This is a genomic window from Streptomyces sp. SAS_270, assembly GCF_052543295.1.
In genome coordinates this window covers 24,025-105,638 of sequence record NZ_JBMNDS010000029.1, presented here as the reverse complement: position 1 = coordinate 105,638, position 81,614 = coordinate 24,025, and the positions used below count along the sequence as shown (strand labels likewise).

Here is an 81,614-nt window from a genome sequence, read left to right as displayed (position 1 = left end):
CCCCAAGTACGTCCAGTACGAGGGCCTTCGTCCGGCACGCCGAGGGCACGCACCGAACACCGCGGGCACCGCACAGGACTTTCAAAACACCCCCTAGTCGCCCTTGCCCTCGGCGAGGGTGTGCGCCACCAGGGCGTTGGCATGGCCGTGCCCCAGCCCGTGCTCGGTCTTCAGCCAGGCGACGAGTTCCATGTGCTTGCTCAGGGGCGAGGAACGGATGAGTCCCTTCCACTCGGCGACCGGCCGGCCGTACTTCTTCTCGATCGAGGGGAAGTAGCTCGCGGGGCCCTTCACGGGTTCGCTCATGTCGCCGATGTCCTGTCCGTCCGGGGAAACAACTCACGAGGCGCCGATGCGCTTCACCCGTATGACCTGAGGGAGCGGGAGAAGTAATCGGTGGGGCGGCGCGTTGTCCGGGTCAGGGCAGCCGTTGTTAGCCTCGCCGGACATCAGTCGTCCGAGGATGGAGTCCGTCGTGGCCCGTACCGCCGCTGTCCGTATCGCGCTCGCCACGTATCGGCCCGATCCCGGCGAGGTCAGTCGTGACGTGGATCTGCCGGTGCTGGTGCGGGCGCTGGAGGGAGCGGGGGCCGGGGCGGAGGCCGTGTACTGGGACGATCCGGATGCGGACTGGGGGGCGTACGACCTTGTCGTGATCCGGTCGACGTGGGACTACAGCTGGCGGGCCGCGGAGTTCGTGGCGTGGGCCGAGCGGTGCGGGAAGGCCACGCGACTCGCCAATCCGGCGCAGGTCGTGCGGTGGAACACCGACAAGCGGTACATCGGGGACCTGGCCGCGGCCGGGGTCCCCGTCGTGCACACCCGGTACGTCGCGCCCGGCGACCCCGTCGATCTGCCCGAGGACCACGAGTACGTGGTGAAGCCGACCTCCGGTGCGGGCGCCCGGTTCGCCGCCCGGTACACCCCCGGCGAGCGGGAGACGGCCCTGCGGCAGCTCGCGCGGATGCACGAGGAGGGGCTGACCGCGATGGTGCAGCCCTATCTGGCGCACATCGACCGCACCGGTGAGCGCGCGCTGCAGTTCTTCGGCGGCCGTCTGCTGCACGCCAGCCGCAAGGGGGCCGTGCTGGCGCCCGGCACACCGTACGACGAGGACAAGGTGGCCCACCCCCGGCTTGAGACCTGGGCGCCCACCGCGGCCGAACTCGCCGTGGCCGAGGCCGCGTTGGCCGCCGTACCGGATACTCCCGAGCTGCTCTACGCCCGGGTCGACCTCGTGGACGGCGACGACGGGGAGCCGCGGGTGATGGAGCTGGAGCTGGTCGAGCCGAACCTCTTCCTCGGACTGCACCCGGGGTCGGTCCCGGCGGTGGCGGAAGCGATCATCCGGGCTGCCGCTCGTTGACCGCCACCCGCTGCACCAGCCCCCATGTGAACTCGGCCGCGCACTCGCGCCGCACCCCCGCCGCGTCCGGCGCCGTGAACGCCAGCCCCCAGCGGGTCGGCGCCGTGCCCTCCAGGGGGCGGGCGGGGGCGAAGGCGCGGGCGGCCTCGTCGACCGTGCAGGACCAGGGAGTCAGGTCGTCGAGCGTGCGCAGGAGCGGGCCCGGGGCGCCCGGCGCGCGGACCAGCCACTCGTTCCAGGCCGCGCCGTTCGGGCCGAGAAGCACCTCGAAGCGGAGGTCCGGCCAGAGGGGGACCGGCCACAGCAGGGCCTCACAGGCGAGGTCGCCGATCCGGCGCTTCTCGACATGCTCAGGCACGCCGAGGATCGAGCGGTAGCGGGAGGCCGCAGCCCTGGACCTCGGGGCGTGCAGCATCGCCTGCCAGCGGCGGTTCGCCTCACGCATGTCACCCATGGACGCACCCAGCTCCCGGCGGGCGTCCTCGACGAGATCCGGGTTGTGGTCGGCCATCCGGCGCAGCAGGACCAGCTGGAAGTCGAGCGGGGTGAAGGGGCCGGCACCGGCGGATCGCTTTGCGGAGGGCATGGGGTCCATGGTCGCGCACGGCGCCTGGTTCGCGCTTCGTCCCCGGGGCGCCTCAGCCGGGGTCGGGGCGATGGCCGTGGGCGACTCCTCGGGACTGCGTGCTCGTCCCTCGGCCTCTTCGCGCGCGGGGGCCGGGGCCTGGGAAGCGACCGTCCGGGTGGAGGTCATGGTGTCTGTTTTCGTCCTCCCCGCCTCCAAGGCGCCTCAGTCCATGTCGAGGCGCCGGCCGTGGGCGACTCCTCGGGACTGTGCGCGCTCGTTTCCTCGGCCTTGGCGCGTGCGGGGGCCGGGGCCCGGGCGGCGGCCGTCCGGGAGGAAGAGGACCGAGTTGACGTAGCGCGGGCCGTGCGGCGGGAGGACCCTGCGCAGCAGGCCCTGTGAGACGACGTGTGCGGTGCGGGCCTGGTGGGCCTCCAGGGGGAACGACGCGAGGGGCAGCCAGGCGGCGCCGGGCAGCACCCAGCCGTCGTAGCCCCGCTCGGCGAGGTGCTCCACGACCGGGGCGATCGGCTGGATACGGGACTCCAGCTCGACGAAGAGGGCGGGGCGGTCGCGGGCCAGCAGGGTCGCCGCGCCGCGCAGCACGGCCAGCTCGTTGCCGTCCACGTCGATCTTGATGAAGTCGACGTCCCGCAGGTCCAGGCCGTCCAGCGTCACGCAGGGCACCTCCAGTGCCCGGGCGTGGATGTCCCGGCGGACCAGCGAGGACACGCCCCGGTCGCCCGCGTCGTCCGACGGCAGCCACAGACGGGCGGTGCCCGGGCGGTCGGAAGCGGCGGCGGGGACCACGCGGACGTTCCCGGGGCCGCGGGAGGAGAGCAGCCGGGCCAGGTGCGGGACGGGTTCGACGGTGACCACACGGGCGGCCCGCTTCGCCAGCCGGCGCGTCCACGGCCCGTACCAGCCGCCCACGTCCACGGCCGTGCCGCAGTCCGTGGGGCAGAGGTCGCCGAGCCGGGCCAGCTCGGGCTCGAAGCGTGGGTAGACCAGCCGGGCGGTCGCGGCGACCAGGCGCAGCGGGAGGAAGGGGGCCAGGCGCGCGGTCAGGGTCGTCATGGAGCCATCCGCTTCAGCAGCTCCTCGTGTTCGTCCTCCGTGACCTGTTCGCCGGAGGACGGCAGCAGCTGCGGGATGCCGTCGACGATCGGGTAGCGGCGGTGCAGCCGCGGGTTGTAGAGCACCTCCTCCTTCTCGGCCTCCGGCGTCAGCAGATGCAGCGGCCCCTTGTCGAGCGGGCAGGCCAGGATCTTCAGCAGCGGGTCGTCGGGGTTCATGGGGGTGTCAACTCCTTGGCACCTATGGGGGGTTGGGGCGCCGCGTCGTGTTTCGGCATGGCGAGAAGGACGGAGACCGCGAGAGCGGTGCCCGCCAGGCGCAGCGCGAGCCGCAGCGGATCGTGCGGAAGCGCCTCGCCGAACGCGAGCGTGCCGAGGACCGCCGTGAACAGACAGGTCACGGTCGTGCAGACCGGCACGATCAGCGAGGCCCGGCAGCGCTGCAGCGCCGCCTGCGACATGACGAGGCCGAACGCGCCGGTGAACAGCAGCAGATACGGGTACGGGGAGCGCAGCAGCTCGACGACCGCACTGCCCGGCCCGCTTGTCGTCAGATAGGTCGAGGCGCCCTTGATCGCCAGCGAACTCACGCCGTACAACAGGCCCACCGCGACGCCGTACTCGACGCCCGTGGACGGCACGCGGTGCCGGTGCCGGGAGCGGCGCTCGGCGGCCCCGTAGAGCCACACGCCCGCCGCCAGCGACGGCACGCAGACCAGGAGGATCAGCGGCACGGGGGCGCTGCGGCTCACCGTGTCGGAGCCCTGGCGCAGCGAGAGGACGACCATGAGCAGGGCGGCGAGGATCGCCCCGAGCGCGTACCGCTCCCGGCCGCTCGTCTCCTCGCCGAGCAGCCGCGCGGAGAGCAGTACAAGGAGCACGAGCCCCGAAACGAAGATCCCTTGAGCGGCGGCGATCGGAAGCGTGCGGTAGACCGCGAGCTGCGCGCCGAACCCCGCGGCGAGGGCGAGGGAGCCGCCGATCCACAGCGGGCTGCCGAGGACGAGGCGCAGCAGCCGGGCGGGGCGCCGGAAGTTCACCTCGGGCAGAGCGGCCAACGCCCGCTTCTCCAGGACGAATCCGGTGCTGTACAGGACGTTCGCCATCAGGGCCGCGGCCACTCCCCACCACATCGGCTAGGTCCTCCGCGCGTGCAGCAGCAGGATCGAGGAGGCCGACGGAACCGCGCACGCCACCCGGTCCAGGGGGCGCAGCGGACGCGGCACACCGTGGAAGGGTGCTCCGCGCAGCCGTACGACCTCGAAGCCCGACGCGGCCACGAACTCCCGTAGCGCGCGGGCGGTGTAGAGCCGCAGATGGCCGACAACCTCCGTCCCGGGGCGGCCGTGGATGGCGCGCAGGCTCACCTCGGAGAACACGGGCTGGACGCCCGCCAGGAGCAGGGCGCGGTTGTACCAGGCGGCCAGGTTCGGGGTGGAGAGCATGAGATGGCCGCCGGGGCGCAGCACGCGACGGATCTCCTCCAGTGCGGCGTCCGGGTCGACGAGGTGCTCGATGACCTCGCTGAACAGCACCGCGTCGGCCGCGCCGGCCGCGAACGGCAGGCCGCCGTCGGTGAGTTCACCGCGTACGGCGTACGGCAGACGGGCATGGGCGCGTCTGAGCGCGTCCTGGGACCAGTCGACGCCGACGAGACGGTGTCCGGCCAGGAGGGGCGCGGCGGTGGCGGCCGCGGTGCCGTCGCCGCAGCCGATGTCGAGGACGGTCCTCGCGCCGTCGGTGGCCGGGCCGAGCACGGCGGCCAGCATGCGCGCCTGGCGCAGGCTGCGGGGGGTGCCGGAGGCGACGGGGACGGCGGGGTCCTCGTAGAAGTCGCGCAGTTCCCTGCGCACCGGGGCGCTGGTCGTCATGAGACCTCCGTCGCGTGCAGATAGTGCTCGAAGAGGTCGCGGAGGTGGGCGCCGTCGCCGTGGCTGAGCAGGGTGCGCGACCAGCGCAGGGCGAGGTGGAGGCGGCCGGCGGTGGAGGCGGTCGTCACGGTCAGGCCGCGTGGCATACGGGCCGGCGCGGAGAACCAGACCGCGTGGGCGCGCCCGGCCGTGTCGCCGAAGTCCAGGCTGTACGGGATGCGGCCGATGTTGCTCAGGAGGGTGGTCGACGTCCAGGGGGCGATCGTTCTGCGCAGGCCGCGGGTGAGTGCGGCGCGCCACGCGACGGGTACCACGGGCGCCGTCAACAGGGCGGCGCCGTGGCCGAGTTGGGGGCGCGGCAGCGACTTGAGGGCGCGGGTGCGGTCCGCGGTGCGGCGCAGCAGTTCGGCCATCCGGTCCGGGTCCAACTCCTCGGGTGCGAAGGGGACTTCGACGAGCCGGGTGCCGTTGCCGATGGGCATGTCGGTGCCCCGTGGCCGGTCGTCGACGGGCATGGTGATGCGCAGCGGGCGGGGCCGCGCGCCGTGCTCCCGGTTCCAGTGGGTGATCATCAGGGCGGTGGCGGCCATGAGCTGGTCGTTCACGGTGTACGGGGCGCCCTTGGGCCGGCGCGGGACGCTCAGCTCGGTGACGAGCAGGCCGTTGCCCGGCGAGGGTTCGGGGGTGCCGTGGACGACGCGGGCGGGCGGGGCCCAGCCGGACGGGGTGTCCACCTGCTCCTCGGGGGCGTCGGGCGGGCGGACCGGGGGCGCGGCGGGGGAGTTGTCCCGGCCGCCGTACAGCTCGGCCGCGGTGGCCAGCACGCGCAGACAGGCGGGACCGTCCAGGGCGGTGTGGTTGATGGTGAGGAAGAGGACGGTGCCTTCGGACCGGTCGTCCTCGTCGACGACTTCGAGGCGGATCGGCGGTGAGGCGGACAGGGGCGGCGCGTTGTTCAGTGCGCGGTCCCGGGCGTGCTTGAGGGCGTCCCGGTCCGGCGGCGGGAACGTCACCACCCGCACGTCCGGATCGGCGGTCAGTTCCCACTCGTAGCGCCGCCGGTACCAGGGCCCGGCCGCCTCGCGCATGAGGATGCGCGGGTGGCGGTGCAGGGCCTCGGTGAACGCGGACGTGAGACGGGCGGGGTCCAGCCGGCCCGGCAGATGGACCTCGATGTGGACGGTCTCGGGCTCCTCCTCCTGGTGGCAGTGCCGGGCGACCTCGTCCACCACGGGGAACGGCACGCGGTCGGGCGGCCGCGCCGGGCCGTCCGTGCCGCCGCGTGCGGGCTGTTCCAGTGCGGTCATGCGGGCCGGCCCTTCTCCGTGTCCGTGTCCGTTCCGGTACTCGTATCGGTCCCCGTGCCGGGTGCCGGCGTCTCGCCGGGCCGCTCCGGGGTGTCCTCCGGCTCGGGCGGCGTCGCCTTGAACCGCGGCTTGCGGAACCCGATCCGTGCCGTCGGCGGGTCGGGATCCGGCCGCGCGGACTCCGGGCCGCGCGCGGAGATGGTGGTGCTGGAGGCGAGGCCGGAGCCCGTCGTGGGACCGGGCTCCGCAGCAGGACCCGGGGTGCCGGGCCCGCCGGCCTCCCCGCGCCGCCGCTGCGGAAGCGGCGCGGTCGGTGCCTCCGAGCCGGGCGGCGCCGCGAACTGGGCCGTCGTCCCCGCCGCATCGGGCGCACTGGGCTCTTGCACACTCACGAGCGCGGCGAACAGGCCGATCAGGGCCAGCAGTTGGGCCGCCGGCCCGAACGCGCCCTCGCCCGCGCCCACCGGCGACCCGGCTCCCGTCGCCGCAGCGATCCCCGCCCCCGCGAGCGAGAGGAAGGCGATCGGTACGAGCAGGGCGTGCCGTTTCCACGCGAGCAGGGCCAGCGCCGGGACCAGCAGGGCGAAGAAGCCCGCGATCACGATGCCGACGAGCGTGAGCGCGACCGTGCCGAGCCACAGTCCGGGGTCGGGCGGCAGCGGCTGCGGCACGTCGGGGTTGGGCGAGCGGCGCCGCCACAGGGCGAGCCCGGCGAGCGCCGCCACCGCGACTCCGCCGCCGATCAGCCCGGCCTCGTACGTCGTCGAGGGCTCGTAGGAGAGCTTGACGGTGCCGCCCGCGCCGGACGGGATGCGCCAGCCCTGCTGCCAGCCGTCCAGCCGTACCGGCGTGAGTTCCTTGCCGCCCAGAGTCGCCTTCCAGCCGTCGTTGTAGTTCTCGTACGTCGTCAGGTACGAGGCGGCGCCCGAGCCGACCGACACCTCGCGGCGGTCGCCCAGCCAGTCCCGTATCTTCAACTCACGTGCGCCGGCGGTGGCTTCGGTGCCGACCGTGCCGCTGGTGAGCGTCACATCGGTCACGACCAGCGGGCCCGCGTCCCCGGCCTCGACCCGGTGCGAACCCGCGTCGAGCTGCAACCCGTCCTCCGCACGCCCTTCTTGACATAGCGTCAGTTCGATGCCGCGACGCTCCACGAGATCCCGGACGGTGCCCTTCGCGCTCGTCTCGTACAGCTTGCCGTCGACCGCGAGCACCGGTCCCTTGCCGCACGGGAGGGTGAACGTGCGGGTGGCCGAGGGCTGGGGGGTGCGGTACTGGGCGAGGGCCGGGATGTAGGCCTCGGTCAGGCCGACGGGCAGTTGCAGGTCCTCGTCCGCGACCGGGTTGTGGACCGTCAGCGGCGCCGTCTTCGTGACGGTGATGTCGAGGTGGTCGGTCGTGATCGGGTCGAAGCGGACCCAGCCGTTCTCGTCGACTCCGGCGATCGCGGCGCCGTCCGGGGAGCTGATGTTCACCTCGGTCGGGCGGGTGGACAGGCCGCCCGCCGGGGCCAGCACGATCGAGGAGACCGGCTGCTTGTCCGGCCAGCTGAGGTGGATCGTCGGCCGGTCGCCCGCGATCCACGCCGTCGTCAGGTCGCCGTCGGTGAGGTTGCGCGCGGACAGGCCCGCGCCCATCCCCGCCGTGGAATCGGCCGTCGCGGTGATCCGGCGCTCCTGGTCGGGCGCCACCTCGTAGAGCAGCTTGTCGAGGCCCTCGCCCGGGATCGGGACCGCGCTCGCCTTCACGTCGTACGTGCCCGATGTCGACGTCGAGAAGCGGCGGTGCAGGCCCGCCTCCGTGCCCGTCGGGGAGAGGCCGGTGGGGTCGGCGGTGCGGTGCAGCGAGACGATCTCGGAGGAGGAGTCCGAGCCCGCGGCGTCCGTCGGGAGCCGCAGCAGCCGGGTCACCTGGACGTCCGGGAGGTCGATCTCGGAGAAGCCCGCACCCGTGAGGCCGGTGTGCCGGGCGACGGAGTCGACGATCGTGATCCTCATCCAACTCGTCGATCCGGCACGGGCGTTGATGCGCTGCGTCATGCCGTTCGGTTCGAGGAAGCTGGTGACCGACCCCTTTTCCGTCTCCACCCGCACCCGCGTCGGCGCCGACCGCACGCCGCCCTGGGGCAGCGGTGTGACCTTGAACGACGACGGCATGTCGATGGACCCGGTGAACCGGATCCGCAGCCACTGCCCGTTCGCCGAGCCCGCCGCGCCCTCCGCCCACGCGGTGTCCGGGTTGCCGTCGAAGGCGTTCACGGGGTCGTACTGCGGCAGCTGGAACAGCCAGTTGCCGCTCGACGACGCGGTCACCGAACGGGCGCCGCGCAGCTCCGCCACCGTCTGGTGGTCCAGGCCCCGCATCGGCAGGATCTGGTGCGGCTTCTTCCCGGCGTCCTGCGCGCTGTCGGAGGGGTTCCGCTCGTCGGCGGTGTACGTGTACGAGGTGTTGGAGTTGACCAGGCCGAAGCGGGTGTCGGCGCGCCGCATCCCGTCACCGAGGATCTGCACCCCGGGCGTGCCGAGGCCGGGATGGTTGTCGCCGGTCAGGACCGTGGCCCGGCCCCGCATCGACGGATCGGCGGCCAGCGGCAGCAGCGCCTCGGGACCACCGGAGACGACGGCCGTGTCCGCGATCGGCTTCAGCCCGGCCTGTCCGGGGCGCGGCACACCTTCGCCGGTCGGCTCGTAGATCTCCACGGCGCGCTGGCGCGGATACAGGCCCTCGACCTGCATGGGTGTGTCGTTCGCGATGCGTCCGCCGGTCATCACCGGGCCGAAGCCGGTCACCCGCTGGTAGCCCGACTGCTCCAGGGTGCGCTTGACGGTCGCGGTCGGCACGTAGCCGACCTGGTCGGGGTCGAGGTCGTTGCGCACGACGACGTAGTAGAGGCCCGCGCGGCTCAAGTAGTCGGCCAGGCCCGGCACTTGGCCGCCCGTCATCAGGGACTGCTCGACCGCGTCCATGGCGCGCCGGTTGCCCGGGGTGCCGAACGGCACGTAGTCGCGCTCCGCCCAGCGGGAGTCGGCGAGGACGTCGAGGGGTTCGTCGATGGGCGAGCCCCAGGAGTAGATGCCGTGCGCGGTGGCGGGGACGACGAGGGCGCGCGAGTCGGGGGAGTACTTCTTCAGCCAGTCGGCCGTGGTCTCCCAGTAGGTGGGCAGCTTCTGGAACGAACCCGGGTTCAGGATCGACCCGTTGAGGTAGGGCCAGGCGAGCCCGGGCAGCACCAGGATCGCGGCGATCAGCGGGGCGAGGCGGCGTCCGCGCACCCGGCGGGCCCCGCGTTCCTGCGCGGCGACGCCCACCAGGTGCGCGAGGCCGAACACGAGGGCGAGAGCCAGGCCCGTCTGGAACTTGTAGATGTTGCGGAAGGGGACGAGACCGCCGTTCAGCCAGTCCTGGACGACACCGTGGAAGGGCGCGCCGAACGAACCGCCGTACCCGGCAAGGGTGATGAGCGCGACCGACAGCACGGTCAGCACCAGCCAGCGGCGCTCGGGCATGTCCCGTCTCGCGAGGCCCGCAAGGCCCAGCCCGGCCGCGAGCGCCGAGCAGACGATCACGATCACCGAGGACGCGACGGTCCAGCCGGCCGGCAGCCACGCCTCGCCGAAGTGCAGGTACGCGACCCAGTTGCCGCCGCCGCGCAGCGACTCGGTAGCCGACATGGTGGCCGTCGTCGTCTGCGAAGTCTCCACGTACGGAAGGAAGTTCTCGCCGTAGATGCCGAGCATCAGCAGCGGGACCACCCACCACGTGGTCGCCAGGATGACGCCGGGCACCCACCAGGTGATCAACTTGCGCTGCCGGGGTCCGCGTGGGCGGGACAGCAGGTACAGCCCCACCGGCAGCAGGGAGGCCAGGGTCGCGGCCGCGTTCACACCGCCCATGAAGGGGATGAACAGCGCCGAGCGGAGGGCCGCGACGCGGGCGGTGAAGCGCTCGTCGGTGAGCGGGAGCAGCACCCACGGGAGGAAGGCGCCGGGCAGCGCCGCCGCCGAGGTCGAGCCGACGACGATCGTGAACACCGGCCACAGCGCGTACGCCACGGCCGCGAGCAGACGGGAGGCACCGCTCCCGATCCGCAGGCGCTCGGCCAGCCGCAGGGCGCCCCAGAACGCCACCGACACGATGAGCGACAGCCACAGCCGCTCCGCCAGCCACACCGGGAGATGGATCAGCTTGCACAGGCCGTAGAACGGCAGCATCGGCCAGGCGTAGCCGACGTACTGGTCCTGGATGCCGCCGAAGCCGCCCCGGTCGTGCCACAACTGGCCGAGGTCGGAGAGGAACTGCCAGGGGTCGAGCGCGACCCCGAGCTTGGTGTCGAAGGTCGTCCGCCCGGGGTGCACCACCAGGACCAGGACGAACACCACGGCCCAGAACCCCACCAGCCACCGCCGCGACCGCGGGCCCTCAGGGGGTCCCGCGGTGGCCCGTGCGGTGGGGACGGCTGCCGGGGGAGGAGCCTGGACCGTGGTCGTCATGGTGGACACCGCCGGAGGATGAGGAGGAGATTCCAGGTGGCGAACTCGCGCAGTCCCGGCGTCTTCGCGACGGCACCGGCGAGGAAGGGCCAGTAGCGGGAGCGCGCCTGGACGACCGTGACGTCGTCGCGGGCGCGGACCTGCCGCAGGGTGGTGCCGATGTGAACGGCGAAGAGGTTCTCGCCGAGGGTGTGCTTGGCCGGTACTCCGGTACGGCGCTGGTAGCGGGCCCGCGCCCGCTGCGCGCCGAAGTAGTGCCACGGCGCCCACTCGTGACCGCCCCACGGGGACAGCCAGTTGGTGAACGACACGTAGATCAGCCCGTCGGGGCGGGTGACCCGCACCATCTCGCTGAGGAACGTCTGCGGGTCGGACACGTGCTCCAGCACGTTGGAGGAGAAGCAGACGTCGGCGGTGGCGGACGCCAGGGGCAGCAGGTATCCGTCCGCGACCACGGCCCCGTCCGGCGGCTTCGCCCCCAGCTCCCGCACATCCGGCTCGAACAGGTAGGCATTGGCCCCCCGCCGCCGGAACTCCTCGGTGAAGTACCCGCTGCCCCCGCCGACATCGACGACGGTCCGCCCCCGTACGCCGCCCCCGTACGCCTCGACCTGGTCGGCCGCGTCACGCGCGAGCAGCGAGTAACAGGCCTCGGGATCGTCCTGCTCATGAAGGAAGGCCCGGAAGAGCGCGAGGGAACGGCGAAGGGAGGGATCCTTCCAGGGGGCGGCGGCCCCGTGCGGGCGCCCGACGTCGGCCGGTGTGCCCGACGGGTTGCTGCCGGCCGGGACCGCTGCTCCATGCCGGGCCGAGGTCGGCTCGCCGTCGCCCGCCCCCGCCGGCTGTGGCGGAGCAGCGGGGGACGTGGCCGGGCGGCGGTCGTCGGGGCCGGGGTTCATGGGCGTCACCCCTGCCAGGAGGTGACCGCCTCCGCGGCCACCGTCCTGAACTGGCGGACCGTGTGGTTCCAGCGGTACTGGGCGGCACGGTCGCGAGCCGCCTTGCCCATGAGTTCGCGGCGGTGGGCGGAGAGGGCGAGGGTGCACCAGGCGGCGGCGAAGGAGGACTCGCCGCGGGCCAGGACACCCGTCTCGCCGTCCTCGACGGAATCCCGCAGTCCGGGTACGTCGAAGGCGATCGTCGGGGTCTCGCGTGTCGCGGCCTCGGTGACCACCAGGCCCCAGCCCTCGACCGCGGAGGGGTGCAGAAGCAGCCACGCCGCGCACATCAGCCGGTGCTTCTCGGTCTCGGAGACATGGCCGACGAACTCCACGCCGGGACCCGCGAGTTGGGAGAGGCGTTCGCGTTCGGGGCCGTCGCCGACGATCACGAGCCGGCCGCCCGTCACAGGGCGCACACGCTCCCAGAGCCGTAGGAGGAGATCGATCCGTTTGTACTCGACCAGCCGTCCCATCGCCAGGAACAACGGCTCCGGTGAACGCGGGGTCCGCGGACCCGGCTCCTCGACCCCGTTGTGCACGACGCGGATGCGGTCGCGCTCGACCCCGATCGAGTTCAGGGCGTGGGCCGTCGACGGCGAGACGGCGACCAGGAGGTTGTGGCGTTGCGCGCCCGCGAGCGCCCAGTGCTCAAGTCTTCGGCCCAGCCGCGCCGCGGGCGCCAGCGGTCCGCCGAACCGCATCCGCCACAGGTCGGTGTGGACGTGGTTGACCAGGCAGAGCGTCGGCCCGTGGTGCCACAGCGGCGCCAGGTACGGCATGCCGTTGCACACCTCGACCAGCAGGTCGCAGTCGCCCACCTGACGGTGGAACGCCGAGCGGGCGCGCAGAAAGTGGCCGTAGTCGCCGCCGGCGGAGACGACCCGGTAGTCGCGGTAGGACGCGGGGCCGCCGCACAGCAGGGTGACCTGGTGGCCGAGCTGGGTCAGCCCGTCGGCCAGCCGGTCGACGAGGAGTTCGGACCCGCCGGCGGCCGGATTGTCCAGGTCGCGGTGGGCGAGGAAAACGATTCGGCGCGGGTGTGGGGGGTGCGCCGGAGGGTACTGCGCGGAGCGCGGGAACGCTTCGCGCAGTGGGGAAGGCACGTGCTGGGGCATAGGTGCTCCAACTCGTCAGGGTGCGGAACTCAGCGTGGGGGGCGTACAGGGCACGGTGCGGATCTGGTCGGACACGCGGTGCGGGTTGCTGTGGGGGGACTGAGCTCTTCTTGGGTGAGGGATGTGGACGGGTTGTGCTCGGGTGGGTGGACAGTTTTCGCCCAGCCGTTCGCCACGGCTACTCACCGAAGTGACAATTTCCGGGGTTATTAGAACTGACGTCACGTCACATCGTGAGCGGAGGCGGCGGCATCTCGGACGTATCGGGGCGCCGCCGTCCTCGTACCACCAAAACGCCCCCCACCGCCACGAGGACGAATCCGGCCACAGCGGCACCGATCGGCAACGTCTGCCCCACCATGCGCAGTTGACCGCTCTCCTTCTTCGCCTGCTTCACCTGGTCCTTCTGCGTCGCGGTGGTGAATCCCAGCTTCTCGCTGTCCAGGAGCACGGCGGCGTCCTTCTTCGAACCGGGGGCACGCAGCGTCTTCCGGGGGCCGACCTGGGCGTAGATCACCCGGCCGGTGCGCTGGTCGACGACGAGTTCGATGAGGTGGTTGGCGTACCACTCCTCGGCGAGCACCTGACTGCGCTCCGGCTCGTCCACGATCGCGCCCGGGACCAGGCGTGTTCCGGTCCGGGTGGCGGGCACGGTGCCGGTGAACCGGTAACCCTGGTACCCCTGCACCTTCTTGGTGCCCTTGTAGTGCAAAGTGACCGTTGCGCCAAGGGAGTTGTCCCACCAGCGGTACGAGCGTTTCTGCACGTCGAAGGGGAACTTCAGGTAGGCGTCACCCTCGAAGTAGGGCTTCTCGCGGCAGCAGTGGACGGGCTCGTTGGTCCTGCGGTCGGTGACCCAGCGGCCGGGCATGAACTCCAGGGCGTCGTGCGGGTCGGCCGCCGGCAGCGACTTGTCCGTGTCGACGGTGGTCGTCACGTCCCAGACCGCCTTCCCGCTCTTCTCGCTGTCGGCGACATCGCCGCGGACCTGCTGGGTGACGGTGATGTGCTGGTCGGGCACGGTCTTGACCTTGTCGACGTCGAAGACGCTGCCCGTGCCGGTGTAGATCGCGGTGGTGTCGATGTCGACCGGGTTCACGGCGGCGCGCGGCTGCACGTACCACGCGAGCAGCGGGGCCAGGACCAGGAGGAACGTCCCGAGCCCCAGCAGGATCAGGGAGACGGGTGAGGCGGTTCTGCGCATCCGGGCACTCCAGGGGCGTGAGGGGCTCGACTCACCGGGAGGTACGGATGGATACAGGTGCATACGGGTGGGTCGACACCGTGGGAGGAAATGCACGTGCGGTACGGGCCGGGAACCGTAGGCGCACCCTTGACGGGGTGTCAATGCATTGTCGAGACTGGCCACTGCCGGGCCGCTGTTCGGCAACGGGTGGGAACCGCGGGGCCGAGGGACACGGCCGCGCGGAGCGCCGGGATGGGGACGACCTCCGACAGAGAGGCTCACCCTGCCATGTCCAGACTGCTCGCCGCCGCCCTGACCATGGCGGCCGCCGCCGCACTCGCCGTGGGCGCCGCCCTAGGCATCGTCGCCCTGCTCGACGCGACCCCGGACCAGCCGAACACGCCGCTGATCACCTACGAGAATGCCGGCCAGGAGCGCTGACCGTGATCCCTCACCCGGGAACCGTCACCACCGGCTCGGCCTGGCGCGACGTTCCCCGACTCCAGGTGCGCCGGTTCGCGGCGCTCGCCATGGAGCAGGCCCCGGCCCTCGCCGAGGAGATCCTGCGCGAGATCCGCCGCGAGTACCCGCACCTGCCCGTCGTGCTCGACGACTCCGGCGAACCCATGGCGCTGATCGGCATCCGCCGGGCCATCGAGGTCTTCGTGCAGCACCTGGAGAGCGCCGAGGGCCACCCGCGCGTCCACCCCGAGGTCTTCCAGGAATTCGGCCGTGGCGAGGGCCTGCACGGCCGCAGCCTCGACTCCCTTCAGGCCATCTACCGGCTGGGCGTCCGGCTCGCCTGGCGCCGCTTCGCCGAGATCGGGCAGATGGTCGAGATCCCGCCACCGGCGATGTACGAACTCGTCGACGCCGGATACGAGTACCTGGACGGCCTCGTCGACCAGTCCGTGCGCGGCTACGCCGAGGCCGCGGCACGCCAGGCCGGGGAACGGCTGCGGCTGCAGCGCCGCCTCATGGAGCTGCTGCTCGCCGAGCACCACCGCGGCGACCCCGCCGAGGCACTCGTCGAGCGCGCCGCCCGCATCGGCTGGCCGCTGCCCAAGAGGGTCGCCGTCGCCGTGCTGCTGCGCCCGGCCCGCGAGGCCGTCGCGCCCGCCGTCGGACAGGACGTGCTCCTGGACATGGAGTACGAGCAGCCGCGCATGGTCGTGCCCGAGCCGGCCGCCGCCGGCCGCCCGGAGCTGCTGCACCGCGCCCTCGCCGGGTGGGCGGGCGCGGTGGGGCCCCCGGTGCCGCTGGCCGACGCGGCGAAGTCGCTGCGCTGGGCGGAGGCCGCCGTACGGCTGATGGAGCGGCGGCTGCTGCCCGCCGGTGAGGTGCTGCACTGCACGGAACACACCGAGGCCCTGGTCCTCCTCCAGCCCGAGGAACTCATCGACGACCTCGCCCTGCGGTGCCTGGCCCCCCTCGAACACTGCGGCCCCACCCACGGCCGCCGCCTCGCCGAGACCCTGCTCGCATGGCTGGAAACACGCGGTGGCGCCCCCGAGGTCGCGGCCCGCCTCGGCGTCCATCCGCAGACCGTCCGCTACCGCCTGCGGCAGATCCGCGAACTGTGGGGCGATGAGATAGACGACCCGGACCGCCGCTTCGAACTGGAACTGGTGTTACGGGCGCAACGGCTGCGCGGGGAACTGGGAGACCCCCGGGCGCGCCGCTGACGTGGGCGGTCGCCGGGCGTCAGGACAGCGCCGTCCACGCCTGGTCGACCAGCCCGGCGACCTGTTGCGGATCATGGCCCACGTCACCGGACACCTGACGGATCTGCACGGTCAGGCCGTCGGCGGTGCGCTGGCAGGAGATGACGTGCACGCTGTCGGAAGCCGGGGTGCCGCCGGAGTTCGTGGGGTCGTTGTAGATCACGCAGTCCACTTTCCGGAAGCTGCTCAGCTTGTTCGGGGCCACGACCAGTCCCAGCTGGACGGGATCCTGATACGCGACGAACGGCCGTGGGGAGCGCGCGCGGACGGCCGTCAGCTGGAAGAGGTTCTCGAACTTGCGGTCGGCGAAGCTCTGGACGACGGCCGGGGCGCCGCCGTACGCCGTGGACAGCAGACCGGTGCTGCGCCGGTCCGCCGTGGCGAACTGCTTCGCGTTCTTGTCCGCGCTCCCGTCCTTGCGCAGAGCCTTCGCCGCGGCGTCCTGGTGCAGGAAGTCGCCGAGCTTCTCCGGCGCGGACAGGGCGGCCGTCGACCCGCCGGTCAGGGCACCCTGACCGCCGGCCGCGGAGGTGTCGTCCCTGGTCAGCAGCCAGGGCACGCCGATGACGGCCGCACCGAGGAGCAGGCCGGCGAGGCCCACCGTCACCGGCCGGGCGTACCAGGCGGCTCTTGGTGGGCCCGGTGCGGGCGGAGCGGAGGCGGGCATCGGCGGAGGTGCGAACGGGCCGGGCGGTTCCGTCATGCCTTCTCACCCTGGCCTTCCCCCGTGGCGGATGCGTGTGGGGGCTCTTCCCGTCCGGCCGCACCCGGAAACGCCAGGACTCCGCAACCGACCTGGGGCCCGCCCATTGCCGCCCCCGCCCACTATGACTAGCCTGTGTTCGTCATGCCGATCGTCTGTTGAAATTTCGAACACAGGCACTGAGACATATAGGGAGGGGGCCGGTTGTGGGACGCCTAGTACCTGCCGTGACCCGGGCTCTCGACATACTCGAACTCTTCCTGGACGGGGACGGAACGCTCTCCGCCCCCGACATCGTGCGCAGGCTCCAGCTGCCCCGCACGACCGTGCACGAGCTGGTGACCACCCTGGCCGCCCGTTCGTACATCGTCCAGGTGCCGGGTCAGCCGGGACGCTACCGGCTCGGTGTACGCCCGTACCAGCTCGGCAGCCGCTACGCCGAGCAGCTGGACCTCGCCGCCGAGGGGCAGCAGGTCGCCCGCTCGGTCGCCGAGACGTGCGACGAGACCGTCCACGTGGCGATCCTCGAGGGCACGGATGTCATCTACATCGCGAAGGTGGACTCCACGCACGCCGTGCGCATGGTGTCCGCCGCCGGGCGCCGGCTGCCCGCCCACTGCACCTCCGTCGGCAAGATGCTGCTCGCCTCGCTCCCCGAGCCGGAGCTGACCGCGCGCATCCCCGGCGACGCGGACCTGGTCGCGATGACGCCCAACAGCATCACCGACCCGGCCGCCCTGCGCGAGGCCCTCGTCGAGATCCGCGCGCGCGGCATCGCCGTGGAGCGCCGTGAGTCCAATCCGGACGTCAGCTGCGTCGCCGCCCCGGTGCGCGACCGCACGGGCCGGGTCGTCGCCGCGCTCTCCATCTCCGTGCCGATGATCCGCTGGAGCGACGACCGCCGTATCGAGCTGGAGCAGCTCGCCGCGAAGGGTGCGGCCGAGCTGTCGGAGCGGCTCGGCCACCGGAGCGTGGCGTGAGCGCGATCGAGGTCGCCGTCCGCGAGCAGGCGGCGCTCGGCGAGGGGCCGACCTGGGACACGGCACGGCAGCGGCTCATCTGGGTCGACATCCTCGGCTCCCGGGTGCACACCTACGACCCCGCATCCGGGCGCCGTACGGTCATGGTCACCGAGCAGCACGTGGGCGCGGCGAAGCCACGGGCGGGCGGCGGTCTGGTCGTCAACCTCCGCGACGGCGTGGCGCTGTACGGGCCCGAGGGCCAGGACTTCCGGTGGCTGCACCGGGAGGTCGTCCCGGGGCGCCGGGGCAACGACGCGGCGGTCGCACCCGACGGCACGCTGTGGGCCGGCACGATGCGCTACGACGAGGCGGCGGGCGGCGGCACGCTGTCCCGCTTCTCCGCGGACGGCACGGCCGAGGCGGTCCTCGACGACGTGGCGGTGAGCAACGGCACCGGCTGGAGCCCGGACGGACGGCTGATGTACTACGTCGACTCGCCGACCCGGCGGATCGACGTGTTCGACGTGGGTGAGGATCAACTGCCCGTCAACAGGCGGACGTTGGCGACCGTCGAGGACGGCTTCCCGGACGGTCTCACCGTCGACGCCGACGGGTGCGTGTGGGTCGCGCTGTGGGACGGCGGCGCGGTCCGCCGCTACACGCCGTCCGGCGAGCTGGACCGGGTCGTGGAGCTGCCTGTGCGCCGCCCCACGGCCTGCGCCTTCGGCGGCGCGGACCTGACCGATCTGTACATCACCACGGCCTGTACGGGGCTGGAGGCGCCGCACCCGATGTCGGGCTCGGTGCTGGTGCTGCCCGGCGCGGGGAAGGGCCTGCCGCAGCCCGCGTTCGCCGGGTAGCGATTCCCGGGCAGCGCGCCCCACGAGGTCCGAGGCCCCCGTCCAGTCGCTGGACGGGGGCCGTCGATTTTTGCGCAAACCATTGACGAGAAAGCGCTTCCTATCTACGGTCCCGTTCGAAGTTACGAGCATCTATCGAAATCTCGAACAGTGAGGGCAGGGCATGGGACAACCTGGCCTGAACCGTAGGCAACTCCTGGCCGGAATCGGCGGGTTGACGGTTGCGGGAAGCCTCGGCTTCGCCGCGCTCGGCACCGGAGCGGACGCACTGGCCTCCAGCGCGAGCAGCCGCGTGCGCTACTGGAACCTCTTCAGCGGCGGCGACGGCGCCAACATGATCGCGATGCTGGACGCCTTCCGTAAGGCGAACCCCTCCATCGACGTGAAGGACTCGACCCTCCAGTGGGGCAATCCCTTCTACACCAAGCTGGCCATGGCCGCCGCGGGCAACCGCGCGCCGGAGCTGGGCGTCATGCACATGGGCCGCGTCGCGGGCTTCTCGCCGGGCCGCCTCCTGGACCCGTGGGACGAGGCCCTCCTCGCCAGGTACGGCGTCCGCAAGGAGGACTACAACCCGGCGCTGTGGAACCGCGGCGTCATCGACGGCAAGCTCTACGCCCTGCCGCTCGACATCCACGTACAGCTCTGCTTCTACCGCAAGGACGTCCTGAAGAAGGCGGACCTCCTCGGTGACGACGGCCGGATGATCCCGGTCGGCTCCACCACCGAGTGGTTCGACATCCTCAAGAAGGCCAAGGCGGTCCAGAAGAAGGGCCTGCAGACGATCGGTCTGTGGACCCAGGACCAGAACTTCCAGTGGTGGTTCTTCGTCGCCTTCTACACCCAGCTCGGCGGCACCTGGTTCAACGACGCCAAGACCGAGGTCACCTTCGACGCCGACAAGGCCACCCAGGTCCTGGAGTTCCTGCGGCAGCACGTCGCCGACGGGTACGTCATCCCCGGAGCCCCCACCGGCGAACAGTTCATCAACGGCGCCCCCTTCACCTGGGAGGGCAACTGGTCCGTGCCGGTCTTCTCCGGCGCCAAGCTCGACTACGGCGCGACCCCGCTGCCGCCCGTCTTCGGCAAGCAGGCCACCCACGCCGAGTCGCACTCCTTCGTCCTGCCCCACCAGGCGAACCGCGGCGGCACCACCAACGAGGACGCGCACCAACTGGCCGCCTACGTCGTCAAGCACGCCCTGCAGTGGGCGGCCGGCGGCCACATCCCCGCGTACACACCGACGCTGTCCACGGCCGCGTACAAGAAGCTCACCCCGCAGAACGAGTACGCGAGCGCCATGGACCACCAGGCCACCGAGCCGAAGGTGTGGTTCGCGGGCTCCACCGGCGTCCTCGCCCAGGACCTCGGCCCGGTCGCCGTCTCCTCGACGATGGGCTCGGCCAAGCCCGCCGCCGCCGCGGCCACCATGAAGAGCCACCTCACCAAGCTCCTCGCCTCGAAGAACCCGATGGACGGCAAGACCGCCGCGCAGGGAGGTGCGTCCGCATGACGACCAGTGCCCAGACCGTCGTCGCACCGGCGCGGGTGAAGACCGCCGCCGCGAGTGCCACAGCCCGCCGCAAGCAGGGCTTCCAGCACGGGGGATGGTTCGTCGCCCCGTTCGTGGCGCTCTTCGCCCTGTTCGTGATCTGGCCGCTGATCCGCGGCGTCTACCTCAGCTTCACGGACGCCAACATCTCCGGCGACGGCGCGAACTTCATCGGCCTCGACAACTACCGCGAGGCGCTCGGCGACTCGATGATGTGGGACGCGCTCGGCCACAGCGCGTACTTCACACTCCTGGTCGTGCCCTGCATCACCGTCCTCGCCTTCCTCCTCGCGATGCTCGCCCACAACATCGAACGCGGCAAATGGCTGTGGCGCCTGTGCTTCTTCGCGCCGTTCCTGCTCCCCTCCACCGTCGCGGGCAACATGTGGCAGTGGCTGTTCACCCAGGGAATCGGCCTGTTCAACGAGACCTTCGGACTCGACACACCCTGGCTGACCGACAAGTCGTACGCGATGCTCGCCATCGTCATCACCACCCTGTGGTGGACCGTCGGCTTCAGCTTCCTGCTCTACCTCGCAGCGCTCCAGGGCATCCCCGCCCACCTGTACGAGGCCGCGAAGCTGGACGGCGCCAACGCCTGGCACCGCATGGTCCACATCACCCTGCCCATGCTGCGCAACATCACCGGCCTGGTGATCGCGCTCCAGATCCTCGCCTCGCTCCAGCTCTTCGACCAGGCCGTCGTGATGATGGACTTCGGCCCCGGACCCGAGCTCAGCACCCGCTCGTTCGTCCAGTACACCCTCGAACAGGGCTTCACCAGCTACCGCGTGGGCTACGCCTCCGCGATGTCCATCATCTTCTTCGTGATCATCGCAGCCGTCGCCCTCGCGCGGATGTGGCTGCTGCGCAACCGTGAGGAGGGCGGCCGATGACCACCGCCGAGACGACCGCACGCACCGTACGCACCAAGTCCCGCAAGCCGTGGACACCCAGCCAGATCGTCCTCACGCTGATCGGCGTCGCCGTCTCCGCCGTCTTCCTGGCGCCGATCGCCGCGGCCCTGTTCACCTCGCTCAAGTCCGAGGCGGAGGCGGCCGAGATCCCGCCGCACTGGCTGCCGAAGGTCTGGACGGTCCAGGCCTGGAAGGCGCTGTGGGAGACCGGCAACATCTCGAACTGGTTCGTGAACTCGTTCGTGGTGTCGGTGTGCGTGACCGCGATCGTGGTCACGGTCGCGGCGCTGGCCGGCTACGGCTTCGCCCGTACGGAGTTCCGCGGCAAGGGCCTCCTCATGGGCGTGGTGATGTCGGGCCTGATGATCTCCCCGGCCGTCCTCGGAGTGCCCCTGTTCACCACCGTCCAGCAGATGGGGATGGTCGACACCTACTGGGGCATGATCCTGCCGCAGTGTGCACCCGCCGCGATGGTCTACATCCTCTACAAGTTCTTCCAGGGCATCCCGAAGGAGCTGGAGGAGGCCGCCTTCATCGACGGCGCGGGCCGCTGGCGGGTCTTCTTCACCATCATCCTGCCGCTGTCCCGCCCCTCGCTCTCGGCGGTCGGCATCTTCACCTTCATCGCCTCCTGGAACAACTTCCTGTGGCCCTACATGGTGACCAACAACCCCGACCTGATGACCATGCCCAACGGCATCGCGACCGTCATGAACTCCTACGGCATCCAGTGGGCCCAGCTCATGGCCGGCGGCCTCATGGCGGGCCTCCCGCTGATCGTCGTGTTCGTCTTCTTCCAGCGCCAGATCGTGGCGGGTGTCGCGCACACCGGCCTGGCCGGACAGTAGGAGTAGGAGTCAGCGCAGTGATACGTACGAGACTCGCGGCGGTACTCGCCGCCGCCTTCCTCGCCCTGCTGCCCACCACCGCGAGGGCCGCCGACTACCCCGACCCGCTGCCCCTCACCGGGCAGGAGATCATCCACGACCCGACCGTCACCCACCTCAAGAACGGCCAGTACGTGGCTTATTCGACCGGCGGCATCATCGGCGCCCGCCTGTCGACGGACATGAAGCACTGGGACGACGCGGGCAACGCCTTCGCCACGCCGCCCAGTTGGTGGTACGAGTACAACTCCACCGGTGACCCCTGGGCGCCCGACCTCTCCTTCCGCGACGGCCGGTACTGGCTGTACTACGCCGTCTCCTCCTGGGGCACCAACCACTCCGCGATCGGCGTCGCCACCTCCAAGTCCGGCATGCCCGGCACCTGGACCGACCAGGGCAAGGTCTTCACCTCCGATACGACCGACACCTGGAACGCCATCGACCCCGGCGTCATCAAGGCCGACGGCAGGCTGTGGATGGCCTTCGGCTCGTACTGGACCGGCATCCGCATGGTCGAACTGAACCCGAAGACCGGCAAGGCCGTCCCCGGCGCGACCGTCCGCCACCTGGCGACCCGCCCCGACGCGCCGTACGCCGTCGAGGGCCCCTACATCGTCAAACACGGCCACCACTACTACCTCTTCGCCTCCTACGACGGCTGCTGCGCCGGCGTGAACTCCACGTACAAGATCAGGGTCGGCAGGTCCACATCGATCACGGGCCCTTACGTCGACAGCGCCGGCACGCCGATGCTGGAAGGCGGCGGCGACCTGCTGCTGGCCGGCCACGGGAAGTACTTCGGCACCGGCGGCCAGTCCGTGTTCCGCGACAAGGGCCAGGACTGGCTCGCGTACCACTACTACGACGGCGACGACAACGGCACGCCCAAGCTCGGCCTCAACAAGCTGAGTTGGAGCCATGACGGCTGGCCCACTGTCAAGTAAGCACCCACCCCGAAAGGCGCACATGAGCACCGCCCGCTTCACCCTCGACCCGGCCTTCACCATCGGCAAGGTCAACCCCCGTCTCTTCGGCTCCTTCGTGGAACACCTCGGCCGCTGCGTCTACACCGGCATCTTCGAGCCGGGCCACCCCTCGGCCGACGAGGCGGGCCTGCGCACCGACGTGCTGGAGCTGGTCCGGGAGCTGGGCGTCACCGCCATCCGCTACCCCGGCGGCAACTTCGTCTCCGGCTACAAGTGGGAGGACTCGGTCGGCCCGGCGGACGAGCGCCCCCGCCGCCTCGACCTGGCCTGGCGCTCCACCGAGACCAACCGCTTCGGCCTCTCCGAGTACATCGCCTTCCTCAAGAAGGTCGGCCCGCAGGCCGAGCCGATGATGGCGGTGAACCTCGGCACGCGGGGCGTCGCCGAGGCCCTCGAACTGCAGGAGTACGCCAACCACCCCGCCGGCACGGCCCTTTCGGACCTCCGGGCCGCGCACGGCGACAAGGACCCGTTCGGCATCAAGCTGTGGTGCCTGGGCAACGAGATGGACGGCCCCTGGCAGACCGGTCACAAGACCGCCGAGGAGTACGGCCGGATCGCCGCCGAGACCGCGCGCGCCATGCGCCAGATCGACCCGTCCGTCGAACTGGTCGCCTGCGGCTCCTCCAGCCAGGCCATGCCCACCTTCGCCGCGTGGGAGGCGACGGTCCTGGAGGAGACGTACGACCTCGTCGACCACATCTCCCTGCACGCCTACTACCAGCCCGAGGGCGGTGACGTCGACTCCTTCCTGGCCTCCGCCGTCGACATGGAGTCCTTCATCGAGAACGTGGTCGCCACCGCCGACCACATCGGCGCGAAGCTGAAGTCGAAGAAGAAGATCAACCTCTCCTTCGACGAGTGGAACGTCTGGTACATCTCGGAGTGGCACGAGATCGAGAACTCCGGCGCGCGGGACTGGGCTCAGGCCCCGCGTCTCCTGGAGGACAACTACAGCGTCATGGACGCCGTCGTCTTCGGCTCGCTGCTCATCGCGCTGCTGCGGCACGCGGACCGGGTGACCGTCGCCTGTCTCGCCCAGCTGGTCAACGTCATCGCGCCGATCATGACCGAGCCGGGCGGCCCGGCGTGGAAGCAGACGACGTTCTTCCCGTTCGCGCAGGCCTCCAAGTACGGCCGCGGCCAGGTCCTCGACGTCCGGGTCGACTCACCGACGTACGAGACCAAGAAGTACGGCGAGGCGGACCTGCTGCACGCCACCGCCGTGCGCGCCGAGGACGGCACGGTCACGGTCTTCGCGGTCAACCGCAGCCGGACCGAGTCCCTGCCGCTCGAAGTCGCCCTGAACGGGCTGGAGTTGACGTCGGTGGTGGAGCACAGTGCGCTCGCCGACGCCGACCCGGACGCCCGAAACACCCTCGCCGAGCCCGAGCGGGTCGCCCCGCACGCGGTCGAGGGGACCGCTCTCCAGGACGGCCGGTTGTCCGCCGTCCTGGAGCCGCTGTCCTGGAACGTGATCAGGCTGGCTTAGTTCGTGGACGCGTGGCCGGGGGAGTCGACCGGTGTCACCGGCACTCCTCCGGCCGCGCTGCCCAGCAGTGTCAGCTTCACGTCACCCGGGCCTGCGGGTGTGGTTCCGTCGGACAGGACCGCGAGGGCGAGTGTGTTGGCGCCCCGTGTGCGGAGGATCCCGTTCGGCAGGACGAAGGTGTGCTGTGGGCCCACATCGTTGATGTACTGGCCCATGTTCCAGCCGTTCAGGAAGATCTGGACGCGATAGGCGCGGGACGCGTCGTCGGTCAGGGTGAGCCCGATCGAGGCGTCCACACCCGGATTGACGGAGAGCCGGAAACCCGTCCGGTACCAGGTCACGCCCTGTCGCCGGTCCGCCCGTGGCAGGTCGACGAGCTGCCAGCCGCGGTCCGCGAACCCCGGCAGATGCCACCCCTCGCGCTCCCCGAACAGCCCGCCGTTGTTCATCACCCCGCGCACCGGATCGACGGCCGTCTCGCCCTGAAGACGCCAACTCACCTTCGGGGAGGCCTGCTTGGAGGTCTTCTTGGAGGACCTCGTGGAGGCCTCCGTGGAGGCTGCCTCGAAGGTCACCGCCGTCAGGCCGCGGGCCGCCTTGTGGGTGTCGAGCGCCTTGCCGTCCTGATCGTGCTGCATGCGCCGGACGAGGACAGAGAGCACGTGCGGGCCGGTCGTGCGCTGCTTCCTGGGAACCGGCCAGGTGGCGGTCGCCGCCCAACTGCCCTGCCGCACCGAGGCATTGTCCGGCACCGGCATCCGATGGGTGCCCAGCGGCTCCCCGTCCAGCCAGGCCATCAGCAGCCCCTGCGTGCCCGTGCTGTAGGACAGCGACACCGACTCCGTGCCGGTCGTGTCCGTGAAGCGGCCCCGGTACCAGACATCCCCGTAGTGGAAGCCGTAGTCGTCCGCGAACAGCACGGGCTGCCCGGCGGGCACGGGTGTCGTGCTGTACGACGAGGTCCTGTCGGCCTCCTGCCATTCGCTGTCGTCGAAGCCGGGCTCGGACTCGGGGTTCTCCGTGTGCCGCCGCCAGCCGCCGAGCGCGGGCAGCTTCACCTCGCCCACGCCGGGGATCACCGGCTCGGCCCGCAGACTCCCGCCGAGGGTGGGCAGCGTGCGCAGGGTGCCCCCGTTCCACACCACCTCGCCCATGCCGCGCGGCCCCCACACCTCCAGGCCCGTCCCGTTCGCGACCGTGTCGCCGGTGAGGTGGACCGTGTCCCCGCGCAGGGAGGCGCTTCGCAGCAGCGCCGGGCCGTACACGAGGACCGGGCCCGACGGGGTCTCGTAGGGCCACAGCTGCAGCGAGGTCGCGTCGTCGGCGAGCAGGAGCAGCAGCGGGGTGTCGATGCCGTCGCCCTCGATCAGCAGCCGGGTCAGGCCGCCGACTCCGAGGGTGGCGGACGCGTACAGCAGGCCGCGGTCCCACAGCCATCCGGCCTCGGCGTCCAGCCGGGTGACCGTCGGCTCGGTCGGGCACTCCAGCACGATCTGCGCCCGCTCGCCGGGCCGCCCGACGAACAGGGCGATGTCCTGGCGCCCCGCGGTGAACGACAGCATGGGCTGCGCGGTGGCGTACTTCAACTTCCGCCTGCCCAGGGCGAGTCCGGTGGTGATCAGCCGGGCGTCGCGCGCCGGAATCGTGACCGGCACCTGGGTGTCGGCGGCGGGAAGGTCCGAAGTGACTTCCTCCGTACTGTCGTTGCGCAGCACGTACACATGGGAGCCGGTGTCGGGGTTGGTCAGGTGGTACACCTTGATCCGGTCGTCCCCGGCCTTCACCGCGGCGGCCCGCTCCAGCTTGGCGAAGTCCGGTACGTGCCGCAGCAGATGGCCGAGCTGATGCATCGGGGCCAGCTTCGCGGTCGCGTTGCGCGCCTCGTCGAAGGCCGCCCCGTAGTCGTACGACGTGTAGACGACCGGCGCGGGCAGCCAGCCCCACGAGGTGCCGCCGAAGGTCATGTAGACGTTGTGGAGCGTGATGCCGTTGGCGAGGTTGGTCAGATAGAACCGCCGCTCGTACGCCGCGTCACGCGTGCGGCGCGACTCCTCGTACCCCTTGCCCTTGAACCAGCCGCCGCCCCACGGGTCGAACCAGCCGCCGCCGAACTCCGGGACGAACCCGGGCGTCCGCGGGCTGGCGGTGGCGCCGCCCTGCCCGCCGCCGATCCCGAAGTGCCCCCAGTCCGGCGGGTTCCCGGATGGCGACGGGTAGCCGTCGAAGCCGTACAGCCAACGCCCCTTCTCGCCACCGGTGTCGAAGGAGCCGGGCACCCAATAGCCGTTCCTGCCCTTGTCGTTGTGGAACAGCGGCACATCGATGCCGTCGGCGCGCACCTTCTTGTACAGGTGGGACATGTAGGCGCGGCCGGTGGGCTCGGTGACATGGGCGTCGTACTCGTTCTCGATCTGGTAGAGCAGGACCGTGCCGCGGCCTTTGGTGTAGAGGTGCTTGGCCACGATGCGGTTCACGGCGGTCAACCACTCGTCGACGTACGACAGATACGTCGGGTCGGCGGTCCGCGCCGTCCCCTTCGTCGCCGTCAGCCAGCCGGGGAAACCGCCGCCGTCGACCTCGGCGTTGATGTAAGGGCCGGGGCGCAGGATGACATACAGGCCGGTCTCGGCGGCCATGCGCAGGAACAGGTCCAGGTCGCGGACGCCGGTGAAGTCGTAGTGACCGGGCGCCGCGGAGTGGTAGTTCCACGCCACATAGATACTGACCGCGTTGTAGCCGTGCGCCCGCATCTTCTGCAGCACGTCCCGCCACAGCGACGGGCTCGGCAGCCGGAAGGGGTGCAGCTCGCCCGACCACACGACGAGACGCCTGCCGTCGACCAGCAGCGAGTACCGGTCGAAGCCGACCGTGTGCTTCTGTCCGTCGGCTCCCGGCGGCTCGGGCGCGGGCCCCGTCGGCACGGACCGCGCCGCATGGGCCGAGGGGGCCTCCGCCCCGGCGCTGCCGCTCAGCGCGAGACCGAGCGCGGTCGTACCGGCGAAGGCTCCGAAGGTACGTCTGCTGAGCGCCAAAAGAAGCCTCCTGGGCAAATGCTGCGTGGTGCGGGCGGTGCGGGTGTGGGGGCCATTCTCCACGCAGCAACCGGTCGGCACGGCCGCCCGGGGTGCTCGACGCGGGCGGATTACGCGGTTTGGACGGCAGGGGCGCCGCGTGGGCCTGCCGTACGGCCTGGTGACGGGGAGGGGGCGGGTTGGTGAAGGGGAGGCGGCCCGTTGACGTCGGGCAGCGGCCCGCTAGCGCTGTCGTCACACCAGGAACAGCAGCTGGGCGGCGACGAGCACGTCCACGACGCCGCACCACTCGGCGAACGTACGGGAGACGACCTGGTCGCGCCTCAGGTGGACGAAGTCCCAGCCGCCGTGGAAGAACCAGCCGGCCGCCACGAAGTACCGGCCCAGGTCCGGGTCCACCGCGAGGCCGGCCAGGGCGAGCCCCGCGAACACGAGGGTGCCCGCGGCCTGGATGCCGAGACCGGTTCGTCCGTCGTGCGGGGTCCTGCGAAGGGCGCCCCAGACCAGTACGGCCAGGGCCAGAGCGACGAGGACGGTGGAGGGGGCGACCGCGTCCTGCAAGGGGAGGGCGAAGATGGCGACCACGCCCGCGCCGAGGACCGGCCACGTCGCCCGGGGCGTGCCGAGCTGGTGGACGATCACGTAGATCAGGGGCAGCAGCGGCAGGACCTCCCCGAAACCGTCGACGGCGTCCGTCACGTCCTGCGAGCCGGACACGACCAGGTTGAGGATCCAGACGGCTACGGCCAGCAGCGTGGGCAGGCGTCGTCGTACGAGCGCCGCGGCCGGGTGCCGCTCGTCGGGCGCCGGAGGGGGCGTGGTCGTGTCAGGGGTACGGGAGGTGGGTCGAGGGGTGGGTCGCGCGGTGAGTCGGGAGGTGGGTCGAGCGGTCATGGTGGCCTCCGGTCTTGGGTGTTTGGGTGGTTGGGTTCTTGGGTGGTTCGGTGGGATGTCTTCAGCCTGCTGCGGGGCGATGTCGCCCAGTAGTGGCGAATCCGCAGGGGAGCGCGTGGAGTTGTCACGTCCTCGCGTGACATCTGTCATGCGGTGTCATGGGCCGCGGCCTGGGCCACAATGGCCCGATGGGGGACGACGGATCGATCGTTCACGGCGCGGACGCGCGCAGGCCCGGACTGGCGGGCTTTCGGCGCTACACCTGGTGGACCGTGCCGGGCATGACCGCGTGCGTCCTGGTCGCCTTCGTCGGGGAGTGGACCCTCGACGGCGATGTCCCGCTGTGGGCCCGTGGCCCGAGTGCCGCCGCACTTGTGGTCGAGGTGGTGGCGAGCGTGGTGCTGCTGAGTCGGCGGCTGGCGCTGCGGCCGATGCCGGACACGGACGGCAGCGGGCCGCCCATGGGATGGCTGATCGCCGCCAGCGCGGCTGGAGTTGTCCTCGCAGTGCTCCCGCTCGCCCGGCACAACTACGGGCTATGGCCGGTCGCGCCGGCCGTGGTCGTGGCCATCGCCGCGACGTACCTCCCACCGCGGCGCAGACGCCAACTCATCGCCTACGTCGTCGTCCTCGCGCTGCTGCCAGGCGGCGCCGTCGCCCTGGCCTACGGCGACGGCGGCCACGACCTGGCATACGCCGTCCTCTTCCCGGCCGGGCTCGTCGCCTTCACCGTCTGGGTGACGCTCGGCCCCCTGTGGGCCTGGGACACCGCGCGGCGACTGGATGACGCGCGGCGGCTGGAGGCGGAGGTGGCGGTCAAGGACGAGCGGCTGCGGTTCGCCGCAGACCTGCATGACATTCAGGGCCATCACCTCCAAGTCATCGCGTTGAAGAGCGAGTTGGCGGCCCGGCTCGTCGAGAGGGATCCGGCGCGGGCGGCGGCGGAGATGAAGGACGTCCAGCGACTCGCGGTCGACGCCCTCAGCGACACCCGGGCCGTGGTGCAGGGCTACCGCCGTACGACGCTGGACGACGAGATCGTGAACGCGACGAGGGTGCTGGCCGCCGCCGACATCGATGCCACGCTGAACCTCGAACCCGCCGCCTCAGCGACCGACTTGACCTCCGGTCTGGCCGACCCGGCCCGTCACCTCCTCGGTCTGGTGATGCGCGAGTCCACCACCAACGTGCTCCGGCACAGCCAGGCGCGGCACGCCGAGGTCGACTACCGCGTCACCGGCGGTCTCGCCCGTCTCCGGGTGAGCAACGACGGTGCCGACGAGCACCCGGCAGGGCTGGAGGGCACGGGCCTGCGCGGCCTCGCGGAGCGACTGGAGGCGGCCGGCGGCGAGTTGACCTGGAACCGCGACGGCGACCGCTTCGTGGTCGAGGCGTCGCTGCCGACGCAACGGAAGGCCTGACGATGATCCGGCTGCTGATCGCCGACGACGAGGACCTCCTCAGAAGTGCCCTCGTCGCGCTGCTCGGTCTTGAGGACGACCTCACCGTGGTCGCCGAGGCGGCGACCTCCACCGACGCCGTACGGCTGGCCCGCGAGCACAGCCCCGACATCGCTGTACTCGACCTGGAGATGCCGCCCACCGACGGCCTGCGCGCCGCCGAGGAGATCCGGGACGGCCAACTGCCCACCCAGGTCGTCATCGTCACCCGGCACGCCCGACCCGCCGTGCTGCGCCGCGCCCTGTCCGCCGGCGTGCGCGGCTTCGTCACCAAGACCACCCCGGCAGCCAGGCTGGCGGAGATCATCCGCGACATCGCCGCCGGACGCCGTTACGTCGACCCCGACATCGCCGCGTCGGCGCTGACCGAGAACGACTGCCCGCTCACCGACCGGGAGTTGGAGGTCCTGCGGGCAGCCCGCACCGGAGCCTCGGTCGCCGAGATCGCCACCGTGGTCAGCCTGGCGCCCGGCACGGTCCGCAACTACCTGTCCGCCGCCATGTCCAAGCTGGGCACGCCCACCCGTCACGCCGCCGCCCATCACGCGTGGCAACAGGGCTGGATCTGATGGGCGAGTTCGCGATAGACCCGTACAAGAGGCCTCGTAGGGCCTCGTATGGCTCCCTAGGACTCCGTGGGGTCCCACAGAATTCCGTATTCCGTATGAGGAGGCACGATGACAGCCGAGTCGCGCTACCTGCGGCCCCCTTGGGGCGCGCGGGTCATCGGAAACCGGATGGCCAAGCTCTTCGCCAGGAGCGTCCTGAGCACGCTGTCCGTACGCGGCCGCAAGAGCGGCCAGTGGCGCAAGGTGCCGGTGGCTGTCCTCGAACACGAGGGCGAGCGCTACCTGATAGCCCCGCGCGGGCAGACCGACTGGTCGCGCAATCTGCGCGCCGCCGGGAGCGGGCGCCTCGCCCGCAAGGGCCGGGTCGAGGAGTTCGACGCGGTCGAGGTGCCGGTCGCGGAACGGCCACCGCTGATCGAGGACTACCTCAGCCAGTTCGGCAAGTTCCCCACGGTCAGCGAGACGTTCCGCGAACTCCCCGAACCGGCCGACCACCCTACGTTCCGGATCGTCCGCCACTCCGCGTGACCCATCCAGGGCAAGTTTGGTGCGGTTCGTGTGGGCGCCCGGCCACTTGGTGGCGTACGTGATGAAGGCGTACAGGTGCTCGTACAGGTGCGCGTACAGGCGCCCTCCGACCGCTCGGAGGTGCTGGAACGAGAACCGGAACCGCCCGGCAAGACCGTGCGGGCCGGATCGATCTGTTCGGGCGCTGCCGCCCGCCTTGCAGCTGATCTACTGGCCGCACCAGTTCCTGCACGAGCGAAAGCGGAGTGAGGCGGACGTGACGACGCATACTGCGAAGGCCGAGGCCGGAGCCGGGGTCAAGGTCAATCCCGTGACCGGGTACACCGGGGCCGAGATCACCGGCGTCGATCTGGCGGGCCCGCTGGACGACGAGGCCGTCGCGGTGATCCGGGCGGCGCTGCTGCGCTGGAAGGTGCTGTTCTTCCGGGATCAGCGGCTCGACCATGCCGCCCATGTCGCACTGGCCCGGCCTTTCGGTGAGCCGGTCGTGCTGCATTCCCGGGGCAAGGCCTCGCCGGAGGGCTTCCCTGAGGTGGAGACCACGGCCGACCGGCTGGAGCTGGCCGGACGCTACGGGATGGACCACCAGGAATGGCTGGAGCGGCGGCGGCACACCCTGTCCCGGGGGTGGCACTGCGACCACGGTGCCCGGGTGAATCCGCCCGCCGCGACCATCCTGCGCGCCGAGACCGTGCCGCCGTACGGCGGGGACACGACGTGGTCGAACCTGGCGGCCGCGTACGCCGGACTCTCGGAGCCGGTAAGGGAGTTCGCCGACCGGCTGCGCGCCGAGCACCGCCTCGGGGTCGGCTACCAGCCGCGCCCCGGCCATGACGCCTACGTCCAGCACCTCCAGGACCACCAGGTCGCCACCGTCCACCCGGTGGTGCGTGTGCATCCCGAGAGCGGCGAGCGGCTGCTGTTCGTCAACGGCTACTACGTCGAGCAGATCCTCGATGTGTCGCGCGCGGAGAACCGGCTGCTGCTCGAACTGTTCGTCGAGCAGGTCACCCGGCCCGAGTACACCGTCCGCTTCCGCTGGGAGCCGGGCAGCGTGGCGTTCTGGGACAACCGAGCCACCATCCACCTGGCCCCCAGCGACACCGGGCACCTCGACTTCCCGCGCATCATGCACCGCGTGATGCTCGCCGGGGACGTGCCGGTCGGACCGGACGGCAGGCCCTCCGACTCCATCTGCGGTGCACCACTGGGGAGTTGAAGGACACCCGCCGACCGGTCACTGTGCTTCTTCAGCTCGTCTCGACGCCCACCGCCAGCGTGCCGGTGTAGCCCGCGGAGGCCGAACTGCCCAGCGCGGTGAGGGTGAGGAGGCCGGACGCGGCGCCTCCGTCGTCGTAGATGGAGTCCTGGGCGAGGGTGGTGCGGGTGACGGTGTTGGTCGAGTACGGGCTGACCTTCGCCATCGCCGCGGTGATGGTCTCGTTGCAGAAGAGCTGGCCGGTGTGGAGTTCGCGGCCGCCCGTGAACGAGCCGTCGGAGGTGAGCGTGACGCCGGTGTGCACCTTGAGGTGGATGTGGACGCAGCGTCCGCGGTACCAGCCCGGGTAGATCGTCGTGATCTTCGCTACGCCGTCGGTGCCCGTCAGCACACCGCCGCGCAGGAAGGTCCCGTCGTCCGGTTCCGAGTGGCCGTTGCCGCCGACGAATCCGGAGTACTCGCCGAGCGCGTCGCAGTGCCAGATCTCCACGAGCGCGTTGCTCAGCGGCACGCAGGTGTCGTCGTCGACGACGGTGAGGACGAGTTTGAGCGGGGCGCCGGCCTTGCCTTCGGTGACGTCGGCGCGGACGTACTGTCCGTCGAGGTAGTAGGGGCCTTCGGTCATCTCCTTGGTGAGGGTGCAGACGGCCGCGGCGGCGACCGGGGCCGCGTCCGCGGCGGACGCCGTGTCGGCGGTGGGGGATGTGGGTGCCGCCGCGGCCACGGCCAGTGCGGCGGCCGTGGCGCCGGTGGCGATGAGGACGGTACGACGCCCGACTCTGGGCTCTGCGCTGTTGTTCAGCGGGTTGTCTGTCATGAACACGGCACCGTAGGGACGCATGCTGTCGGAGCCCTGTGTGTTGGGCAAAGTGACGAACCGTCAAGCCCTGTGTTCAGCCAAGGGAGTTCGTGAATCGTTTTAACTTCTGCGTCCGAAGCGTTGACGCGCAAGCGCTTCGATTCTACGTTTCGCAGCCAGAGCCGTCCGAGAACACGGTCGCCGTTCGAGACTTCGAACCCATAGAGCCCGGAGGATCCGCATGAGCCGCACCTCCCGCACCTCCCACAACCCACGTAGCTCCCGCACCTCGCGTACGTCCCGCAGAACCGCCCTCCTCACCATCCCCGCAGCCGTTCTGCTCGCCCTCGTGCCGAGCACGGCGAACGCCTACCCCAACCCCGGCACCGTCACGGGGTCCGTGATCGTGCACGACCCGACGATGGTCAAGACCTCGTCGGGCCGCTACCTGCTGTACGCCACCGGCGGCGGTCTCGGCTACAAGACCTCGACCGACCGCACCGCCTTCACGGCCGGAAGCGACGCCTTCACCACCAAGCCGAGCTGGTGGTCGACGTATGCGACCGAGGCCTGGGCGCCCGACATCTCGTACCACGGCGGCAAGTACCTGATGTACTACGCCGTCTCGACCTTCGGATCCAACAAGTCCGCCATCGGTGTGGCCGGTTCGAGCACCGGACTGCCGGGATCCTGGACCGACTACGGGGTCGTCTACACGTCCACGACCTCCAGCGACTACAACGCCATCGACCCGAACCTCTTCGTCGACGACAACGGCAAGTGGTGGCTCTCCTTCGGCAGTTGGTGGACCGGGATCAAGATGATCCAGATCGACCCCTCGACCGCGAAGCAGCTCTCCTCCAACACCACGCGCTACTCGATCGCCTCCCGGCCGACCGGCACGAAGGCCGTCGAGGCGCCGTACATCGTCAAGCGAAACGGTTACTACTACCTGTTCGCCTCGTACGACGTCTGCTGCAACGGCACCAGCTCGACGTACAAGGTCAAGGTCGGCCGCGCGACCAGCATCACCGGGCCGTACTACGACAAGAACGGCGTCGCCATGATGAGCAACGGCGGCACGCCCGTCCTGGAGTCGCACGGCAGGGTCATCGGCCCCGGCGGCCAGTCCATCATGGCCGACACCGACGGGGACCTGATCGTCTACCACTACTACGACGGCAACGACAACGGCACTCCCAAGCTCGGCATCAACCTGCTGAGCTGGAGCACCGGTTGGCCGGTCGCGTACTGACGGACCGACCGGCCCCCTGGGCTATCCGGCCTGGTTGTAGAGGGCCCGCGCCGCGGCCGGCCATCCGGTCGGCTGCGGCTGCGGCTCCGGCTGGGTGCGGCCGCGCACCTGTGCGGCGGTCAGACCGCCCTGGGCGCCCTGGGAGGCGGCGAGGCCTGGCATGCCGGTCTGTACGACGGGCTGCAGCCCGGCGGCCATGGCGGCGGCCTGGACGGGTGCAGGGGCCGGTGCCAGGCCCGGCATCGCCCCGGGGGTCTGCGCCGGGGCCTGGGCCGCGGCAGGTGCGGGCCAGACGGCGGGCTGCTGCGGGGCCGGGTAGTTCGGTACGGCAGCGGGCTGCGGGTTCGGGTAGCCGGCCGCGGCGGCGGGCTGCGGAGTGGGGTAGTTCGCCACGGCGGCGGGCTGGGGGGCCGGGTAGCTCACCGCCGCTGCCGCGGGCTGCGGCGCGGGCTGAGCGGGCGGCAGGCTCGGTACCGGGGCGGGCGCCGGCATGGGCATCGGCGCGGGCTGGGCCGCCGCGGGCCCCGGCCACGCGTTCGCCTGCGCGGCCAGCCCCTGCATCCCCGCCCCGTTGGTCGCGCTGACCAGACGGTCCACCGCCGCCGTACCCGAGCTGTAGCTGGTCCCGGTGCCCAGCTCGGGCACGGCGGCTCCCCTCCTGGTCCCGTAGAGCACCTGTTCCAGGCCGGACACCAGGCGACGCACGTCCACCTGGGGGCGCACCACGAGCCGCAGGAAGCGGCTGGACGAACCGATCTTGTTGCCGCACTCGCGGACCAGGATCCGGTGCTCGGTGAGCAGTCGGTCCCGGACCACGGTGCCTTCGGCACCCACGGGGAGGCGCACGAAGAGGAAGTTGCCCTGCGACGGGTAGACCGTCAGGCCGGGCAGCCCGGAGAGCTGGCGGGCCATGTCGAGCCGGTCGCGGCGGACCATGTGCAGGCTCTCCATGTACTCGGCGCCGTGGTCCTTGAGCATGAACACCACGGTCTCCGCGAAGGAGTTGAGGTTCCACTTGGGCAGCATCGAGCGCACTCTGCCCGCGAGGGCCGGGTTGGCGACGAGGTAGCCGAAGCGGATGCCGTGCAGGCCGAAGTTCTTGCCGAGGCTGCGCAGCACGATCACGTTGGGGCGCATCACCGCGTCCTCGACGACGCTCGGGTCGGCTTCCGCGTCGGCGAACTCCAGGAACGACTCGTCGATGACGATGAGGTCCAGGTCCGCCATCGAGTCCATGAACTGGACGAGCGACTGGCGGGGTATGAAGCCGCCGTCGGGGTTGTTCGGGTTGCACAGGACGGCGACCCGGGTGCCTCGCTTGCGGATGAAGTCGGCGTACTGCGCGAGGTCCAGGGCGAATCCGCTGGACTCCTGGAGCGGGAACATGTCGACGCGCTTGCCGGTCTCCATCGGCTGGTCGGTCCAGCGGCCGAAGGTGGGGACGGGGATGGCTATGGACTCGCGGACCAGCAAGTGGTCGATCCAGGTGATGAGTTCGGTCGAGCCGTTGCCCATCGCGACGCACTGCGGCGGCAGTTGGAGCAGATTGCAGAGCTCGCCGGTGATCGTGTCGGCGCTGCTCGGGTAGTACGTGATGATCTCGCGCAACCGGCCGGCCAGGTCGTCGAACATGGCGGGCGTGGGGAAGTACGGGTTGCACGGAATGCAGAAGTCCACCGGACCCGTACCGTCGCCCTCACGCGCCAGCGCAGCCATCGAGGGGCTGTGCGCTGCCGTGCCGCGGAACAGCGAGGTGACGTTGTCGGGCATGGAACCTCCGTATGGGGCGGACCCGGTGGGGAGGTCGGGTCCTCCGTCTCTGGGTGGCCCGTGCGGGGGAGCACGGGCCACCCAGAGATACGGAGACAGGCGTTGCGCCGTTCAACTCATGTGAAAGAAGTGTGACGTCACGCGTCGAACGAGTGGACCGTCGTCGTGCGGTACTTCTGGCCCGGCCGCAGCAGGGTCGACGCGAAGTTCGGGTGGTTCGGCGCGTCCGGGAAGTGCTGCGTCTCCAGGCAGAGGGCGTCGCCCTGGCGGTAGGTGCGGCCGCCGGTGCCGGTGAGGGTGCCGTCGAGGAAGTTGCCGGAGTAGAACTGCAGGCCCGGCTGGTCGGTGGAGATCCGCAGGGTGCGACCGGAGTGCGGCTCGCGCAGGGTCGCTACGTGCTCGGGCCTGGCGGTGATGCCCTTGTCGAGCGCCCAGTTGTGGTCGTAGCCCTTGGCCTGCACCTGCTGGACGTGGCCGTCGCGGATGTCGCGGCCGATCGCCTTGGTCTTGCGGAAGTCGAAGGGCGTGCCGTGCACCGTCGCCAGTTCGCCCGTGGGGATAAGGCCCGAGTCGGTGGGCGTGTAGCGGCCGGCGGCGATCGTGAGCTCGTGGTTCTCGATCGTGCCGCTGCCCTCGCCGGCGAGGTTCCAGTAGACGTGGCTGGTGAGGTTGACGACGGTGGCCTTGGTGGTCGTGGCCTCGTAGTCGATGCGCCAGTCGCCCTGCTTGGTGAGGGTGTACGTGACCTTCACCTTGAGGGTGCCGGGGTAGCCCATCTCGCCGTCGACGCTGGTGTAGTACAGGTGCAGGCCGACGTCGGAGCCCTTGGTGAACGGCTCGACGTCCCACACGCGCTTGTCGAAGCCCTTGGCGCCGCCGTGCAGGCTGTTCACGCCGTCGTTGACGTCGACCTGGTAGGCCTTGCCGTCGATGCTGAACTGGCCCTTGGCTATGCGGTTGCCGTAGCGGCCGATCAGGGCGCCGAAGTACGGCGTCTTGGCGACGTAGTCCTCGATGTTGTCGAAGCCGAGGGAGACGTTGGTGTAGCGGCCGTGCCGGTCGGGGATCTCCAGGGACTGGACGATGCCGCCCCAGGAGAGGACCTTCAGGCGGGTGCCGCCGTTCTCCAGGGCCCAGCTGTAGATCTTCGTGCCATCGGCGAGCTTGCCGAACAGCGACTTCACCGGCTTCCCGCCTCCCGGGGCTGCTTGTGCGGTGCCCGTGCCGAGGGTGGTCGCGGCGATGCCCGCAGCCGCGGCGCCCGCGATTACTGTGCGTCTGTTCAGTTCCATGTGCGGCTCCTCGTGAATGATGGGGAATTCCCCTTCCCCGACATGTGCGATGCGTAGCCGTGCAGTGTCTTTCTGTTGTTCCTGTGGGAGCCGGTTCGGGCTGGACCGCAGCCCTTGTGCTGGAAGCCCGCCGCCTTCGGGGGCGAGCGGAGTCACGTGTGCGGCTCCCGTAAGGGCAAGCACAGTCCGCAAAGGACATCGGGCCCCGCCAGTTGGCGGGGCCCCAGTCGTTTACGAACCTGACTTGCGCTTGTTCCACACGTCGAACCCGACCGCGGCCAGCAGGGCGAGGCCCTTGATGACCTGCTGCCAGTCGGTGCCGACGCTGAGGAGGTTCATGCCGTTGTTCAGCACGCCGAGGACGAGACCGCCGATGATGGCGCCGAGGACGGTGCCGACACCGCCGCTCATGGAGGCTCCACCGATGAACGACGAGGCGATCGCCTCGAGTTCGAAGTTGAGGCCCGCCTTCGGCGAGGCCGCGTTCAGACGGGCGGCGACCACCATGCCCGCCAGGGCCGCGAGCACGCCCATGTTCAGGAAGACAAGGAAGGTGATCTTCTTGTCCTTGACGCCGGAAAGCTGCGCGGCCGGCAGGTTGCCGCCGATCGCGTAGATGTGACGGCCGAAGACGGCGTTGCGCATCACGTAGCCGTAGCCGACCACCAGCAGCGCGAGGATGATCAGGATGATCGGCGCGCCCTTGTAGCTGGCGAGCAGCATCGTGACCGTGAGGATCGCGGCGACGATGGCGACGAGCTTGAGCAGGAAGAGGTTCCTGGGCGCCACTTCGAGGGCGAACTCCTGCTGCCGCTTGCGGTCGCGGACCTCCTGGATGACCGAGAAGGCGATCAGCGCGAAGCCCAGCAGCAGCGTGAGGTTGTGGTAGTTGGTGTTCGGGCCGACCTCCGGCAGGAAGCCGTTGCCCATCTTCTGCAGGCCGTCCGGGAACGGGCCGAGCGTCTGACCCTTCAGGAGCATCTCCGTCAGACCGCGGAAGACCAGCATGCCCGCGAGGGTGACGATGAAGGAGGGTATGCCGAGGTAGGCGATCAGGAAGCCCTGTGCCGCGCCGCCCACCGCGCCGATGGCCAGACACAGCAGCAGCGCGAGGGGCCATGCCATGTCGTGCTGCACCATCAGCACGGCCGCGAAGGCGCCGGTGAACGCCGTGAGGGAGCCGACCGACAGGTCGATGTGTCCCGCGATGATCACCAGCATCATGCCGATCGCGAGGATCAGGATGTAGCTGTTCTGGAGCACCAGGTTGGAGACGTTGCGAGGCAGCAGCAGGTCGCCGCCGGTCCACACCTGGAACAGGACCACGATCAGACCGAGGGCGATCAGCATGCCGTACTGGCGCATGTTGCGGCGCAGGCCGTCCAGCACGAGCTGGAGCAGTCCGTCGCCGGAAGCGGACCCGCCGCTCTTGCCGGGCGGCGCGGCCGCCGGGCTCTTGGTCACATCGGTGCTCATCGCGTTACCTCTTTGTCCTTCGTCATCTGACGCATCAGCACTTCCTGCGTGGCCTCGGCGCGCGGGAACTCGCCCGTGAGCCGGCCGGCGGCCATGGTGTAGATGCGGTCGCACATGCCGAGCAGTTCGGGCAGCTCGGAGGAGATGAAGACGACCGCCTTGCCCTCGGCGGCCAGCCGGTCGATGACCGTGTAGATCTCGTACTTGGCACCGACGTCGATGCCGCGTGTCGGCTCGTCCAGGATCAGCACGTCAGGACCCGCGAAGATCCACTTGCTGAGGACGACCTTCTGCTGGTTGCCGCCGGAGAGCTTGCCGACCCGCTCGAACACGGTCGGGGCCTTGATGTTCATGGATTTGCGGAAGCCCTCGGCGACCTGCCGCTCCTCCTGCTCGTCGACGACGCCGCGCTTGGCCACCTTGCTCAGCGCGGTGAGCGAGATGTTGCGGTTGATCGTGTCGATGAGGTTGAGGCCGTAGTGCTTGCGGTCCTCCGTGACGTAGGCGATGCCGTGCTGGACCGCCTCCGCGACGGACTTCGTCCGGATCTCCTTGCCGTCCTTGAGGACCGTGCCGCCCGCGTACCGGCCGTAGGAGCGCCCGAAGACGTTCATCGCGAGCTCGGTGCGGCCGGCGCCCATCAGGCCCGCGATGCCGACGATCTCGCCGCGCCGCACCTGGATGGACACGTCGTCGACGACCTTGCGCTGGTGGTCGATCGGGTGGAGCACGGTCCAGTCGCGGATCTCCAGGGCCGGTGCCGCGCCCTTCTCCGGCTGGTGCGGGGTGCGCTCCGGGAAGCGGTGGTCGAGGTCGCGCCCGACCATGCCGCTGATGATCCGGTCCTCGGTCGTCTCCGCCGACTTCACGTCGAGGGTCTCGATGGAGTGCCCGTCGCGGATGATCGTCACCGAGTCGGCGACCTTGCGGATCTCGTTGAGCTTGTGGGAGATGATGATCGAGGTGATGCCCTGGTTCTTCAACTCCAGGATGAGATCCAGGAGTTTGTCGCTGTCCTCGTCGTTCAGTGCCGCTGTCGGCTCGTCGAGGATGAGGAGCTTGACCTTCTTCGACAGCGCCTTCGCGATCTCCACGAGCTGCTGCTTGCCCACGCCGATGTCGGCGACGCGGGTCTCCGGGTGGTCGCTCAGGCCCACCCGGCGCAGCAGCTCCGAGGCGTGTCCGAGGGTCTGCCTCCAGTCGATGAACCCGCCCTTGGCGTGCTCGTTGCCGAGGAAGATGTTCTCCGCGAGGGAGAGATACGGCGACAGCGCCAGTTCCTGGTGGATGATGACGATGCCGTGCTGCTCGCTCGCCCGGATGTCCTTGAAGGAGCAGATCTCTCCCTCGAAAAGGATGTCCCCTTCGTAGCTGCCGTGCGGATGGACGCCGGAGAGCACCTTCATCAAGGTGGACTTCCCGGCGCCGTTCTCACCGCAGATGGCGTGGACCTCGCCCTGACGGACGGTCAGTGAGACGTCCGACAGCGCTTTGACGCCGGGAAAGGTCTTGACGATCGAGCGCATTTCCAGGACGGGTCCCGCCATGGTCGTGCCTTCCAATCCGTGGAGTTCGACGGTTACTTGAGCTGGTCGGCCGTGTAGTAGCCGCCGTCGACGAGCTCCTTCTTGTAGTTCGACTTGTCGACGCTCACCGGCTGGAGCAGGTAGGCGGGGACGACCTTGGTGCCGTTGTTGTACGACTTGGTGTCGTTGATCTCGGGCTTCTTGCCGTTGAGCGAGGCGTCGACCATGTCCGTGGCGACCTGGGCGAGCTTGCGCAGGTCCTTGTAGACGGTCATCGACTGCTCACCGGCGATGATCGACTTCACCGAGGCCAGCTCGGCGTCCTGGCCGGAGATGACCGGAAGCGGCTTGGCCTTGGAGCCGTAGCCGTCCGACTTCAGCGCGGCGATGATGCCGATGGAGATGCCGTCGTAGGGCGAGAGGACCGCGTCGACCCGGCCGCTCGTGTACGTGGAGGTGAGCATGTCCTCCATGCGCTTCTGGGCGGTGGCGCCGTCCCAGCGCAGGGTGGTGACCTTGGTGAGTTCCTTCTGGCCGGACTTGACGACGAGCTTCTTGCTGTCGATGTACGGCTGGAGCACGCTCATCGCGCCGTTGAAGAAGTACTTGGTGTTGTTGTCGTCGTTGGAGCCGGCGAACAGCTCGATGTTGAAGGGGCCCTTGCCGCTCGCCACGCCCAGCTTGTCGACGAGGTACTGGGCCTGCAGCTTGCCGACCTTCTCGTTGTCGAAGGACGCGTAGTAGTCGACGTTCTTCGTGCCGAGGATCAGGCGGTCGTAGGAGATGACCGGGATGTGGGCGTCGGCCGCCTGCTGGAGCACGTTGTTCAGGGACTTGTTGTCGATGGCGGCGACGATCAGCGCCTTGACGCCCTGCGTGATCAGGTTTTCGATCTGCGAGACCTGCTGGTCGGGGTCGTCCTCGCCGAAGACCAGCTTGGTCTTGTAGCCCTTGGCCTTGAGGTCCTTCTCGACGTTGGCGCCGTCGGTGATCCAGCGCTCGGAGGACTTGGTCGGCATCGCGATGCCGATCGTGCCGCCCTTGGCGTCGCCCTTCTTCTCGTCACTGCCACCCTCGCCGGACTGGCCGCAGGCGGACAGCGTGAGGGCGAGAGAGGCGGCTCCGGCTATGGCGGTGAGGACAGCTCTGCGGTTACGCATGATCATCATCCTTGATGTGTGCAGGGCTCGGTCTGTGGGTGCGGAAGGGGCTCTGAAGACCGTGCGGAGAGAGACCGAGAAGGTGTGGTGTGTGGGATTGTGCGCGGCCGTGTGTTCTTTTGTGAAGGCGCGTTTCCGGAACGTTATGACGAGATATCGAAACGCTTCAGTTCACCCGGCAGCCGTGAGCCGAGCGGCGCCATGTCGCCGTCCGCTCCGTGCCGCGCGAGCAGGTCCAGTGCGAGCCGGCCGCGCCGCACTCTCTCCCGGGCCGTGGCCAGGGTGACGTCCCGCAGCTGGTGCCCGTAGGGGTAGATCGCGGGCGCCTTGGACAGGCCGAACTTCAGGTAGAGCGGTGCGCCGCGCCGGATCAGCTCGGCGACCTCGTACATCCGGACGTACCCGCCGAGGTCGTCAGGGGCCTCGATGTACATGTCCATGGGGGCGGCGGAAACCCGGCGTATCTCGGTGAGGTGATCGAGCGTCAGGTCGCTCGGCACGTTCAGCGAGTCGCCGCCGAGCTGCTCGTACACCGCGTACGCGGCCGGGTTGACCGGTCCGATCAGCGCGGACACCTTGAGCGTGGTGTCGGCCGGGATGATCCCGGCGACCCGCGCCCGGTGCAGCGTCCAGAGCACGCCCTCGTCGGCGACGAGCAGGCACTTGACGCCCAACTCCGTTGCTCGTACGGCGTCTTCGAGGCATCCGGCGACCGCGTCGTGGCCCCGGGCGCGCAGCCCGCCGCCCCGTGAGTCGGTGCGCACGGAGGCGCCTATGTCCCAGGTGCCGCGCGGGCCGGTGAACAGGCAGAGCTCGATGTCGCGCTCGGCGGTCGACTCGACCATCTCGGTGATCTCGGCGTCGGTCAGCATCCAGACGCCGCTGCCCTGGCTGATCCGGTGGATCGGCACATCGAGCCGCGAGGCCTCCTTGAGGACCGCGGCGAGCGCCTCGGGGCCCTCCACGGAGGGAACCTCGGTGCGCCAGCGGCCGCCTCCCGGGAAGGTGTGCGGCGAGGCGTCGGCGGGAGAGAGGGCGGGCGCGCCCAGGCCGAGCGCGGCGAGCGCCTGCTCGCCGGGTCGACGGGCTGCCGTGGGCGGGGCGTCGGTCACAAGCTGTCCTTCGCGTTCGATGAGAGAGCGTTCAGTGAGGTCTGTTCGGTATTTCGAACAGGGTTCGTGACGTGGAGCGTGCGCCGGTACGGAGCGTCAGGGTCCCCGTACCGGCGCACGGATCAGGGGTGCAGAAGGACTTTTCCGACCTTCGGGTCGCCGGACCCCACCAGCTCGATGGCCTGTGGGAACTCGGCGAGCGGCAGTTCGTGCGTGATCAGCGGCGACGGATCAAGCAGCCCGGCTCCGAAGACCCGCACCGTGTGCGCCCAGGCCGCCGGCGGCGCCCCGAACACGGTGTGCACCTCCAGCTGCCGTACGACGAGATCGGTGGGGTCCAGGCCCTCGGCGCCCGGCGCCGGGATGCCCGTCAGGACCAGGCGTCCGCCGCGCCTGAGCAGGGAGGCGGCGGTGCGCGCGGCGGACGCGGACCCGGCGGTCTCGATCACCACGTCGAAGTCGTCGGGCAGTTCCTGGTCCTTCGTGCGGAAGTCGGTGGCGCCGAAATCCTTCGACAGCGCGGCCCGGTCCGGGCGGGTGCCGACTACGAGCAGCTCGGCCGGCGAGCCCGCCTTCAGGAACTGCACCGCGAACATCCCGAGGGTGCCGGTGCCGACGACGGCGACCCGCTCACCGGGTACCGCGTTCGCCTTCAGCGCGGCGGCCGCGATACAGGCGGCAGGCTCCAGCAGGGCGGCGGCCGTCAGATCGGCGTCGTCCGGCAGGACATGGAGGAGGCGGGCCGGGAGCGTGAGGGTGGTGGCCATCGCGCCCGGCTGGGTGAAACCGGTTTCCTCGTACCCTGCCGTGCACAACGTTGTCTCGCCGGCGTGACAGCGGTCGCAGACCTGGCAGTTGCGGAAGCCCTCCCCGACGACCTTGCGGCCGACGAGCGAGGCGGGCACCGAGTCCCCTACCGCCTCCACCGTGCCGGACCACTCGTGGCCGGGGGTGAGGGGGTAGCGGACGTACCCGTCGGGCCGGTTGCCCTGGTAGACCTCGCGGTCGCTGCCGCAGATACCGACCGCGTGCACCCGGACCAGGGCCTCACCGGCCGCCGGCCGCACCCGCTCGTGCGGGACGATCCGGTGCTCGCCCGGCGCCTCGATGACGACGGCGGTGGGCGCCTTGTCGGTCGCGGTCACTGCGACCCCTTCGGCTTGCGCTGCTCCCAGCCGTCCGCCCAGAGGTCGAAGCGAGCCTGCTGCTGCGGGAACTCGGCGGCGGCGTCGACGTCGAGCTCGACACCGAGGCCGGGCGCGTCGGAGAGATGGAAGTAGCCGTCGACGACCTGGGGGGCGCCCTTCACGACCTTCTTGATGTCCGCGTCCGCGAAGTCGTTGAAGTGCTCAAGGATCTTGAAGTTCGGGGAGCTGAAGCCGACCTGGAGGGAGGCGGCGGTGAGGACCGGGCCACCTACGTTGTGCGGGGCCACCAGGACGTAGTGGGCCTCGGCGGTCGCGGCCAGCTTCCGCGTCTCCCAGATGCCGCCGATGTGGCCGACGTCGGGCTGGATGATGTCCACGGCCTGGCTCTCGAAGAGCTCGCGGAACTCGATGCGGTCGTGGATGCGCTCACCGGTGGCGACCGGGATGTCGACCTTGGCGGCGACCTTCTCCAGTGCCTTCAGGTTCTCCGGCGGGCACGGCTCCTCCAGCCACGCGGGCTTGAAGGGCGCGAGCTCGTTCGCGAGCCGGATGGCGGTGGCGGGGGAGAAGCGCCCGTGCATCTCCAGCATGAGCTCGGCGTCCGGACCGATGGCGTCCCGTACGGCCTCGATGAGCGAGACGGCGTAGAGGGTCTGCTCGTGGTCCAGCTCGAAGTGCCCGGTGCCGAAGGGGTCGATCTTGAGCGCCTTGTAACCGCGCTCCATCACTCCCTGGGCGGCCTTGTGATAGGCCTCCGGGGTCCGCTCGGTGGTGTACCAGCCGTTGGCGTATGCCTTGACCTTGTCGGTGACCTTGCCGCCGAGCAGCTGCCACACCGGTACGCCGAGGGCCTTGCCCTTGATGTCCCAGCAGGCCATCTCGATGACGGCGATGCCGGACATCACGATCTCGCCGGCCCGGCCGTAGTCGCCGTACTTCATCCGCTTGACGAGGTCCTCGACAGCGAACGGGTCCGAGCCGAGAATGTGATTGGCCTGCGCCTCTTGCAGATAGCCGATCAGTGCGTCGGTGTGCCCCAGCATCCGGGTCTCGCCGACTCCGGTGATGCCCTCGTCGGTGTGCACCTGGACGTACGTCAGGTTGCGCCAGGGCGTCCCGACTACGTGAGTGCTGATTCCGGTGATGCGCACGGCAATTGCCCCCTGTGCTCTTCGGTTCTGTTCGAAATTTCGTCACACGTTCGAAATGCTGGCGTGACAGTAAGGACGTGGCGGCGGGAGTGTCAATGGGGTGCGCGCATAACGGTTTGGACAGGGTGGGGCGGGGATGGCGGGGAATGGTCCGGGGTGTCCTCAACTCGGCATGCCGGAACAGGCAGTTCACTACAGAACCTTCACAGGAGTGCCTAGGAACGTTACCTGTGAGGAACTTAGTCTTCCGGCGTCATGGACTACTGCAACCCGTGCCGAAGGCACCTGAATGGCGCCCTCGTATGCCCGGGGTGCGGCACCTCCGTCGAAGAGCTCCGCGCGTACGAGGCCGAGCACGACGCGGGTACGGACACCGACGGGGCCGCGGAGCCGTACGAGAGCGACGACGGCGCCCCGGAACGCCCCGGGCGGGCCCGCAGCCGACGAGCCCGCGGGCCCGCCTCCGGGGCCAGCAGGCGCGACCGCAAGGCCGCCGCGCATCGGCGCCGGCGCCGCAAGATCCTGTTCGTGGGAGCCGGACTGCTGCTCGCCGCCGGTGGGCTGAGTCTCGCCGAGCTCGGGATCGAGGCGCCGGGATCCACTCCGCAGGCCGCGACCGCCGACGAGTCGACGGACGGTTCGGCTTCCTCGGCCGCGTCCGACGCGCCCGGGTCAGGCAAGGGCTCGGGTTCCGCTTCCGACTCCGGAACCGGTTCCCGTACGGCGTCCGGCTCGCCCGATCCCTCCGCCTCGCCGTCGGCCTCGGAGTCCGGCGACGACAAGACGGACAAGGACAAAGACAAAGACAAGGACAAGGGCGAAGACGGCAAGGCGACGGAGGGCCAGTCCTCCTCCACGGACCCGTCGCCCGGCGTCACCGCCGCGCCCCCCGCGCCGACGTCGGCCCCCGGAGCCACGGCCACTCCCGTTTCGGACCCCACCTCGGCGGCCCCCGCCCCGGCTCCGTCCCCCTCGGAGACGTGCAACCGGTTCCTGTGGTGGTGCACGTAGCGGGTGGACAGGTTCCATCCAGCCCCTCCGGCGTTTGAGGAGCGGGCGGGGGAGGGGCGGAGCCCCGGAACGCGGGACGGGTAGGGCGTAGAGGCGAAAGAACTCCCCTACGCCGAGAGCATCCGCTGGAGCAGGTCCCGCAGGGACAGCCGCTCCTCCCGGGAGAGCCCGGCCAACGGCTCGCGGGCGAAGCCCAGGGAGTCGCGCAGGCTCCCGGCCACCCGCACCCCCTCCTCCGTGGCGACCGCCAGCTTCACCCTCCGGTCGGAGGGATCCGCCTGCCGCTCCACCAGCCCCCGCGCCTCCAGCCGGTCCATGATCCCGGTGACATTGGACGGCTCGCACTTCAGCTTCTGCGCCAGCCGCCGCATGGGCAGCGGCTCCAGGGACAGCAGTCCGAGCAGCCGCGCCTGCGCCCCGGTCAGGGCATGCCGTCCGGCGGCCTCCTCGTACTCCTCGTGGTAGCGGGCCACGACCGTGCCGATGAGGCCGACGACCTCAAGAGTCAGTTCATCGGGGCGGCGGGTCTTCGGTGGTGTGGCCATGCTCTCCACGATACTCCGTTACTTGACATCATGAAATATTCAGGAGCATTGTTGTTTCAGGTACTGAAGTATTTGAGCCGCAGTGCACGAGGAAGGCGCACCCCATGTCCGACACCCCCACGCTCCCCACCACCGGCCGCGAATGGCACCTCGTCAGCCGCCCGGTCGGCGCCCCCAAGGCCGAGGACTTCGCCCTGGTCGAGGCGGAGGTCCGGCAGCCGGGTGAGGGCCAGGTCCTCGTACGCAACCTGTACGTCTCCGTCGACCCGTACATGCGCGGCCGCATGAGTGACGCCAAGTCCTACGTCGCCCCCTTCGAGCTGGGCAAGGCCATGCAGGGCGGCGCCGTCGGCGAGGTCGTCGTCTCGAACGCCGAGGGGATCGCCGTCGGCGACCACGTCCTGCACTTCCTCGGCTGGCGCGAGTACGCCGTCGTGGACGCGAAGCAGGCCGTCAAGGTCGACGCCGCCGCCGCGCCGCTGAGCACGTACCTCGGTGTCCTTGGCATGACGGGCCTCACGGCCTACGCCGGGCTCCTGCGCACCGCGTCCTTCAAGGAGGGCGACTCCGTCTTCGTGTCGGGTGCCGCCGGGGCGGTCGGCAGCCAGGTCGGCCAGATCGCCAAGCTCAAGGGCGCCTCGCGGGTCATCGGGTCCGCCGGCTCCGACGAGAAGGTCAAGCTGCTCGTCGAGGAGTACGGCTTCGACGCCGCCTTCAACTACAAGACCGGCTCGGTGGCCGAGCAGCTGCACGAGGCCGCCCCGGACGGCGTCGACGTCTACTTCGACAACGTCGGCGGTGACCACCTGGAGGCCGCCATCGGGGAGCTCAACCAGGACGGCCGGATCGCCGTCTGCGGCATGATCTCCGTCTACAACAACACCGAGCCCGCCCCCGGCCCGAAGAACCTGGCCCGTCTGATCGCGACCCGCGGCCGCATCCAGGGCTTCCTCGTCAGCGACAACTACGACATGCAGCCGCAGTTCATCCAGGAGGTCGGCGCCTGGGTCCGCTCCGGTGAGCTCAAGTACACCGAGACGGTCGTCGAGGGCATCGACAACAACCTGGAGGCGTTCTTCGGTGTCCTGCGAGGCGACAACACCGGAAAGATGATCGTCAAGCTCTGAGGACGGCCGACTGCCGGGGAGCCTGTCGCTGAACTTCCGGCATACGGTAACTTCTTTCCGAAGTCGTCGCGATCGTGGGCGCGAGTCGCGGCGGACCAAGGAGGAACGCACCGCATGAGCATCCAGCAGTCTGACGTCCTGTACACCGCCGTCGCCACCGCCGAGAACGGGCGCGACGGCCGGGTCGCCACCGACGACGGCAGGCTCGACGTCGTCGTCAACCCGCCGAAGGAGATGGGCGGCAGCGGCGCCGGCACCAACCCGGAGCAGCTCTTCGCCGCCGGATACAGCGCCTGCTTCCAGGGCGCCCTCGGCGTGGTCGCCCGCCAGGAGAACGCCGACGTCTCCGGCTCGACGGTCACCGCGCAGGTGGGCATCGGCAAGAACGGGGACGGGTTCGGGATCATCGTGGAGATATCCGCGGCGATCCCGAACGTCGACGCCGCCACCGCCAGGGCCCTCCTGGAGAAGGCCCACCAGGTGTGCCCGTACTCGAAGGCGATCCGCGGCAACATCACCGTGACGCTTGTCTGAGGTCGCTCGTTGCTTACGGCGGAGGCCGCACCCCAGGACGGGGGTGCGGCCTCTTCTGTGTGTGCGGTGCGTCGGGCGGGCGTCCGGTGCGTGGGGCGTGCGGTGCGTCAGGACGTCGTCAGCGCCGCCGTGTGCACCGCCTTCGCCAGCCGGCCGTTCTCCGGTGCCGCCCCGCCCGGGAAGGCGAACCGGCGCCGCGTGTAGCCGTAGGCGAGGCCGCTGCGGGGATCGGCGAAGCCCTGCGAGCCGCCCGCGCCGCTGTGCCCGATCGCCCCGGCGCCGAGGAACGGGTACCAGGTGTCGGCGGTCGCCTGGAAGCCCAGCGCGAACGACTTGTGCGAGCGGGCCACCACGTCGTAGCCGATGGAGTGGATCTGCCCGAAGGCGGCCACCGTGTCGGGCTTCAGCAGGGGCGCCCGCCCGTCGGCCCCGGTGGTGGCAGCCGCGTACATGCCGGCCAGCCCCCGCGCGGACGCGACCCCGCCGACGGACGCCGGGCCCAGTGCACGTACCGCGCGCGCGTTGGGCAGTGACTCGAGGTCGGTGGGCTCCGCCCCCTGACGGTTGAAGGCGATCGACGCCATCGTGTGCGGGCCGCCCGGGAGAGCGTCGAACACCGCCTGCTGCTCGGGCGTCGGGTCCATGGGGAGGACTGAGTGGAAGCGGCCCTCGTGCTCCTCGGGCAGGCCCAGGAAGAAGTCGAGTCCGTACGGGGCGCGGACCCGCTCCTCGTACACCTCCTGGAGGGAGCGGCCGGTCGTCCGCCGTACGACCTCGCCCGTCAGCGCGCCGATCACGAGCGCGTGATAGCCGAAGGCGGTGCCCGGCCGCCAGAACGGCCGCTGCCGCGCGAGCCGTTCGGCGATGAGCCGGTCGTCGGCGATCTCCTCGGCGGTGAACCCGTCGTCGGCACCGACGAGCCCCGCGCGATGGGCGATCAGCTCGCGCAGAGTCACCGCACCCTTGCCCTCGGCCGCGAACTCCGGCCAGTAGTGGGCGACTTCGCGGTCCAGGTCCAGCGTGCCGTCCTGTACGAGCAGCGCGACGACGAGATGGGCGGCGCCCTTGGAGGAGGAGTACACGCCGTAGAGCGTCTCGCCGTCGGTGTCCGGCCCCGCCCACAGGTCGACGACCCGCCGGCCGGCGACGTAGGCGCTCAACTGCCCGGCGTAGTCGGGACGTTCGCCCGCGACAACAGCGGCGAACTCCTCGCGCACCGCCTCGAAGCCCTCGGCGACGGTTCCCTGGACGGTGCTGCCGCTCTGCTGCGTCATCCGCGCTCCCTCTTGATCCGGTTCGGGTCACGGTCGACAACGCACTGCCCGCTTGCTGGAATTCCCCTTTGGGGAGAGGGCGTCGGCGTCACGGATGCCCGGAACGGTGCATCCCCGGCGGGTCGAACGGGGCATGCTGGACTCGGCGCCGGCGCGACGGAGGGCCGATGCCGTCAGGACGGCCGAGTGGCACCACGCGTGGCGAGGAGGGCCCATGTCCCCGATTCCGTCGCTTCCCGGCAGGCTGCCCAGCCGGGAGGAGGTCGCGCGCATGGCGCGCAGCACAACCGACATCACCGGCCAACTCCTGGACACGGCAGGGAACATCACCAAAATTGCCATCAACACCTTCGACCCGAGGGACGGATCGGGCGCCGAGGTCCTGCGTGTCCTGCGCCGCACCACGGCCGAACTCGCCGAGGCGAGCGCCTCCCCGCAGGCACAGGAGGCCTTCTACCGGATCGTGGACACGCTGACCCGGCTCGGCACGAGTGGCGCCCCGCTCGCGGTGCACCCCGTCAGCGAGCCCGCGCAGGCCCTGCTCACCGCGCTCGGTGACAGCCTGCTGCCGATCCTCGACGCCGTGGAACCCGCCGTCGAGGAGGCCGCCGACGCGCTCGGCGAACTCGTCGACGCGACCTCCCCGCTGCTGCCCGCCGCCGCGGGTGTCACCGCGGGCACGCTCCTCGCGCTCACCCCGGTGGTCCGCGCCGCCGCCGAGGTCCTGCGCGGTTCGACGCCCGAACTCCGCCGTATCGCCGACGCGTTGACGGCCGCGCTCGCCCCGCTGATGCCCCTCCAGGTGGCGCTGGCCGAGAGGGCCGCCGCCGCGGGCGCCGGTGTGGTCCGGGCGGCGCTGCCCCCGCTCGCCGACCTCACGGAGGCGGCCGCCGCCACCGTGAGCGCGACCGGCCCCGTCCTGATCGCCGCCGAGGAACTCCTCGTCTCCGGCCTGGAGCAGGTCCAGCCCCTCCTGCTCGCGGCAGCTTCCCGCGCGGGCCGCGTCGCCCGAGCGGCAGCGGTTCGCGTGGAGGCGGCGGTGTCGCCCGCGGCGGATCGGGGGGTGGTGGTGGCGGTGACCCCGGCGTAGCGATAGGAATCAGCCCCTCCGGCGTCCGAGGAGCGGGGGTGCGGGGGCGGAGCTGCGGAAGACGGGACGGGTGGGGGCGGAGGGGGCGAAAAACCCCACGTCAGCCCCACCGCGCGCCCCCGGTAAAGTTTCCCCCATGCGCGATCTCGGGGTGGGCTTCAGGTATTTGGTGCAGGGCCAGCGATGGGTGGCCCGGCACGGGAAGCAGTACGGCTTCGGTCTGCTCCCGGGCCTGATCACCCTCGTCCTGTACGCCGCCGCCCTGATCGCACTCGCCGTCTACGGCGAGGACTTCATCGCCTGGGCGACCCCGTTCGCGGACGACTGGTCCAGCCCCTGGCTGGGACTCTTCCGCGGCTTCCTCACGGCCGTACTCGTCGCCCTCGCCCTCCTCCTCGCCGTCCTCACCTTCACCGCGGTCACCCTGCTCGTCGGCCAGCCCTTCTACGAGTCCCTCTCGGAGAAGGTCGACCGTGACGTGTCCCCGGACGGCACGGCCCCCGAGTCGGGCCTGCCGCTCTGGCGGGAGCTGTTGATCTCGGCGCGCGACAGCCTGCGCATCGTGTTTCGGGCCGTTGTCTGGGGCGTACTCCTCTTCGCCCTCGGCTTCGTCCCGTTCGTCGGGCAGACCGTCATCCCGGTGATCGGGTTCTTCGTCACGGGCTTCTTCCTGACGGAGGAGCTGACGGCGGTTGCCCTCCAGCGCCGCAGCGTGCAACTCCGCGACCGCCTCACCCTGCTCCGCTCCCGCAAGACCCTGGTCTGGGGCTTCGGCGCCCCACTGGGCCTGGCCTTCCTGGTCCCGTTCGTCGCCGTGTTCCTGATGCCGGGCGCGGTCGCGGGCGCCACCCTGCTGGCCCGCGACCTGCTGGGCGAGGAGACGGAGAGCGGCGACGACGATGGCGACATGGACGACGCGGACGACGAGGACGGGACCGGGCGCAGGAACCGCGACGGCGATCAGGACACGGCCGCGACCCCCTGACCGGAGCCCGCCGCGTCCGCCGCGACCGTCAGGATCGCCCGCATCTGGGCGATGATGTCCAGCCGGTTCTGCACGAACTCGGGATCGGTGACCGCCCCGGTGGCCGGATCCGTGTTGCCCGTCCCGAACTGGAGCACCGGCGTGTGCACATGCCCGCCCGGCAGCGAGCCGTGCAGTCCGAGCCGGTCCCGCAGCAGGGTGGCGCGGTAGGCGATCTCGTTGGAGAGGTAGTTCCCGCCGCCCCCGGCCCGCGCCGTGGAGCCGGCGGTCGGACCGTCGGGTCGCACGACCGGGTCGGTGCCGCCCGCCGGGATCTCGGTCACGCTCGTGTTGTCGTACACGGGGAAGCGGCCGGTGCTCGCCGCGACGATCTCCTTGTACGGAAGCGTGGTCGTCGTCCACTGCGGCTGCGAGGCCGGGTCGGTGACCGGGACGGTCTCCGTGCGGGAGATGTTCTCGTTGTCGGGGAAACCGCCGCGCCAGGCGCCGTTGGTCCGCTCGACGTCGAAGTGGCCGATCCGGCCCTGACTCACGGTGGTGAACAGGTCGACCCGGGGGAGATGGTGCCGCAGGGTCCGCTCCACCGTCCCGTCCGCGAAGTCCTGCCAGCGGACGGGGAACACCGTCGTCTCGATGCGCGCCGGACCGTTCGCGGTCTCGATCGTCGTGCCGTCGAGGGCGAGGGCGGTGGCTCCGGACGGGTTGGAGATCCGGATGTCCCGGTCCAGGGTGAACGGGTCGAACCCGGTGACGAGAATCCGCTTCACGCCCTTGCCGTGCGGGACATGCTTCCCCCGGGGATAACGGATGGCCGTCCGGCCGCGCGAGTTCTGCTCCAACTCGTCCAGCAACTCGGCACGTTGGGTGTCGGTCAGCCCGAACGCCGGCTCCCACTGCCGCACTTCGCGGGTCATCCCCAGCCGCGCCCAGTACAGCGGCCGGTCGTCGTCACGGCTCAGGTCCCCGCCTGCGGGCCCGCGCCCCTGGGCCCGGTCCACGGCACGCCTCCACAGCCCGGAACCCTGTCGTACGACGACCCGCTCGGCCTGCGCGTACGAGTGGGACGCGGCGAGCGCCCGCGCGAACCCGGGGGCCACGGAATCGAATCCGGAACGGCGCAGGATCTCCTGGGGTGCGGCCTGGTCGAGCCGCTGCTCCTCGACGGTCGCCGAGGCTGTCTCGTCCGCGGTCGCGGTCCCCGGGGCGGTGAGTCCCGCCAGCAGGGCCAGGCCGAGTGCACTTATTCGAACGCGTAGGGAGCTCAAGGAGGATCAGGTCCTTCCGTCGCGCGTGGGGGAAGCCGAAGCTGTCGTCGCCGGACGACGGCAGTATCACGTGACGGACGGGGCGTACGCCATGCCCGGGACTCAGGTGGGGATCTTCGCCGCCGCCTCCCGGAGCGCCCCCAGGAACGCGGCGGCGGCCGGTGACAGCGACCGCCCCCGTGCCGTGGCCGCGTACACCGCCCGCGCCGGAGCGCCCTCGTCGTGCACCGGAAGCAGCACGATGTCGGACCGTACGGACTCCGCGGCCAGCGCCGGGACCAGGGTCACGCCGAGCCCGGCGGCGACGTACCCCTGCTTCGCGGTCCACTCGGCGACGACATGCGCGACGCGCGGCCGGAACCCGTGCCGCACGGCCGCGTCGAGGAGGGTGCCCTCGGGGCGGGGGCTGCCGGAAATCCAGTCGGCGTCGGCGAGTTGCGCCAGCCGCAGCGAGGGTGCGTCCGCGAGCGGATGGTCCGCGGGGACGGCGACGTACAGGGACTCGTCGAGGAGATGGTGCAGGGCGTACGCGTCGAGCGGGGCGCGGCCCGTGGTGGAGACGACCGCCAGGTCCAGGCCGCCCGCGCTCAACTGCTCCAGCAGGACGGGCGTGAGCCCCTCCCTGCGGGTGAGCCGCACCCCGGGGTGGCGGGCGCGGAACGCGGCGATGGCCCGGGGCACGAGGGCCGCGTCGGCCGTGGCGAACGCGCCGACCCGCAGCTGCCCGCCCGACACCTCGCGCAGCGCCGCGAGCTCGCGCCCCGCGCCGTGCAGCCGCTCCACCACCGCCTCGGCGTGCGGGACCAGTACCCGCCCGGCCTCTGTCAGCCGTACGCCCCGGGGCAGCCGGTCGAAGAGCGCCGCACCGCCGAGCGCCGACTCCAGCGAGGCGATCTGACGCGACACCGCGGACTGCGTCCAGCCCAGCGTCCGCGCGGCCACGGTGAACGACCCGAACCGGGCCACGTCCAGGAACACCCGCAGCCAGGCGGTGGAGAGGTCGGGTGCGGAGGCGGACGCTGCGCCCTGTACGACATGTGAATCCGGCATGGCAGCCATGCTAGACATTCGCTTGTCGCATCGCCCGGCCGTGCCTAACGTCGCCTGCATGGAAAAGATCGCCTTTCTCGGACTCGGCCACATGGGCGCCCCGATGGCCCGTCAACTCCTTGGCACAGGCCACCCGTTGACCGTCTGGAACCGCACGGCTGCGAAGGCGGAGCCCCTGATCGCCGGAGGCGCCACGCTCGCCGCTTCCCCCGCCGAGGCGGTGCGGGACGCGGACGTGGTCGTCACGATGCTGGCCGGACCGGCCGCGCTCGGCGCCGTGGCCGACGCGATCGTGCCCGAGCTCGGGCCGGGGACGTACTGGGTGGAGATGTCGACCGTCGGCCCGGACGCGGTCAAGGAGCTGGCCGCCCGGCTGAAGGACGGCGTGACCCTCGTCGACGCACCGGTCATGGGCAGCACGGACCGGGCAGCGGCCGGGGAGCTCGGCATCCTCGCGGGCGGCGAAACGGCCGCCGTCGCGCACGTGCTCGCCCGCTTCGGCACCGTCACCCGCACCGGGCCGCTCGGCTCCGGCGCCGCACTGAAACTCGTCGTCAACGCCTCCGTCCTGGGCGGGGTCGCCCTGGTGGCCGAGGCCCTGGTCCTCGCTCAGGCCCTCGGCATCGACGAGGACACCGCACGCACCGCCCTCGCCGGCAGCCCGCTCGGCGGCGCCGTGGGCCGGGCCTTCGCCGAAGGCGTGCACTTCGAGACCGCCCTCGCCGCGAAGGACATGGACCTCGCCACCGCGTCGGCCCGGCTCCCCGCCATGGAAGCGGTGTCGGCCCACTTCCGGCGCGCCGCCGACGACCCCGAGACCGCCCACGCCGACATCGCGCACGCCGTCACCCGCATCCGCGGCACGTCCTGACTCTCGTCCCTCCCTCCCGTCTCCCCCTCCCTCCCGTCTTCCCCTTTCCCTGAACACCGGCCTTCTGAGGACTCTCATGCGCGTCACCCTCGACAACCCGGCCTCCGCGCCGCAGCCGTTCAGCCCCTACTACTCCCAGGTCGCCCGCGTCGAACACGCCGACGGCAGCGCCCTGTTGTACCTCTCGGGCCAGATCGCCGAGGGCGCGGACCTCGCCGAACAGAGCCGGGGTGTCTTCGAGACCATCGACGCCCTGCTCAAGGCGCACGGCGCGACCCTCGCCGACATCTTCAGCATCCGCACCTACCTGACCGACATCACCGGGCTGAACGAGTACGGCGCCGTACGCCGGGAGTTCCTCACCGGCACTCCGCCGACCAGCATGACCTTCGAGGTCTCCCGCCTCTTCCGGCCGGAGGCGCTCGTCGAGATCGAAATCGTGGCGGCGGTGCCCGCGGCCGGGTGATACTGCCGCGCATGAAGGTCATGAAGGCAGCGAACCTGGGCGTCCTCTTCCTCATCGAACTCGGCGCCCTCGCGGCCGTCGGCTACTGGGGTTTCACCCGCGACGTCGCCACCCCGGTGTCCTGGCTCCTCGGCCTCGGCGCCCCGGCCGTACTGATCGCGCTGTGGTCCCAGTTCGGCTCGCAGAAGGCGAAGCACAAGACACGCGGCGCGGTCCGCGTCGGCTTCGAGCTGCTCTGGTTCGGGGCGGGCGTGGCCGCACTGGCCGTCGCCGGTGCCTATGGCTGGGCGATCGCCTTCGCCGCCGTCTGCGCCGTGAGCAAGGCGCTGGCCGTCACCTGGGACCAGTAGGAGTCGGAGCCGACTCCCGCTGACCCGCCGCCTTTTCCCGTGGATGTCGTTGCGCGTCGTGCGGGTTCCTCAAATAGTGGTCGCGGTCCCGAGTGCTTCGCAGGCCGTCGAGGCAGGATTGAGGCGTCCACGGACTTCAACGAGGAGGCACCGCGATGCAGGGAACCCCGGCCGACGAGGCACGCGAGGCGGTTGTCGAGGCGGCGCTCGGCAAGCTCGACCTGGACGCCAAGGCCCGGCTGCTGTCCGGCCAGGACGTGTGGTCCCTGCCCGCACTGCCGGAGATCGGCCTGAAGTCCCTGGTCATGTCCGACGGCCCGATCGGTGTCCGCGGCGTCCACTGGACCGCCGACGACCCGTCGATAGCACTGCCGTCCCCGACCGCGCTCGCCGCCACCTGGGATCCCGAACTCTCCCGCAGGGCAGGGGTGTTGCTGGCCCAGGAGGCCCGCCGCAAGGGCGTCCACGTCCTTCTCGCGCCCACCGTCAACCTGCACCGCTCGCCGCTCGGCGGCCGCCACTTCGAGGCCTACAGCGAGGACCCCTCCCTCACGGGCCGGATCGGTGCGGGCTATGTGAACGGCGTCCAGTCGGGCGGCGTGGGCACCACCGTCAAACACTTCGTCGCCAACGACGCCGAGACCGACCGCTTCACCGTGAACAACCTCGTGAGCGAACGCGCCCTGCGCGAGCTCTACTTGGTCCCCTTCGAGATCATCGTCGAGAACGCCCGCCCCTGGGGCATCATGACCGCCTACAACACGGTCAACGGCACGACGATGACCGAGCACCACCACCTCGTGAACGAGATCCTGCGCGAGGAGTGGGGCTTCGACGGCTTCAACGTCTCCGACTGGACGGCCGCCCGCTCCACCGTCGCCGCCGTCGAAGGCGGCCTCGACGTCGCCATGCCCGGCCCGGAGACCGTCTACGGCGCACCCCTGGCCCAGGCCGTACGGGACGGCCGCGTCGACGAGTCGAAGGTCGACGACGCCGTGCGCAACGTGCTCCGCCTCGCCGCCCGCGTCGGCATCCTGGCCGGCGCCGAACCCGTCGTCACCCAACCGCCCGCCACCGTCGACGGCGAGGCACTGGCCCGCGAGATCGCCCGCCGCTCCTTCGTCCTGGTCCGCAACGAGAACTCGGTGCTGCCCCTCGGGCAGGGCACCCTCGCCCTCATCGGAGCCGCCGCCCGCGACGCCCGCGTCCTCGGCGGCGGCTCCGCCACCGTCTTCCCGGCCCGGATCGTCTCGCCCCTCGACGGCCTCACCGCCGCCCTGCCCGCGGGCAGCGTGACATACGCCGTCGGCGCCGACCCGAACGAGGAACTCGCCGTCGCCGACAAGGGGTTCGCGCTGACCGCGGTCTGCCGGGACACCGACGGCACGGTCATCGGCACGGGCTCGGCGCCCAACGGCCAGCTCCAGTGGATGGGCGAGGACCTGCCCGAGGGAGTCACCCACGAGACCCTCCACACCGTCGAACTGACCGGCACCTTCACCCCGCGCGAGAGCGGCCCGCACACCTTCGGCATCAAGGGCCTGGGCGCGTTCACGCTCACCGTCGACGGCACGACGTACTACGACGACGTCCAGCGCACCGACAAGGAGGACCCCTTCGAGGCCTTCTTCGGCGCCCCCGTCGAGCGCGCCCGAGTGGACCTCACCGCAGGCGACACCTACGAGGTGGCACTGCGCCATGTCGTCGGCCGGCCCGGCGGCATCCCCCTGAAGGTCGTCGGCTTCGCGCTCGCCCACCAGGAACCGCAGCGCGACGCCGACGAACTGATCGCCGAGGCCGTCGAGTCGGCCCGCGCCGCCGACACCGCCGTCGTCGTGGTCGCCACCACCGAACGCGTCGAGTCCGAGGGCTTCGACCGCAGGAACCTGCAACTCCCGGGCCGACAGGACGACTTGGTCCGCGCCGTCGCCGCCGTCAACCCGAACACCGTCGTGGTCGTCAACTCCGGCTCCCCGGTGGAGCTTCCGTGGCGCGACGAGGTCGCCGCCGTACTGCTCGGCTGGTTCCCCGGCCAGGAGGGCGGCGCGGCCCTCGCCGACGTCCTCACCGGCTCCCACGAGCCAGGCGGCCGGCTGCCCACGACCTGGGGCTCCCTGGACGACGCCCCCGTCACCCAAGTGGTCCCGGCCGATGGCGAACTCCCCTACAGCGAGGGCGTGTTCATCGGCTACCGCGCCTGGGAGAAGGAGGGCAGGACCCCTTCGTACGCCTTCGGGCACGGCCTGGGCTACACCGACTGGACGTACGAGTCGATCGAGGTGGCCGGTACGACGGCCACGGTCCGGGTCCGCAACTCGGGTGAGCGCGCGGGACGCGAGGTGGTCCAGGTGTACGTGGCGCCCGTCGGGCAGGACGCCGAGCGCCCGCTCCGCGTGCTCGCCGGATTCGCCGCCGTGGAGGCCGCCCCCGGCGAGAGCGCCGAGGTCGTCGTCGAACTCTGGCGTTCCGCCTTCGAGATCTGGGACGAGAGCGCCAACTCGTGGACCCCTGTGCACGGTTCGTACGAGGTCCAGGCCGGGCGCTCGATCGCCGACCGCCGTGTGAGCGTGACCATCGAGGCGTAACACGACCTCCGAGGCACATGTGACAGACTCGCGGACTCACACACGACGGTTCGGGGGAAAGCGCATGTACCCAGGTCAGCAGCAAGGTCCATACCCGCCGCAAGGTCCGTATCCGCAGCAGGGGGCCTACCCGCAGGGTCCGTACCAAGGCCAGCCCGGGCAGCCGCCGCAGGCCCCGTACCAGGGTCAGCAGCCCTACTACCCGCCCCAGCAGGGCTACCCCCAGCAACCCCAACAGCCGCAGCAACCCCAACAGCCGCAGCAACCCCAACAGCCGCAGCAACCCCAACAGCCGTACCAGCCCTACCCGCCCCAGCCGCAGCAGCCGCAGCACCCCCAGGCACCCCAACAAGGCCTGGGGGACGGGCAGATGAGGCTCGACCCGAATCTCAGCGCGGGGCAGCGCGAGCTGGTGCTGAAGATCCAGCAGCACACCAAGGCGTTCGCGTTCGCCTTCGTGCTGGGCATACCGCTCACCTTCGGCGGCGCCCACTACGGCATCACCGAGAAGCCGATCGGCTTCGCCGCCACCGCGGCCGGGCTCGTCTGCCTGGTCGTCGGCGTCCTCGCGCTCATGAAGTCGCGGGGCCTCAAGGAGCAGTTGCGCCGTCTGACCCCGGACGCCTGGCGCTCCCCGGCCGCGCACCTGCCGAGCGCCCGCAAGGCCGCCACCCAGGCCGCGTACCTCAACGGCGTCCTCGTCCTGCTGTCCCTCTCGGCCGTCGGCTACCTGCTGGTCAAGGGAGCCGACTGGGGCGCGTACGGGAACTCGTTCGGCTTCGGCGGACTGCTGCTCGGCGCGTTCATCCCGCTCGGCATGGGCCTCGCCGCCGCGACGACCATCCCGCAGCTGCTCCAGGTCATCCCGGCCGGCGCCCGGGTCGGCCAGAGCCTCTACTCGATCATCACGGCTCTCTCGGCGATGGTGCTCATCAACGGCGTCAAGTCGTTCGAGCCCGTCCCCGCGATCGCCGGCGGCGCGGTCACCGCGATCTGCCTGGGCGCCATGTCCCTCCTGGGCAAGGCCACCAAGCGGATGCGCGGCGAGACCACCTGACCTCGGGAGGTCAGTCCCGCACGGCGAACCCGTACACCGTCTCCGACCTGTACACCCCGCCCGGCCGCAGCTCCGTGCTCGGGAACTGAGGCCGGTTCGGGGAGTCGGGGAAGTGCTGGGTCTCCAGCGCGACGCCGTCGCCGGGCGCGTACGGGAGCGACGGGTCGAGGTGGTCCGCCGTGTAGAACTGAAGGCCCGGCTCGGTGGTCGACACGGTCAGCGCCCGCCCCGACGCCGGGTCGTACAGCTCGGCGACCTCGACGGCGGTGTCCGTGAGGCCCTTGTCGAGCACGAAGTTGTGGTCGTAGCCCGCGCCGACCTTGCGTGACTCGCGGAAGTCGAAGCGGGTGTCCTCCACGGGCGCGAGCTCCCCGGTGGGGATCAGGTCCGCGTCCACCGGCGTCAACCGCGAGGCGTCGATGCGGAGTTCGTTCCCGGCCGTGTTCCCCGAGCCGCTCAGGTTCCAGTACGTGTGGTTCGTCAGGTTCACCACGGTCGGCGCGTCCGTGACCGCCTCGTACGCGATCCGCAGCGCGCCCCGTTCGTCGAGGGTGTAGGTCGCCGAGACCGTCAGCCGCCCCGGGAAGCCCTCCTCGCCGTCGGCGCTGACCCGGGACAGCCGCACCCCGTGCTCGACCGGCTCCGCGTCCCACACGCGCTTGTCGAAGCCGCCGCTGCCGCCGTGCAGGGAGTTGGGCGCGTTGTTCGGCTCCAGCGGGAAGACCCGGCCGTCCAGCGTGAAGCGGGCGCCACCGATCCGGTTCGCGTACCGCCCCACCAGCGCGCCGAAGTACGGCTCCGGGTGCGTGCGGTAGCCCTCCAGGTCCGGGAACCCCAGCACCACGTCCACGGTTCGCCGGTCCCGGTCCGGAACCTCGACCGACTGCACGATCCCGCCGTACGTCAGGACCCGCACCCGCACCCCGGCACGCTCCAGCGTCCAGCGGTGGACCGGCGTGCCGTCGGAAAGTGTGCCGAAGAGTTCGTTCATGAGCGAAACATTAGGTCACGCGCGCTTCGCCGTGATGTTCCGGTAGGCGATGTCGGCCAGCCTGGCCTGTCCGTTCCTGCTCGGGTGAAACCAGTCCCAGTGGCTCAGCTGCTCGGTGCCGAAGCGGTAGTCGAAGACCGCGCCGCCGTCGAAGCGGCAGCGCTCGTCCCGGGAGCACACGTCCTCAAGGACCTTGTTGTACTGCTCCACCCGGTCCTGCACGGTCGTACGCCGCAGGGTCGCCGCCGAGTCCAGCGCGTCCGCGTCCGCCAGCATCGACGGGCAGATGCCCAGCTTCCACACCTGCTTGCCCAGCGGGTTGCCGCGCCCCTGCGACCACAGCCGCTTCAGGTCCGGCACGCTCGACACGTACACCTGGGTCCTGGGCAGGGCGCTGCGCAGGGTCTCCAGCGCCTCCTCGAACCCGGTGCGGAAGTCCGCCACCGAGGTCATCGCCGACACGGAGGAACGGCAGGCGTCGTTGGCCCCCGCCATCACCGTGACCAACTCCGGCTTCCTGGTCGCCGCCTGCGCCATCTGCCCGGGCAGGTCCGACATCCGCGCCCCGGTCACCGCGTAGTTCCAACTGCGCTCGGCGGCGCCGCTCCTGCCCAGCAGCCGCACCGCGAGACTGCGGACCTTCGTGTCGCTGCCCGTCGCCCACGACACCTCGGGGCAGTCGGACAGCACGCTGCACGCGTCGAAGCCGCGCGTGATGGAGTCGCCGACGGCCGCCACGGAGCGCGGGGAACGGTCCCAGGCTGGCGTGGACTTCGGGGACGGCCGCACCGCCTTCGCGGTCGCGCCGTGCGGCGCAGGGGAGTTGCCCCCCGTCGCGTCGCACCCGGCGATCCCGAGCACGGCCGCCGCCACGACGGCGAGAGCGGTCCGCGAACGGTGACTGTGCTTCCGCATCCCCTGGTCCCCTCGTTCGTTGTACAGGGCCGGTCGGCGACCCCGGCGTACGCGGTCGTCGGCACCCGGGCGCACACGGACGGTCAGCCCCGCGTCTCCATGGGTGAAACCCGGCGTTTCAAGGCACTGGGACCGACGGTACGTCACACTCCTTGCGCCGCCGCACGGTAGCCTCGCCCCGTGGCCGCCCCGCCACTGCCGTTCCGCTAAGTTACAAGATGTCCTGTCCTGCCCGGAGGTTCAGGTGACGACACGTGGAGTCCTGTACGTGCACTCCGCGCCACGTGCACTGTGCCCGCACGTCGAATGGGCGGTCGCGGGAGTGCTCGGTACGCGCGTCAGCCTCGACTGGATCCGGCAGCCGGCCGCGCCCGGCACCTGGAGATCCGAGTTCTCCTGGAAGGGCGAGGTCGGCACCGCCTCCAAGCTCGCCTCCGCACTGCGCGGCTGGCAGTTGCTGCGCTTCGAGGTCACCGCGGAACCCTGCCCCACCGCCGAGGGCGAGCGGTACAGCTGCACCCCTGAACTGGGCATCTTCCACGCCGTCACCGGAATCCACGGCGACATCCTGATCCCCGAGGACCGGCTGCGCGCCGCACTGGTCCGCTCCCAGCGCGGCGAGACCGACCTGGAGGCCGAACTCGCCAAGCTCCTGGGCAAGCCCTGGGACGACGAGCTGGAGCCCTTCCGGTACGCGGGCGAGGGCGCCCCGGTCCGCTGGCTCCACCAGGTCGTCTGACACCACGCCAGGACCACGCGAAGGGCCCCCACCAGCAGGTGGGGGCCCTTCGTCACGTACGACCGGAATTCACCGGCGTACGGCTGAAATCAGACCGATCGGACCGGTCAGACCGATCGGAACGCCAGGACCACGTTGTGGCCGCCGAAGCCGAACGAGTCGTTCAGCGCGGCGATGCGGCCCTCGACGGGCAGCTTGCGCGCCTCACCGCGGACGACGTCGGCGTTGGCCTCGGCCTCCGGGTCGAGGTTCTCCACGTTGATGGTCGGCGGAGCGATCCGGTGGTACAGGGCGAGCACCGAGGCGACCGACTCCACGCCGCCCGCGCCACCGAGGAGGTGACCGGTCATCGACTTGGTGCCGGAGACCGCCATGTGGTCGGTGTCGTCGCCGAAGACCTTGCGCAGCGCCTTCAGCTCGGCGACGTCACCGGCCGGCGTCGAGGTGGCGTGCGCGTTGACGTGCACGATCTCGGCCGGGTTCAGGTCGGTGTTGTCGAGCAGGTTCTGCAGGGCCTGCGCGATGCCGCGGCCCTCGGGCTCCGGCTGCACGATGTCGTGGGCGTCGGACGAGATGCCCTGGCCGACCGCCTCCGCGTAGACGCGGGCGCCGCGCCGCGCGGCGTGCTCGGCGGACTCCAGGACGAGGACACCGGCGCCCTCACCGAGGACGAAACCGTCACGGGCGACGTCGTAGGGGCGCGAGGCACCCTGCGGGTCGTCGTTGTTCTTGGACATCGCCATCATGTTGCCGAACGCGGCGATGGGCAGCGGGTGGATGGCCGCCTCGGTGCCACCGGCGACGACGACGTCGGCGCGGCCCGTGCGGATCATCTCGATGGCGTAGCCGATGGCCTCGGCGCCCGACGCACAGGCGGAGACCGGCGTGTGCACGCCCGCGCGGGCGCCCACGGCCAGGCCCACGTTGGCGGAGGGGCCGTTCGGCATCAGCATGGGGACGGTGTGCGGGGAGACGCGGCGGACGCCCTTCTCCTTGAGCACGTCGTACTGGTCGAGCAGGGTGGTCACGCCGCCGATGCCGGAGGCGATGACCGCGCCGAGCCGGTCCGGGTCGATGCTGCTGTCCGCCCCGGCCTTGTCGGTGTAACCGGCGTCGGCCCAGGCCTCCTTGGCCGCGATCAGCGCGAACTGCGCCGAGCGGTCCAGGCGGCGGGCCTGCGGGCGCGGAATGACCTCGCCCGGCTCCACGGCGATCTGCGCCGCGATACGGACCGCCTGGTCGGCGGCCCACTCCTGCTCCAGGGGGCGGACACCGGAACGTCCGGCGACCAGGCCCTCCCAGGTAGAGGCTGCGTCGCCACCCAGCGGTGTGGTTGCGCCGATACCGGTGACGACCACGGTGCGATTGGTCGGGCTCACGGGAATTCTTTCTCCAACGGATCCGAGGATTCAGCGGCGCCACCGCCGGGTGGCGGGGCAAACGGACTGACCGGAAAGATCAGGCCTGGTGCTTGAGGATGTAGTCGGTCGCGTCGCCGACGGTCTTGAGGTTCTTGACGTCGTCGTCCGGGATCTTGACCTCGAAGCGCTCTTCGGCGGCGACGACGACCTCGACCATGGACAGCGAGTCGACGTCCAGGTCGTCGGTGAAGGACTTGTCCAGCTGGACGTCCTCGGTGGGGATCCCGGCGATCTCGTTCACGATCTCGGCGAGACCTTCGACGATCTGCTCCTGCGTGAAGGCCATGACAGGCGCTCCTTCTTGTGTATCCAGAGGGTGTGGCGGTACTCCGGCCGGAAACCGATCCGGCACGGTGTGCCTAGGGGAGGGTAACGACCGTGGCGGCGAACACGAGACCCGCCCCGAAGCCGATGATGAGCGCGGTGTCGCCGCTCTTTGCCTCGCCGGTCGCCAGAAGCCGCTCCATCGCGAGCGGAATCGAGGCGGCCGACGTGTTGCCGGTGGTGCGTACGTCGCGGGCGACCGTGACGTGCTCCGGCAGTTTCAGGGTCTTCACCATCGAGTCGATGATCCGCTCGTTGGCCTGGTGAGGAATGAAGACGTCCAGGTCGTCCGGCGAAAGCCCGGCGACGTCCAGCGCCTCCTTGGCGACCTTCGCCATCTCGAACACGGCCCAGCGGAACACCGCCTGGCCCTCCTGCGTGATGGCAGGAAACTTGATCTCGCCCTTGGAGTCGAGCGGCAGCGTCGAGACGCTGCCTGCGGCGAACTCGTCCCACGGCACGGTCTGCTTGATCGTGTTCGACTTGTCGCCCTCGGAACCCCAGACAGTGGGGCCGATGTGCGGCTCGTCCGAGGGGCCCACGATGACCGCGCCCGCGCCGTCACCGAACAGGAAGGCCGTCGCGCGGTCCTCCAGGTCGGTCAGGTCGGACAGCCGCTCGACGCCGATGACGAGGACGTACTCCGCCGAACCGTCGACGATCATGCCCTTGGCGAGCGTGAGGCCGTAGCCGAAGCCCGCGCAGCCGGCCGAGATGTCGAAGGCCGCGGCCTTGTTCGTGCCGAGCTTGTCGGCGATCTCGGTGGCGACCGCGGGGGTCTGACTGAAGTGCGAGACGGTGGAGACGACCACGGCGCCGATCTGGTCCGCGTTGATCCCGGCGTCGGCGATGGCCTTGCCGGACGCCTCGATCGACATCGCGGCGACGGTCTCCTCGTCGGAGGCCCAGTGCCGGGTCTCGATGCCGGAGCGCGAGCGGATCCACTCGTCGGAGGAGTCGATCGTCTCCAGGATCACCTCGTTCGGCACGACCCGGACGGGACGGTAGCCGCCCACGCCCAGGATGCGCGCGTACGGGGCGCCCTTCCTAGCCTTGATCTTCGACATGCTCTCGGGCTCCTTCTCAGGCACTGTGCTCAGCGATGAGCTCGCGAGCCGCGTCGAGGTCGTCGGGGGTCTTCAGCGCCAGCGTCTTCACGCCGGGCAGAGCGCGCCGCGCGAGACCGGTCAGGGTGCCGCCCGGGCACACCTCGATCAGCGCGCTCACGCCGAGTTCCTTGAAGGTCTCCATGCACAGGTCCCAGCGGACCGGGTTGGCGACCTGGCCGACCAGGCGCGAGACGACCTCGCCGCCGGTGGCGACCGCCCGGCCGTCCTTGTTCGAGACGTACGTGATCCTCGGGTCGGCCGGCGTCAGATCGGCCGCCGCCTTCTGCAGCGTCTCCACGGCGGGCGCCATGTGAAGCGTGTGGAACGCGCCCGCGACCTTCAGCGCGACGACCTTGCGCACCCCTTCCGGCTTGTCCTCCTCAAGGGCGGCAAGCTGGGCCAGGGTGCCCGCGGCCACGATCTGGCCCGCGCCGTTCACGTTCGCCGGCGTCAGGCCGAGCTTCTCCAGGTGCGGGACCGTCGTCGCGGGGTCGCCACCGAGCAGCGCCGACATGCCGGTCTGCGTGATCGCGGCGGCCTCGGCCATGGCCAGGCCGCGCGTACGGACGAGCTGCAGCGCGGTGGCGTCGTCGAGGACTCCCGCGAACACGGCGGCTGTGATCTCGCCCACGCTGTGGCCCGCGACGGCACCCGGGGCCACCTCGCCCAGCGCGGCGGCGGACAGCAGTCCGGCCGCGACGAGGAGGGGCTGCGCCACGGCGGTGTCGCGGATCGCGTCCGCGTCGGCCTGCGTGCCGTAGTGGGCAAGGTCCAGCCCGATGGCGTCCGACCACGCGGCGACGCGGTCGGCGGCACCGGGGAGGTCGAGCCAAGGAGTCAGGAAGCCGGGCGTCTGAGCGCCCTGGCCGGGAGCGACGAGTACGAGCACTCTCACACTCTCTCTTGTGGACGGCCCAGGCCGCCCGTGGGGACAGGGACGAAGAACAGGAGGGGGAATTGTAGGCCCCCGACAAAAGCCTAGGCCTGAGGATCTCCATCGGCCAGACGCCCCAGGATCAGCGCGATCCGCAGCGTGAACGCGGAGCGTACATCCGAGGGCGACCAGCCGGTGACGTCAGTCACACGTCGGAGCCGGTAGCGCACGGTGTTGGGATGGACGAAGAGCATCCGGGCGGCGCCTTCGAGACTGCTCGCCTGCTCCAGATAGACGCTCAGCGTCTCCAGGAGAGCGGACCCGGCTTCCTCCAGCGGTCTGTAGATCTCCTCCACCAGCTGCTCGCGGGCCGAGGGATCCCCGGCGATCGCGCGCTCCGGCAGCAGATCGTCCGCCAGGACCGGGCGCGGAGCGTCCTGCCAGGCGAAACACGCCTTCAGTCCGGCGGCGGCGGCCTGCGCGGAGCGGGTCGCGGCGAGCAGATCGGGCACGATCGGTCCCGCGACCACGGCTCCCGCCGCGTAGGGCCCGATCAGGGACTTGGCGACACCGATCGGGTTGTCGCTGCCACCGGCGATCACCACGAGTCGGTCCCCGAGCACTCCGGTGAGGACCTGGAGCTTGGCGTGCCGTGCGGCCCGCCGGATCGCCTCGACCGTCAGCTCGCTGTCACCGTCGGGTGCCGTACCCAGCACCACGCACACATGCTCGGGCGAGTTCCAGCCGAGGGCGGCGGCCCGGCTGACGGCGCCCTCGTCGGCCTCGCCGCTCAGGACGGCGTTCACGACGAGCGACTCCAGGCGGGCGTCCCAGGCACCGCGTGCCTCGGCGGCCTGCGCGTACACCTGGGCGGTGGCGAAGGCGATCTCGCGGGCGTACACGAGAAGGGCCTCGCGCAGCACGGACTCGTCGCCGGGAGCGGCCACCTCGTCGATGGCGCTCTCCATCACCTCGATGGTGGTGCGCACCATCTCGACGGTCTGCCGCAGGGTGATCGCCCTGGTCAGCTCGCGGGGTGCGGTACCGAAGACATCGGTGGAGATCGCCTGGGGGGCGTCGGGATGCCGGAACCACTCGGTGAACGCGGCGATTCCGGCCTGGGCGACCAGCCCGATCCAGGAACGGTTCTCCGGGGGCATGGCCCGGTACCACGGCAGTGTGTCGTCCATGCGCGCGATGGCCTGCGCGGCGAGACTGCCGGACGACTTCTCCAGCCGCTTCAGCGTCGCGGTGTGCGCGTGGACTGCGGGCGCCGGGGGTGCGGTGTTGCTGGATTCGGGTTCGGGCACGGGACAAGACTGCCTTATCAGGACGGAGGTGTGCGGTGGCGGGTCACAAGTAAGCGACGGGACGGTACGGCGGCGGGGCTACGGTGGTGGGCGTGATGGACGTCCGGCGCGCCGACGCGCGTTACCGCGGAGGGGACCCGGAGGCCGGGATCTCCTCCTTCCACGCCTTCTCCTTCGGCCCGCACTACGACCCGGACAATCTCCGCTTCGGCGCGGTGATCGCCTGCAACGAGGAGCGGCTCGCGCCGGGCGCGGGCTTCGACGAGCACCCGCACAGTCACACCGAGATCGTCACGTGGGTGGTCGAGGGCGAGCTCACCCATCGCGACTCCGCCGGCCACGCGTCCGTCGTGCGGCCCGGTGACGTCCAGCGGCTCAGCGCCGCGGGCGGTGTCCGCCACGTCGAACGCAACGAGGGTCCGGCGCCGCTGACCTTCGTCCAGATGTGGCTGGCCCTGCTCTCGCCGGGCGGTGACCCGTCCTACGAGGTCGTCCACGGCATCGCCGACTCCACGCCGTACGCCGTCCCCGAGGCGGGCGCCCTGCTTCACGTGCGCCGTCTGACGGCGGGGGAGCGGACGGCGGTGCCGGACGGGGCGTATGTGTACGTGCATGTGGTCCGGGGTGAAGTGCGCCTGGGCGGCGCGGAGTTGGGGCCGGGCGACGCGGCCCGCATCACGGACGCGAAGGATCTGGAGGCGGTGGCTGGGCGGTCGGCGGAGCTGCTGCTGTGGGAGATGGCGGGGTAGGGGCCCTACGGGGTTTTCGCCCCTCCGCCCCTTCCCTTCCCGTTGTCCTGGGGGCTGCGCCCCCTCTCCCCCTGCATCGCGCTGACGCGCTCGTCCTCAAACGCCGGACGGGCTAAGAATTAGCCCCTCCGGCGTTTGAGGAGCGGGGGTCCAGGGGCGGAGCCCCGGGAGACGGGACGGGTAGGGGCGGAGGGGGCGAAGAAAGTCTCAGCCCCGCAGCTCGGCGAGCACCGCGTCCGTGAACGGGGGCCACGCCTCCACCGCCCACGGCCCGAAGGGCCGGTCCGTCAGGGCGACGCACGCCGCGCCCGCGTCCGGGTCGACCCACAGGAACGTCCCCGCCTGCCCGAAGTGCCCGAAGGTCCGAGGCGAGGACGAGGTCCCCGTCCAGTGGGGCGACTTGGAGTCACGGATCTCGAAGCCGAGCCCCCAGTCGTTGGGGTTCTGGTGCCCGTACCCGGGAAGCACGCCCTTCGTCCCGGCGTACTGCACGGTCATCGCCTCGGCGACGGTCCGCGGGTCGAGGAGTCGCGGAGCCTGCACCTCGGCCGCGAACCGCACGAGGTCCGCCACCGTGGACACCCCGTCCTTCGCCGGCGACCCGTCGAGCGCGGTCGACGTCATGCCCAGCGGGGCGAGCACCGCCTGCCGCAGATACTCCCCGAAGGGGATGTCCGTCGCCTTGGCGACATGGTCCCCGAGCACCTCGAACCCGGCGTTGGAGTACAGCCGCCGTTCCCCGGGCGCGGACGTCACCCGGTGCTCGTCGAAGGCGAGCCCGGACGTGTGCGCGAGGAGATGACGGACCGTCGAACCCGTGGGCCCGGCCGGTTCGTCGAGCTCGATCGCCCCCTCCTCGTATGCGACGAGGACGGCGTACGCGGTGAGCGGCTTGGTCACCGAGGCGAGCGCGAACCGGTGCTCCACCGGCCCGTGCGACCCCACGACCGTGCCGTCCGCACGCACGACCGCCGCGGCAGCGGTGGGAACGGGCCAGTTCTCGATCAGCGCCGGGCTCTGCAAGGGCAAGGACATGCGGACGAGCCTAAGCCGCTCACAGCTGCAGCCGCATCGAGGGGTCCGGCTTGCGGACGAAGCCGAGCGAGGCGTAGAGCGGCTCGGCCTCGGCCGACGCGTTGAGATCGACCGCCGCGGCGCCCTTCGTGCGGAACCAGTCGAGGAGGGTCTCCATACAGGCGCGGGCGTAGCCGCGGCGCCGCGCGTCCGGGTCGGTGGCGACGCTGAAGACGTGCCCGATCGAGCCGTGCGGGTTGCCCGCCCGCCCGATCCGGTACTCGATCGTGCCGACGACGAGCGCCGCGAGCGCGCCCGGCCGCTGCGGGTGATCGACGACGAAGGCGGCGAACTCCCCGTCGGGATCGGCGAGTCGGCCGCGTACGGTGGGCAGTGACTGTGCGTGCCAGTCGGTGGACTCGCCCGACGCGAACACGGAGTCGATCATCACCTGGCGCAGCCGGAGCAGCTCCTCGGCGTCCTCGGGCACAGCACGGCGTACGAGAGTCATGATCGGCACCGTAGTCACGACAACCGCAGGACGTCTTCGGGTTTTCGACGGGTTTCGCTTGCTTGGAGTGCACTCCAGGGTTTTAGCGTGGGGGCATGACGGTGATGGAGACCACGGCCGAGGCCACCGAGCCCGGCACCAGGACCGACATCTGCGCCGCGCCGCCCCAGCGGCACCGCCGCCCGGACGGCCAGGACAACTACACGATCAGCGAGGTCGTCGCCCTCACCGGCATGACGGCCCACACTCTGCGCTGGTACGAGCGGATCGGGCTGATGCCGCACGTCGACCGCTCGCACACCGGACAGCGCCGCTACAGCAACCGCGACCTGGACTGGCTCGCCTTCGTCGGCAAGCTGCGGCTCACCGGCATGCCGGTCGCCGACATGGTGCGGTACGCGGAGCTGGTGCGTGTGGGCGAGGAGACGTACACCGACCGCCGCGAGCTCCTGGTGGCGACCCGCCGGGACGTGCTGGCCCGCATAGCGGAGCTCCAGGACACGCTCGCCGTGCTCGACCACAAGATCAGTTTCTACGGGGACGCCGGGCACACCCTGGCGTCGGAGAGGTCCTGATGACCAACAGCAAGATCGCGAAGGCTCAGCTCGGCACCGACGGACCCGAGGTGGGTGTCCAGGGCCTCGGCTGCATGGGCATGAGTTTCGCCTACGGCCCCGCGGACGCCGAGGAGGCACGGGCCACCCTGGAAAGGGCGCTGGAACTCGGCGTCACGCTCTACGACACGGCGGACGCGTACGGCGCCGGAGAGAACGAGAAGTTCCTCTCCCCGTTCTTCACCGCGCACCGCGACGAGGTCGTCATCGCGACGAAGTTCGCGCTCTCGATCCCGCCGGGCGAGCCCACGAAGCGGGTCATCCGCAATGACGCGCCGTACATCCGCCAGGCCGTCGAGGCCAGCCTGGAGCGCCTGGGCGTCGACGTGATCGACCTCTACTACATGCACCGCCGTGACGTGAAAGTCCCGATCGAGGAGACCGTCGGGGTCATGGCCGAGCTGGTGCGCGAGGGCAAGATCAAGCACCTGGGCCTGAGCGAGGTCACCGGCGGCGAGCTGCGGGCCGCGCAGGGCGTGCACCCGATCGCCGCCGTGCAGTCGGAGTGGTCGCTGTTCAGCCGGGACATCGAGTCGGGCGTGGTGCCGGCGGCCCGCGAGCTGGGCGTCGCCCTGGTGCCGTACTCGCCGCTCGGCCGCGGCTTCCTCACCGGCTCCTTCGCCAACGCCGAGCAGGACCTGACGGCCGGCGACTTCCGCCGCCAGCAGCCCCGCTTCACCGGCGACAACGCGGCGGCGAACGGAGCCCTGCTGGAGCCGGTGCGCGCCGTCGCCGACGCCCACGGCGTCTCGCTCGGCCAGGTCGCGCTGGCCTGGGCGCAGCAGCGTGCGGATGTGCACGGGCTGACCGTCGTCCCGATCCCGGGCACCACCAAGCGCGCCCGCGTCGAGGAGAACACCGCCGCGACCCGCATCGTCCTCAGCGACGCGGAGCTGGACCTGCTGGAGCCGATCGCCGGCAAGGTGGCGGGCGACCGCTACGCCGACATGACGTTCACGTCGGCCGGCCGGGAGTAGCCACCCGTCGGCGGCGGCTACAGCTCCGCGAGCAGCTCGGCCTTCTTCGTCGTGAACTCCTCGTCCGTCACCAGGCCCGCCTGGTGCAGCTCGCCCAGGTGACGGATGCGGTCGGCGATGTCGGCCGGGTCGCTGCGCGGCGCCGCCGGCACCGCGGCCGGGGTCGCCGGTCCGCAGGCGCGCACCGCGGCCAGCACCGACGCGGCGAACGGCAGTGACTCGTGCACCGGCCCGTAGCCGAGGCCGAAGACGACGGCGGCGGGGTCCTGGTCGGCCTGGGCGGGCTGCGCGATGGCCGGCTCGCGGCGCAGCAGCCGCAGATGGCCCTCGAAGACCTCGGGGGAGCGCCACTCGACGCCGCTCAGGTCGGCGACCGGGAAACTCTGGTCGCCGGCCTTCCACTTCGCCGACGAGGCGCCCGTCCAGAACCACCGGAAGGACACCGACTTGCCGTCGAAGGTCGCCTTCCCGTCGTACGCCTTGAAGTGCAGGGGGGCCTCGGGCGGCTGTACGAGATAGCGCGGGGGCGGGTCGGTGTCGTCCGCCACGAGCAGCGGGGTCAGCTCGTCCCTGTAGTACTCGGCGAGGGTCTCGCGCTCGGCGGGCAGCACGAGCCGGTAGGGGTCGCAGCCCTCCTTGAGCTGGCCCGCGGCCGCGTCCATCAGGGGATCGGCGCCCGGTCTCGGCACGGCGTGCAGGACGACCGTTCCGCGCTTGCCCGGCGTCAGTGTCACCGCCGAGATCGCTTCCAGCGGGACACGGCGTTCGCCGAGCGCCTGGAGCAGCTTCGGCGTACGGATCCCCCGTTCGAAGCGGATGAGCACGGAGTCGGACTCGAACTCCCAGGCGGCATTGAATCCGGCCAGTACGTCACCCATGCGGGCCATCGTATGCGGCGTGTACGTCTGAGTCGCCTCCCTCGGCGGACCGCAGTTTTTCGTCCTCTACGCGCGTCAGGCCGCCGTGGTGGCGGACAAACCCTTCCGGCACACGTCATCCTCGTGCGCGCACTCCACCGCGCGGTAGGCACCGACGCCGATTTCGGCGAAGTTGCGCAGGCTCTCGGTGCCCGGCTCGAAATAGCCGGTGTGGCCCTTCGCGCCCTGTGCCGACAGGACTCGCGCCCCGAAGTCGGAGGAGACCGGGTCGGCGCCGTGCCCGAGGCCGCCGACTTCCAGGTGCGGTACGTCCTGGATCCAGTCGTCGGAGTCCCGCATCGCCCAGACCTGCGCGGAGGTGTGCAGGTGGGAGGCGTTCTCGACGCGCATGCCGGGGCTGCCGGCGACCGCTATGTCGGAGACCCGGGAGGGCAGCCGGTGGGCCGCGACCCCGCACAGCACGGAGCCGTAGCTGTGGCAGTACAGGGCGATCGGCGCGCTGCCGGGCAGCGCCCGCACCAGGGCGTCCAGCCGGACCGCGCCCTCCTCGGCGCGCATGGCGGTGGCCGAGTCGATGCCGAGCCCGCTGGGTGCCGTGTAGTCGGCCCAGGCGATCACGGCCGTACGCGTGCCGGTGCCGGTCGCGCGCTCCGCCTTGTACAGGGAACGCGCCATGCCGACGGGCGCCGAGTACTTCTTGTACGTGCGCTGGAAGGTGAGCAGGTCCGTGTCGACGCCGGGCACCACGACCGAGACGCGCTCGGCCTTGTCGAGGTTGCCGAAGACCTCGGCGACCCGGCCCGAGCCCATCGGGTCGAAGGCGAGGATCTTGCGGCCCTTGCGCAGCAGCGCCTCGTAGCGGTTCTTGCGGCGGCCGGCGTCGTGCTGTCCGAGGTCGGAGAGCCCGTCGTCGTGCATGCGCTTGATCTCGACCTTGCGCTGCTGGCGCAGGGCGATGCGGTTGGCCTGGTAGCGCAGCTTCACCGGCGCGCCGTTCATGTTGCCGACCGCGAGCGGGTAGCGGTGGGCGAGGCGGGCGCGCTGTCCGCTGTCCAGCGAGGCGAAGAAGTCGGCGAGGCGGGTCGGCGCGGAGTCGGTGTCCGGGAGCCGGTGTCCGGCGAGGCGGCCGTGCTCCCAGGCGGAGCGTGACGCGGCGAGCGGCGTCGCTCCCCGGTGGCTCTGGAGGGCGGTCCAGCCACTGGTGGCGAGCATCACGAACACCACGCCCAGCGCGAGCAGTGCGCGCCAGACGTTCAGTTGGGGAGAGGAGTCGAAGGAAGTCACTGGGAGGACACACTAGGAGAACGAGAGTGTCTCGCGTTAACCGAGTGAGGCGGATCACGTTTCTGGTGGGGTAATTGGGGCAAAGCGGGTTCAGTACCAGATAAAGTGTCACGCTCTGTGCGCGTATTGGTGCGCTGTGTACGGCAGTTGCCGGACTCCCGCGGGCCGGCCGCGCCGCCTACGTCACTCCGTGCGCCACTTCTCCGCCAACGCGGGCCCCACATGGTCGAGATACGAGGCGGTCAGCTCGCGGATCGCCTCGACGCTGGTGTCGTCGCCCGCCCCCCAGAGCCGGCCGGTCACGCGCATCACACCACCGAACACGGCGACCGCGACGCGCGGCCGCGGATCCGTGTCCACGTCGAGGCCCTCGCGTTCGGCGATCACCCGGGCGATCTCCTCCTCCAGCTCGGCGGAACGGCGCAGATGGACGGCGAGCAGGGTGGGGGTCGACTCGATCAACTGGAAGGTGCGCATGTGCAGTTCGATCGGGACGACGGCGTCCACGGCCTCGCCGATGGTGTTCCACCCCTCCAGGACGGCCAGCCGCAGTGCCTCCAACGGGGCTTCGTGCGGCGGGCGTTCGCGTACGGCGGCCAGGAAGTGCGACTCGGCGATGCGCTGACTGAAGAGGGCGACGTCCTCCTTGCCCGCGAAGTACCGGAAGAAGGTGCGCTGGGAGACGTCGACGGCCTCGGCGATCTCGTCGACGGTCGTCCGCTCGTATCCCTTCGTCGTGAACAGCTCCAGGGCGGCCCGCAGGAGTGCGTCCCGGGTGCGCTGCTTCTTGCGCTCGCGCAGTCCCGGCCGCGGCGCAAGGGCCGCGGGGATGGTCCGAGCTGTGTCCATTGCTCGCCGTTTCCTCCCTTTCGTTACCGAACGTGCAGCTCAGCGTACCCGTGGGTGAGGTGACAGTTACTGACTCGTGATTTTGTTTGTCAACTGTCAGTGGCTGTCACTAGCCTCGAAGGCATGACTAGTCAGACCACCGTCGACGCGACGGGGCCGGCCGACAAGGCCCTGGCCGCCCCGACCGATCCGCCGACTCCCCCGCAGGGCCTGCGGGGCCACCCCTGGCTGACGCTCATCAGCGTCGCGACAGGCGTCATGATGGTCGCCCTGGACGGGACCATCGTGGCCATCGCCAACCCGGCCATCCAGAAGGACCTGGGCGCGAGCTTCGCCGACGTCCAGTGGATCACCAACGGCTACTTCCTCGCGCTCGCGGTCACGCTGATCACGGCGGGCAAGCTCGGCGACCGCTTCGGGCACCGGCAGACCTTCCTCATAGGCGTGGTCGGCTTCGCCGCGGCCTCGGGAGCCATCGGACTGTCCGGCAGCATCGCCCTGGTGGTCACCTTCCGGGTGTTCCAGGGGCTGTTCGGCGCGCTGCTGATGCCGGCCGCGCTCGGCCTGCTGCGGGCCACCTTCCCGGCCGAGAAGCTGAACATGGCGATCGGCATCTGGGGCATGGTCATCGGCGCCTCCACCGCGGGCGGCCCGATCCTCGGCGGGCTGCTCGTGCAGCACGTCAGCTGGCAGTCGGTGTTCTTCATCAACGTGCCGGTCGGCATCGCCGCGCTCGTCCTCGGCGCGCTGATCCTCACCGACCACCGGGCCGAGAACGCCCCGCGCTCCTTCGACGTGCCCGGCATCGCCCTGCTCTCCGGCGCCATGTTCTGCCTGGTCTGGGCGCTCATCAAGGCCCCGACCTGGGGCTGGGGCGACGCCATGACCTGGTCGTTCCTCGGCGCGTCGGTGCTTCTCTTCGTGCTCTTCGCCCTCTGGGAGAAGCGGGTGAAGGAACCGCTGATCCCCCTCGGACTGTTCCGCTCCGTGCCGCTGTCGGCGGGCGTGGTCCTCATGGTGCTCATGGCCGTCGCCTTCCTGGGCGGCCTGTTCTTCGTCACCTTCTACCTGCAGAACGTGCACGGGATGAGCCCGGTCGACGCCGGTCTCCACCTCCTCCCGCTCACCGGGATGATGATCGTGGGCTCGCCGCTGGCGGGCGCGCTGATCACCAAGGCGGGCCCGCGCATCCCGCTGGCCGGCGGCATGGCCCTCACGGCGATCTCCATGTACGGCATGTCGACGCTCGACACGGGCACCGGCAGCGCCGTCATGTCGCTCTGGTTCGCCGGTCTCGGCCTCGGCCTGGCCCCGGTCATGGTCGGCGCGACCGAGGTCATCGTGGGCAACGCCCCCATGGAGCTCTCCGGAGTCGCCGGCGGTCTCCAGCAGGCCGCCATGCAGATCGGCGGCAGCCTCGGCACCGCCGTCCTCGGCGCCGTGATGGCCTCCAAGGTCGACGGCGACCTCGCGGGCAACTGGGCCGACGCCAAACTCCCGCCGCTCACCCCGGCCCAGCTCGACCAGGCCTCCGAGGCGGTCCGGGTCGGCGCCGCGCCGGTGGCCAAGGGCACGCCGCCCGGCATCGCCGCACAGATCACCGACGTCGCGCACCACACCTTCATCTCCGGCATGAGCCTCGCCTGCCTCGTCGCCACGGGTGTCGCCGTCGTGGCGGTCTTCGTCGCCCTGCTCACCAAGCGGGGAAGCAACGCGGAGGCCGCGGGAGCGGGGGCGGGCCACATCTAGGAACCCGAACCGGGGGCGCGCCGGGCCCTGTTCGCCTATCAGGGTGACGGGGCCGGATACCCCTCCCGCTCCATGCGCGCCGCAGGTCACAGTGGGTCAAGCCCTCCGTACGGCATGCGGACGACGTCCGTACGGTACGGGGGTGACCGGAGCTGCGGCGCGCTGCCGGAGGGGGGCAGCGCGCCGGCAGGTCTTACGGGCGGAAACAGGGGTACCCGGTCGTCGAACCCAATTGGCCGAGAGGTCCAGGGAGTTGAGATGACGGGCTTTGGACACGGCACGCGCAGGTACCCCCGTTCACGTGGCCGGACGTGGTCCCGGAACGGGCCGGATCGCGCGACGCTCGCAATCGTCGGAGCCATTTGTGCGGTCGCCGGGTTCTTCGTGCTGGGGATCATCCTCGGCCCGGTGGCGATCGTCTGCGGTTGGCTCGGCATGGGCCGAACCTGGTCCTCCCGCCCGGTCCCGGCCCTCATCGCCCTCGTCCTGGGTGCCATCGACACCCTCCTGGCCATCATCTGGCTGGCCGGCACGGCGGCCCCGGGCTCCGGGTTCTGGTAGCGGGCTCCGGACCCGCGTGGCGGCGGAGCCGTCGTCACCGCGGGCCCCCGGCCCCTATCGAACGGGCCCCTACCGAACCGGCCCCTCCACGGCTTCCGGCACGGGATGCGGCACGGGATTCGGCATCCCCGGGGAGGACAGCGACGCGACCTCCGCCCGCAGGGCCCGCACCTCCTCCGTGAGCGCCTCGATCGCCGCCGTCTGTCTGCGTTCCTCCACGTCGTCCTTCTCGAAGCGGGAGATGAACCACGTGGCGATGTTCGCGGTGACGACACCGAGAAGGGCGATCCCGGACAGCATGAGGCCGACCGCGATCATGCGGCCGAGACCGGTGGTCGGGGCGTGGTCGCCGTACCCCACCGTCGTCATCGTGGTGAACGACCACCACACCGCGTCGCCCAGCGTCCGGATGTTCCCATTCGGCGAGTCCCGCTCCACGGAGAGCACGGCGAGCGAGCCGAACATCAACAGCCCGATCACCGAGCCCCCGACGTACGTCGTCAGCCGGATCTGCGAGGCCATCCGGGCCCGCCGCCCGACCAGCATCAGCGTGGAGACGAGCCGCAGCAGCCGCAACGGCTGGAACATCGGCACGACCACCGCGCACAGGTCGAGCCAGTGCGTGCGGACGAACTCCCGGCGCCGGCGGGCGAGTGCGAGCCGCATGAGGTAGTCGGCGGCGAACGAACCCCACACCACCCACTCCACCAGCGTGCACGTCGACGTCAGCGAGGGACTCGCACCGCTGTCCACGATCGGCACGGCGTAAGCGAGGGCGAAGGCCACCGCGAGCGCCAGCAGGGGCCGCTGGGTGTGGTGCTCCCAACGGGCTTGTGCCGATTGTTCCTTCATGCCCGTTGTTCCTTCATGCCCGCATCGTAGAAGTCGCACGGCGGAGGAACCACGGAAGGGCGGCGGAGCCGCGACCGGCCCCACCGCCCCTCGGCGGACGCACATCCTCAGCGGGCGCGCCCAGCTGTCACACCACTACGCGTCGCCGCCCGCGGCCCCGGGGTCCGCCGACGCCACGTCGAGCAACTGGTAGCGGTCGATCGCCTGCTTCAGCACCGACCGGTCGACCTTGCCCTCGCGTGCCAACTCGGTCAGCACCGCGACCACGATCGACTGCGCGTCGATGTGGAAGAAGCGGCGCGCGGCGCCCCGCGTGTCGGCGAAGCCGAAACCGTCCGCGCCGAGCGACTGGTACGTGCCCGGCACCCAGCGCGAGATCTGGTCGGGAACCGATCGCATCCAGTCGGACACCGCCACGAACGGTCCCTCGGAGTCGCCCAGCTTCCGCGTCACGTACGGCACGCGCTGCTCCTCCTCGGGGTGCAGCAGGTTGTGCCGCTCCACCTCGACGGCCTCGCGGCGCAGCTCGTTCCAGGAGGTCGCCGACCAGACGTCCGCCTTGACGTTCCAGTCGGCCGCGAGGATCTGCTGCGCCTCCACGGCCCACGGCACCGCGACACCGGAGGCGATGATCTGCGCCGGGATCGTGCCCGCCGTACCGGCCTTGAAGCGGTGGATGCCCTTGACGATGCCGTCCGCGTCGACGTCCGCCGGCTCGGCCGGGTGCTGGATCGGCTCGTTGTAGACGGTCAGGTAGTAGAAGACGTCCTCGCCGTGCGGGTGTTCGGCCGAGGAGCCGTACATCCGGCGCAGACCGTCCTGCACGATGTGCGCGATCTCGAAGCCGTACGCCGGGTCGTACGCGACGCAGCCCGGGTTCGTCGAGGCGAGCAGCTGCGAGTGCCCGTCCGCGTGCTGGAGACCCTCACCGGTCAGTGTCGTGCGCCCGGCGGTCGCGCCCAGTACGAAACCGCGCGCCAGCTGGTCGGCCATCTGCCAGAACTGGTCACCGGTGCGCTGGAAACCGAACATCGAGTAGAAGACGTAGACCGGGATCAGCGGCTCGCCGTGCGTGGCGTACGCCGAACCCGCGGCGATCAGGGAGGCCGTGCAGCCCGCCTCCGAGATGCCGTCGTGCAGCATCTGGCCGGTCGGCGACTCCTTGTACGCGAGCAGCAGATCGCGGTCGACCGCCTCGTACTGCTGACCGAGCGGGTTGTAGATCTTCGCGCTCGGGAAGAACGAGTCCATGCCGAACGTGCGGTACTCGTCGGGCGCGATCAGCACGAACCGCTTGCCGATCTCCTTGTCCCGCATGAGGTCCTTGAGGAGCCGCACAAAGGCCATGGTCGTCGCGATGGACTGCTGACCCGAGCCCTTCTTCACACTCGCGTACGTCTTGTCCTCGGGCAGCGGCAGCGGCTTCGACCGCACGAGGCGCGTCGGGACGTACCCGCCGAGCCCCTTGCGGCGGTCGTGCATGTACTGGATCTCCTCGGAGTCGCGCCCCGGGTGGTAGTACGGCGGCGCGCCCCCCTCCAGCTGCTGGTCGGTGATCGGGATGTGCAGCCGGTCGCGGAAGCCCTTGAGGTCGGCGACGGTCAGCTTCTTCATCTGGTGGGTCGCGTTGCGGCCCTCGAAGTTCGGGCCCAGCGTCCAGCCCTTGACCGTCTGCGCCAGCACCACCGTCGGCTGGCCCTTGTGCGCCTTGGCCGCCGCGAAGGCCGCGTAGACCTTCTTGTGGTCGTGACCGCCGCGGCCCAGGTGCAGGATCTGGTCGTCGGTCATGTTCTCGACCATCGCGCGCAGCCGGTGGTCGTCACCGAAGAAGTGGTCGCGGATGTAGGAACCGGTCTCGGTGGCGTACGTCTGGAACTGGCCGTCGGGCGTGGTGTTCAGCTTGTTGACCAGGATGCCGTCGCGGTCCTGCGCGAGCAGCGGGTCCCAACTGCGGTCCCAGACCAGCTTGATGACGTTCCATCCGGCACCCCGGAACTGCGACTCCAGCTCCTGGATGATCTTGCCGTTGCCGCGCACCGGGCCGTCGAGCCGCTGCAGGTTGCAGTTGACGACGAACGTCAGGTTGTCGAGGCCCTCGCGAGCGGCGATGGACAGCTGGCCGAGCGACTCCGGCTCGTCCATCTCGCCGTCGCCGAGGAACGCCCACACATGCGACTTGGAGGTCTCCGCGATACCGCGCGCCTCCATGTAGCGGTTCATCCGCGCCTGGAAGATCGCGCCGAGCGGGCCGAGGCCCATGGAGACGGTCGGGAACTCCCAGAAGTCCGGCATCGAGCGCGGGTGCGGGTACGAGGAGAGCCCGTACGGCGCCTTGGACTTCTCCTGGCGGAAGGCGTCGAGCTGCTGCTCGCTCAGCCGGTCGAGCATGAACGCGCGGGCGTAGATGCCCGGCGAGGCGTGCCCCTGGAAGAAGATCTGGTCGCCGCCGTCGCCCTCGTCCTTGCCGCGGAAGAAGTGGTTGAAGCCCACGTCGTACAGCGAGGCGGAGGAGGCGAAGGTGGCGATGTGGCCGCCGACCCCGATCCCGGGGCGCTGTGCGCGCGACACCATCACGGCCGCGTTCCAGCGGGTCGCGTTAAGGACCTTGCGCTCGATCTCCTCGTTGCCCGGGAAGAACGGCTCGTCCTTGGTCGCGATCGTGTTGACGTAGTCCGTGCTGCGCATCTCGGGCACGGCCACGCGCTTCTCGCGGGCCCGCTCGATCAGCCGCAGCATCAGGTAGCGGGCGCGCTCGCGGCCCCGCTCGTCGACGGCGGCGTCGAGGGAGTCGAGCCACTCCTGAGTCTCTTCAGGGTCGAAGTCCGGGACCTGGCTGGGAAGGCCGCCAATGATGATCGGGTTGCGATCGGATCCGGAAGCCACGCTGTTCCTTCGCTGTCAGAGGGGCGGTCTGAGGGCTGTCTGATGGGGTTTTCTCTGTCTCTGCACGTCTCTGCACCGTTCCCCATCGTGTACCTGAGGAACCGAAACGTCATCTCTACCGAGGGGTAACCGAGGCCTTTATCGAGAGGGATTCGAGACGTTCACGCAGTCCGCTGGGACGGGCCCGACCAAAACGCAACGATACGCTCAGTCCGTGACGCGTTCCGCAAAGTCGTTCGGTCCTCGTAACCCCAGAGGGTTCCGAAGGGGACATATGGGGCAGAACGGTGTGGTGTGCGTCACGGGGCGAGGTGATCTCGTACCAGGAGTTGCGTCGACACCACCAGGATCGTCACCGTTTCGGCGGTCTCGACGGCCGGGTACTTGCGCGATCCGCCCCGCCCGTGTGGACTACGGCCAAAGCTGCGCGCACGCGCGTGGCTGGCATCCCCTGGTTCTCGACTTCGATCGAGCAGGGGAGACCCCATTTCCGAAACATGATCAGGAGGCAAGCCGTGAGCGCGACCGCGGACCACGCGGAGGAGCGGACCAACCCGGCCGCCAGGCTGGGGTTCGAGCCCGGACAGGTGGTCCAGGAGATCGGCTTCGACGACGACGTTGACCACGAGCTCCGTGAATCCATCGAATCGCTGATCGGCCAGGACCTGGTCGACGAGGACTACGACGACGTCGCAGACGTCGTGCTGCTGTGGTTCCGCGACGAGGACGGCGATCTCACGGACGCACTGGTGGACGCCATCGGTCTCCTTGAGGACGGCGGCATGATCTGGCTGCTGACCCCCAAGACCGGCCGGGACGGTTACGTCGAACCCAGCGACATCGCCGAGGCCGGGCAGACCGCCGGCCTCTCCCAGACGAAGAGCATCACCGTGGGTAAGGAGTGGTCGGGCACCCGTCTGGCCACGCCGAAGGCCAAGCGCTGAGTTCCTTCCCGTTCCAGCTGCCGCAGGCAGTGTGTGAGGCCCCCGCCGACGAACCGTCGGCGGGGGCCTCACACGTTGCGGACCGGCCGCGGACAGGCCCCGAGGGAGCCACTGTCGATCACTGCGTAGGCTGGTCGTCACCCGAACAGCCCCTTGGAAGGGAAGCGTGTGACTATGGCGATCGAGGTCGGCACCAAGGCCCCGGACTTCGAGCTCAAGGACAACCACGGCGCGACCGTGAAGCTGTCCGACTTCCGTGGCGAGAAGAACGTCGTGCTGCTCTTCTACCCCTTCGCCTTCACGGGTGTGTGCACCGGCGAGCTGTGCGAGCTGCGCGACCATCTGCCGCAGTTCTCCGACCGCGACACCCAGCTGCTGGCCGTGTCGAACGACTCCATCCACACGCTGCGCGTCTTCGCCGAGCAGGAGGGCCTGGAGTACCCGCTGCTGTCCGACTTCTGGCCGCACGGCAACACTTCTCGGGCGTACGGCGTCTTCGACGAGGACAAGGGCTGCGCGGTGCGTGGCACCTTCATCATCGACAAGCAGGGTGTCGTGCGGTGGACCGTCGTCAACGGTCTGCCGGACGCGCGTGACCTGAACGAGTACGTGAAGGCACTCGACACCCTGTGATTGTTCGGGTCCAGCCCCTGCGGGGTGCGGGAACCCGTCACTAGGATCGGGTCGTTGATCCGATACCAACGCACTCGGGGCTCCCTGCCCCTGGACACCATTGGGAGGACTCGTGGGAGTCAGCCTCAGCAAGGGCGGCAACGTCTCGCTGACCAAGGAGGCCCCTGGCCTGACCGCGGTCATCGTCGGTCTGGGGTGGGACGCACGCTCCACCACCGGCACCGACTTCGACCTGGACGCCAGCGCCATCCTGACCGGCGCGGACGGCAAGGTCAGCAGTGACGCCAACTTCGTGTTCTTCAACAACCTGAAGAGCCCGGACGGCTCGGTCGAGCACACCGGTGACAACATCACCGGTGAGGGCGAGGGCGACGACGAGCAGATCAAGGTCAACCTCGCCGGGGTCCCGGCCGAGATCGACAAGATCGTGTTCCCGGTCTCGATCTACGACGCGGAGAACCGCCAGCAGTCCTTCGGCCAGGTGCGCAACGCGTTCATCCGCGTGGTGAACCAGGCGGGCGAGGCGGAGATCGCGCGCTACGACCTCTCCGAGGACGCCTCGACGGAGACCGCGATGGTCTTCGGCGAGCTGTACCGCAACGGCGCGGAGTGGAAGTTCCGCGCCATCGGCCAGGGCTACGCCTCGGGCCTGCGCGGCATCGCGCAGGACTTCGGCGTGAACGTCTGACCGGTCGACGTCCGACCGTCCACGTCCGACGGCCGACATCCGGCCGTCGAACGTCACGCCGTCGACCGTCCGACCCGGACGGACCTCGGCTCTCCCGTCCGGCGCCGGGGAGGGGGGGGGGGGGGAGGGGGGGGGGGGGGGGGG

The 81,614-nt window shown here is 70.6% G+C and carries 75 protein-coding genes; 34 read left to right on the top strand and 41 right to left on the bottom strand.

The window, feature by feature from the left end:
* Positions 1-93: 93 nt before the first annotated feature.
* Positions 94-306 carry a DUF4287 domain-containing protein gene (locus ACN6LB_RS21110; protein ID WP_445027269.1) on the bottom strand — a complete coding sequence of 71 codons (213 nt, stop codon included), beginning with the start codon at positions 304-306 and terminating at the stop codon, positions 94-96.
* A gap of 157 nt (positions 307-463) precedes the next feature.
* Here ACN6LB_RS21110 and ACN6LB_RS21105 point away from each other — a divergent pair, with 157 nt between their 5' ends.
* Positions 464-1,366 (top strand): ATP-grasp domain-containing protein, encoded by a 903-nt coding sequence (locus ACN6LB_RS21105; protein ID WP_445027268.1) that lies wholly within the window; start codon positions 464-466, stop codon positions 1,364-1,366.
* On the opposite strand, the gene ACN6LB_RS21100 is transcribed toward ACN6LB_RS21105, so the two are convergent.
* From ACN6LB_RS21100 to ACN6LB_RS21055, 10 genes are all read right to left on the bottom strand, one after another.
* The gene (locus tag ACN6LB_RS21100; protein WP_445027273.1) at positions 1,344-1,961 is read right to left on the bottom strand and encodes a hypothetical protein; all 618 of its coding nucleotides are present in this window, start codon (positions 1,959-1,961) and stop codon (positions 1,344-1,346) included. The two genes, ACN6LB_RS21105 and ACN6LB_RS21100, sit on opposite strands and share 23 nt — an antisense overlap.
* A 195-nt stretch (positions 1,962-2,156) precedes the next feature.
* The gene (locus ACN6LB_RS21095) at positions 2,157-3,008 is read right to left on the bottom strand and encodes an FkbM family methyltransferase (protein ID WP_445027267.1); all 852 of its coding nucleotides are present in this window, start codon (positions 3,006-3,008) and stop codon (positions 2,157-2,159) included.
* The gene (locus tag ACN6LB_RS21090; protein ID WP_356132891.1) at positions 3,005-3,226 is read right to left on the bottom strand and encodes a Trm112 family protein; all 222 of its coding nucleotides are present in this window, start codon (positions 3,224-3,226) and stop codon (positions 3,005-3,007) included. Before ACN6LB_RS21090 ends, ACN6LB_RS21095 begins: the two co-directional genes overlap by 4 nt.
* Positions 3,223-4,128 (bottom strand): hypothetical protein, encoded by a 906-nt coding sequence (locus ACN6LB_RS21085; RefSeq protein ID WP_356132962.1) that lies wholly within the window; start codon positions 4,126-4,128, stop codon positions 3,223-3,225. Before ACN6LB_RS21085 ends, ACN6LB_RS21090 begins: the two co-directional genes overlap by 4 nt.
* 15 nt (positions 4,129-4,143) lie before the next feature.
* A complete protein-coding gene (locus ACN6LB_RS21080; protein WP_445027266.1) occupies positions 4,144-4,878 on the bottom strand; it encodes a class I SAM-dependent methyltransferase in 735 nt (244 codons plus the stop codon).
* Positions 4,875-6,185, bottom strand: coding sequence for a condensation protein (locus ACN6LB_RS21075; RefSeq protein WP_445027265.1), 1,311 nt, complete (start codon positions 6,183-6,185; stop codon positions 4,875-4,877). Before ACN6LB_RS21075 ends, ACN6LB_RS21080 begins: the two co-directional genes overlap by 4 nt.
* Positions 6,182-10,675 carry an alpha-(1->3)-arabinofuranosyltransferase domain-containing protein gene (locus tag ACN6LB_RS21070; RefSeq protein WP_445027272.1) on the bottom strand — a complete coding sequence of 1,498 codons (4,494 nt, stop codon included), beginning with the start codon at positions 10,673-10,675 and terminating at the stop codon, positions 6,182-6,184. Before ACN6LB_RS21070 ends, ACN6LB_RS21075 begins: the two co-directional genes overlap by 4 nt.
* The gene (locus ACN6LB_RS21065; RefSeq protein WP_445027264.1) at positions 10,672-11,574 is read right to left on the bottom strand and encodes a class I SAM-dependent methyltransferase; all 903 of its coding nucleotides are present in this window, start codon (positions 11,572-11,574) and stop codon (positions 10,672-10,674) included. The genes ACN6LB_RS21070 and ACN6LB_RS21065 overlap by 4 nt, the downstream gene beginning before the upstream one ends.
* Positions 11,575-11,579: 5 nt before the next feature.
* Positions 11,580-12,731 (bottom strand): glycosyltransferase family 4 protein, encoded by a 1,152-nt coding sequence (locus tag ACN6LB_RS21060; protein WP_445027263.1) that lies wholly within the window; start codon positions 12,729-12,731, stop codon positions 11,580-11,582.
* A 226-nt stretch (positions 12,732-12,957) separates the two neighbouring features.
* The gene (locus tag ACN6LB_RS21055; protein WP_445027262.1) at positions 12,958-13,935 is read right to left on the bottom strand and encodes a DUF3068 domain-containing protein; all 978 of its coding nucleotides are present in this window, start codon (positions 13,933-13,935) and stop codon (positions 12,958-12,960) included.
* Between the two features lie 270 nt (positions 13,936-14,205).
* Here ACN6LB_RS21055 and ACN6LB_RS21050 point away from each other — a divergent pair, with 270 nt between their 5' ends.
* Both ACN6LB_RS21050 and ACN6LB_RS21045 read left to right on the top strand, forming a co-directional pair.
* The gene (locus tag ACN6LB_RS21050; protein ID WP_356132879.1) at positions 14,206-14,358 is read left to right on the top strand and encodes a hypothetical protein; all 153 of its coding nucleotides are present in this window, start codon (positions 14,206-14,208) and stop codon (positions 14,356-14,358) included.
* Positions 14,359-14,360: 2 nt separating this feature from the next.
* Positions 14,361-15,602, top strand: a complete 1,242-nt coding sequence (locus ACN6LB_RS21045) for a PucR family transcriptional regulator (RefSeq protein WP_356132877.1) — start codon at positions 14,361-14,363, stop codon at positions 15,600-15,602.
* Positions 15,603-15,621: 19 nt separating this feature from the next.
* Here ACN6LB_RS21045 and ACN6LB_RS21040 read toward each other — a convergent pair whose 3' ends face one another.
* Positions 15,622-16,344, bottom strand: a complete 723-nt coding sequence (locus ACN6LB_RS21040) for a hypothetical protein (protein ID WP_445027261.1) — start codon at positions 16,342-16,344, stop codon at positions 15,622-15,624.
* Positions 16,345-16,550: 206 nt separating this feature from the next.
* Between ACN6LB_RS21040 and ACN6LB_RS21035 the strand changes: the two genes are divergently transcribed.
* The 7 genes from ACN6LB_RS21035 to arfA all read left to right on the top strand — a co-directional run bounded on the left by ACN6LB_RS21035 (position 16,551) and on the right by arfA (position 24,000).
* On the top strand, positions 16,551-17,324 hold the full coding sequence (locus ACN6LB_RS21035) for an IclR family transcriptional regulator (protein ID WP_356132873.1): 774 nt from the start codon (positions 16,551-16,553) through the stop codon (positions 17,322-17,324).
* Entirely contained in the window at positions 17,321-18,166 is an 846-nt protein-coding gene (locus tag ACN6LB_RS21030) for an SMP-30/gluconolactonase/LRE family protein (RefSeq protein WP_445027260.1), read from the top strand. The genes ACN6LB_RS21035 and ACN6LB_RS21030 overlap by 4 nt, the downstream gene beginning before the upstream one ends.
* Before the next feature lie 163 nt (positions 18,167-18,329).
* A complete protein-coding gene (locus ACN6LB_RS21025) occupies positions 18,330-19,679 on the top strand; it encodes an extracellular solute-binding protein (protein ID WP_445027259.1) in 1,350 nt (449 codons plus the stop codon).
* Positions 19,676-20,614, top strand: coding sequence for a carbohydrate ABC transporter permease (locus tag ACN6LB_RS21020; RefSeq protein ID WP_445027258.1), 939 nt, complete (start codon positions 19,676-19,678; stop codon positions 20,612-20,614). The genes ACN6LB_RS21025 and ACN6LB_RS21020 overlap by 4 nt, the downstream gene beginning before the upstream one ends.
* A complete protein-coding gene (locus ACN6LB_RS21015) occupies positions 20,611-21,483 on the top strand; it encodes a carbohydrate ABC transporter permease (protein ID WP_356132865.1) in 873 nt (290 codons plus the stop codon). The genes ACN6LB_RS21020 and ACN6LB_RS21015 overlap by 4 nt, the downstream gene beginning before the upstream one ends.
* Positions 21,484-21,500: 17 nt before the next feature.
* Positions 21,501-22,466 (top strand): arabinan endo-1,5-alpha-L-arabinosidase, encoded by a 966-nt coding sequence (locus ACN6LB_RS21010; RefSeq protein WP_445027257.1) that lies wholly within the window; start codon positions 21,501-21,503, stop codon positions 22,464-22,466.
* A gap of 22 nt (positions 22,467-22,488) precedes the next feature.
* Positions 22,489-24,000 (top strand): arabinosylfuranosidase ArfA, encoded by a 1,512-nt coding sequence (gene arfA, locus ACN6LB_RS21005; protein WP_445027256.1) that lies wholly within the window; start codon positions 22,489-22,491, stop codon positions 23,998-24,000.
* Here the strand turns inward: arfA and ACN6LB_RS21000 are convergent.
* Together ACN6LB_RS21000 and ACN6LB_RS20995 are read right to left on the bottom strand one after the other, a co-directional pair.
* On the bottom strand, positions 23,997-27,032 hold the full coding sequence (locus tag ACN6LB_RS21000; RefSeq protein ID WP_445027255.1) for a beta-galactosidase: 3,036 nt from the start codon (positions 27,030-27,032) through the stop codon (positions 23,997-23,999). The two genes, arfA and ACN6LB_RS21000, sit on opposite strands and share 4 nt — an antisense overlap.
* A gap of 234 nt (positions 27,033-27,266) precedes the next feature.
* On the bottom strand, positions 27,267-27,926 hold the full coding sequence (locus ACN6LB_RS20995; RefSeq protein ID WP_445027254.1) for a hypothetical protein: 660 nt from the start codon (positions 27,924-27,926) through the stop codon (positions 27,267-27,269).
* 188 nt (positions 27,927-28,114) lie between these two features.
* Here ACN6LB_RS20995 and ACN6LB_RS20990 point away from each other — a divergent pair, with 188 nt between their 5' ends.
* The 4 genes from ACN6LB_RS20990 to ACN6LB_RS20975 all read left to right on the top strand — a co-directional run bounded on the left by ACN6LB_RS20990 (position 28,115) and on the right by ACN6LB_RS20975 (position 31,702).
* On the top strand, positions 28,115-29,347 hold the full coding sequence (locus ACN6LB_RS20990; RefSeq protein ID WP_445027253.1) for a sensor histidine kinase: 1,233 nt from the start codon (positions 28,115-28,117) through the stop codon (positions 29,345-29,347).
* A gap of 2 nt (positions 29,348-29,349) precedes the next feature.
* Complete coding sequence (locus ACN6LB_RS20985; RefSeq protein ID WP_445027252.1) at positions 29,350-29,955, top strand: response regulator transcription factor; 606 nt, start codon at positions 29,350-29,352, stop codon at positions 29,953-29,955.
* A gap of 108 nt (positions 29,956-30,063) precedes the next feature.
* Entirely contained in the window at positions 30,064-30,483 is a 420-nt protein-coding gene (locus ACN6LB_RS20980; RefSeq protein ID WP_445027251.1) for a nitroreductase family deazaflavin-dependent oxidoreductase, read from the top strand.
* Positions 30,484-30,739: 256 nt separating this feature from the next.
* Positions 30,740-31,702 carry a TauD/TfdA dioxygenase family protein gene (locus ACN6LB_RS20975; protein WP_445027250.1) on the top strand — a complete coding sequence of 321 codons (963 nt, stop codon included), beginning with the start codon at positions 30,740-30,742 and terminating at the stop codon, positions 31,700-31,702.
* A 31-nt stretch (positions 31,703-31,733) separates the two neighbouring features.
* Here ACN6LB_RS20975 and ACN6LB_RS20970 read toward each other — a convergent pair whose 3' ends face one another.
* On the bottom strand, positions 31,734-32,519 hold the full coding sequence (locus ACN6LB_RS20970; RefSeq protein WP_445027249.1) for an intradiol ring-cleavage dioxygenase: 786 nt from the start codon (positions 32,517-32,519) through the stop codon (positions 31,734-31,736).
* Between the two features lie 223 nt (positions 32,520-32,742).
* On the opposite strand from ACN6LB_RS20970, the gene ACN6LB_RS20965 reads away from it, so the two are divergent.
* Complete coding sequence (locus ACN6LB_RS20965; protein ID WP_445027248.1) at positions 32,743-33,756, top strand: arabinan endo-1,5-alpha-L-arabinosidase; 1,014 nt, start codon at positions 32,743-32,745, stop codon at positions 33,754-33,756.
* Positions 33,757-33,777: 21 nt separating this feature from the next.
* On the opposite strand, the gene ACN6LB_RS20960 is transcribed toward ACN6LB_RS20965, so the two are convergent.
* The 8 genes from ACN6LB_RS20960 to ACN6LB_RS20925 form a co-directional block, all read right to left on the bottom strand.
* Positions 33,778-35,526 (bottom strand): pyridoxal phosphate-dependent aminotransferase, encoded by a 1,749-nt coding sequence (locus tag ACN6LB_RS20960; RefSeq protein ID WP_445027247.1) that lies wholly within the window; start codon positions 35,524-35,526, stop codon positions 33,778-33,780.
* A 137-nt stretch (positions 35,527-35,663) separates the two neighbouring features.
* Positions 35,664-36,818, bottom strand: coding sequence for an aldose epimerase family protein (locus ACN6LB_RS20955; protein WP_356132841.1), 1,155 nt, complete (start codon positions 36,816-36,818; stop codon positions 35,664-35,666).
* A 231-nt stretch (positions 36,819-37,049) separates the two neighbouring features.
* Positions 37,050-38,294 (bottom strand): multiple monosaccharide ABC transporter permease, encoded by a 1,245-nt coding sequence (gene mmsB, locus ACN6LB_RS20950; RefSeq protein WP_445027246.1) that lies wholly within the window; start codon positions 38,292-38,294, stop codon positions 37,050-37,052.
* Positions 38,291-39,841, bottom strand: coding sequence for a multiple monosaccharide ABC transporter ATP-binding protein (mmsA, locus tag ACN6LB_RS20945; protein WP_356132837.1), 1,551 nt, complete (start codon positions 39,839-39,841; stop codon positions 38,291-38,293). Before mmsA ends, mmsB begins: the two co-directional genes overlap by 4 nt.
* A 32-nt stretch (positions 39,842-39,873) precedes the next feature.
* Entirely contained in the window at positions 39,874-40,980 is a 1,107-nt protein-coding gene (gene chvE, locus ACN6LB_RS20940; protein WP_445027245.1) for a multiple monosaccharide ABC transporter substrate-binding protein, read from the bottom strand.
* A 143-nt stretch (positions 40,981-41,123) separates the two neighbouring features.
* Positions 41,124-42,092, bottom strand: coding sequence for a hypothetical protein (locus ACN6LB_RS20935; RefSeq protein ID WP_356132831.1), 969 nt, complete (start codon positions 42,090-42,092; stop codon positions 41,124-41,126).
* A 122-nt stretch (positions 42,093-42,214) separates the two neighbouring features.
* Positions 42,215-43,237 (bottom strand): zinc-dependent alcohol dehydrogenase, encoded by a 1,023-nt coding sequence (locus tag ACN6LB_RS20930; RefSeq protein ID WP_356132829.1) that lies wholly within the window; start codon positions 43,235-43,237, stop codon positions 42,215-42,217.
* On the bottom strand, positions 43,234-44,391 hold the full coding sequence (locus ACN6LB_RS20925; RefSeq protein ID WP_356132827.1) for a mandelate racemase/muconate lactonizing enzyme family protein: 1,158 nt from the start codon (positions 44,389-44,391) through the stop codon (positions 43,234-43,236). Before ACN6LB_RS20925 ends, ACN6LB_RS20930 begins: the two co-directional genes overlap by 4 nt.
* 255 nt (positions 44,392-44,646) lie before the next feature.
* On the opposite strand from ACN6LB_RS20925, the gene ACN6LB_RS20920 reads away from it, so the two are divergent.
* Positions 44,647-45,402, top strand: coding sequence for an SCO2400 family protein (locus ACN6LB_RS20920; RefSeq protein WP_445027244.1), 756 nt, complete (start codon positions 44,647-44,649; stop codon positions 45,400-45,402).
* Positions 45,403-45,509: 107 nt separating this feature from the next.
* Here ACN6LB_RS20920 and ACN6LB_RS20915 read toward each other — a convergent pair whose 3' ends face one another.
* Positions 45,510-45,947, bottom strand: coding sequence for a MarR family winged helix-turn-helix transcriptional regulator (locus tag ACN6LB_RS20915; protein ID WP_356132823.1), 438 nt, complete (start codon positions 45,945-45,947; stop codon positions 45,510-45,512).
* 104 nt (positions 45,948-46,051) lie between these two features.
* Between ACN6LB_RS20915 and ACN6LB_RS20910 the strand changes: the two genes are divergently transcribed.
* Positions 46,052-47,074 (top strand): NADP-dependent oxidoreductase, encoded by a 1,023-nt coding sequence (locus ACN6LB_RS20910; protein ID WP_356132821.1) that lies wholly within the window; start codon positions 46,052-46,054, stop codon positions 47,072-47,074.
* Between the two features lie 114 nt (positions 47,075-47,188).
* Entirely contained in the window at positions 47,189-47,608 is a 420-nt protein-coding gene (locus tag ACN6LB_RS20905; RefSeq protein ID WP_445027243.1) for an organic hydroperoxide resistance protein, read from the top strand.
* Between the two features lie 107 nt (positions 47,609-47,715).
* On the opposite strand, the gene ACN6LB_RS20900 is transcribed toward ACN6LB_RS20905, so the two are convergent.
* Positions 47,716-48,882 carry a serine hydrolase domain-containing protein gene (locus ACN6LB_RS20900; protein WP_445027242.1) on the bottom strand — a complete coding sequence of 389 codons (1,167 nt, stop codon included), beginning with the start codon at positions 48,880-48,882 and terminating at the stop codon, positions 47,716-47,718.
* Positions 48,883-49,096: 214 nt separating this feature from the next.
* On the opposite strand from ACN6LB_RS20900, the gene ACN6LB_RS20895 reads away from it, so the two are divergent.
* Positions 49,097-49,972, top strand: a complete 876-nt coding sequence (locus tag ACN6LB_RS20895; RefSeq protein WP_356132813.1) for a hypothetical protein — start codon at positions 49,097-49,099, stop codon at positions 49,970-49,972.
* 136 nt (positions 49,973-50,108) lie between these two features.
* Positions 50,109-50,957 (top strand): EI24 domain-containing protein, encoded by an 849-nt coding sequence (locus ACN6LB_RS20890; protein WP_445027241.1) that lies wholly within the window; start codon positions 50,109-50,111, stop codon positions 50,955-50,957.
* Here ACN6LB_RS20890 and ACN6LB_RS20885 read toward each other — a convergent pair.
* Positions 50,933-52,222, bottom strand: a complete 1,290-nt coding sequence (locus ACN6LB_RS20885) for a pyroglutamyl-peptidase I family protein (protein ID WP_445027240.1) — start codon at positions 52,220-52,222, stop codon at positions 50,933-50,935. The two genes, ACN6LB_RS20890 and ACN6LB_RS20885, sit on opposite strands and share 25 nt — an antisense overlap.
* Before the next feature lie 102 nt (positions 52,223-52,324).
* A complete protein-coding gene (locus ACN6LB_RS20880) occupies positions 52,325-53,281 on the bottom strand; it encodes a LysR family transcriptional regulator (protein ID WP_445027239.1) in 957 nt (318 codons plus the stop codon).
* Positions 53,282-53,330: 49 nt separating this feature from the next.
* Between ACN6LB_RS20880 and ACN6LB_RS20875 the strand changes: the two genes are divergently transcribed.
* From ACN6LB_RS20875 to ACN6LB_RS20855, 5 genes are all read left to right on the top strand, one after another.
* Complete coding sequence (locus ACN6LB_RS20875; protein ID WP_445027238.1) at positions 53,331-54,143, top strand: NAD(P)-dependent oxidoreductase; 813 nt, start codon at positions 53,331-53,333, stop codon at positions 54,141-54,143.
* Between the two features lie 76 nt (positions 54,144-54,219).
* A complete protein-coding gene (locus ACN6LB_RS20870) occupies positions 54,220-54,609 on the top strand; it encodes a RidA family protein (protein WP_445027237.1) in 390 nt (129 codons plus the stop codon).
* Between the two features lie 11 nt (positions 54,610-54,620).
* Positions 54,621-54,959 carry a YrdB family protein gene (locus ACN6LB_RS20865; RefSeq protein ID WP_445027236.1) on the top strand — a complete coding sequence of 113 codons (339 nt, stop codon included), beginning with the start codon at positions 54,621-54,623 and terminating at the stop codon, positions 54,957-54,959.
* A gap of 155 nt (positions 54,960-55,114) precedes the next feature.
* Entirely contained in the window at positions 55,115-57,544 is a 2,430-nt protein-coding gene (locus tag ACN6LB_RS20860) for a glycoside hydrolase family 3 protein (protein ID WP_445027235.1), read from the top strand.
* Positions 57,545-57,608: 64 nt separating this feature from the next.
* Complete coding sequence (locus ACN6LB_RS20855) at positions 57,609-58,601, top strand: hypothetical protein (protein WP_445027234.1); 993 nt, start codon at positions 57,609-57,611, stop codon at positions 58,599-58,601.
* A 10-nt stretch (positions 58,602-58,611) separates the two neighbouring features.
* On the opposite strand, the gene ACN6LB_RS20850 is transcribed toward ACN6LB_RS20855, so the two are convergent.
* Together ACN6LB_RS20850 and ACN6LB_RS20845 are read right to left on the bottom strand one after the other, a co-directional pair.
* A complete protein-coding gene (locus ACN6LB_RS20850) occupies positions 58,612-59,592 on the bottom strand; it encodes an aldose epimerase family protein (RefSeq protein WP_445027233.1) in 981 nt (326 codons plus the stop codon).
* Between the two features lie 15 nt (positions 59,593-59,607).
* Positions 59,608-60,507, bottom strand: a complete 900-nt coding sequence (locus tag ACN6LB_RS20845) for an SGNH/GDSL hydrolase family protein (protein WP_445027232.1) — start codon at positions 60,505-60,507, stop codon at positions 59,608-59,610.
* 244 nt (positions 60,508-60,751) lie between these two features.
* On the opposite strand from ACN6LB_RS20845, the gene ACN6LB_RS20840 reads away from it, so the two are divergent.
* Complete coding sequence (locus ACN6LB_RS20840; protein WP_356132791.1) at positions 60,752-61,246, top strand: DUF3145 domain-containing protein; 495 nt, start codon at positions 60,752-60,754, stop codon at positions 61,244-61,246.
* A gap of 107 nt (positions 61,247-61,353) precedes the next feature.
* Here the strand turns inward: ACN6LB_RS20840 and fabF are convergent, their stop codons facing one another.
* From fabF to ACN6LB_RS20815, 5 genes are all read right to left on the bottom strand, one after another.
* On the bottom strand, positions 61,354-62,625 hold the full coding sequence (fabF, locus tag ACN6LB_RS20835; protein WP_356132789.1) for a beta-ketoacyl-ACP synthase II: 1,272 nt from the start codon (positions 62,623-62,625) through the stop codon (positions 61,354-61,356).
* Positions 62,626-62,704: 79 nt separating this feature from the next.
* Positions 62,705-62,953: an acyl carrier protein gene (locus tag ACN6LB_RS20830; RefSeq protein WP_356132787.1), complete on the bottom strand. Its 249-nt coding sequence runs from the start codon at positions 62,951-62,953 to the stop codon at positions 62,705-62,707.
* A gap of 73 nt (positions 62,954-63,026) precedes the next feature.
* The gene (locus ACN6LB_RS20825; protein WP_445027231.1) at positions 63,027-64,058 is read right to left on the bottom strand and encodes a ketoacyl-ACP synthase III; all 1,032 of its coding nucleotides are present in this window, start codon (positions 64,056-64,058) and stop codon (positions 63,027-63,029) included.
* 16 nt (positions 64,059-64,074) lie between these two features.
* On the bottom strand, positions 64,075-64,989 hold the full coding sequence (locus ACN6LB_RS20820; RefSeq protein ID WP_445027230.1) for an ACP S-malonyltransferase: 915 nt from the start codon (positions 64,987-64,989) through the stop codon (positions 64,075-64,077).
* A gap of 89 nt (positions 64,990-65,078) precedes the next feature.
* Positions 65,079-66,284: a PucR family transcriptional regulator gene (locus ACN6LB_RS20815; RefSeq protein ID WP_356132781.1), complete on the bottom strand. Its 1,206-nt coding sequence runs from the start codon at positions 66,282-66,284 to the stop codon at positions 65,079-65,081.
* Positions 66,285-66,379: 95 nt separating this feature from the next.
* Here ACN6LB_RS20815 and ACN6LB_RS20810 point away from each other — a divergent pair, with 95 nt between their 5' ends.
* On the top strand, positions 66,380-67,033 hold the full coding sequence (locus ACN6LB_RS20810; RefSeq protein ID WP_445027271.1) for a pirin family protein: 654 nt from the start codon (positions 66,380-66,382) through the stop codon (positions 67,031-67,033).
* Between the two features lie 207 nt (positions 67,034-67,240).
* Here ACN6LB_RS20810 and ACN6LB_RS20805 read toward each other — a convergent pair whose 3' ends face one another.
* Both ACN6LB_RS20805 and ACN6LB_RS20800 read right to left on the bottom strand, forming a co-directional pair.
* Positions 67,241-68,062, bottom strand: a complete 822-nt coding sequence (locus tag ACN6LB_RS20805; RefSeq protein ID WP_445027270.1) for a serine hydrolase domain-containing protein — start codon at positions 68,060-68,062, stop codon at positions 67,241-67,243.
* 25 nt (positions 68,063-68,087) lie between these two features.
* Positions 68,088-68,558: a GNAT family N-acetyltransferase gene (locus ACN6LB_RS20800; RefSeq protein WP_356148868.1), complete on the bottom strand. Its 471-nt coding sequence runs from the start codon at positions 68,556-68,558 to the stop codon at positions 68,088-68,090.
* 95 nt (positions 68,559-68,653) lie between these two features.
* Here ACN6LB_RS20800 and ACN6LB_RS20795 point away from each other — a divergent pair, with 95 nt between their 5' ends.
* Both ACN6LB_RS20795 and ACN6LB_RS20790 read left to right on the top strand, forming a co-directional pair.
* Positions 68,654-69,133 (top strand): MerR family transcriptional regulator, encoded by a 480-nt coding sequence (locus tag ACN6LB_RS20795; RefSeq protein WP_356148873.1) that lies wholly within the window; start codon positions 68,654-68,656, stop codon positions 69,131-69,133.
* The gene (locus tag ACN6LB_RS20790) at positions 69,133-70,149 is read left to right on the top strand and encodes an aldo/keto reductase (RefSeq protein WP_445027229.1); all 1,017 of its coding nucleotides are present in this window, start codon (positions 69,133-69,135) and stop codon (positions 70,147-70,149) included. Before ACN6LB_RS20795 ends, ACN6LB_RS20790 begins: the two co-directional genes overlap by 1 nt.
* A 17-nt stretch (positions 70,150-70,166) precedes the next feature.
* Here ACN6LB_RS20790 and ACN6LB_RS20785 read toward each other — a convergent pair whose 3' ends face one another.
* From ACN6LB_RS20785 to ACN6LB_RS20775, 3 genes are all read right to left on the bottom strand, one after another.
* Positions 70,167-71,027 (bottom strand): DUF4429 domain-containing protein, encoded by an 861-nt coding sequence (locus ACN6LB_RS20785; RefSeq protein ID WP_445027228.1) that lies wholly within the window; start codon positions 71,025-71,027, stop codon positions 70,167-70,169.
* A gap of 75 nt (positions 71,028-71,102) precedes the next feature.
* Positions 71,103-72,311, bottom strand: coding sequence for an alpha/beta hydrolase (locus tag ACN6LB_RS20780; protein WP_356148882.1), 1,209 nt, complete (start codon positions 72,309-72,311; stop codon positions 71,103-71,105).
* A 183-nt stretch (positions 72,312-72,494) separates the two neighbouring features.
* Positions 72,495-73,160, bottom strand: a complete 666-nt coding sequence (locus ACN6LB_RS20775) for a TetR family transcriptional regulator (protein ID WP_445027227.1) — start codon at positions 73,158-73,160, stop codon at positions 72,495-72,497.
* A gap of 123 nt (positions 73,161-73,283) precedes the next feature.
* Here ACN6LB_RS20775 and ACN6LB_RS20770 point away from each other — a divergent pair, with 123 nt between their 5' ends.
* Positions 73,284-74,909 carry an MFS transporter gene (locus ACN6LB_RS20770; protein WP_445027226.1) on the top strand — a complete coding sequence of 542 codons (1,626 nt, stop codon included), beginning with the start codon at positions 73,284-73,286 and terminating at the stop codon, positions 74,907-74,909.
* Between the two features lie 258 nt (positions 74,910-75,167).
* Positions 75,168-75,470, top strand: coding sequence for a small hydrophobic protein (locus ACN6LB_RS20765; RefSeq protein ID WP_445027225.1), 303 nt, complete (start codon positions 75,168-75,170; stop codon positions 75,468-75,470).
* Positions 75,471-75,539: 69 nt separating this feature from the next.
* On the opposite strand, the gene ACN6LB_RS20760 is transcribed toward ACN6LB_RS20765, so the two are convergent.
* Complete coding sequence (locus ACN6LB_RS20760) at positions 75,540-76,322, bottom strand: potassium channel family protein (RefSeq protein ID WP_445027224.1); 783 nt, start codon at positions 76,320-76,322, stop codon at positions 75,540-75,542.
* A gap of 135 nt (positions 76,323-76,457) precedes the next feature.
* Complete coding sequence (gene aceE, locus ACN6LB_RS20755; protein ID WP_445027223.1) at positions 76,458-79,205, bottom strand: pyruvate dehydrogenase (acetyl-transferring), homodimeric type; 2,748 nt, start codon at positions 79,203-79,205, stop codon at positions 76,458-76,460.
* 515 nt (positions 79,206-79,720) lie between these two features.
* On the opposite strand from aceE, the gene ACN6LB_RS20750 reads away from it, so the two are divergent.
* The 3 genes from ACN6LB_RS20750 to ACN6LB_RS20740 all read left to right on the top strand — a co-directional run bounded on the left by ACN6LB_RS20750 (position 79,721) and on the right by ACN6LB_RS20740 (position 81,470).
* Positions 79,721-80,149: a DUF3052 domain-containing protein gene (locus tag ACN6LB_RS20750; RefSeq protein WP_356149330.1), complete on the top strand. Its 429-nt coding sequence runs from the start codon at positions 79,721-79,723 to the stop codon at positions 80,147-80,149.
* A 174-nt stretch (positions 80,150-80,323) separates the two neighbouring features.
* On the top strand, positions 80,324-80,782 hold the full coding sequence (locus ACN6LB_RS20745; protein ID WP_356149723.1) for a peroxiredoxin: 459 nt from the start codon (positions 80,324-80,326) through the stop codon (positions 80,780-80,782).
* 112 nt (positions 80,783-80,894) lie between these two features.
* Positions 80,895-81,470 carry a TerD family protein gene (locus ACN6LB_RS20740; protein WP_356149719.1) on the top strand — a complete coding sequence of 192 codons (576 nt, stop codon included), beginning with the start codon at positions 80,895-80,897 and terminating at the stop codon, positions 81,468-81,470.
* Positions 81,471-81,614 lie beyond the last annotated feature (144 nt).

Bases quoted from the DNA above. Each gene is read 5' to 3' on its own strand.
- ACN6LB_RS21110 (WP_445027269.1), bottom strand. From the start codon at position 306: ATGAGCGAACCCGTGAAGGGCCCCGCGAGCTACTTCCCCTCGATCGAG.
- ACN6LB_RS21105 (WP_445027268.1), top strand. From the start codon at position 464: ATGGAGTCCGTCGTGGCCCGTACCGCCGCTGTCCGTATCGCGCTCGCC.
- ACN6LB_RS21100 (WP_445027273.1), bottom strand. From the start codon at position 1,961: ATGGACCCCATGCCCTCCGCAAAGCGATCCGCCGGTGCCGGCCCCTTC.
- ACN6LB_RS21095 (WP_445027267.1), bottom strand. From the start codon at position 3,008: ATGACGACCCTGACCGCGCGCCTGGCCCCCTTCCTCCCGCTGCGCCTG.
- ACN6LB_RS21090 (WP_356132891.1), bottom strand. From the start codon at position 3,226: ATGAACCCCGACGACCCGCTGCTGAAGATCCTGGCCTGCCCGCTCGAC.
- ACN6LB_RS21080 (WP_445027266.1), bottom strand. From the start codon at position 4,878: ATGACGACCAGCGCCCCGGTGCGCAGGGAACTGCGCGACTTCTACGAG.
- ACN6LB_RS21075 (WP_445027265.1), bottom strand. From the start codon at position 6,185: ATGACCGCACTGGAACAGCCCGCACGCGGCGGCACGGACGGCCCGGCG.
- ACN6LB_RS21070 (WP_445027272.1), bottom strand. From the start codon at position 10,675: ATGACGACCACGGTCCAGGCTCCTCCCCCGGCAGCCGTCCCCACCGCA.
- ACN6LB_RS21065 (WP_445027264.1), bottom strand. From the start codon at position 11,574: ATGAACCCCGGCCCCGACGACCGCCGCCCGGCCACGTCCCCCGCTGCT.
- ACN6LB_RS21060 (WP_445027263.1), bottom strand. From the start codon at position 12,731: ATGCCCCAGCACGTGCCTTCCCCACTGCGCGAAGCGTTCCCGCGCTCC.
- ACN6LB_RS21055 (WP_445027262.1), bottom strand. From the start codon at position 13,935: ATGCGCAGAACCGCCTCACCCGTCTCCCTGATCCTGCTGGGGCTCGGG.
- ACN6LB_RS21050 (WP_356132879.1), top strand. From the start codon at position 14,206: ATGTCCAGACTGCTCGCCGCCGCCCTGACCATGGCGGCCGCCGCCGCA.
- ACN6LB_RS21040 (WP_445027261.1), bottom strand. From the start codon at position 16,344: ATGACGGAACCGCCCGGCCCGTTCGCACCTCCGCCGATGCCCGCCTCC.
- ACN6LB_RS21025 (WP_445027259.1), top strand. From the start codon at position 18,330: ATGGGACAACCTGGCCTGAACCGTAGGCAACTCCTGGCCGGAATCGGC.
- ACN6LB_RS21020 (WP_445027258.1), top strand. From the start codon at position 19,676: ATGACGACCAGTGCCCAGACCGTCGTCGCACCGGCGCGGGTGAAGACC.
- ACN6LB_RS21015 (WP_356132865.1), top strand. From the start codon at position 20,611: ATGACCACCGCCGAGACGACCGCACGCACCGTACGCACCAAGTCCCGC.
- arfA (WP_445027256.1), top strand. From the start codon at position 22,489: ATGAGCACCGCCCGCTTCACCCTCGACCCGGCCTTCACCATCGGCAAG.
- ACN6LB_RS20995 (WP_445027254.1), bottom strand. From the start codon at position 27,926: ATGACCGCTCGACCCACCTCCCGACTCACCGCGCGACCCACCCCTCGA.
- ACN6LB_RS20990 (WP_445027253.1), top strand. From the start codon at position 28,115: ATGGGGGACGACGGATCGATCGTTCACGGCGCGGACGCGCGCAGGCCC.
- ACN6LB_RS20985 (WP_445027252.1), top strand. From the start codon at position 29,350: ATGATCCGGCTGCTGATCGCCGACGACGAGGACCTCCTCAGAAGTGCC.
- ACN6LB_RS20980 (WP_445027251.1), top strand. From the start codon at position 30,064: ATGACAGCCGAGTCGCGCTACCTGCGGCCCCCTTGGGGCGCGCGGGTC.
- ACN6LB_RS20970 (WP_445027249.1), bottom strand. From the start codon at position 32,519: ATGACAGACAACCCGCTGAACAACAGCGCAGAGCCCAGAGTCGGGCGT.
- ACN6LB_RS20965 (WP_445027248.1), top strand. From the start codon at position 32,743: ATGAGCCGCACCTCCCGCACCTCCCACAACCCACGTAGCTCCCGCACC.
- ACN6LB_RS20960 (WP_445027247.1), bottom strand. From the start codon at position 35,526: ATGCCCGACAACGTCACCTCGCTGTTCCGCGGCACGGCAGCGCACAGC.
- ACN6LB_RS20955 (WP_356132841.1), bottom strand. From the start codon at position 36,818: ATGGAACTGAACAGACGCACAGTAATCGCGGGCGCCGCGGCTGCGGGC.
- mmsB (WP_445027246.1), bottom strand. From the start codon at position 38,294: ATGAGCACCGATGTGACCAAGAGCCCGGCGGCCGCGCCGCCCGGCAAG.
- mmsA (WP_356132837.1), bottom strand. From the start codon at position 39,841: ATGGCGGGACCCGTCCTGGAAATGCGCTCGATCGTCAAGACCTTTCCC.
- chvE (WP_445027245.1), bottom strand. From the start codon at position 40,980: ATGCGTAACCGCAGAGCTGTCCTCACCGCCATAGCCGGAGCCGCCTCT.
- ACN6LB_RS20920 (WP_445027244.1), top strand. From the start codon at position 44,647: ATGGACTACTGCAACCCGTGCCGAAGGCACCTGAATGGCGCCCTCGTA.
- ACN6LB_RS20915 (WP_356132823.1), bottom strand. From the start codon at position 45,947: ATGGCCACACCACCGAAGACCCGCCGCCCCGATGAACTGACTCTTGAG.
- ACN6LB_RS20910 (WP_356132821.1), top strand. From the start codon at position 46,052: ATGTCCGACACCCCCACGCTCCCCACCACCGGCCGCGAATGGCACCTC.
- ACN6LB_RS20905 (WP_445027243.1), top strand. From the start codon at position 47,189: ATGAGCATCCAGCAGTCTGACGTCCTGTACACCGCCGTCGCCACCGCC.
- ACN6LB_RS20900 (WP_445027242.1), bottom strand. From the start codon at position 48,882: ATGACGCAGCAGAGCGGCAGCACCGTCCAGGGAACCGTCGCCGAGGGC.
- ACN6LB_RS20895 (WP_356132813.1), top strand. From the start codon at position 49,097: ATGTCCCCGATTCCGTCGCTTCCCGGCAGGCTGCCCAGCCGGGAGGAG.
- ACN6LB_RS20890 (WP_445027241.1), top strand. From the start codon at position 50,109: ATGCGCGATCTCGGGGTGGGCTTCAGGTATTTGGTGCAGGGCCAGCGA.
- ACN6LB_RS20880 (WP_445027239.1), bottom strand. From the start codon at position 53,281: ATGGCTGCCATGCCGGATTCACATGTCGTACAGGGCGCAGCGTCCGCC.
- ACN6LB_RS20875 (WP_445027238.1), top strand. From the start codon at position 53,331: ATGGAAAAGATCGCCTTTCTCGGACTCGGCCACATGGGCGCCCCGATG.
- ACN6LB_RS20870 (WP_445027237.1), top strand. From the start codon at position 54,220: ATGCGCGTCACCCTCGACAACCCGGCCTCCGCGCCGCAGCCGTTCAGC.
- ACN6LB_RS20865 (WP_445027236.1), top strand. From the start codon at position 54,621: ATGAAGGTCATGAAGGCAGCGAACCTGGGCGTCCTCTTCCTCATCGAA.
- ACN6LB_RS20860 (WP_445027235.1), top strand. From the start codon at position 55,115: ATGCAGGGAACCCCGGCCGACGAGGCACGCGAGGCGGTTGTCGAGGCG.
- ACN6LB_RS20855 (WP_445027234.1), top strand. From the start codon at position 57,609: ATGTACCCAGGTCAGCAGCAAGGTCCATACCCGCCGCAAGGTCCGTAT.
- ACN6LB_RS20850 (WP_445027233.1), bottom strand. From the start codon at position 59,592: ATGAACGAACTCTTCGGCACACTTTCCGACGGCACGCCGGTCCACCGC.
- ACN6LB_RS20845 (WP_445027232.1), bottom strand. From the start codon at position 60,507: ATGCGGAAGCACAGTCACCGTTCGCGGACCGCTCTCGCCGTCGTGGCG.
- ACN6LB_RS20830 (WP_356132787.1), bottom strand. From the start codon at position 62,953: ATGGCCTTCACGCAGGAGCAGATCGTCGAAGGTCTCGCCGAGATCGTG.
- ACN6LB_RS20825 (WP_445027231.1), bottom strand. From the start codon at position 64,058: ATGTCGAAGATCAAGGCTAGGAAGGGCGCCCCGTACGCGCGCATCCTG.
- ACN6LB_RS20810 (WP_445027271.1), top strand. From the start codon at position 66,380: ATGGACGTCCGGCGCGCCGACGCGCGTTACCGCGGAGGGGACCCGGAG.
- ACN6LB_RS20800 (WP_356148868.1), bottom strand. From the start codon at position 68,558: ATGACTCTCGTACGCCGTGCTGTGCCCGAGGACGCCGAGGAGCTGCTC.
- ACN6LB_RS20795 (WP_356148873.1), top strand. From the start codon at position 68,654: ATGACGGTGATGGAGACCACGGCCGAGGCCACCGAGCCCGGCACCAGG.
- ACN6LB_RS20790 (WP_445027229.1), top strand. From the start codon at position 69,133: ATGACCAACAGCAAGATCGCGAAGGCTCAGCTCGGCACCGACGGACCC.
- ACN6LB_RS20785 (WP_445027228.1), bottom strand. From the start codon at position 71,027: ATGGGTGACGTACTGGCCGGATTCAATGCCGCCTGGGAGTTCGAGTCC.
- ACN6LB_RS20775 (WP_445027227.1), bottom strand. From the start codon at position 73,160: ATGGACACAGCTCGGACCATCCCCGCGGCCCTTGCGCCGCGGCCGGGA.
- ACN6LB_RS20770 (WP_445027226.1), top strand. From the start codon at position 73,284: ATGACTAGTCAGACCACCGTCGACGCGACGGGGCCGGCCGACAAGGCC.
- ACN6LB_RS20765 (WP_445027225.1), top strand. From the start codon at position 75,168: ATGACGGGCTTTGGACACGGCACGCGCAGGTACCCCCGTTCACGTGGC.
- ACN6LB_RS20760 (WP_445027224.1), bottom strand. From the start codon at position 76,322: ATGAAGGAACAATCGGCACAAGCCCGTTGGGAGCACCACACCCAGCGG.
- ACN6LB_RS20745 (WP_356149723.1), top strand. From the start codon at position 80,324: ATGGCGATCGAGGTCGGCACCAAGGCCCCGGACTTCGAGCTCAAGGAC.